Source organism: Cytobacillus sp. IB215316 (assembly GCF_033963865.1).
Lineage (GTDB): Bacteria > Bacillota > Bacilli > Bacillales > SM2101 > Nanhaiella > Nanhaiella sioensis.
This window is the reverse complement of record NZ_JAXBMC010000010.1, coordinates 1-115,343: the sequence shown is the minus strand read 5'-3', so window position 1 is coordinate 115,343 and position 115,343 is coordinate 1. Positions and strand designations below refer to the sequence as shown.

Here is a 115,343-nt window from a genome sequence, read left to right as displayed (position 1 = left end):
CGATACGACTGGAATGATAAATATTTGTATTCCACACGTCGTCTTAGAACCGATCATCCGGAAATTATCTGTTCATTACTGGATGCAAAAAGGTGAGAAAGAACGAGAGCCTCAAGAGATTGAAGCACTAAAAGAGCGGATTAAATTGACTGAGGTTCCTATTACCGCTGAGCTTGGTACTTCAGAAATTCCAATAGAAGACTTCTTGCATCTTGATGTTGGTGATGTCATTCAATTAAATCAAAAGATAGATCAACCTTTAACTATAAAAGTGAATGATTTGCCAAAATTCACTGGACAACCTGGAAAAGTTGGTAAAACACAAGCAGTCCAGTTGATAGATCATGTGAGAGGGGGAAATGAATATGTTAAATGATGATATGCTATCACAAGACGAAATAGATGCACTGCTAGGTGGTACTGATGATGAGAGCAGTGACAGCCAGAACCAAGGTCATGCAGCAGAGGAGTTTTTGTCTGATTTTGAAAAAGACGCGTTAGGTGAAATAGGAAATATTTCCTTTGGTAGTTCAGCGACTGTACTCTCCACCTTATTAAATCAAAAGGTGGAAATTACAACACCTTTAGTATCCGTTGTATTAAAAAGTAGATTAAAAGATGAATTTCCTCACCCATATGTAGCGGTACAAGTTAATTATACAGAAGGATTTTCTGGCTCAAATTTATTAGTAATTAGACAAAGTGATGCGGCGATTATTGCTGATATTATGCTCGGAGGAGATGGAAAGAACCCTCCTGAAGGTAAGCTTGGAGAGATCCAAATAAGTGCTGTACAAGAAGCTATGAATCAAATGATGGGTTCAGCAGCTACATCCATGTCGACAGTATTTAACAAAAAAGTCGATATTTCTCCACCGAGTATTGATATACTTGATATTAAGGAAGGTGAAGGAACAGAAAGAATTCCCGAAGTTGATAGCTTAATAAAAGTATCATTTAGATTAAAAGTAGGGGATTTAATCGATTCCAATATTATGCAACTTTTACCGAAAACTTTTGGAAAAGATTTAGCGGAAGATTTACTTTTCTCAGAAGATAGTAATCAGATGGCAGTGGAAGGCTCTCATAAGGAACAAGCTATGAATTCAAAGGAAGAGATACCAGTTCAACATGCTATGGATGAAGTTGCAGCTACTTCATTGTTAGAAAGAGAAGTAGGTCATGAAGTAAACCATGGCTCAGCCCCACAATATATAGGAGCAGGTGTAAGTAAATCATCAAGAATGGCAACACCTAATATTCAACCAGCCGAATTTTCTAACTTTGAAAGGACACCTATGACCACAGTTGAATCAAACAATCTTGATATGTTATTAGATATTCCTTTAAAAGTCACTGTTGAGTTAGGGCGCACAAAACAAAATGTAAAAGATGTTTTAGAGCTATCATCTGGTTCAATTATTGAACTTGATAAATTAGCGGGAGAGCCAGTTGATATTTTAGTAAATAATAAGAAAATTGCCCAAGGTGAAGTAGTCGTAATAGAAGAAAACTTCGGGGTTAGGGTAACAGATATTATAAGTCAATCAGATCGTGTCAAAAAATTGCGTTAAGAAGCATGGAGGTATTATAAAATATGAGTCATAAGATTTTGATCGTAGATGATGCGGCATTTATGAGAATGATGATTAAAGATATATTAACGAAAAATGGATTTGATGTTGTTGGCGAAGCTGCCGATGGTGTTCAAGCAATTGAAAAATATAAAGAATTCCAACCAGATTTAGTCACTTTAGATATTACTATGCCTGAATTGGATGGGATTTCAGTGTTGAAAGAAATTCGTAAAATAAACCCAAATGCAAAAATAGTGATGTGTTCAGCAATGGGACAACAGGCGATGGTCATAGATGCTATTCAAGCTGGAGCGAAAGATTTTATCGTTAAACCATTCCAAGCAGAACGTGTTATTGAAGCAATTAATAAAACGTTAAATTAAAATGAGGTTTCCATCTTGCAAGCAAAAAAAATATTATTAATAGCAATTTTATATACCATTATCTTTGCTCCGCTACAATCTTTGATTGTTTATGCGGAGCAGTCATCACCAATGAGTGTAACAGATTATTTTGACGAAGATAGTAATTTAGAAGACGGTAACAATGAAGATGAGGTAGGTCCACTTGTAGAAAATCAAAATACGGTGGGCTTATGGGATGTTACAAAAATGATTTTTGCCACCATTTTTGTGATTCTACTTATCTATTTGTTAATTAAATTTGTCAATAAAAAAAGTAGTGCTCAAAGCAATTTTAAATATGTCGAGAATTTAGGTGGAACTGGCTTAGGTTCTAATCGCTCCGTTCAGCTCATTAAAGTCGGTAAGCGTATTTTAGTTGTTGGCGTAGGTGAAGATATTCAATTATTACGAGAAATTGACAATGAGCATGAAGTACAACAAATCGTAGATGATCATCATAATAAGCTAAATCAAATGGTGCAGCCAGCACATTTAGTGAAGAAGCTTTTATCGTCTCGCGATAAAAAGCAACATCATAATGATGAAAATTTCGCTAGTGTGCTCAAATCACAGTTGGATGAGCTTTCTGAAGAAAGAAAACATCTTCTACATGAGCAAGATAAAGAAAGGGACTAGTTTGAATGAATGAGATTGCAGAGCTTTTTAATACGAGTGATCCCCAAAATGTATCAACGACAGTCAAACTATTACTATTATTGACGGTCCTTTCTTTAGCTCCAAGTATTTTAATATTAATGACCAGCTTTACTAGAGTAGTAGTTGTGTTATCGTTTGTTAGGACATCGTTAGGGACACAACAAATGCCCCCAAACCAAGTAATAGTAGGGTTGTCTCTATTTTTAACCTTTTTTATTATGGCGCCAACTTTTCAAGAGGTGAATGAACAAGCCTTGACACCTTTATTTAACGAAGAAATTAACATAGAAGAAGCTTATGAACGAGCGAGTATACCTATGAAAGAATATATGAGTAATCATACGCGACAAAAAGATTTAGCGCTATTTTTACAATATGGAGAATATGAGAGCCCATCATCAATTGAAGACATTCCGATGACAGCACTTGTCCCGGCATTTGCGATCAGTGAATTGAAAACAGCATTTCAAATTGGCTTTATGATTTTTGTACCTTTTTTAGTTATTGATATGGTAGTCGCTAGTGTTTTAATGTCCATGGGGATGATGATGTTACCACCAGTTATGATTGCCTTACCATTTAAAATACTATTGTTTGTACTAGTTGATGGCTGGAATCTTGTTATTAAATCACTATTAACAAGCTTTGGTTAGGAGACAAGTTATGGATGCTCAAACTGTTATATCACTTGCCCAATCAGGTGTTTACACTGTACTGATAGTAAGTGGTCCTCTGCTATTATTAGCTTTAGGTGTAGGCTTGGCTGTTAGTATTTTTCAGGCTACTACACAAATACAAGAACAAACATTGGCGTTTATTCCGAAGATTGTTGCTGTTTTTATAGGGTTGGTTGTATTTGGTCCCTGGATGTTATCTAGGATGATCAGTTATACATATGAGATTTTTAATAATTTGCATAAGTTTGTGGGTTAATTATGAATGATATGATTACTTTATTTCCAATGTTCTTATTAATATTTATTAGAATTTCAGCCTTTTTTGTAACGATACCCATTTTTTCTTATCGAAATATACCAAATACGCTAAAAATTGGATTATCCTTTTTCTTAGCGTGGATCATGGTATTTACAATAGATCCATATACCATTCCAATAGATGTATTGTTTATTGCTATGATTCTAAAAGAGGCTTTAATAGGTATACTAATAGGGTTTACCGCTTATATTATATTCTCTGCTATCCAGACGGCTGGAGGTTTTATTGATTTTCAGATGGGTTTTGCGATTGCCAACGTTATTGATCCCCAAACTGGAGCTCAAAGCCCTCTCATGGGGCAGTATTTATATACATTTGCGTTACTGTTCTTACTTTCAGTAGATGCCCATCATTTATTACTTGACGGGATTTTCAATAGCTATCAATTTATACCAATCGATCAAACGTGGGTTTCTTTTGGGGACAGTAGATTCAGTGCATTTTTGATTCAAACGATGAGTTATATGTTTATTATAGCTTTTCAAATGGCCCTACCTATCGTTGGCTCACTTTTTCTAGTAGATATTGCATTAGGAATTATGGCAAGAACGATGCCTCAGCTAAATATTTTTGTCGTTGGTATTCCTATCAAAATTATCGTGAGCTTTGTGATGCTAATTGTCATAATGGCATCTTTTATTTATTTAGTAAGGGACTTATTCGAGAATGTATTGGTCACTTTGAGAACCTTGATGAGAATTTTAGGAGGCGTATAATTTGTCTTTTTTACGATTAGATCTTCAGTTTTTTGCTGGGGAAAAAACAGAAAAAGCGACTCCAAAAAAGCGTCAAGAGTCAAGAAAGAAAGGTCAAGTAGCGAAAAGTCAAGATGTTAATACAGCGATTGTGTTATTCGTCGTATTTCTCTTTTTTTGGTTCAGTGGCCCTTATATGCTGGACAAATTAGTAGATATATTTATTACTACTTTTCAAGATTATTTATTAGTAGATGTCACGGAAAGTAACGTGTTTGACATCTTTCTAGTGTTAGTAAAAGATATGGCATTAATCATAGCACCTATAATGCTTGCAGCAATGGTTGGAGGAGTTGCAGCAAATTATTCACAAGTAGGTTTTTTATTCTCAACTGAACCTATTAAATTTAAGCTAGAAAAAATAGATCCAATCAAAGGTGCGAAACGAATTTTTTCTATTCGAGCGCTTGTTGAATTTTTAAAATCCATCTTAAAAATATCGTTTGTTGCAGCAGTTACTTTCTTTATACTATGGGTCAATTGGGGTCAAGTGGAAATGCTGTCACAAATAAGCATTGGTGCTGCGCTGTCTTTTCTCGCAAAGTTAGTTTTTCAAATGGGTTTAGCAGCATCCATTGTTCTTGTTTTCTTAGCAATTATCGATTACCTGTACCAAAAATATGACTTTGAGAAAAGTATTCGAATGTCAAAACAAGATATAAAAGATGAATATAAAAATGTCGAAGGTGATCCTCAAATAAAGTCAAAAATAAAACAAAAGCAACGAGAAATGGCGATGCAGCGAATGATGCAAGAGGTTCCTAATGCGGACGTAATCATTACAAATCCAACACACTTCGCAGTTGCATTGAAGTATGACGAATCAAAAATGGATGCTCCTTTTGTAGTAGCTAGTGGAGTGGACTTTATAGCTCAAAAAATCAAGTCAATTGCAAAGAAAAACAATGTAGTAACTATAGAAAATCGGCCATTAGCAAGGGCTCTATATGATCAAACAGAGATTGGTCAAGCCATACCAGAAGAATATTTTAAAGCAGTTGCCGAAATTTTAGCTTATGTTTATAGCTTGAAAAATAAAGTATAGATGTTGTGTATAAATGAATGTTCAGTGAGATTGTTAAACAAGATTGAAGATCAGGGTAGAAACCCTAAGAGTAAAATTTTGAACAGCATATGTAAGGAGAGAATGTCATATGAGAGCAAGAGATTTACCTGTTATAGTCGGTGTTGTACTTATTATTATTATGTTAGTCATTCCATTACCTACGTGGTTATTGAGCGTGTTAATCATGTTAAATATTTCTCTTGCCTTATTAGTCCTCCTCGTATCGATGAATATGAAAGAGGCCCTGCAGCTTTCTGTATTTCCTTCACTATTATTAGTATTAACACTCTTTCGCCTCGGCTTAAACGTATCCACGACGCGCTCTATATTAGGTAATGCCGATGCAGGTCAAGTAGTTGAAACGTTCGGAAATTTTGTTATTGGTGGAAATGTGTTAGTTGGTTTTGTCGTTTTTGTTATTCTTATTATTATTCAATTTATAGTTATTACAAAAGGGGCTGAGCGGGTTTCAGAGGTTGCAGCTCGTTTTACATTAGATGCAATGCCCGGTAAACAAATGAGTATTGATGCTGATTTAAATGCTGGCCTTATATCTGAAAAAGATGCGATTGTACGCCGTGAAAAAATTCAACGAGAAGCTGATTTTTATGGTGCGATGGATGGAGCAAGTAAATTTGTAAAAGGGGATGCAATTGCAGGTATTGTTATTACGTTGATCAATATTATTTTTGGCATGATTATTGGAGTTCTACAAATGGATATGGATCTTGCTGAAGCCTCAAGTACATACATGCTATTGTCTGTAGGTGACGGTTTAGTCAGTCAAATTCCAGCTTTAATGATCTCAACAGCAACAGGTATTATCGTTACAAGGGCTGCATCAAAAGGAAATTTAAGTGAGGATATAACGGGTCAGTTATTTGCATTTCCTAAAATGTTATATGTGGTCGGTGCAACGATTGCATGTTTCGGTTTTTTTACAACGATGTCTTTAACATTAACATTACCAATTGCAGCATTGCTCATCACTGGTGGTTATTTGATTAGTAACTCTCAAAAAGCTTCTATTGAAGATAAAGAAGAGCTTGAAGAAGAAATAGAAACAGAGGAAATGAAAAGTCCTGACAGTGTTGTAAGTCTGCTCAATGTTGATCCGATTGAATTTGAGTTCGGTTACGGCTTAATTCCTCTAGCTGATACTAAGCAAGGTGGAGACTTATTAGAGCGCATTGTGATGATTAGAAGGCAGTTGGCGATAGAGTTAGGTCTTGTTATTCCGGTCGTAAGAATTCGTGACAACATTCAGCTACAACCGAATGAGTATAGATTTAAAATAAAAGGTAACGAAGTAGCTAAAGGGGAGCTTCTGTTAGATCACTTTTTAGCTATGAGTCCTGGTGTTGATGATCCAGCTGTTGAAGGAATTGATACGGTAGAACCTTCCTTTGGGTTGCCAGCAAAATGGATCTCTGAAGACATGAGAGAAAAAGCAGAGATGCTTGGGTATACAGTTGTAGATCCAGCTTCAGTAGTGTCTACACATATTACTGAATTAATTAAAACAAATGCGCATGAATTATTAGGCCGCCAAGAAACGAACCAGCTAGTTGAACATTTGAAGGAATCTTATCCAATACTTATTGAAGAAGTAACACCTAATCCGCTAGCAATTGGAGATATCCAGAAAGTGTTAGCCAAGTTATTAAAAGAAAATGTTTCAATCCGAAATTTACCGGTCATATTTGAAACATTAGCTGATTTTTGTAAGTTAACATCTGACACAGAATTATTAACAGAGTATGTAAGACAATCACTCGCTCGCCAAATTACGTCACAATTTATTAATAACCGAGACAGCTTAAAAGTGATTACATTATCAGGTGCTGTTGAAAAAATGATTGCAGATAGTATTCAACAAACAGAACACGGGAACTATTTATCTATCGCTCCTGATTCATCTGAAGTGATAACGAATAGTGTAATACAGAATATTGAACAGCAACAGTTCCAGGATCAAGCCCCAATATTGTTATGTTCACCTGCTGTAAGAATGTATATGAAGCAAATTATCGAAAGATTACTTCCACACGTGCCAGTGTTATCCTATAATGAACTTGATGGAAGTGTAGAAGTTCAAAGTGTTGGAGTGGTGAACATACAATGAAAATAAAAAAATATATCGCACCTTCTATGTCTGAAGCAATGAAAAAAATACGACAAGAATTAGGAAATGATGCAGTCATTCTTAGTTCTAAGGTCGCTCAGAAAAGAGGGTTACTCGGTTTCTTTTCAAAGAAACAGTTTGAAGTTATTGCTGTACAAGACCCAGAACCGTTTTCTCCCGAACAACAAGCAATGAGCATGAAAAATAGTATGCCAGTTGTAAAAGGAAGTGAAAAACCTCATGACGTCCTTCATTTGAAGGATGAGACAGCAGCAACTGAAAAATCTGACGATGTTTTAACTGAATTAAAAGATATAAAATCATTAATGGAAAATTTAAACGTTGATATACATACAAATTTTGATAAATACCCAAAACCTCTAAGGCAAATTAACGAAATGCTAATCGTTCAAGAGATATCTGATTCGTTAAGAATGAAGGTTATGGATGCACTATTGGTGAAATATTCGACGGAAAATAAAGATAACAATTTGGACTTATTGAGGTGGACGAAGCAACTAATCGTCGACAGTATAGCTTCATTTAACTATGGAGGAGTGAGCTTTACGAAGAAATTTGTCAATGTAGTAGGACCAACAGGAGTTGGAAAAACAACTACATTGGCAAAACTAGCTGCTCAATGTGTGTTAAATGATAAGAAAAGGGTTGCCTTTATTACAACTGATACGTATAGAATTGCAGCAATTGAACAATTAAAAACATATGCCAAAATTTTAGATATCCCAATTGAAGTTTGTTACAATATTGAAGATTTTCAACGTGCTAAGGAAAAATTTGTTGATTATGATGTAGTACTAGTAGATACAGCTGGCAGGAATTTTTTGAATCAACAATACGTGGAGGATCTCAAAGAAATTATAGATTTTAATGAGGATGTTGAAACGTTTCTTGTTCTATCCCTCACATCAAAATTTACTGACATGAAGCAAATTTATAAGCAATTTTCAATGATTCATATCGATCAGTTTATTTTTACTAAAGAAGATGAGACATCAACATACGGTTCTATGCTTAATCTAATCGATCATTTTCAAGTTGGTGTAGCTTATATTACGAATGGTCAGAATGTACCAGATGATATTAAAGCAGCTTCTCCTCAGTTAATCGGCCAAATTATACTTGGAGAAGATGCCAATGGTTAAGGATCAAGCAGCAAGCTTACGTGAACAAATGGAACTTCAAGGAACCAACACCTCAGCTAAAACGATTGCTGTTATAAGTGGTAAGGGGGGTGTTGGTAAATCTAATATTTCATTAAATTTTGCTTTGACGTTAGCTAGGCTGAAAAAAAAGGTGCTTATTTTTGATATGGATATTGGTATGGGGAATATCGATATTTTAATGGGCGTATCTTCAAAACATACAGTCTTAGATGTCTTTAACAATGAGATTTCCATCGATCAGATTATTACTAAAGGTCCTGAAAACCTATCATATATTGCAGGGGGCTCTGGTTTTAATCATGTTTTTAAGCTGGATTCTACTAAAGTCCATTTGATTATTCAACATATGCAAAGGTTAATAGATAAATATGATTATGTCATATTTGATATGGGTGCTGGCATGACTGAAGAAAATCTATTGCTGTTAAAAGCAGTAAACGAAGTATTTGTCGTTACTACACCAGAACCTACTTCGATTATGGATGCATATGCAGCGATAAAGTATATCATTTTAAAAGATCCTGCAAAGCGGCTATTTTTAATAGTAAATAAAACTCAGTCACAACTAGAAGGAAATCATACAACTCACAGAATTTCAACTGTCATGAAACAGTTCTTAAATAAAGAAATAGAGGTTTTAGGTCAAATACCTGAAGACAGACATATTGTTAAGGCAGTCAGCCGACAAACTCCATTTTTGTTATATGCACCAAAATCTAGTGCAAGTAAAAATATTCAAGTTATAGCTAATACATATTTGTTAAATTCAAATGATATGAGACAACAAAAGCCAACAACTCATTCATTTATGTCAAGATTACGAAAATATTTAATTGAAAGGTAGGTACCACCGTGAAACAAGTAAAAGTTCTTATCGTAGATGACTCAGCATTCATGAGAAAGTTGATTTCACAATTTTTAAAAGAAGATCATCAGATTGAAGTTGTAGGAACTGCTAGAAACGGTGAGGATGCACTGACCAAAATTAAACAACTTAATCCTGACGTAATAACCATGGACGTGGAAATGCCTACAATGGATGGGATAGAAGCTCTGAAAAAAATTATGACTCACAATCCCATACCCGTCATCATGTTATCTAGTACCACAAAGGAAGGAACTGAAAATACAATAGTTGCAATGCAATATGGTGCTATTGACTTTATCGCGAAACCTTCTGGTGGTATTTCTTTAGACCTTCATAAAGTAAAGGACGAAATAGTCTCTAAAGTTTTGCTAGCTAGTAAAGTAAATATGAATAATTTGCAAATTCCTACCGGAAAAGCAAAATCTATTACTTCATCATTAGCAAAATATAGTAAAATAGAACTAAGATCTATGTCCCAGTTATCTCATAACAGTTCAAAACAAGCGAATAAAAAAATATTATGCATAGGTACGTCTACTGGAGGACCGAGAGCATTACAAAAAGTGTTGCAAGGATTTCCTAAATCAATTAATGTACCGATAATTATCGTGCAGCATATGCCAGCAGGGTTTACGAAATCACTAGCATCACGTCTCAATTCTCTATGTGATATATGTGTAAAGGAAGGCGAGAATGGAGAAATTATTCAAAATGGCACCGCCTATATTGCTCCAGGTGGCTCTCATTTAAAAGTGAAGAAGGTAGGTACATCGTTAGTTTTACAAATAGATCAGTCATCAATTAAGAATGGCCATCGACCATCTGTAGATGTGATGCTAGAATCAGTCAGTGAAATATCTGGATATATGAAAATCGCAATCATTATGACAGGGATGGGCTCAGATGGTACTGAAGGTTTAAAAACATTAAAATCTAAAGGCAATGCGAAAGCAATTGCAGAATCTCAAGACACATCAATTGTTTTTGGTATGCCTAAGTCTGCAATAGCTGCAAATGTTATTGACGATGTTGCAGACCTTGGTGATATTACACCAACAGCCTTAAAATATATTTATCAGTAAATTCTATAACGTGTTAAATGTACATTTTCGATGAGCTAATAAAAAACAAGCTCAAACGAAGAAAGTAGAGGTTTAAACCCTTCAAGTACGTGTTCACAAGGAGAACAAAAAGAGGAGAGAAAAGCAATTTGAGTGCTTCTCATATAGCTGTCACTTTTTTGTCACTATGGGATAAGCCTATCCTTTGCCAAGTCATTTTTCTCGGACTTTTTGAACATCCTTTTCTAAAATCCGAATAAGGGGTGTGTATGTTATGGATATGAATCAGTATTTAGATGTATTTATTGATGAAAGTAAAGAACATTTACAAACAGTAAATGAACAATTATTAGAATTAGAAAAAAATCCAAACAATTTAATGATAATTAATGAGATTTTTCGTTCTGCTCATACACTAAAAGGAATGTCAGCGACAATGGGTTTTGAAGATTTAGCTAGCTTAACACATCAAATGGAGAACGTCCTTGATGGAATGAGAAATGAAAAAATTATCTTTACACCTGACGTGTTAGATGTTGTTTTTGCAGCGGTCGATGACCTTGAAACGATGGTGATCTCTATAGCTGAAGGCGGAGATGGTAAACATGATGTTACAGCGGTGGTGAAACAATTAAAACAAATTGAAGAGGGGCATCCTTTAACGCAATCGCTAGCTGAAGCAGCTGTATCGGTACAAAATGCTGAAGTGAATGACAATCAGACTCTCGTGGATTATGACGAATTTGAGTATACGGTGATCCAGCAGTCAAAGGAACAGGGTTTTGAAAGCTTTGAGATAAACATCACACTTCGAGAAGATTGTTTACTGAAAGCAGCTCGTGTATTTATGATATTCGAAGTTTTGGAGCAAATTGGAGAAATCATCAAATCTATTCCTAGCGTAGAGCTATTAGAAGATGAAAAGTTTGACAATGAATTTACTATAGCCTTCGTATCTAAGGAACCGAAGGAAACCATACATAAACGTATAATGAAAGTATCCGAAATAGCAAATATTGAAATTAAAGCTCTTAATTTAGCAAGCATGAGACACGCGGAAGTAGAAAAAGAGCTAACTCCAATAAATCATGAAAAAGAGATTACTATAGACGAATCAATGGAAAGTCAACTACATAATGATGACAAGGTAGTAGCTAATAAAAAGAGAGCAACAGCATCAAACAAAACGATTCGTGTCAATATTGAACGTCTAGATATACTTATGAATTTGTTTGAGGAACTTGTCATTGATAGAGGTCGACTTGAGCAAATTTCACAAGATTTAAATAACAGTGAACTTCATGAAACTGTAGAACGCATGTCAAGAATATCTGGCGATTTACAAAACATCATCTTAAACATGAGGATGGTTCCTGTAGAGACAGTATTTAACCGCTTTCCTAGGATGGTTAGGCAATTAGCGCGAGATTTAGGAAAATCTATTAACTTAGAGATCATAGGTGCTGAAACAGAACTAGATAGAACTGTCATTGATGAAATTGGTGACCCCCTCGTTCATCTTATTCGCAATGCTATAGATCATGGAATTGAATTACCTGCTGAACGAACTCAACATGACAAGAACGAAGAAGGTACAGTGAAATTAAAGGCATACCATAGTGGTAACCATGTGTTTATTGAAATTGAAGATGATGGTGCTGGAATCAGTCGTGACAAAGTATTAAATAAAGCTATTAAAAATGGCATCATTACTAAGCAAAATGCTGCTACCTTAACAGATAAACAAGTATATGAACTTATCTTTTCATCTGGTTTTTCTACAGCAGAAAAAATTTCTGATGTTTCAGGGCGAGGAGTAGGGCTAGATGTAGTAAAGAATACAATTGAGTCTCTCGGTGGATCTGTTTCAATTGATTCAGTTGAAGGAGAAGGGTCTATATTTTCGATCCAATTACCTTTAACATTATCTATCATTTCTGTCATGTTAGTAGAAATTCAACAAGAGAAATATGCTATACCTCTTTCTTCAATCATTGAAACTGCAATTGCTAAAAAAGATGATATTTTGAATGCTCATAACCAAAAGGTCATTGATTTTCGTGGGAAAGTAGTCCCGTTGTTATTTTTGAATGATATCTTTCAAGTACCAGCAGCCTCAACTGACGAGGATGAGTATTTATCAATCGTCATTGTTAGGAAAGGCGAAAAACTAGCTGGCTTAGTAGTTGATTCTTTTATTGGACAGCAAGAGGTTGTGTTGAAATCTTTAGGCAATTATTTAACAAACGTATTTGCTATATCAGGTGCGACCATCTTAGGAGATGGTCAGGTTGCTCTAATTGTTGATTGTAATGCACTTATAAAATAGATGACAAAGGGAGGTTATGATCGTGATAGGAGGAACAGCAACAGAACAAAAAGTCATCGTTTTTCAGTTGGAAGATGAGGAATATGGAATTCCAGTGGACCAAGTACGTTCAATCGAAAAGGTTCAACACATAACCCGGGTTCCTGGAACGAGTGAAGATGTGAAAGGTGTAATTAACCTGCGAGGTGTTGTAACGCCAATAATAGATTTACGCAATAGATTTGGGCTAATGACAACTAACTATTCTGATAGCACGAGAATTATTATCGTTGCAATTGAAGATGTTGAAGTAGGTCTAATTGTAGATTCTGCTAATGATGTCATTGATATTCCTGACGATTCTATTGAACCACCACCTGAAGTAGTTGGTGTCATAAAAGCAGAATATTTAAAAGGAATATCAAAGGTTGGTAATAGATTACTAATTTTACTTGACCTTTCTGAAGTACTCAATATTAATCTGATCGATTCGGAAAAACTGGAAAGGTGAATATATGACTTTCATTGAAAGGTTTAATCATACACACCTTGATATCTTGAAGGAAATTGGAAACATTGGTGCTGGTCATTCTGCTACAGCCCTTTCTAAGATACTAAATAAGAAAATCGAGATGAATATACCTGAGGTAAAAATTGTTTCTTTTGATGAAATGATGGACTTAGCTGGGGGAGCAGATAATGTTGTTGTCAGTGTCTTTTTACAGATTGAAGGTGACGCACCCGGTAGCATGTTTCTCCTTTTGCCACTTGAACAAGCATCATTGTTAGTTCAACAATGGACGGGCTTGAGCAATTTTGCGTTCGAAGGCCCTCCATATGATCAACTAGCTATGTCTGCTTTAGAAGAATTAGGTAATATTTTATCAAGTTCTTACCTCTCTTCTTTATCTGATTTTACGAAGTTGAATATGTATCCTTCTGTGCCGCAAATTAGCGTTGATCTCGTTGGAGCAATTATAAGTATGGGCTTAATCCAATTATCCCAAGTAAGTGACTATGCGACTGTCATAGACACAAGTGTCATAGAGTCAGATCAATCGATTCTTGAAGGTGTGAAGGGACATATATTTTTACTTCCTGATCCAAATTCTTTTACGAAGCTTTTTCAGGCTCTGGGGGTAACGGGGCATGAATGAAGCGATATCTGTTGTAAAAGTAGGTATTGCAGATATGGATATTGTTAGAGGCCCGAATATCATACGCACATCTGGATTAGGCTCTTGTGTTGGGGTAGTTATATACGACAGGTTCAAAGATATTGCTGGCTTAGCACATGTGATGCTACCTGATTCTTCCTTGGCTAAGGCAGGATCACTTAATAAAGCTAAATATGCTGATACGGCAATTGAAGTACTCATTAACCAACTCGTTCTGCATGGTGCGTCTAAAAATCATTTGCTTGCAAAAATAGCTGGTGGTGCACAAATGTTCCAGTTTACTAAAGGCAATGACCTTATGAGGATTGGAAACCGCAATGTTGAAGCTGTGAAGCAATATTTATACATGGCAAAGATTAATATTGAATCAGAAGATGTAGGTGGAAATAGTGGCAGGACAATAGAATTTAGTCCTCTAAATCGTCTATTAACAATAAGAACAGTTAATCAAGGTATTATTGTAATATAAATGCAATTTTTGTGATCAAACAGTCATGTTATAACGATTTGTCATACCTTTATAACTGTAAAAACAAAAGAAAACAAAATATATGTATCAAAGCTTCTCTTTAATAATATACCAACAAAATTGTTTAAATCGAGCTAAAGAAATGGACTTGAGCACGAATGAGTCTATACATTTTGTTCGTTCGGTACAGGGGTTTTAGTTCCCCTCCTCGCTCGATAGCGTTTCTAATTAGCTCTTTTCCATACTTTGTTGCTATATTTCTTAAGCTAGAAGAAAAATGTCGTTTTACACAATAGTCAATGTTTTATCGAAGAATAGATGCCACGAAAAATAGTAGACTATGTTTTTATTTTTGTTACAAAAACAACAATCTATGCGAAACCAACCTTTAAATAAATGGAGTTGACTCTCCATCTGGTTCATCGATGTTCAAGTATACTTGAACGAGTTCATTACAAGGAGGGTAATAATGGCGCTCAAGCTAGAAAGTGAGGATCAGCTACTTTGGGAAAAGTGGGTACATACTCGTGATGAGAATGCTGGGAATGCACTTGTAAAAAAATATATGCCACTCGTTATGTATCATGTTCAACGGATATCCGTAGGGTTACCCAAGACAGTAAATCTAGATGATGTGAAAAGTTATGGTCTATTTGGGCTTTTTGATGCATTAGAAAAATTTGACACTTCGCGAGATTTAAAATTCGATACGTATGCATCATTTCGAATTAAAGGTGCTATACTTGACGGTCTTAGAAAAGAAGATTGGATGTCACGAAGTGCAAGAGAAAAGGCTAAAAAGCTAGAAGCAACCACTCAACGACTTGAACAACAGTTATTAAGAAACGTTACAGCTGATGAAATTGCAAATGAATTGAATATTAACGTAGCTGAAGTGTATTCTACGATCCAGGAAGGCTTTTTTGCTAATGTATTATCCATGGATGAGCATAACAAAGAATCGGAAGAAAAAGATCCAATTGCGTATACGATCGTTGATAAAAAATCCATCATTCCTGAAGAACAATTATTAAAAAATGAGTTAGTTAGTCAACTAGTAGATGTTCTTAAGGAGTTAAATGAAAAAGAACAACTTGTTATTAGTTTGTTCTATAAAGAAGAACTAACATTAACCGAAATTGGAGAAGTGATGGGTTTATCAACTTCAAGAATTTCACAAATCCATTCAAAAGCACTGTTTAAGCTAAAAGATATTTTAACAAAAATATTTCCGTAAAGCTCTTTAAGTAAACTTTGTTGTTTTTTACTTACAATTGAGTAATTGTTGTGTATTATTCGATTTTTATATAAGATACCCAGACATCTAATTGTGTAGGTGTTCATTTCTTAATATTAAAAGCAGGTTTTTTGCTGCTGTTGTTTTACACCTACAACGTAAGGGTATTTATGCCATCTATTAAAGAACAGAGGTTGCGAATTCTATTTGCGTATGTCTATCTATTGGTAAGAACAACTAATTTAATGTAGAAACTGTCTTCATGGACATTCGAACCAATGATAAATCACAACAAATCATTATCCTTTGGAGAAGGAAGTGGTAAAAAATGAGTTTAAAATTAGTTGAACTACAAGTTGCACTTCCTAGAACACAAGACATCGGAAAAATACAAGAACAGCTTGAGCAGCGAGGGCAACATATGCAAGATCAACTCGCTATGGGCATTCAAGAAGAAGAAAAGCGCAAAAGAAAGCAAGTAAATAGCAAGAGTAAAAATGAGAAGGCTGAACTTACAAATGACCATAATGACAAAGAATTTCAGCAGTCAACGACAAAAAAGAATCAGGAAGAAGAAATTACGGAAGATGAACATCACCCATATAAAGGAAACATCATTGATTATAAAGGATAGGTTACGATGAATCCATTGTTAGCAATATTATATTTTTTATTATTAGCTGTCGCATTTTGGCTAATTATTATCCTCTATTTAAGATTATCGAGATTACACGAAGTTGAAAAGAAACAAGAAAGAATGATTAAGGACCTGGAAAGTGTTATAGCAAGCTTTGTCGTCGAGATGAAAGAACAAAACGATCAATTTCTAAACCGAGTCCAAGCAGTTAAGAAAGAACAATCTTCACCGCCAAATGGATCTTCGACTACCGAAGTCCAGCAACCTCTTGACAAACAGACTAATACGAAAATAAGTAACGATAAACTAGAACAGAAAAATTCATCCAGCTATGATGTTGATACGTTATCAGATGAGGATATAAAAGGTTTACTTCCAGACTATCGTAATAATGACTATGAAAATATAAACCAACTTAACAGAAACGATATTAAACCTTATAATAAAGAGCATGTAATGAGTGGCGAAAAGAACCAAACTTTTAAGGACAAAGTATTGGGTTTAAGAAGTCAAGGATATGGTATTGAAGACATTGCCAAACAATTAAATAAGGGTAAAACTGAAATAGAACTTCTTCTTAAATTTAACAAAACTAATATTTAAACTTGATTGTATGCTATGAATATGTTATATTTTTTTTTGGTGTTAATACACACGGTTGCTGATTTAAACAATGGTGCTGTTATTATGAAGTGATAACAGATTTGTTTAAAAATGAAGCAAGCGGAGGCAAAAACCATTTTAGGAGGAAAACACATGTCAGTCATTTCAATGAAACAACTATTAGAAGCTGGTGTTCATTTCGGTCATCAAACACGCCGTTGGAACCCAAAAATGAAGCGTTACATCTTTACTGAGCGTAACGGAATTTATATTATCGATCTTCAAAAAACAGTTAAAAAGGTTGAAGAAGCGTACAACTTTGTTAAGGAAGTCGCTGGTAACGGTGGTAAAATCCTTTTCGTTGGAACGAAAAAGCAAGCTCAAGATTCAGTTAAAGACGAAGCTGAACGTTCAGGTATGTACTATGTAAACCAACGTTGGTTAGGTGGAACGTTGACTAACTTCTCAACAATTCAAAAGCGTGTTAATCGTTTAAAGGATATCGAAAGAATGGAAGAAGACGGTACTTTCGATGTATTACCTAAAAAAGAAGTTGTACAACTTAAAAAAGAACAAGAACGCTTAGAGAAATTCCTAGGCGGTATTAAAGAAATGAAGGGTCTTCCGGATGCTATTTTCGTTATCGACCCACGTAAAGAGCGTATCGCAGTTGCAGAAGCTCATAAATTAAACATTCCTCTTGTAGGAATCGTTGATACAAACTGTGATCCAGACGAAATTGATTACGTAATCCCAGCAAACGATGATGCAATTCGTGCTGTTAAATTGTTAACATCTAAAATGGCTGATGCGATTTTAGAAGCAAAACAAGGTGAAGAAACTTCAGCTTAAGTGAAATTTTTACAAAAGGTGATAAGAGGGATTTGCCTTCTATCACCTTTTTTTGAGAAAATACACAAGTTATCTACATCTTTGAGTTAATACTATAAGCGAGTAGAACATCTTATTAATAATTATACTATGATACATATATAAGGAGGAATTTTCATAATGGCTATTACTGCACAAATGGTAAAAGAACTTCGTCAAAAAACTGGCGCAGGTATGATGGATTGTAAAAAAGCGTTAACAGAAACTGATGGTGATATGGAAAAAGCAATTGACTTTTTACGTGAAAAAGGTATTGCTAAAGCTGCGAAAAAGGCAGATCGCATTGCTGCAGAAGGTTCTGCATATATTGAAGTATCAGGAAATGAAGCTGTGATACTAGAAGTAAATTCAGAGACTGATTTTGTTGCGAAGAATGAAGCATTTCAAACATTAATCAAAGAATTAGCTCAACACTTATTGACTAACAAGCCAAGCACGATTGAAGAAGCTCATGAACAAAAAATGGACAATGGAACGACTGTTCAAGAATACATCAATGCTGCAATTGTAAAAATTGGTGAAAAACTGACATTACGTCGTTTTGAAATTGTTGCAAAAACTGATAATGATGCTTTTGGTGCATACCTTCATATGGGAGGCAGAATTGGAGTTTTGACTTTATTAGAAGGAACTAATGATGAAGCGACGGCTAAAGATGTTTCTATGCATATCGCTGCGATCAAACCGAAATATGTTTCACGTGATCAAGTTTCTCAAGATGAAGTTGAACGTGAGCGTGAAGTTCTGACTCAACAAGCATTAAACGAAGGAAAGCCTGAAAAAATCGTTGCAAAAATGGTTGAAGGCCGCTTAAGCAAATACTTTGAAGATATTTGTTTAGTAGATCAATCATTCGTTAAAAACCCTGATTTAAAAGTAAAACAGTTTGTTGAAGCTAAAGGAGCTACTGTAAAAAGTTTTGTACGCTTTGAAGTTGGAGAAGGAATTGAGAAGCGTCAAGAAAACTTCGCTGAAGAAGTTATGAGCCAAGTGAAAAAGTAAGTACCAAATCTTAGCTAAAATAGTGGGAACACAAGTGTGTTCCCTTTTTTTAAAGTCATTTAGCTTAAAGAACTTCTAGTGGAGGTTAGTATGAATAATCCAAAGTATAAACGAGTTGTATTAAAACTAAGCGGAGAAGCATTAGCAGGTGAACAGGGATTTGGTATTAACCCAGCTGTGATCTCCTCAGTAACTGATCAAGTAAAGGAAATTGCCGAACTAGGTGTTGAAGTTGCTGTTGTAGTAGGTGGAGGAAATATATGGCGAGGAAAAATAGGTAGTGAAATGGGCATGGACCGGGCTACAGCGGATTATATGGGTATGTTAGCTACTGTCATGAATTCATTAGCGCTTCAAGATAGTCTTGAAAATTCCGGTGTACAAACTCGTGTACAAACCTCTATAGAAATGAGACAAGTTGCTGAGCCATATATTCGTCGTAGAGCAATACGCCACCTTGAAAAAAAACGTGTAGTCATATTTGCTGCTGGAACGGGTAATCCATATTTTTCAACAGACACAACTGCAGCACTTCGAGCAGCGGAAATTGAAGCAGATGTTATACTTATGGCAAAAAATAATGTTGATGGTGTATATAGTGCAGACCCAACAATCGATCAAACTGCAAAAAAATATGATACACTGTCATATTTGGATGTACTAAAAGAGGGATTAGGTGTCATGGACTCAACAGCATCTTCTCTTTGTATGGATAATGACATACCACTTATCGTTTTCTCTATTATGGAGCAAGGAAATATTAAACGAGCGGTATTAGGTGATAATATCGGAACATTAGTAAGGGGGAAAAAATAATGTCAAAAGAAGTTATTAATAGTGTGAAATCTAAAATGGAAAAAGCTATTCAAGCATTCTCAAGAGAGTTAGCGACAGTAAGAGCTGGTCGTGCAAACCCTTCATTATTAGATAAAGTGACAGTAGATTATTATGGTGCACCAACTCCGGTAAATCAACTAGCATCAGTTACTGTACCTGAAGCACGTATGTTAACTATTCAACCTTATGATAAATCATCTTTAGGTGATATCGAAAAAGCAATCTTAAAGGCTGACCTCGGGTTAACACCATCTAATGATGGTTCAATTATTCGAATTACGATACCAGCATTAACTGAAGAGCGCCGTAGAGAATTAACAAAAGTAGTAAGAAAATACGGTGAAGATGCGAAAGTGGCAGTGCGTAATGTACGTCGTGATGGAAATGACGAATTAAAAAAGCTTGAAAAAAATAGTGAAATCACTGAGGATGAGCTTCGCGGACTAACCGAGGATATTCAAAAAATAACGGATGATCATATTAAAAAAATTGATCAGGTTGCAAAAGAAAAAGAAGCAGAAATTATGGAAGTATAAGCATAATCATTGTACAATATGTAAAGTACCCTCTATTTTAAACAGGGGGTTTTTTTGTTAAACTAGAGACAATATAGATTGTTAAGGGTGACGGAGGAAACCTGTATGCTACATAAATTAAACTTTTGGAAGAATCGTAAACCAAATTCTTCAGAGCAAGTATATACAATAGATACGATAAAAAAGAATCCAATACCTGAGCATATTGCAATTATTATGGATGGCAATGGAAGGTGGGCACAAAAAAGAGCATTACCACGCATTGCAGGACACCATGAAGGAACGAAGGTTGTCCGAAAGATAACGAAGCTAGCAAATTCTCTAGGTGTAAAAGTACTAACGTTATATGCATTTTCAACAGAAAATTGGAAGCGACCAAAAAGTGAAGTTGATTACTTAATGAAGCTACCAGAAGAATTTCTCCAAACTTTCTTACCTGAATTAATTAAGGAAAATGTACAAGTTCGAGTAATGGGGATGAAAGATAGCTTACCAGAACACACTTTCCGTGCTGTGCAAAATGCTATTAACAAAACAAGCGATAATGATGGAATGATTTTAAATTTTGCATTAAATTATGGCAGCCGCAATGAAATAGTTCAAGCGGTAAATTCGATTATAGCGGACCAAAAATCAGGTGTATTAACAGAAGAAGAGGTCACAGAGGATATATTTTCAAATTATTTAATGACACAAGAATTATCAGATCCTGACCTATTAATTAGAACGAGCGGTGTTGTTCGTCTAAGTAACTTCATGCTTTGGCAGCTATCGTATGCAGAGTTTTGGTTTACTGAAACGTTATGGCCGGATTTCTCAGAGGAACATTTTCTAGAGGCGATTGACGAGTTTCAAAAAAGAGCTCGACGCTTTGGCGGCGTGTAAAGGATGATATTAATATGAAGCAAAGAATTATAACAGCTACTATTGCGCTAGCAGTTTTTTTGCCTATCGTCATTTATGGTGGCCTTCCATTTATTGCGGTGATGTATTTAATAGCTACGATAGGGCTATATGAACTTTTACGTATGAAACACATCTCAATTTTGTCATTTCCAGGGGTAATTAGCATACTTATGTTATGGGTAATACTCGTACCAGATCACCCCATGTTACTAGACAGAATTCCATTTATGAAAGTTGAGTTTTTGTTATTCGCAGTTTTACTTTTTTTATCGTATACTGTGTTGACAAATAACAAGTTTTCTTTTGATGATGTTGGATTTATCATAGTTGCTACATTATATGTTGGAATTGGATTTTATTATTTTATTGAAACGAGACAAGTTGGTTTAACTTATATATTCTTTGCCTTTGCAGTTATTTTCTCAACAGATTCTGGTGCTTACTTTGTAGGTCGCAAATTTGGTAAGCATAAGCTGTGGCCTGAAATTAGTCCAAATAAAACAATTGAAGGATCAATAGGTGGTATTGCTTGTGCAATTATTGCTGCGATTTTGTTTAAACTGTTTGCCCCTATCGATGATTTTACAATGATTAGCATCTTAGGCATTGCTATCGTTTTATCTATTTTTGGACAAATAGGTGATTTAGTTGAATCAGCGTTTAAACGTCATTATGCGGTTAAGGATTCTGGACGTATCTTACCAGGGCATGGGGGGATATTAGACCGTTTTGATAGCTTGATTTTCGTTTTACCGATATTATATTTTTTAATCAAGTTGTAGCGCACTAGTGTATAGCAAAGATAGGATTTAACAGAAAAAAGACGGTTGTCAATTTTGAATGGATATGGGGAGTGTATCGTTTGAAGCACATTAGTTTATTAGGAGCTACTGGCTCTATAGGGAAGCAGACGCTTGATATCATTAAGCTGCACCAAGACCAATTTAGCCTTGTAGCAATTTCTGTTGGACAGAATATACCAGAAGCGAGGAAAATCATTCATGAATTTTCACCTAAGCTCGTATCTGTTAAATATAAAGAAGATGCTGATCGATTAAAGAGTGAATTTACTAATGATATATCATTTGTTTATGGTGATGATGGATTAGTTCATGCCGCGACTCATGACCAAGCATCGATAGTCGTCAATGCGGTGGTTGGAAGTGTAGGTCTTACACCAACGATTGAAGCGATTAAAGCCAAAAAAACAATTGCTCTTGCCAACAAAGAAACACTTGTAACAGCAGGACATATAGTTATGGAAATGGCAAGAAATAACGGAGTTTCAATTCTACCAGTTGACAGTGAGCATTCTGCTATTTTTCAATGTTTACAGGGAGAACAAGAAAAAACGATTGAAAAGCTCATTTTAACAGCTTCTGGTGGCAGCTTTCGTGAGAAAAAGAGAAATGAACTGCAGCATGTTACTGTTGAGCAAGCACTAAATCACCCTAACTGGTCAATGGGAGCAAAAATAACGATAGACTCTGCTACGATGATGAATAAAGGTCTTGAAGTTATCGAAGCGCACTGGCTTTTTCAAATTCCTTATACAAATATTGATGTCGTCCTCCATAAAGAGAGCATTATACACTCAATGGTCCAATTTCATGACAGTAGCATTATTGCCCAGTTAGGAAATCCTGATATGCGTGTTCCGATTCAATATGCGCTATCATACCCTGATAGGCTTGTGTTTAACAATACAAAGAGATTGGATCTCGTGGAGATTGGAGCTCTGCATTTTATGAAGGCAGATGTTAATCGATACCAGTGTTTACGCTTTGCCTACGAGGCGGGAGTAGAAGGGGGAACGATGCCAACAGTGTTAAATGCTGCAAATGAAGAAGCTGTTGCTGCTTTTCTTAGAAAGGAAATTACCTTCCTTCAAATTGAGGAACTTATTGAAAGATCACTTGAGCAACACCGTACAATTAAAAACCCTAATTTAGAGTGTATACGCACAGTAGATACGGACACTCGTAAGTACATAAAAACACTAATAAATTAAAGGTGGTTGGATATGTGGAGACGCTAAATACGGTAATTGCTTTTGTAATTATTTTTGGAGCGTTAGTTTTTGTTCATGAATTAGGTCATCTAGTTTTTGCAAAACGAGCTGGAATTTTATGTAGAGAATTTGCGATTGGATTTGGACCTAAAGTGTTTACTTTCAAAAAGAAAGAAACGCTATATACGATTAGGCTTCTTCCTATCGGTGGTTTTGTAAGGATGGCTGGTGAAGACCCTGAAATGATTGAAATTAAACCAGGCCACAGCATCGGTCTGCTGTTTGATCAACATGGAAAAGTAACGAACATCGTTCTAAACAATAAGGACAAATACCCTGATGCAAAAATCGTTGAAGTAGAGTTTGCTGATTTAGAGCACGAACTGTATATAACAGGCTATGAAGAAGATAATGATGAAAAACTTGTACGTTTTGAAGTGAGTGAAACGGCACACTTTATTCAGGATGATCAACACATCCAAATTGCCCCATACTCAAGACAATTTAGTTCGAAGACGTTGTGGCAACGAACACTAGCTATTTTTGCAGGCCCGCTTATGAATTTCGTCTTAGCTGCCGTTCTTTTTATGGTTATTGCTTTCATTCAAGGCTATCCGTCTGATGATCCACAACTAGGGGAGGTCATTGAAGGCGGTGCAGCAGTTGAAGCTGGCTTACAGGAAGGTGATATTGTATTAGCAATTAATAACAAACAATTATCTTCTTGGGATGAAGTCGTTCAAATGATTCAAAATAACCCTGAAAAGCAGCTATTATTCACAATTGAACGTGATGGACAATCAGAAACGATTACTGTAACTCCGAAGTTAAATGAAGTTCAAGGGATGAAAATTGGACAAATTGGTGTATACCCTTCGGTGAATCAATCGATATTCGGTTCAATTGCATTCGGAGCTGAAGAAACTTTTGTTTGGACAAAAGAGATCATCATTTTACTTGGGAAATTAATAACTGGTCAATTTTCATTTGATATGCTATCAGGTCCAGTTGGCATTTATAAAACAACAGAGGAAGTAGCTCAATCTGGTGTGCTATATTTAATGAGATGGGCAGCTTTATTGAGCATTAACTTAGGTATTATGAATTTACTACCACTACCGGCATTAGATGGAGGCAGATTAATGTTTTTTGCCATTGAGGCTGTTAGAGGAAAACCGATTGATCGTCAAAAGGAAGGTATGGTCCACTTTATTGGTTTTGCTTTATTAATGCTATTAATGTTAGTAGTTACGTGGAACGATATCCAAAGGTTCTTCCTATAAGGTGTTGCTGTATTATCTCTTCTAGTTATTCTAATTTAGTAGAGAAATCAAAAAGAAGAGCTTTCCAATAATTTTTTAGGCTATAAAAAGTCCGTTAAGAAATAAGAGGTGTAATTTGAAATGAAGCAAAGTCAAACATTTATTCCAACATTGCGGGAAGTGCCTGCTGATGCTGAAGTAAAAAGTCATCAGCTCTTGCTAAGAGCAGGATTTATCCGTTCAAATGCCAGTGGTGTTTATAGTTTTCTACCATTGGGCAAGCGAGTGTTACACAAAATTGAGACAATTGTTCGTGATGAACTCGACCGCATAGGCGCAGTGGAGTTATTAATGCCAGCACTTCAACAAGCAGAGCTGTGGCAAGAGTCTGGACGCTGGTACTCATATGGTCCTGAACTAGTAAGACTAAAAGATCGTCACAACCGAGATTTTGCTTTAGGGCCAACTCATGAAGAAGTAATTACGAACCTATTAAGAGATGAGGTAAAGAGTTATAAGAGACTCCCACTTACTCTATATCAAATTCAAACTAAATTCCGTGATGAAAAAAGGCCGCGCTTTGGTTTGTTGCGTGGTAGAGAGTTTATTATGAAAGATGCATACTCCTTTCATTCTTCGCAAGAGTCATTAGATGAAGTGTATAACAAGATGTATGAAGCATATGGAAACATCTTCAGAAGGTGTGGCTTGGATTACAGGGCTGTTATTGCTGATTCTGGTGCAATGGGTGGTAAAGATACGCATGAGTTTATGGTGTTATCAGATGTAGGAGAGGATACTATTGCATACTCCGATAGCTCTGATTATGCTGCAAATATTGAGATGGCACCTGTAGTTTCTACATACGTTAAGAGTGATGAAGCTGCCGCAGACCTAGAAAAGGTAGAAACAATCGATAAAAAGTCGATACAAGAGGTTGCTCATCATTTACAAGTTGATGATCATAAATGTATTAAATCACTATTATTCAAAGCTGATGAGAAGTTTGTACTAGTGTTAGTTCGTGGTGATCATGAAGTAAATGATATTAAAGTGAAAAACCTGTACAGTGCATCAAACGTTGAATTAGCAACTGCTGAAGAAACTAATCAAATGATGAATTGTACTGTTGGGTCGTTAGGTCCTATTCAAGTACAAGGTGATATTGAAATTATTGCAGACCATGCCGTAAAAGCGATAGTAAATGGAGTTTGTGGCGCGAATGTTGAGAACTATCATTATACAGGGGTAAATCCTGATCGTGATTTTTCCGTATCAGCATACGAAGATTTACGCTTTATTCAAGAAGGAGACCCTTCCCCAGATGGTAATGGCACAATTGTGTTTGCTAAAGGAATTGAAGTTGGACATATATTTAAATTAGGCACGAGATATAGTGAAGCGATGGATGGTATGTATTTAGATGAAAATGGTAGAAATCAACCGATGATTATGGGTTGTTACGGTATCGGAGTATCAAGAATCCTTGCATCTGTCGCTGAGCAATTTCATGATGATAATGGTTTAGTTTGGCCAGCTGCTCTCTCACCTTATGATGTTCATCTTATTCCAGTAAACATAAAAAATGATGAACAACGACTATTAGCTGAAGAATTATATGAGACTCTCCAAGAAACTGGTATTAACGTCCTATTTGATAATCGCCAAGAACGTCCAGGAGTGAAGTTTTCAGATTCAGATTTAATAGGCCTGCCTGTTCGTATAACAATCGGTAAAAAAGCTGCTGAGGAAATTGTTGAAGTGAAGTTTAGGAATTCTGGAGAAACAGTTGAAGTTCATAAGACTGACTTAATAAATACAATTCAAAAAAACATAGCAAAATAATATATAGAAAACTCGGCTTGTGCCGAGTTTTCTATATGGTAGATAGGAGGGGGATAGAATGGAACAATTATCACAAGAGCAAAAAGAACGGTTTCAACTCCTGCTCCAACAGATTAATTGTACAGAAGATGTATTTGTTAAGCATTTTCATCAAGCAGGAATAATAAAGCTTATTATCGATAAAGAAAAGAAGTCTTGGCATTTTCTATTTCAATTAGCAACCATCCTACCGATAGACATCTATAATTCCTTTAGCCTAGCCTTGCAAAAATCCTTTGCTCACATAGCAAATGTAACTTTTTCAATATTAGCTCGGGACAAGCAGTTCACAGAAGAGGACTTTCAGGCCTATTGGCCGGTTTGTTTACTAGAATTTGAAGGTATTCAATCGCCCTTGCTGAACCTACTACATGACCAGACTCCTCACTTGAATGGAATAAATGCAATTGTCAAAGTTCGAAATGATACCGAAGCTGTTGCTTTAAAGAGAAAATTTGCTAAAGATATTGGGGAAGTGTATCAACAATTTGGGTTCCCATACCTACAGCTAGAAACTGAAGTGAACTACTCGGAAAAAGAATATGAAAAATTTGTTGAACAAAAGCAACAAGAAGATCAACAAAAAGTCATGACAGCCATTGCAGAAATGCAAAAGAAAGAGGATCAAAATAATGAACATGTAGAAAGAAAAGGGCCGCTAACAATAGGTTATACGATTAAAGACGATGAGGATATTCGCAGGATTGAACAAATAGAAGACGAAGAGCGGAGAATAGCCATTCAGGGATATATTTTTCATGCTGAAACGAAAGAGCTCCGTAGTGGTCGAACATTGTTAACATTTAAAGTAACTGATTATACGAGCTCTATTTTAGTGAAAATGTTTTCTCGAGATAAAGAGGATGTTTCTCTTTTACAAGCGGTGCAAAAAGGCATGTGGGTTCGAGTGAGAGGTAGCGTTCAAAACGACACTTTTGTCCGTGATTTAGTCATGATTGCGAATGATATTAATGAAATCAGGGGTCAAGAGCGACTTGATAACGAACCAGCTGATGAGAAACGTGTGGAACTACATCTGCATACGCCGATGAGTCAAATGGATGCCGTAACCTCTGTTACTAAATTAGTTGAGCAAGCAAAAAAATGGGGTCATAAGGCAATAGCAGTTACTGATCATGCAATCGCACAGTCTTTCCCAGAGGCTTTCTCTGCAGGTAAAAAGCATGGGGTGAAAATACTATATGGCTTAGAAGTGAACTTGGTAGATGACGGGGTTCCTATAGCATACAATGAACAGGATAGACTACTATCAGATGATACTTATGTTGTATTTGACGTAGAAACAACGGGCTTGTCTGCTGTTTACGATTTAATTATAGAGCTGGCAGCCGTAAAGATGAAGGATGGAGAAATCATTGATCGCTTTGAAGCATTTGTCAACCCACACCATCCATTATCAGCAACTACGATTGAATTGACAGGTATTACTGATGATATGGTTAAAGACGCACCTGATATTGATGTTGTCATAAAGCAATTTCATGATTGGGTGGAAGATGATATTTTAGTTGCTCACAACGCAAGCTTTGATATGGGTTTTTTAAATGTAGGATATAAAAAAGTTGACTATGATAAAGCCAAAAACCCAGTAATAGACACTCTAGAATTAGCACGTGCATTATATCCAGAACTAAAAAACCATCGGTTGAATACGTTATGTAAAAAGTTTGACATAGAACTAACGCAACATCACCGTGCTATTTACGATGCTGAAGCCACTGGATACCTTTTAGCTAAATTGTTAAAAGATGCTCATGATAAAGATATAGAAAACCATAATGAGCTTAATCATAAGATGGCTAGGAATGATTCATATAAACGATCGCGTCCATTTCATGCGACTATAATAGCACAAAACGATATTGGACTTAAAAATCTTTTTAAGATCGTATCACTTTCCCATCTGCAATATTTTTTCCGTGTACCGCGCGTTCCTAGGTCACTATTGCAAAAATACCGTGAAGGAATCATCGTCGGTTCTGCTTGCGATCGAGGAGAAGTTTTTGAAGGAATGATGCAAAAATCTCCAGAAGAGGTCGAGAGCATAGCACAGTTTTATGACTACTTAGAAGTTTTTCCACCTGATTTATATAAGCATTTAATTGAGCTTGAACTCGTTAGAAATGAAGATGCAATAAAAGATATTATTACAAAAATCGTTGATTTAAGTGAGAAATTAGCCATTCCTACTGTTGCTACAGGTAATGTCCACCATCTGGATCCAGAAGATAAGATTTATCGCAGAATTCTAATCGGTTCTCAAGGTGGTGCAAACCCGTTAAATCGACACAAACTACCTGATGCACATTTTAGAACTACTGATGATATGCTAGAAGCAATGGCATTCCTAGGTAAAGAACGGGCTAAGGAGATTGTTGTTACAAACACGGTAAACATTGCTGATCAAATTGATGAAATTAAACCTATTAGAGATGATTTGTACACACCAAAAATTGATGGGGCTGATGAAGAAGTCAGAGCAATGAGTTATAATCAAGCCCGTGATATTTATGGCAATGAGTTACCAGAAATTGTAGAAAAACGACTGGAGAAAGAATTAAAAAGCATCATTGGTCATGGTTTTGCAGTTATTTATTTAATCTCTCATAAATTAGTGAAAAAGTCATTAGATGATGGCTATCTTGTCGGCTCTCGTGGATCAGTTGGATCTTCCTTTGTAGCAACAATGACTGAAATAACTGAGGTAAACCCTTTACCTCCTCATTATGTTTGTCCTGAATGTAAACACTCGGAATTTTTTAATGATGGATCAGTTGGTTCAGGTTATGATTTACCTGACAAAGATTGCCCTCAGTGTGGCGCTAACTATAATAAAGACGGGCACGATATTCCTTTTGAGACGTTTTTAGGATTCAAAGGAGATAAAGTACCTGATATAGATTTGAATTTCTCGGGTGAATACCAGCCAATTGCTCATGATTACACGAAAGTTTTATTTGGAGAAGATAATGTTTATCGCGCTGGTACAATCGGTACTGTTGCAGAAAAAACTGCATATGGCTTCGTAAGAGGATATACGAATGATCACAATTTGCATCTAAGGGGAGCGGAGATTGATCGATTAGTATCTGGGTGCACAGGGGTGAAGCGTACTACTGGACAACATCCAGGTGGTATTATTGTTGTACCAGATTATATGGATATTTATGACTTTTCACCAATTCAATATCCTGCTGATGATTCAAGCTCTGAGTGGAAAACGACTCATTTTGATTTCCACTCAATCCATGACAATCTACTGAAGTTAGATATACTCGGTCATGATGATCCAACAGTCATTCGGATGCTACAAGATTTAAGTGGGATTGACCCTAAGACGATACCTACAGATGACCCAGAGGTAATGAAAATATTTAGTGGAACAGAGACATTAGGTGTCACTGAGGAACAGATTATGTGTAAAACAGGAACACTCGGTATTCCTGAGTTTGGAACAAGATTTGTTAGGCAAATGCTAGAAGATACTAAGCCAACAACCTTTTCTGAGCTCGTGCAAATATCTGGTCTTTCACATGGGACAGATGTATGGCTTGGTAATGCACAAGAGTTAATCCATAATAAGATTTGTACATTGAGTGAAGTGATCGGTTGTCGAGATGATATTATGGTCTACTTAATATACAAGGGACTGGAACCTTCACTTGCATTTAAAATAATGGAGTCTGTTCGTAAAGGGAAAGGGTTAACAGATGAATTCATGCAAGAAATGAAAAAGAATGAGGTGCCTGATTGGTATATAGATTCTTGTCTTAAGATAAAATACATGTTCCCAAAAGCCCATGCAACTGCGTATGTATTAATGGCTGTTAGAATAGCTTACTTTAAAGTTCACCATCCTCTCCTCTACTACGCAGCATATTTTACTGTACGCGCGGAAGACTTTGATATAGAAGCAATGGTGAGAGGGTCGAATGCAATTCGAGCCAAAATTGAAGAGATAAATGATAAAGGGTTAGAAGCTAGTACAAAGGAGAAAAATTTACTCACTGTATTAGAAATATCTATGGAAATGTGTGAACGTGGTTTTTCCTTCAAGAAGGTAGACTTATACAAATCAAGTGCGAATGAATTTATTATCGACGGAAATACGCTCATTCCACCATTTAATTCTATACCTGGTTTGGGAACTAACGCTGCGATTAATATTGTGAAGTCACGAAAAGAAGGTGAATTCCTCTCAAAAGAGGATTTACAAAAGCGTGGAAAGATTTCAAAAACTATTCTTGAGTACTTAGACAACCACGGCTGTTTAGAATCCTTACCTGATAAAAATCAATTATCACTATTTTAAAAAGGCTATTTTCGTAAACTTTGTAGTTATTATGTCCAAATACGAAAAGGCGAGAGAGGCACTATAGTTTATGAATTTTTCAAGCTACATTGCCTATCCCCTGGAGGGGGTGCTTCGCCATATCAATCGAAGGCAAAAAGCGCCTTCAAGTGATATGCCTCCAGCGCTTGTCGGGAATGATCGAGGCACTTCCGCTTTTCTACGGTCTAGCTGCAGTGCCTATCCCCTCGAGGTCGCTTCGCCATATCAATCGAAGGCAAAAAGTGCCTTCAAGTGATATGCCTCCAGCGCTTGTCGGGGATGACCGAGGCACCTCCGCTTTTCTAAAGTATTTGCATTAATATGGTGATTATGATATAGTTTTTATGGAGATACTATCATAAACGGCAAAGAAAAGAGTGGGGAAACCCACTCTTTCGTTTGTAGTAAATGGGAATTTTTTGTAGTGTCACGTTAAGTTTAGGCTCTTTTCGTATATTTTGTTGCAATTGTCTCAAAAAATAAAACAGTTGAAAGAGGAATTATGACTGTCATCGTTTCTCAATAGAAGATAAGTGACGAGCTAATTTTTTGAGATTAACAACAAACATTGAGTAAACAGCCCAATAGCTGTCGACTTGTACTTAGGTAATTGATCAAATAATTTGGTATCAGCTTTGGTCATAAGTCATGCCATGGAAAAGATGAAAGATCAATCATCTAGCTGGCTTATCTTGACATATGCTTGTCATCTATATGTGTAGCACAAGTGGTGTGCATATCTCAAGCGGTAAGGTACCTGAAAAGTACCTTTTGGTGATGTAACTAAAGTGCTTGTATGGATTAATCAAGTTACATGAATTTTGCTTTATGTAAAGCTAAGGCTTTGGTTCTCAAGTTAGGAGGAAGAAAATGAGTAAGAAGGTAACACAAATTGTTGAAGAATTAGTGATACCTATTTTATCAGAAATGCAGTTAGAATTAGTGGATATTGAATATGTGAAAGAAGGACAAAACTGGTTCCTTAGAGTTTTTATTGATTCAGAGAACGGAATTGATATAGAAGAATGCGGTATCGTTAGTGAAAAACTTGGAGAACAATTAGATGAAATTGATCCGATTCAACATAATTACTTTCTAGAAGTATCATCTCCAGGTGCCGAAAGACCACTGAAAAAAGAAAAGGATTTCGTTAATTCAATAGGTAAAAATGTATATATTAAAACCTATGAACCAGTAGATGGAGCAAAAGAGTTTGAAGGCGAGTTGACTGGTTTTAACGGTACAGTTGTTACAATATCAGTGAAGGTTAAAACAAGAACAAAAGTACTTGAAATACCTTATGATAAAGTTGCCAGTGCTAGACTTGCAATTGCATTCCACTAAAATAGAATTTAATGAAAAAGGATACGTAAGTTGTAGGAAGTTTTCATTGTGAGGGGGATTATTAGTAAATGGGTAGTGAACTTTTAGATGCCTTGACACAGCTGGAAAAGGAAAAGGGAGTTAGTAAGGATATCATCATTGATGCGATAGAAGCTGCTCTAATATCCGCGTACAAAAGGAATTTTAACCAAGCTCAAAACGTGCGTGTAGACCTAAATTTAGCTGTTGGATCTATGAAAGTATTTGCGCGTAAAGATGTCGTTGAGGAAGTGTTCGATCCTAGACTTGAAATTTCTGTTGAAGAGTCTAGACAAATCAATCCAAACTATCAAATCGGTGACGTAGTTGAATTAGAAGTGACACCAAAGGATTTCGGAAGAATTGCAGCTCAAACAGCAAAACAAGTCGTAACCCAACGTGTTCGCGAAGCGGAGCGAGGTGTCATTTATACTGAATTCATCGATCGTGAAGATGATATCATGACTGGTATTGTACAGCGCCTTGATCCTAAGTTTATTTACGTCGGATTAGGAAAAATCGAAGCGTTGTTACCGGTCAATGAACAGATGCCAAATGAAAGATTTCAGCCTCATGACCGAATCAAAGTTTATGTTACAAAAGTTGAAAAGACAACAAAGGGTCCACAAATTTTTGTTTCTAGAACACACCCAGGTCTTTTAAAACGTCTTTTTGAGCTTGAAGTACCAGAAATTTACGATGGGACCGTTGAAATTAAATCAGTTTCAAGGGAAGCTGGCGACCGTTCAAAAATATCAGTACATTGTGATAATCCTGAGGTTGATCCTGTTGGAGCATGTGTAGGCCCTAAAGGGCAACGTGTACAGGCGATTGTAGATGAATTAAAGGGTGAAAAAATCGATATCGTCCGTTGGTCTGAAGATACCATTGAATTTGTAGCAAATGCATTAAGTCCTTCAAAGGTATTGGAAGTTATCGTTAGCGAAGAAGAAAAGGCAACGACAGTGATCGTTCCTGATTATCAACTATCTTTAGCAATCGGAAAACGGGGTCAAAATGCTCGTTTAGCAGCAAAGCTGACAGGATGGAAAATAGATATTAAGAGTCAATCAGAAGCTGAACAGCTTGGAATATATCCAGTTGATGATGCACCACTGTTTGATAAGCTTCCTGATGACGAGACATTCGATTTATAAGGAAAAATCGAGTGAGGTAGGTGCAAAAATGAAACAAAAGAAAATACCAATGAGAAAGTGCGTGGCTAGCGGTGAAATGAGGCCAAAAAAAGAATTAATACGTATTGTCCGATCCAAAGAAGGTGAAGTATCTGTCGACCAAACTGGTAAAAAAGCTGGTCGTGGTGCCTACTTAACGAAAGATAAGGACATTATTCTTCTTGCAAGAAAAAATAACCAATTATCAAGGCATTTGAATGCACAAATTGAAGACGCTATTTATGAACAGTTAATAGAGCTTGTCGAGAAGGAGAAACAGTCATCACATGAATAAATGGATGTCTTTGTTAGGGTTAGCGAATCGAGCGCGAAAAATTGTTTCAGGAGAAGAACTTGTTCTGAAAGAAATTCGTAATAATCGAGCAAAAGTAATTTTATTGTCTGATGATGCCTCTCCTAATACTACGAAAAAGATAAGTGACAAATGTAATTATTATGGTGTACCATTGCGCATTGTTGATGACAGATACACACTTGGGCAAGCGATTGGTAAAGAGGCGCGTGTCGTCATTGCTGTCACTGATGAAGGATTTGCTCGAAAGTTGATTTCATTGCTCGAAATCTAATTGGGGGTGACCATATGGGAAAAATGAGAGTTTATGAATATGCAAAAAAACAAAACATATCCAGTAAAGAGGTAATTAATAAACTTAAGTCTTTAAATATTGTAGTGTCTAACCATATGGCTATGATCGATCAAAATATGATTGATAAGCTAGACAATAGCTATAATAGCTCAAAGCAAAACGAAGCATCGAAAATAAATGAACAAAAGCCAAAACAGGAGCAGCAAAAAGTAAACACTAATAATTCAGCACCTGTAAACAAGGCTAATAATCAACGAGAAGGGAAAAAACAAAATTTGCAAGTCCAACATCAGGGTCAGAAAGTAACAAATAAAAATAAAAAGAACAAAAACAATAAAAAAAATAACAACAATAAAAATAAACAGCATCAACAGGCTCATCAGCCAGCAAAAAAAGTGGTAAAGGAACTACCATCAAAAATTACTTTTACAGGGTCTTTAACTGTTGGCGAACTTGCTAATAAATTAAACAAAGAGCCTTCTGAAATCATTAAAAAGCTGTTGCTTTTAGGAGTAATGGCAACAATCAATCAAGACCTTGACAAGGATGCTATTGAGTTAGTTGCTAATGAATATGGTGTTGAGGTCGAAGAAGAAATCGTATTTGATGTGACAGAGTTTGAAAAATATGAAATGGAAGATTCAGAAGCTGACTTGAGCGAGCGTCCGCCAGTTGTAACAATTATGGGACATGTTGACCACGGTAAAACAACTTTGTTAGATTCAATACGAAATTCTAAAGTTACACAAAAAGAAGCTGGTGGGATTACACAGCATATCGGTGCGTATCAAATTGTTGCAAATGATAAGAAAATCACATTCCTAGATACTCCAGGACATGCTGCTTTTACAACAATGCGTGCACGTGGAGCCAAAATTACAGATATTACGATCTTAGTTGTTGCAGCCGATGATGGTGTTATGCCACAAACAGTTGAAGCAATTAACCATGCAAAAGCTGCAGAGGTACCAATCATTGTTGCCGTAAATAAAATGGATAAGCCATCAGCAAACCCTGAACGTGTCATGCAAGAGCTTACAGAACACGGCTTAGTCGCTGAAGATTGGGGCGGGGACACTATTTTTGTTCAGTTGTCTGCGATTACTGGTGAAGGGATAGACAATTTGTTAGAAATGATTCAGTTAGTTTCTGAAGTCGAAGAACTAAAAGCAAACCCTTCAAGAAAAGCAGTTGGAACAGTGATAGAGGCCCAATTAGATAAAGGTAGAGGGTCCGTTGCCACTTTGCTCGTTCAGAATGGAACGTTAAATGTCGGAGATCCTATTGTTGTTGGTAATACGTACGGACGTGTGAGAGCAATGGTCAATGATCTAGGTCGCCGAGTAAAACTAGCACAGCCTTCAACCCCAATTGAACTTACAGGTTTAAATGAAGTTCCACAGGCTGGAGATCAGTTCATGGTATTTAAAGATGAAAAAACTGCGCGACAAGTAGGAGAAGCGCGTTTACAGAAACAAATGCTTGAGCAGAGAAGTGCAAAAACTAAAGTTACGTTGGACGACTTGTTCGAACAAATTAAACAAGGGGAAATGAAAGACCTTAATATAATTGTCAAAGCAGACGTTCAAGGCTCTGTAGAAGCATTAGCGGCAGCATTACAAAAGATAGATGTTGAAGGCGTGAAAATTAAAATTATCCATACAGGTGTTGGGGCTATATCTGAGTCGGACATTATTCTTGCATCGGCTTCAAGTGCAATTGTTATTGGCTTTAACGTTAGACCTGATGTTAATGCGAAAAGAACTGCTGAAGCGGAAGATGTAGATATCCGCTTACACAGAATTATTTATAAAGTAATTGAAGAAATTGAAGCTGCGATGAAAGGATTACTTGACCCTGAATTTGAAGAAAAAGTGGTTGGTCAGGTCGAAGTTCGTCAAACATTTAAAGTTTCAAGAGTAGGAACAATTGCTGGTTGTTATGTAACAGACGGTAAGGTGACAAGAGATAGTGGAATTCGTCTTATTAGAGATGGCATTGTCATTTTTGAAGGTGAAATTGACACACTTAAACGATTTAAAGATGATGTGAAAGAAGTATCACAAGGTTACGAATGTGGTATTACGATTGAAAAGTTCAATGATATTAAGGATGGCGACATCATCGAAGCATATGTGATGGAAGAAGTAAGTAAATAATGATTGGTTATGTTGAATGTGAATGCATCATTTATGATGCATCTTCACTCAAAGAAAAGCGATCAGTATTACAACGTATCTTAACTCGACAAAAGCAACAATTTAATGTGTCAGTTTCTGAAATAGATTTTCATGATGTTTGGCAACGGACAAAGATCGCCATTGTAACTGTATCGAACAACAAAAAAACGAGTGAAATTGAACTTCAACATGCTTTAAAATTGCTTGATTCGTTTCCTGAAATCGAAAGAACGATTACAACGTATGAGTGGTTTTGAAAAAGAGGTGATTATCATGAGTCATAGATCAACTAGAATAGCTGAACAAATGAAAAAAGAGCTAGGCCAAATTATCGGTCAAAAAATGAAGGACCCACGTATTGGATTCGTAACTGTCACAGATGTACGTGTAACAGGCGATTTACAACAAGCAAAAGTATATATATCTGTTCTTGGTAATGACGAAGAGAAACAGAATACGTTGTTGGGATTAGAGAAAGCGAAGGGCTTCATTCGTTCAGAAATCGGTTCGCGGATTAGATTACGCAAAACACCAGAACTTTTATTCGAATTTGACGAGTCAATTGACTATGGGTATCGAATAGAATCTATATTGCATGATATTAACAAAGACGATAAAAACGAACAGCAAGATAATGAAAGAGGATAGGCGAATAGTCTATCCTTTTTTTAAAGAGACTGTTGCGGCAATGATTGTTGATTCAGGCTAGTTTCGCAAAAATTGTTAGAGCTAGACATGAAAATAATTATTGTAAGTGACGTCTTTTCTTCTCTAATCAATAGCAAAAATTTATAAAATCAAGCTACCGAGTATACGAAAGTAGTAATAAAGAGATCGTTAACATGCAATTTTCTTTGTACCAAGAAACGAGAATTTGATTGCAAGTAGGAAAGGTCTTGGACACTAGCTTCAACACACACCCCCTCGAGGTCACTTCACCATTATCATTTATGGCTAGCAGCGCCAATAAATCAAATGCTTCCATTGCTTGATGTGGATAATATCCCTGCGTTACGTACAGAGTATGATTCCAGTCATCTTTTTCACATGAAAGCAAAGGTTCTAGGACTTACGAAAGGTGATCATTAAGCTAGCACATGTCTAAAGTTAAGAGGTGATAAGTTTGAATGGAATACTATTACTAAATAAACCAAAGGGATTAACATCCCATGATTGTGTATTTAAATTAAGAAAGATGTTAAAAACAAAAAAAATAGGCCATACAGGCACTTTAGACCCGGATGTAACTGGTGTTTTGCCATTATGTGTTGGTCAAGCTACAAAAGTTGTTGAGTTTCTCACAGCCGAAAATAAAGTGTATGAAGGCGAGGTTACACTCGGCTTTTCCACAACTACTGAAGACGCTTCTGGGGAGGTTGTAGCAGAAAAAAAGGTAGATCGAGTGATTAGTCGTCAAGAAGTCTTGCAAGTGTTTAACCAGTTAACTGGGCAAATCGAACAGACTCCACCTATGTACTCAGCAGTAAAAGTAAATGGCAAAAGGTTATATGAGTATGCCCGTCAAGGCATTGAGGTAGAGCGGCCAACAAGGACGATTACAATCCACGAGCTGTCTTTATTAGATGACCGGGAATTATATACTAATGATACAGTTTCTTTTCGATTTAGAATTTCGTGTAGCAAAGGTACATACGTCCGTACAGTAGCAGTCATGATTGGTGAACTGCTAGGGTTTCCGGCTCATATGTCCAACCTTATTCGAACTGAATCGGGCAGCTTCTCACTACAACAATGCTTATCTTTTGATGAAATCGAGCAGTTGGTCAATGATGGTGAAGTAGAGGAGAAATTATTAACGATTGAAAGCGCACTTACTCATTTGCCGAAATTACAAATAAATGATAAAGTAGCAGAGAAAGTGAAAAATGGTGCAGTTTTGCCTATGGCGGAAGAACTATCAGATATAGAAGTTAATGTGCCTTTTTGTATGGTGGATCGTTTTAATCAATGTTTAGCATTATATATAAAACATCCAGAAAAAATGCATTTGATGAAGCCAAAAAAAGTGTTAGTTACGGTATAGCTTTAATGTGCGATCATATTTCCTATTTCTACAAGGCTACCTTCTCATAGCTAGTTGTTAATAGTACCTAGAAATAAACGATGATACAGCTAGATTTCATGGGATTTTTTCTTCATTAAAACGATTCCTGCTGCGTAAAATGACATTTCTATCATATAGGAACGATAGCAGCAAAGCGAATGAAAAGAGCCTTCTACAAAAAGGTAACAAACGAGTAAGAATAAGAAAAGGTGAGCAATAAATGAAAGTTATAAATATATCTCATCCTCATCAAATGAAAAAGGAATTAATCCCAGAAACAGTTTTGGCATTAGGCTTTTTTGATGGAGTGCACTTAGGTCATCAAAAAGTGATAAAAACTGCGAAAGAAATTGCTAATCAACTCGGTATGAAAAGTGCAGTGATGACTTTTTTTCCTCATCCTTCAGTTGTCCTAGCAAGTAAAGAAAAACATGTTGAGTATATTACTACACAAGCAGCTAAGGAGCACTATATTGCCAATTTGGGTGTAGACATGTTGTATGTTGTGAAATTCACGAGCGAGTTTGCAAATTTATTACCCCAGCAATTCGTTGACGATTATATTATTAATTTGCATGCTAAGCACGTTGTTGCTGGCTTTGATTTCACTTATGGTAAATTAGGTAAGGGTACGATGGAAACGTTGCCGTTTCATTCAAGAAATCAATTCGCGCAAACGACAGTTGATAAATTGACAGAAGGCAATGAGAAGATTAGTTCTACAGCTATACGTACGATGATAAAGAACGGTAATATGAAATCACTTCCTAGCTTTTTAGGCCGTAACTATCATGTAACTGGTATCGTGATTGATGGGGATAAAAGAGGAAGAACGATTGGGTTTCCAACTGCTAATGTCAAACTAGAAGAGAATCATATATATCCTGCTGTAGGAGTTTATGCTGTTCGAATCAAAGTAAAATCAACGTGGTATCAGGGTGTTTGTAATGTAGGTTTTAAACCAACTTTTAATAAGAAAGAAGACCTGAAGCCTTCTGTAGAAGTTCATATCTTCCATTTCGATGAAATGATATACGGTGAACAAGTCGTAATAGAATGGCATGACAGAATTCGTAACGAGCAAAAATTTTCAAGCATTGAAGACTTAGTACAGCAAATCGAAGTGGATAAACAAGAAGCTATCAAGTACTTTGAAAAAAATAAGGAACAGACTTGCTTTTTGTCATAAAAAGGTGTAACCTATTATACGTATTATGAAAAGAACCGTTGCTTGGCAAGACGATTCACCAACGTTTGCTCGGTAACTGGGGATTATTTTGAGGAGGTGAAATGGATGGCTATCACACAAGAACGTAAAAATGAACTAATTGGTCAATACAAGACTCATGAAAGTGATACTGGTTCTCCAGAAGTTCAAATTGCTGTCCTAACTGAGGAAATTAATAATTTGAACGATCATTTACGTGTTCACAAAAAAGATCATCATTCACGTAGAGGTCTTTTAAAAATGGTAGGTAAACGCCGTAACCTATTAAATTACTTACGTAATAAAGATGTTACACGTTACCGCGAACTAATTAATAAACTTGGCTTACGTCGATAATCAACAGAAAGCGGGAGAGGATTCCCGCTTTTTTGTTAGCAAAAAATATACATAAAACTTGTAAAATAAAGTTCATACTAAAGTAACAATATAAAGAATAGAGAGGGGCATGAATATGGGACAAGATAAGCAAATCTTTTCTACGGAATGGGCCGGTAGGAAGCTAACCGTAGAAGTAGGTCAATTAGCGAAACAAGCTAATGGTGCAGTGTTGGTACGTTATGGAGATACAGTTGTTCTTAGTACTGCTACAGCTTCGAAAGAACCTAAAAAAGTTGACTTCTTTCCTCTAACAGTCAATTATGAAGAGCGATTATATGCTGTTGGGAAAATTCCAGGAGGCTTTATTAAAAGAGAAGGGAGACCAAGTGAAAAGGCGATATTAGCTAGTCGACTAATCGATAGACCAATTCGCCCATTATTCCCTGATGGATTTAGAAATGAAGTCCAAGTGGTAAGTATGGTCATGAGTGTGGATCAAGATTGTTCATCTGAGCAAGCAGCTATGTTCGGATCCTCGTTGGCGTTATCGGTATCAGATATTCCGTTTAGCGGTCCTATCGCTGGTGTTGTTGTTGGTAGAATTGATGGTGAGTTTATCATTAATCCATCGGTTTCACAAATGGAGGAAAGCGATATTCATTTAGTAGTCGCTGGTACAATAGATGCCGTTAACATGGTTGAAGCTGGTGCAGAAGAAGTTCCAGAAGAAACGATGCTTGAAGCAATTATGTTTGGACATGAAGAGATTAAAAGGCTTATTTCATTCCAACAACAAATTGTTCAGGAAATTGGTAAAGAAAAAATGGAAGTAACACTTTATGAAGTTGATGAAGTACTTGAGAACGAAATTAGAGCACTCGCAGAGGAAGATATTAACAAGGCAGTACAAGTCTTTGAAAAAAAAGCTAGAGAGCAAGCAATTAACCAAGTTAAAGCATCTGTAATTGAAAAGTATGAAGAGCAAGATGCAAGCGAAGACACTTTAAAGCAAGTAAATGAAATTTTAGCTAAATTAGTTAAAAAAGAAGTTCGTCGCCTCATTACAGTAGAGAAGGTTAGACCTGATGGACGTAAAGGTGATGAAATACGACCTCTTTCATCAACTATTGGAATTTTACCAAGAACTCATGGATCAGGTTTATTTACACGTGGACAAACCCAAGCATTGAGTATTTGTACATTAGGAGCTTTAGGGGATGTACAAATTTTAGATGGGCTTGGCATTGAAGAGTCGAAAAGATTTATGCATCATTATAACTTCCCTTCTTTTAGTGTTGGAGAAACGGGTCCAATGCGTGGTCCAGGACGTCGTGAAATTGGACACGGTGCCTTAGGTGAACGTGCACTTGAACAAGTAATCCCATCTGAGAAGGAATTTCCTTATACAATTAGGCTCGTATCGGAAGTGTTAGAGTCTAACGGTTCAACATCACAAGCTAGTATATGTGCTAGTACATTAGCTATGATGGATGCCGGTGTTCCAATTAAAGCACCTGTAGCTGGTATTGCAATGGGACTAGTAAAATCGGATGAGCATTATACAGTATTAACAGATATTCAAGGAATGGAAGATCATCTAGGTGACATGGACTTCAAAGTAGCTGGTACTGAAAAAGGCGTAACAGCTTTGCAAATGGATATTAAAATTGAAGGTCTATCACGTGAAATTTTAGAAGAAGCATTACTGCAGGCTAAAAAAGGTCGGATAGAAATATTAAATAGTATGCTTGCAACAATTAGCGAGCCACGCCAAGTTCTATCTGAGTATGCACCAAAAATATTCACTATGTCGATTAATCCGGATAAAATACGAGATGTAATTGGCCCAAGTGGTAAACAAATTAATAAAATTATTGAAGAGACTGGGGTAAAAATCGATATCGAGCAAGATGGAACTGTCTTTATTTCTCATATGGATGAAGAAATGAATCAAAAGGCGAAGAAAATTATTGAAGATATCGTTCGTGAAATTGAAGTCGGCCAACTTTATCTAGGTAAAGTGAAAAGAATTGAAAAATTTGGTGCTTTTGTTGAGTTATTTAGTGGAAAAGATGGCCTTGTTCATATATCTGCACTTGCTGAAGAACGTGTTGGCAAAGTAGAGGATGTTGTCAAAATTGGCGATGAAATTTTAGTGAAAGTAATAGAAATTGATAAACAAGGAAGAGTTAACTTATCAAGAAAAGCAGTTTTACGAGAGCAAAAGGAACAAGAACAAAAATCTTAAGCTTTTTTGTAAACTTTGTTGTATATTTTCAAAAAATGGACAGCAAGGTGAAGGTTTATCAATTATAAAAAATAGTAAAGATGTCACAAACGCTAGAGTTTACGTGTATTCTCTAGTTCAACAAGCTGTGCGAACGCAGCAAAACTTTAAGAATTTGTTTCCATTATTTATAGCTTAGACAGCTCGGCATTGAAGCCGAGTTTTTCTTAAGGCTTTCTTTTAGCAACTTTATTGCTACAAACCTACAGCAGCAAAACGATGCTATATGTGATTTGAAGAAAAGATGGCATTTACAATCTAATTGTAGTCTTATTTATTTGTTAGAACGACAAATAATTTTAGTGATCATGTATGTTAAAAGAACCCTATAGAAGGAAGAAGACTTAAACGTGCGACCAACACATCATCTGCATTTTGAATAACATCTTCAATGTTAGTTGTTCTACCTTGTCCTCATTATACATATTTTTTAGTATAAAGGGGGAAAACTAATGAGAAAGTTATCAGTGCAGATTCTTGCTTTTATAACAATATTAATTATTACTATTGGTGCAGTCCAAAATCCGTTTACAACAAGTTACGTAAAAGGGTTAAAAAACAGTACAATGACTGTAGCAAAGCAAATGGATTCACTTTACATAGAAATAAAGGAGAAAGCTCCTCAATATAAGATTCCTGCACAGAATGCTGAGGTTCATAAAGTGTGGAAAGCAACACCTGGGTATAATGGCTTACAAGTTGATATAGAGGCTTCTTATGAGAATATGAAAAAAGAGGGTAATTTTGATGAGAAAAAACTTGTATTTCAACAAGTTAAGCCTAATATCCACTTATCGGATTTACCTCCTTCGCCAATATATAGAGGACATCCAGATAAACCGATGGTTGCTTTCCTAATAAATGTTGCTTGGGGAACAGAGTACATCCCATCAATGTTAGAAATATTAAATAAACATAAAGTAAAAGCTACTTTTTTTCTGGAAGGTCGCTGGGTAAAAGAGAACCCTGACCTTGCAAAGATGATAGTGGACGCTGGTTTTGAAGTTGGAAATCATTCGTACTCACATCCAAATTTAAGATTGATGGGTTCGGATGAAATCCGCGATCAATTAGTTAAGACAAACGACATCATTCAGGCAACGACAAATAAATCCTCAACTTTGTTTGCTCCACCTAGTGGAAGCATTCGAGATGAAGTTGTAGAAATTGCATCTGAGCTAAACATGGGGACGATTATGTGGAGTGTTGATACAATTGATTGGCAACGCCCAGAGCCTCATGTAATAGTAGACCGCGTAATGACTAAAGTACATAAAGGTGCAATGATCTTAATGCATCCAACTTCTTCAACAACCCAAGCACTTGAAACATTAATACTTTCAATTAAGCAAAAAAAATTACAAATAGTTGATGTTACTACATTACTAAGTGAAGAACGAATCTTACGATGAAGGTACGTTCGCTTAAAGACACCTTATTTTTACAATTTAATAGGTGAGAAACTAGTTAATAATGCAGTAACTAAGGAGGAACGAAGTTGATTAAGAAATATACATGCCAAAATGGTGCAAGAATTGTGTTAGAAAATATACCTTCTGTTCGTTCAGTTGCAATTGGTATTTGGATTAAAACTGGATCACGTAATGAAAATGAACAGAATAATGGAATTTCACATTTTTTAGAGCATATGTTCTTTAAAGGGACAACTAATCGTTCCGCTAAAGAGATTGCAGAAGCATTTGATAGTATCGGTGGACAAGTAAATGCCTTCACGTCTAAAGAATATACTTGTTACTATGCAAAAGTACTTGATGAGCATGCAACATACGCATTGGATATACTGTCGGACATGTTTTTTAATTCTGTCTTTGATGAGGAAGAGCTACAGAAGGAAAAGAACGTTGTGCTTGAAGAAATTAAAATGTATGAAGACACTCCTGACGACATTGTACACGATTTATTAAGTAAAGCTACCTTTGGTCAGCATTCATTAGGCTATCCAATTTTGGGTACGGAAGATACGCTTGAAACATTCAATGGAGAAGCTTTACGAGATTATATGAAAAATACATATACACCTGAAAATGTCGTGATTTCAGTAGCTGGTAACATTAATGAGAGCTTTATTAAAGATGTTGAGCAACAATTTGGGTCTTATGAATCTGAAGTAACGGTTGATGAATTAACGACGCCATCTTTCCATACGGACAAATTAGTACGTAAAAAAGAAACAGAACAGGCTCATCTATGTATGGGATTTAACGGGTTACCTGTAGGACATAAGGATATTTATAGTCTTATCGTGTTAAATAATATCTTAGGTGGAAGTATGAGTAGCCGCTTATTCCAAGAGGTTAGAGAAAAAAGGGGATTAGCCTATTCCATATTTTCTTATCATTCCTCTTATCAAGATAATGGTATGGTTACGATATATGGTGGAACAGGAAAACATCAGCTTGAAACATTATTTGATACTGTGCAAGAAACGTTATTAGACTTAAAAAATGACGGCATTAGTACAAAAGAGTTAAAAAATAATAAGGAACAAATGAAAGGAAATTTAACATTAAGTCTTGAAAGTACCAATAGTCGAATGAGTAGAAACGGTAAAAACGAACTGTTGTTAAAACGTCATCGGTCATTAGATGAGGTACTATTAGATATTGATTCAGTTAGTGAAGAGAGTGTCAATCGTTTAGCAAGAGAACTTTTTACTGAACAGTTCTCCACAGCTCTCATTAGTCCTGACGGTATATTGCCGGTAGGCAAATAAGCCATCTTCAACATGATCGTCCAAACGATTTTATGCCTATAGAAACTTGTAGGCATTTTTTTTATGGTTATCCCCTACAATGTAGTAGAGAGGAGGATAAAAAATGAGATTAAGTGAATTAAGTGGCAAGGAAATTGTTGATGTCAAAAGAGCAGAAAGATTAGGAGTACTAGGCCAAACTGACTTAGAGATCAATGAACAAACTGGACAGATAAATGCATTAATTATTCCAACATTAAAATGGTTTGGATTTCGAAAGCAAGGCACTGAAGTGCGTGTTCCTTGGCAGCATATTAAAAAAATTGGATCCGATATGGTGATTATAGACATACCAGAAACTGAAACAAACGAGTGAAACTTTAAAAATGAGATGTTAGAGGTTGTGATCAGGTGGAAATGATACTCCACCTGATTAAGTATCTCTATTTGTGATAATGTGCTTCTAACAGTCTTTTAGCCGAGCTATCAATCGGTGTCTTTAATGCATAATCTTTTTTACATAGATGGTTGATTTTGTACTGTAACTAGAATTTGCTTCAACTTCTACCTTCGGTACAAAGAGGTAGAAGTTGTTAAATTCGTCGTTAGCTATTTTTACGAAAGGCTGTGTTCGAATTGTTTGTGGTTTATCGTTAGAAAAAATATGTACGTATACAACTAAAGTTTCATGGCAATTTTTCTTCTAAAACTGTTACGGTCACATATCCCCCTAATTTACTGCTTCAATCGTTATAAAGGTTCCAAAAAGAGCCTTATGATAATAACGTCATATCACTATAGAGGCAATAATAAAAGATTAACTGGATTTGGTTAGTCTTTTTTTTTGTAATCATTCACCTTATGAAATCCCATAACATAAAATGTGAAAGGAACGGGAATATATAGGCATTTATCCTACACATTTTGCGCGTAATTTATCATCAAAAGAAGGTGAATTTAATGCTAACAGGCATGAACATCGCTGTTATAGGTGGAGATGCACGTCAACTTGAGGTCATACGGAAGCTAACTGAGTTAGATGCAAAGTTATCATTAATAGGGTTTGATCAGCTAGACCATGGATTTACTGGGGCTACTAAAGAGCAAATTGACGAACTTAAATATTCAGATATAAGTGCCATCGTATTACCTATAGCTGGAACGAACAATGAAGGAAAAATAGAAACAATATTTTCAAATGAAAAAGTAGTACTAACAAAAGAGATGTTATTACAAACACCAGAACATTGTGCGATATATACGGGTATTAGTAACGAATACTTGGATCAACTTACGACAGCATCTAATAGAAAACTCGTACAAATAATGGAAAGAGATGATGTGGCGATATACAACTCAATACCTACAGTTGAAGGTACGATCATGATGGTCATTCAAAATACCGATTTTACCATTCATAATTCTAAAGTAGCCGTATTAGGGTTTGGTAGGATTGGCATGAGCGTTGCTCGTTCTTTTCACTCATTAGGAGCTATGGTAAAGGTTGGTGCAAGGCGATCAGAACATTTAGCTAGAATCTATGAAATGGGGATAGAGCCTTTTCATTTATCGTTATTAAATAAAGAAGTTAGTGATATTGATGTGTGTATTAATACCATTCCTCATCCTATTGTGACAGCAGGCGTGATTTCTAGAATGCCAGCCCATACATTAATTGTTGATCTGGCAACAAAACCAGGTGGAACTGATTTTCGTTACGCAGAAAAACGCGGCATTAAAGCGTTTTTAGCACCTGGCTTACCAGGTATCGTTGCACCAAAAACAGCAGGTCAAATTGTTGCCAATGTACTGTCTCAATTGTTAATTGAAGACTTACAACAAAGAAAGGTGGACGAATAATGTCGTTAGTTGGGAAAAGAATAGGTTTCGGCTTAACAGGTTCACATTGTACCTATGATGCGGTAGTACCACAAATTAAGCAACTAATTAAGTCAGGTGCAGAGGTATTGCCTGTTGTTTCTCACACTGTTCAAACAACCGACACTCGGTTTGGCGAAGGTGAAGATTGGGTACGAAAAATTGAAGTGCTAACAGGTCAAGAAGTAATCAATACAATTGTAAAAGCAGAACCGCTTGGACCAAAAATTCCTTTAGATTGCATGGTAATTGCTCCATTAACAGGTAATTCATTGAGCAAATTTGCTAACGCAATGACTGATTCCCCAGTACTAATGGCTGCAAAAGCAACGTTAAGAAACCAAAGACCGGTGGTTGTTGGTATTTCAACAAATGATGCGCTTGGCTTGAATGGTGTCAATTTAATGAGGTTAATGGCTACGAAAAATATATACTTTATACCTTTTGGTCAAGACGCACCGGTAAAGAAACCAAATTCTATGGTTGCTGATATGGATAAGCTACAGGATACCGTATTATCAGCTCTGGAAGGTCGACAATTACAACCAGTAATAATTGAGCGCTTTCAAGATAGCCAACTTTGAATAAACTTGATAAAATATAATAGAAGTGCAAAATTATGAGGGATTTTATTTAAAAACTGCTCTTCTTTAATGCGTGAATATGATAAAATATTGTTTATTATAAAATAGGGGAACAGATGAACTATTCCTCATTAATGATGAATGATACCTTAGTTGGTTACTTTCGAAAGGGGCAATTAAATGGAGCACGTTAAAGGATATCATGTGGCAGTTTTAGGAGCAACAGGGGCAGTAGGACAACAAATGATCAAAACTTTAGAAGAGCGAAAATTCCCGGTAGCAAAGCTAACCTTGCTTTCGTCAGAGCGTTCAGCAGGAAAAAAAGTGTTGTTTAATGGGAATGAAGTAGAAGTGCAAGTTGCAACACCAGAGAGTTTTCAAGGTGTGGACATAGCTCTTTTTAGTGCAGGTGGTAGTATTTCAAAAAGATTTGCACCAGAAGCGGTGAAGCATGGTGCGATTGTTGTGGATAATACAAGCGCGTTCAGAATGGATGAAAATGTACCTCTCATTGTTCCTGAAGTAAATGAAGATGATCTTAAAAACCATCAAGGAATTATTGCTAATCCGAATTGTTCGACCATTCAAATGGTCGTTGCATTAGAACCTATTCAAAAAGCATATGGACTAACAAAAGTCTTAGTTTCAACATATCAGGCAGTATCTGGTGCAGGTGCAGCTGCAATTAAAGAATTAAAAGATCAAACAAAAGCAATTATCGAAAATGAAGAATTTACTCCGGCTGTGCTACCGGTAAGTGGAGACGATAAGCACTATCAAATAGCGTTTAACGCGGTGCCACAAATTGATAAATTCCAAGATAATGGTTTTACGTTTGAAGAGATGAAAATGATCAATGAAACAAAAAAGATTATGCATAGACCAGATTTAGAAGTTGCAGCGACATGCGTTCGTCTTCCTATAGAAACAGGGCATTCTGAATCAGTATATTTTGAGATTAAGGATCAGAATGTTGCAGCGCAAGATGTAATTAATGTACTATCGGATGCACCTGGTGTAGTCGTTCAAGACAATACAGCAGAACAGGTCTATCCAATGCCTGCCCATAGTGTAGGTAAAAACGATGTTTTTGTAGGTAGAATACGTAAAGATTTAGACCGTGATCATGGATTTCACATGTGGGTAGTATCTGATAATTTACTCAAAGGTGCAGCTTGGAATTCTGTGCAAATTGCAGAAAGTCTAATTAAATTAAATTTAGTGTAAATTCATATAAGCTGAGTTAAATCTTGTATGAAGTTGGAAAACTACAAGAGGTGTAATAATGAAAATCATCGTTCAAAAATTTGGAGGAACTTCTGTAAAAGACGAAAAGGGTCGTAACCTAGCTAGGGAGCATATTGAACATGCATTATCAGAGGGCTATAAAGTTGTTGTGGTTGTTTCTGCTATGGGTAGAAAAGGCGCCCCTTATGCAACAGATACTTTAATTGATTTGTTAGGTTCAGATAAAGGTAAGATAAGTAAACGCGAACATGATATGTTGCTATCTTGTGGTGAAATAATTTCCAGTGTGGTTTTCTCAAATATGTTAAATTCTTTTGGAATTCAAGCAACTGCAATGTCTGGTGCACAAGCAGGTTTTCGCACGAATGATGACTTCACAAATGCAAAGATTACAGATATGAAATGCGATCGTGTCATTTCGTTACTAGCTGATTATGATGTTATCGTAGTAGCTGGATTTCAAGGAGCTACGAAGTATGGAGATGTAACTACGATTGGTCGTGGTGGCAGTGATACATCTGCTGCAGCTCTTGGTGCTGCACTTCAAGCAGAATGGATAGATATTTTCACAGATGTAGAGGGTGTCATGACGGCTGACCCACGCGTCGTTTCTTCAGCAAAACCATTAGACATAGTAACATATAATGAGATATGTAATATGGCTTATCAAGGAGCAAAGGTTATACATCCTCGTGCTGTTGAAATTGCTATGCAAGCTAAGGTTCCGATTAGAATTCGTTCAACTTATTCCAATTCACCAGGGACACTTGTTACCACATTGGACAAAAATAATAAAGGTTGCGATGTGAAAGAAAGACTTATTACAGGCATTGCTTATGTTTCTAATGTTACACAAATCAAAGTGTTTGCTAAAGAAAATGAGTTTAACCTTCAAACAGAAGTGTTTCAAGCAATGGCTAATGAAAAAATTAGTGTTGACTTTTTTAACATTACACCAAATGGCGTAGTGTACACAATTCCTGATGAATTAACAGATCATGCGATTGAAATCTTAAAACGCAAAGGTTATGATCCAATCATCACAAGAAATTGTGCAAAGGTGTCTACTGTCGGTGCTGCAATAAACGGTGTTCCTGGTGTAACAGCGAAAATCGTCACAGCGTTATCAGAACTTGGAATTCAAATTTTACAATCAGCTGATAGCCATACAACCATTTGGGTGTTAGTTAAACAGGATGATATGGTAAAAGCTGTCAATGCATTACACGATGCCTTTCAACTTTCAGGAGAAAATCACGAAGTCGGAAGTAATAATCATAAAACATCATGATAGTGTTCACTATTGGGGACAACAAGAGGAGAAGAACAGACTACTTTGATCTAGTGCATAAGTTTGTTCCGGACTTTTTGAAGTATCCTTTTACAAATATTAGTAAGGAGTGGGAAGATTGATTGATTTCGGGAATGTGGCTACTGCGATGGTTACACCATTCGATAATCGTGGCAATATTGATTTTTCGAAAACTAGCCAACTCGTAAATTACTTAATTGACAATGGTACAGACTCCCTTGTCATTTCAGGTACTACAGGTGAATCAGCAACCTTATCTACTGAAGAAAAAATCGCTTTGTTCCAACATGTGGTTTCAGAAGTAGCTGGAAGGGTTCCAGTCATTGCTGGTACTGGAAGTAATAATACGTATGCATCTATTGAATTAACAAAAAAAGCTGAAGAAACAGGAGTAGATGCGATTCTTCTTGTAGCACCGTATTACAATAAACCAAATCAAGAAGGTTTATACCAACATTTTAAAGCAATCGCCAACAGCACAAAGCTTCCTGTAATGCTTTATAATGTTCCAAGCAGAACAATAACTAATATCTCACCAGAGACGATTATTAAACTTTCAGAAATTGACAATGTCGTTGCGGTAAAAGACGCCAGTGGTGATCTAAACGCTATGACAGAAATCATCGCAAATACTGACGAAGATTTTCTTTTATATAGTGGAGATGATGGTTTAACTCTTCCTATACTTGCAATAGGGGGCAGTGGGATCGTGTCTGTTGCATCGCATGTTATTGGCAACGAGATGCAGGAAATGATCCATGCATATCGCAATAATAAGTTAAATGAATCAGCATTGCTTCACCAGAAACTATTACCTGTTATGACGGGTCTTTTTATGGCACCGAGTCCGGCACCAGTAAAAACAGCTTTACAAATACGCGGACTAGATGTTGGATCAGTTCGATTACCGTTAGTGCCTTTAGCGGAGCATGAACGGGTTAAATTATCCGAACTACTACAGCAAATTTAAAGAAGGAAAAAGCCATCACAATTGTGATGGCTCTTTTTTTTATAATCTTTGTCGCTATTACTATCAATGGACTGGTAATATGAGGTTTATGAGAGACCCATATGTTAAGAGGATAAATGAAGCAACGAACGCTAGATTGCTTGCTAATATCTAAGGGGAGGTGGCAATAATCAATGTGAAAAATAGTCTTAATATATGTGCAAATCGCGCCGTTAATTAACTTGTATTCAAATTCATGCATCAGGTATAATGAACGTAAGTTATTTAGCGACGGGTAAATTGTACATAGGAGGATATTATATTGAATGAAAAGAAAGACAATATAAGATTAATTGCGCTTGGAGGGCTAGGTGAAAGCGGCAAAAATATGCATGTAGTGGAAATAGATACAGATATTTTTGTAGTTGACGCTGGGCTTAAATATCCAGAGGGAGAAATGTTCGGGGTTGACGCTGTCATTCCTGATATTAGTTATTTAATTAAAAATAGGGAGAGAGTGAAAGGGATATTTTTAACCCACGGTCATGAAGACCATATCGGTGCCATACCGTATGTATTGAAAGAGCTCAGAGTACCGATATATGGTACGAAATTAACATTAGCCTTAGTAGGGCAATTATTAAAACAGCATGGACTGACGGCTGATGACTTATTGAATGAAGTAACAGCAACGTCAATATTGACAGTTAATCAAGTGAAAGTATCTTTTTTCCGAACAACTCATAGTATACCAGATTGTGTTGGGATTTGTTTTCATACAGCTGAAGGTGCAATTGTACATACTGGGGATTTCAAATTTGACCAAACACCTGTTGGAATGGAAACCGCTGATATTGATAAGATGGCATCTATAGGCAAAGAAGGGGTGCTTTTTCTTTTATCTGATAGCTCCAATGCTGATAAACCAGGATATTCTGTATCCGAATCGGTCATTGGGCAAGAAATTTCTGAGGGAATTTACAGTGCTCCAAACCGTGTTGTAGTAGCAACCTTTGCATCTAATATTAATCGAATTCAACAAGTGTTTGATGCAGCCGAAGAGAATAATCGCAAAGTAGCCATTGTGGGAAGGCACATTTATGACATAGTTATGCTTTCAATAGACTTAGGCTATTTAAAAGTAAGTGATGATATAATTACACCTCTAAATCAAATTGAAAAATTACCAGATCATCAAGTATTAATTTTAACGTGTGGAACGAAGGGCGAGCCTATGGCTGCTTTATCAAAAATGGCAACTCAATCAAATAAACCTGTACATATACAATCGAAAGATACGGTTTTAATTGCTTCGCCAGTCATCCCTGGAAGTGAACTAATTGTTTCAAAAACAATTGATCATCTTCTTCGTATTGGAGCCAATGTCGTTTATAACAAAAACCTAACTGACATTTCTAGTCACGGAAGCCAAGAAGAGCTTAAATTGATGTTAAATATGATGAAGCCTACCTACTTTATACCAACCCACGGCGAATATCGAATGCAAAGTGCTCATGCTAAATTGGCACTTTCAGTTGGGGTAAAATCTGAAAATGTTTTAATTGTAGATAATGGTGATGTAGTTGAATTTAATAACGGTAAAGTTTCGACAGGAGAAAAAGTCCCTGCTGCCAATATCTTAATTGATGGTTTAGGCGTTGGCGATGTAGGACACATCGTATTACGAGATCGTAAACTACTATCTAAAGATGGTATTCTTATCGTTGTCGTAACACTTGATAAAGTAAAAAAGCAAATTGCATCAGGGCCCGAAATCATTACAAGAGGATTTGTTTATGTAAGGGAATCAGAATCACTTATAGAACAAGCTTGCGAGATTGTAAACAAAATTATAGCTCAGTGTGTTAAAGGGTATATAATTGAATGGAATTCAATCAAAATAAGTATTCGGGATGCTTTAAATGAATTTTTGTTCCAACAAACAAAACGACGTCCAATGATTTTGCCTATTATTATGGAAGTGTAATGTTTTTTGGTCAGCTTGTAAGATTTTAATACATCTAGCTCTGTAAATAGCGTAGGAACCTGTACTTGTGAATAGAGTCTTCACTTTTTCACGAATTTTTCAACAAGTTGATCAAGTGTACTTTCTATCTTAAGGGTTTGAAGTTAGTTATATACAGTTTACTTTCCATTATTGTAGTGTTGAGATAGAAGTATTTTCCTCAACACTCTTTATTTATTCACAAGGCTCTTTTCATAAACGTTGTTGATATCGTTATCAACTTAGTACCACAAAGTTTTATATCATTAGTTATCGTTGTACAAAAGAAAAGATGCCGAAAATCTAGTTGTGCACGTGTATACTTCTTAATACCCAACTGAAACAGCTATTTACAATAGCTAGGAAAAACCGAAGACTATAAAGTGTTATGTGACAAAAATGTAAGATGTATAATCATAAATGTAAGGGTAATCAATTTGTATACTCTAAGCTGTAATATATACTTATAAAGGAGATACAAAATTTAATAACATAGTTTCGTCAAATCGATAGTTATAGCTTTATGAATGTAATTAATTCCATTATAATTATCATTTGGACATATTTTTGGTTTATAGAAAAGGAGCTGTAAGTGAATTGGTGGGGAATAAAGTTAGTATACTAGTGGCCGCTGTTTTATTATTAACTGGTTGTTCAGCGGGTTCGAATGTAAATGGAGAAGCTGGTACCAAGATGAATAATATGACTGCAATACAAAGTGTTGCGGTTGAAACTCAAAGTGTGAAAAAGGGTAATCTTGAAGCCCAAAAACGTTTAATAGGAGATGTGGTTCCAGCATCTGTTGTTGAGGTTGTGGCTAAAGTTAGTGGTGAATTACTATCAATAAATGTTAAAAATGGCGATTTAGTAAAAAATGGACAAGTTATAGCTGACATTGATGGGAAAAGTTATACAGATGGCTTACAGCTTGACCAAATTTCTTTAGCAAATGCAAAGCAACAATTAGAAAGTGCCATTGTTGCTAAAGAGCAAGCTGAAAATCGTTTGGAGCAAGTAATGGCAAATCTAACTAAAGTTGAACTTGCATTAAGTGATAAACAGGCTAATGACGAAACGAGCACGTCCCAAATTGATTTAGACTTAGCGAATCTACAACAACAATGGGAAGATGCAACTATAAACCGTGAACGACTGGAGCGTTTATATGAGGATGGTGCTGTATCTTTACAAGAAGTAGAGCAAGCCGAGCAAAGAGAACAGCAAGCTGAAATTAATTATGAAAAGGCACAATTAAATGCAGCTGATGAACAATCATTTGAGCAAGATGAAATAAATATTGAAAATGCCAAAATAGACGTTGCTTCAGCTGAAAAAGATGTAGAAAAAGCAGCAATCTCAGTTGAACAAGCAAAAATCTCAGTACAGCAGGCTAGTACGAAAGTTGGTCAATCTGAACGAAATATTCAAGACACTGTAGTATATGCGCCTATCTCTGGTGAGGTAAAAGCAGTTAATTACATAGTTGGGGAAAATGTATCCCCACAAAAAGCTTTGTTAACGATTTCTGATGTGTCCAATTATATGGTGAAAACGCAAATTACCCAGGAGCAGAAAAATCTTCTCACATTAGGTAAAGAAGTAAAAGTGGATAGAGCAACAGAATCTGAAGCGTTAATAGCAGTAGTGACTTTTATTTCTTCAACGCGGAATGATGAAGGGCTTTTTGAAGTGGAGTTACATTTCAAAGGCGAAACAACAAATATGAGTGGGGGAGAAGTAGTTCAGTTAATCTTTACTGATATTTTAGTAGAAAATGAGCTGTTAGTTCCAACACATTCAATTATACAAAAAGGTGACAATACATATGTTTTTGTCGTTGAAGATGGCAAAGCAGCGAGACGGGATGTAGAAGTTCTGAACTTACAATCTGATTTGTCTGCAATAACAGGAGAAGTATCAGAAGGTGATGAACTTATAATTAATGGACATAAGCTAGTATCTGATGGTATGAACGTATTGCTCCCTGGTGAAGAACTAGAAATAATGGAGCAAGATTCAAAAGAAGCTACAAACCCACAAGATCAGCAAGACGAAAACGATAAATCAGACAAAGATTCAAAAGAGGAATCGGATGATCGAGGTGGTGAATAATGCATTTATTAAAAACAGCGGTACAGCGCCCTGTAAGTGTAATAATGCTTGCGATTTGTGTAATAATAATCGGTATGATATCACTTCGTGATATACCTTTAGATCTATTACCAGAAATTGAAGAAAATGTTGTTACAGTTTCGACTACTTACAGCAGTGCATCTCCACAAGAGATTGAAAAGCTAATTACGGAGCCGCTTGAAAAACAAATTGCATCTTTAGATGGAGTAGAATCCATTTCATCAACTTCTAGAACTGGTGCGTCGTCTATCATCATAGAGTACTCTACCTCAATTGAGTTAGACGAAGCGGTATCAGAGCTGCAACAGAAGTTATCAAGGGTAAGTAGTATATTACCAGATGATGCTGATGCACCAGCCGTTTCAAAATTTGATATTAATAGTATGCCAATCATTTATCTAGGCTTAACCGGAAAAGATGTTACATCTCTTGAACAGATTGCTAAGGATATTGCACCAAACTTTGAAAAAATCGAAGGTGTTGCTGCAGTTGACATAGAAGGTGGAGAGCAGAGGGAAATACAAGTAATCATCGAGCCATTATTACTTGAACAATATAACCTAACAGTTTCCGATGTGGTGAACTCAATGAGGGGAAAAAATACATCTGCAACCGTAGGTGATGTGATTCAAGGGAATCAAGTTGTCCAAATTCGTGTTGATGGTGAGTATCAGTCAATCGATGATATCAAAGCTACTCTAATTCCACTAGCAAGTGGTAAAACCATTGCGATTGAGGAAGTTGCAACAATATCAGATACAGTGAGTGATCGTCAGACGATTACTAGATTGAACCATGAACCAACTGTATTATTGTCTATTTCAAAGCAATCGGGGACAAATACTGTTAATATATCTGATGCGATACATGAGGAATTAAATAAAGTTCAGCGAGAATTAGATGAAGGTGTTGAATTTATTGTTGTAATGGATACATCAACATTTATTAAGGATTCAATAGATGGTGTTACGACTAGTTTATTAGCAGGTGGAGCTTTTGCAATACTAGTTTTATTGTTTTTCTTAAGAAGTGTTCGTGCAACGGCAGTAATTGGTTTATCTATTCCTTTTGCAATTATTTGTACGTTTATTTTAGTTAATTACGCTGATCAAACGTTAAATATCATCACATTATCTGGTTTAGCCCTAGGGATCGGTATGATGGTTGACAGTTCGATTGTTATTTTAGAAAACATAACAAAATACCGCCAAACTGGCATGGACTCCAAGCAAGCTGCTATTAAAGGAGGAAGTGAACTTATTTCTGCTGTAATAGCATCAACGTCTACAACACTTGTTGTATTTTTACCAATGATTTTGATCGATAATGGACAAATTACCCAAATCTTTTTACCACTAGCGTTAGTCGTTTCATTTTCATTAATTGCTGCTTTATTAGTTGCGATGACACTAGTTCCAATGATGTCATCGACATTGTTAAAATCTTCAACCGATAGTAAAGTTGCAAGTGATCCACGTTGGATGAAATTTCTAAAAAAACGCTATTTGTCTACTTTAACATGGAGTTTGAAGCGACGTTGGATCGTGATTCTTAGTACCTTCTTACTTACTGTGGGTAGTTTGTTTTTAATTGCGATGCTAAAGTTAGAGACTTTCCCACAAGCAGCAGAGGACCAGCTTACGATATCATCTAGTTTTGATAGTGGTACAGATTTTGAGGTGGTTGAAGGTTATGCAGATGAAGTGGAAAAGATATTAGTAGATTATGAGAATAACATTGATATCCAATACACAGTAGTCCAACCAACGAGCGTTAGTGTAACTCTTTTGTTGCTAGATGAAAAAGAACGTAATATGGATAATGTTACTCTTGCGAATGCAATACAAAATGACTTGAAAAAAATTATCGGTGCTGATTTTAGCACGAGACAAGCAACTCGAGGTGTGAATGGCGGTGCCGACTTTACTATTCGCCTATCAGGTCCAGAGCAAGAGGTATTAAATTCATTGACTGAACAAGTAGAACTTCTTCTATCACGCATACCATCTATTGAAAACGTTGAGGTGCCAAGTGTTAACGGTCAGCCACAACTAACTGTAAAAGTAGATGATGCATTAGCAGAAAAATATCATTTAAGCCAAAGTCAAATTATAGGTCAAATTAGTGAAATTTTTCATGGCAATACAGCGACAAAACTTCGTGAAAATGGTGATGAGTTCGATGTTGTTGTTAAATTACCAGATTCAGAAACGGAAAGTATGGAGGCTCTCTCTTCCTTATTGTTAAAGACACCATCTGGACAGCATATTCCATTAACATCAGTAGCAGCTGTTGAGCAAACGTTAGGCCCTGTATCAATAAAGCGTGAAGACCAGCGACAACAATATGCAATTACAGCAGATATAGTTGATAGTGCAGATGCTCGTCAGGTAACAGCACAGGTAGAACAGCTACTATCACAAATCCCAGCACCAAAAGGATATGATGTTACAACTGAAGGTGTTCAACAAGATTTTAACGAATCACTAGGTAACCTTTTAATTACATTAGCATTGGCTATTTTTCTAGTGTATACAGTTATGGCAATACAATTTGAATCATTTTCATATCCATTTATCGTGATGTTTTCAGTACCAACAACAATTGTTGGAGTCATCTTAGGCTTATTCATTACTGGAACTGCGCTTAGCTTCTCTGCGTTTATTGGCTTAATCGTCTTAGCTGGTATCGTCGTTAATAATGCGATCGTATTAGTTGACTATATTAATCAGTTAAAAAGGGAAGGGAAGGAGCGTAAGGAGGCTATTATATTAGCCGGTGGAAGTCGATTGCGACCTATTTTAATGACTACTTCCACAACTGTACTAGGAATGCTACCAATTGCTTTAGGGATTGGTGAAGGGAGCGAAATGCAGCAACCGATCGGTATTGTTGTTATTTTCGGCTTGACCGTGTCAATGTGCTTTACCCTGTTATTTGTTCCCGTTATGTACACAATCATTGATGATATGGGTAGTTGGTTCAAAAGGCTCTTTACTAGAAAGAAAGCTTCACAAGCATCTAATTCTGAAACAATCGCAGGATAAAATATGAGGTGAAAATGAATGAAAAAATGGATGACTACACTAGGTATAGTATTCGTTATACCTGCAATGACGATAAATGCAGACGAACAAGTAACTGTATCACTCTCACAAGCAGTAGAAGAAATCATTGAGAATGACTTATCATTGCAAATTTACGAAAAGGATACCGTTACATTATCAAGTGCGACCCGTCAATATCAAGCTGATGCATTAGAAGAGCTAGAAGATTTACAGGAAATTCAGGAAGATTATGCTGAAAAATCCACGAGATGGGGGATTGAGTATAGTGCATATTCTTTACTTGTACAATATAAAAAGGCAACAGAAGCTTTAAAGATTCAACAAGATAATTTATCAATTTCCAAACAAGAATTAGAAAAAATTGAAAAGAAATACCGGGAGGGAATCGCGTCTGAACAAAACGTGGTTCAAGCTGAAGTAAGTGTCTCTAATGCTGAATTATCGTTGAGTTCAACACAGCAGCAGTTGAATCAGCTTAAATTTCAATTGAATCAACAGCTAGATAATGATTTGCACACTGAGCTATCTGTCAAAGGTGTTGATGACATAAAGAGGCTACCACCATCTGAATATGAACCGAAAAATTTAGCAGAAGAAATGAAACAAAGTCATTCATCACTTATTTACTACCGGACGGTTGTTGAAACGTATAAGGATATTGTAGAGGACTCAGAAGACTTACCTGTATTAGGGGGAAGTGTATTTAAAGAAACGATTGAAGAATTAACAAAATATATAGCTGAACTGGAAGCTTCTCTATCAAATCCCCCTGCTGGGCAAACTGTTGAAGAAATTTATATTGCGATAGGAAAAGCTAAAGGTGATTTAGAATCAGCAGAAGAAGCTTACGACCAAGCAGTGAAAGATCGAAATAGAGCGGAAGATGATTTAGGCGAATATTATGAAGTTGAACAGTTAAAAGCAGAAATCCAATTGTTTGATCAATATGATAAGTTAGAATTAAAGTCATATAATTACGCTGAACAATTTGAAGCTTTTCACAAAAGGTTAGACTTACTTGAAGAGAACGTTGAAAAACAAGAGAAGCTATATGAACAACAAAAAGCACGTTTTGATGAAGGTCTGTTGACAGCAACTGACTTAGAAAAATCCCGAATTGGTGTCCTAAATGCGAAAATAGATTTGTCTAATACACAACTTGATTATACCCTTCTATCAGAAGAATTCCGTATGTTCAAAGATGGATTTCTACCTTAAGGGTTCTAAACAGAAAAATCCTAGCTCGCTAGGATTTTTTATTTGAGAATGGATAACTTTCTTGTTTTATCATTACTGTAATTAAACCATGAGGCTTTATTTTTAAAATGTACCTTTCGCTTATAGGGTAAGTCAGGGGGGATGGAATATCATTGCATATGTACAATTTTAGGTTTGGATAATTTAGTTTGTTATGATGAGGATCAAAGAAACTAAAATAAAAATACTGTACAAGCTGTAAAGAATGAAATTATTTATCTCGTTCATACTAAATGTATCAAGCGTTGAAGGGAGATAAAAATGGCATTCGACCAATATGAAAATGAACAAAACTCAGAAGAAGTTGATAAGGGTAATCAGGGTGAAAAAAAAGATGAAAGTCTGGTTAGCAAAATTCAACAGCTTGGCCAAACGAATATTCCTCAATTATCTCAGGATTCAAAAATACACTGTTTAACAATCATTGGACAAATTGAAGGGCATGTTCAACTGCCGCCTCAAAACAAGACAACGAAATATGAACATGTTATCCCACAAATTGTTGCTATTGAACAGAACCCAAACATAGAAGGGCTCCTGGTCATATTGAACACTGTTGGTGGAGATGTAGAAGCGGGATTAGCTATTTCAGAAATGCTATCCTCTCTATCCAAACCTACTGTATCAATTGTTTTAGGTGGTGGGCATTCTATCGGTGTTCCTATTGCGGTTTCTTGTGATTATTCTTTTATAGCGGAAACGGCTACGATGACCATACATCCAGTTAGGTTAACTGGGCTAGTCATTGGAGTTCCTCAAACTTTTGAATATATGGATAAAATGCAAGAACGTGTGCTTAATTTCATTACTAAGCATTCAGCAATCTCCGAGGAGCACCTTAAAGAACTGATGTTTTCAAAAGGAAATTTAACACGTGACATTGGTACAAATGTTATTGGTTCTCACGCAGTTGAATACGGTATTATTAACGAAGTTGGAGGAGTGGGGAATGCAATTAAAAAATTGTCTGAAATGATTGAAGGCCAACCGAAACAGAATGAAAGTGAGCAGATGCTACAATGATTCTTTACACAATGATGCCAGCAGAAATCATTTTCCAGCAGGAGAGTGAAGTATATAATCAACAAAAAATGGTCGTTATTGACGGCGTAAACTTATTGGTCAATGAAACAACAACTAATAATTACCAAATTTCTAGAGTCATCAGTACGGACCCACAACATTTTTTACGTTCAGAAGTTGCGCCTGGTAACATACTTTCAAAAGACAGAACGAATGTACTATTTTAATTATGCTATTTATTCCATCGATATGTTATAATTTATATGCATATAATTAGGCAGCCTAAAATGGGCTGCTTTTTATTCGATTATCAAACATACATATGCTTAATTTAGGCTGTTTTCGGATGAAGGCATAAAACATCTGATAGCTATTGCCTAATAATGTAAATAGCTTTTCGAAGAGGGTCTTATATAACGAAGATTGGGGTGAGAATATATTGGCAAAAAGGAAAAGAAGGAGATCAAAAAAGAAAAACAAATGGCAAGCAGCCCTTACCTTTGAGTTGATCGGACTTTTGCTAATTGCAATCACTAGTATTGCCATTGCTAAATTAGGTGTTGTAGGTAATAGTCTTGTGTTGTTATTCCGTTTTTTTAGCGGTGAATGGTATATGCTCATTCTTATTGGCTTTCTTTGGCTTGCTATATATTTATTATGGAAACGAGAATGGCCATCTTTTTTTAGCAGAAGGTTAATCGGCGTATATTTAATCCTGCTATCACTCATGTTATTAAGTCATGTTGCATTATTCCAGGCCCTAACCGAACAAGGACCATTTCAAAGCCCAAGCGTTATAAAAAATACGTGGGAGCTATATAATTTAGAAATTAATGGAGAAACTACTCAACCTGATCTTGGTGGAGGAATGATTGGTGCCTTTTTATTTGCCGCTTTTCATTATTTGTTTGATAGTTTAGGAACTAAGTGGCTTGCACTATTATTTATCATTATTGGTATTATTTTAATTACAGGTAAAACCCTTCAAGAATCTTTGTTAAAAGTAGCAGTACCTGTTGTGGATTTCTTCAAAAGGCAATGGGTATCATTTATCGAAGATATAAAGGAATTTTTTAGCAAAACAAATAAAAAGAAGCACAAGGAAGAACGGAAGACAAAGCCGAAAAAAGAAAAGCTAGATACCGATACAGAACAAATAGAAGAGGACTATGTTGTTGAATCAGTTGATGTCACCCCTGTTATTTCAGACTTCACAGACAAGGTTCAAGAACCTATTGAGCAAAAAAATGAAGAACAAAGTGAAGAGAAAGAGCAGGTACCAATTGTTGAGGAGAATATTCATATCGATCAGAGTGGTCCATTGACCTTTAAAGAAGCGGAAAATATTCATTATGAGCTACCATCTATCGACTTACTGTATGCTCCAAAACAAACTAATCAGCGTAGTGAACATAATAGCGTTTATGCAAACGCAAGAAAACTAGAAAAAACATTCCAAAGTTTTGGTGTAAATGCTAAAGTAACTAAAGTTCATTTAGGGCCTGCTGTTACTAAATATGAAGTTTATCCGGATGTAGGTGTTAAAGTAAGTAAAATTGTCAATTTAAACGATGACCTTGCATTAGCGCTTGCGGCAAAGGATATTCGAATTGAAGCACCAATCCCAGGAAAATCCGCAGTTGGTATTGAAGTTCCTAACGATGAAGTTGCAACTGTACTACTTCGTGAAGTGTTGGAATCAAAAGAAAAAAATAATGAAGATAACAAATTACTAATTGGTCTAGGACGAGATATATCTGGTGAACCGATACTTGCACAATTAAATAAAATGCCACACTTACTTGTCGCAGGAGCGACAGGTAGTGGTAAAAGTGTATGTATTAATGGAATTATAACGAGCATCTTAATGAGAGCAAAACCGCACGAAGTAAAAATGATGATGATAGATCCGAAGATGGTAGAGTTAAATATGTATAATGGTATCCCTCATTTATTAGCGCCGGTTGTAACAGACCCTAAGAAGGCATCACAAGCTTTAAAAAAAGTTGTTAATGAAATGGAAAGACGTTATGAGTTATTTTCTCATACAGGGACACGTAATATTGAAGGTTATAATGATTACATTAACAGGTTTAATGATGAAGGTGAAGAAAACCAGCCAAATTTGCCATACATCGTCGTGATAGTGGACGAGCTTGCAGATTTAATGATGGTAGCGTCGTCTGATGTAGAGGATGCGATTACAAGACTTGCTCAAATGGCTCGTGCAGCTGGTATCCATTTAATTATTGCCACACAACGACCGTCAGTCGACGTTATCACTGGAATAATTAAGGCAAATATCCCTTCAAGAATAGCATTTAGCGTCTCATCACAAACAGATTCTAGAACGATACTCGATATGGGTGGCGCTGAAAAATTATTAGGTAGAGGTGACATGCTATTTTTACCAGTTGGAGCATCAAAACCTACCCGCGTTCAAGGGGCATTTCTTTCAGATGATGAAGTTGAAACCATCGTAGATTATGTGATATCACAACAAAAAGCACAATATCAAGAAGAGATGATTCCAGAAGAAGTGAATGAAGCACAAGAAGAAGTTAGTGATGAACTTTATGATGATGCGGTTCAATTGGTGTTAGAAATGCAAACGGCAAGCGTGTCAATGTTACAGCGCCGTTTTCGAATCGGTTATACAAGAGCAGCAAGATTAATAGATGCAATGGAAGACAGGGGAATTGTGGGACCTTATGAAGGTAGTAAACCACGAACAGTATTAGTGTCACAACATAATGAAGATGTAGGATCATAAATTAGTTCATTTTTCGAAGTCCACCCCACCACTTTAGGTGGGGTTTTTGCAATGAGGTGGAGTAGATTCTTCACCCGATTTATTATTTATAATGAATAAGTTGTTTTTAAGAAAGCGTATAGCTTTTCAATCGGTTGCTGTTTATTTATAGTAGGCACCCTTTCTTCTATAGAATTGTGTAAAAAGATAACATTATTATCATATTTAGGAACTATTGCAACAAAGTTTACGCAAAGATCCTTCCAAAAAAAAGAAGTTTTGTTACAGGTTAAGTTCTTTTTTAATAAAACTGTAATGTACTATTTATTTCGTACAAAAAAAGTGATATATTATAAACGACTGAAATGGGCGTCTAACATCAGATGTCTGATCTCTTGAAGTAAAATATTGGAGGAGCAAGTATGTCAATCAAGTCAGACAATAGACAGTTATATTTACAGGTAATTGATAAAATAAAAGAAGATATTGAAAACGGTTTATACAAAGAAAAAGAAAAATTACCTTCTGAGTTTGAATTGTCAAAACTACTTGGAGTAAGTAGAGCGACTTTACGCGAAGCTCTACGGGTACTTGAAGAAGAAAATGTTGTCACTAGGAGACACGGAGTAGGGACATTTGTAAACTCCAAACCACTGTTTACGTCTGGAATTGAACAACTAAATAGTGTAACAAACATGATCCTTCAAGGTGGAATGAAGCCTGGAACCATTTTTCTTTCTTCAACGAAACAAGGACCGACTGAAGATGATCAAAAAAGGTTTCATTGTGATGAAAATGAAGAAATTTTATTAGTTGAACGTGTGAGAACAGCGAATGGCGAGCCTGTCGTATATTGTATTGATAAAATCTTGACCAATATATTGCCAGATAATTATTCGCATGATGAAGAATCGATGTTTGAGGTATTAAATCTTGAAGCTGGTGTAGAAATATCTTATGCCGTTGCTAATATTAAGCCATTGGGGTATCACGAGAAAATATCACCAATCTTACAATGCGATCCTGAAACCGCTTTACTTGTGCTCAAGCAATTACATTTTGATACGAATGATAGACCGATTTTATATTCATTAAACTATTTTAAAGCGGATAAGTTCAGCTTTCATGTATTGCGTAAGCGCTTATAACATGCTTAGTTGGAGGACAATCGACGATAATTCATAGATGTCGTTTTCCTCTTTTCATAAGGCTTTTTCGTAAACTTTGTTGCTATTGAAGCTCAATTTCAAAAACTGATTGTAAGCAATTGACATCATGTTGAAATAAGAGAAGGTGTCACGAACTCTTCTTCCTTAAGAAAATCAATGCGAAAAAGCCTATCATAATTATTCACACCATAAAAGGTCATTTTAAGGAGGTGGATCATTACAAACTACAATTAAGCTTGATGTTCATGCATTAAATTACATTTAGGGGGCAGTAAACGATGAAGAAAAGAAAATTTGGTTTAGCTATGTCATTAGTGTTGGCTACAGGTACACTTTTAAGTGCTTGTGGTAGTGCTGATGAAGACAAAGGTGGACAAGCTGATAAAGGTGAAGCACCAGCAGAAACTGTGGATTTCAAAGTAGGTATGGTAACAGATACTGGCGGTGTTGATGACAAATCATTTAACCAATCTGCTTGGGAAGGGTTGAAAGATTTCGGTAGCGAATATAACCTAGCTGAAGGTGAAGGTTTTAAATACTTGCAATCAAATAATGATGCAGAATATGAACCTAACTTAACTACGTTTGCTGACGCTGGTTATGATTTAACATTTGGAGTTGGCTTTTTATTAGAAAAACCAATCACTAAGATTGCTGAACAGAACCCAAATTCACAATTTGCGTTAATTGACAGCTTACTATATGATGCAGACTTTAATGCGTTTTATTTGGATAATGTAGCAAATATTACGTTTAAAGAGCATCAAGGATCATTCTTGGTTGGACTTGTAGCTGCTAAGCATACGAAAACTAATAAAGTTGGTTTTATAGGTGGAGTAGAATCAGGATTAATTAAAAAGTTTGAAAGTGGCTTTAAAGCAGGGGTAAAAGCAGTAGATCCAAATATGGAAGTAGTTGTACAATATGCTGGTGATTTCAACGACGCAGCAAAAGGTTCTTCAATTGCAACAACGATGTATGAGCAAGGCGCAGATATAATTTACCATGCTGCTGGTGGTACAGGTAACGGAGTATTTACTGAAGCGAAAAACCGTAAGAAAAACGGCGAAGATGTTTGGGTAATCGGTGTTGACCGTGACCAGCATGAAGAAGGTATGCCTGAAAATGTAACGTTAACTTCAATGGTTAAACGTGTAGACGTAGCTGTATTTGAAGTTTCTAAGCGTGCGATGGAAGGTGACTTCCCAGGTGGAGAAGAAGTTGTATTCGGTCTTGAAGAAGACGGTGTACGTATCGCTCCGACAACAGATAATGTTAGTGAAGAAGCATTGGATTTAGTTAAAGAGTATGAAGAGAAAATTCTTAATGGTGAATTAATCGTTCCAGCTACTGATGATGAGTATGAGGAATTCTTAAATACACTTGGATAATATTTAGAAAATTACATGAGAAACCAAGCAAAGGCTAGTGTTTACTAGCCTTTGTTAACTAACGAGAGCTTAACTTACTATGTGGTTCGTAGTAAGCAATATAAAGCACATTTTAACTCCAAAGCGCCTTTAGGACATAGTTTAAGCGCTTGAAGGAGATAAAAAGCAGCATAAAAACTACCATAGAATTGACATCAATATTAAAAAGCTTAGCTATTGTGAAAGCACTATGCTTTCTAACTATCCATGGGTCAGGAGTGATAATCGTGGAATACGTGATTGAAATGTTAAATATAAGAAAAGAGTTTCCTGGAATCGTTGCCAATGACAATATTACACTACAAGTAAAAAAAGGTGAGATCCATGCTTTATTAGGTGAAAATGGTGCCGGGAAATCAACATTAATGAATGTGTTGTTTGGCTTGTATCAGCCTGAAAAAGGGGATATCAAAGTAAAGGGAGAAAAAGTTAAAATTACTGACCCTAATGTAGCCAACCGTCTAGGAATTGGAATGGTACATCAGCATTTTATGCTAGTACAAAATTTTTCAGTAACAGAGAATATTATTTTAGGTAGCGAACCGACAAAGGGTGGAAAAATTAATATTCAAGATGCCGCTAAGTCTATAAGTGAGATTTCTGAAAAATATGGCTTAGCCGTTGATCCACATGCAAAAATAGAAGATATATCTGTAGGAATGCAGCAACGAGTTGAAATACTAAAAACTTTATATCGTGGAGCGGAAATTTTAATCTTTGATGAACCAACTGCTGCACTAACTCCACAAGAAATTAGTGAACTTATTCAAATTATGAAAACGCTTATTAAAGAAGGAAAATCAATTATTCTTATTACTCATAAATTGAAAGAAATCATGGAAGTTAGCGATCGCTGTACAGTTATTCGTAAAGGAAAAGGGATTGGAACAGTGAATGTTGCTGAAACTAACCCGGATGAATTAGCTGCATTGATGGTCGGTCGTGAAGTGCATTTCAAAGTTGATAAAGAGGAAGCAAAACCTACAAATGAGGTTATAACAATAGATGATTTAGTTGTGCATGATGCCAGGAATTTACCGAGTGTAAATGGACTCAACCTTGCAGTGAAAGCTGGAGAAATCCTTGGAATTGCGGGAGTCGATGGTAATGGTCAAACAGAATTAATTGAAGCAATAACTGGCTTACGTAAAGTCAAGGCTGGTTCTATTAAACTTAATAATAAAGAGATTAGTACGATGCCAACTCGAAAAATAACTGAATCTGGCGTTGGTCATATCCCTCAAGATCGACATAAACATGGGCTAGTATTAGATTTTTCTGTTGGGGAAAATATTGTCTTACAAACGTATTATCAACAACCGTACGCAAAATCCGGTGTGTTAAATTATAAAAATATATACCAAAAGTCTTCAGAACTTATTGAAGAATATGATGTCAGAACACCAAGTGAATATACGCCAGCGAGAGCTCTATCAGGTGGGAATCAGCAAAAAGCAATAATTGCACGTGAAGTCGATCGGAGTCCAGATTTATTAATTGCGGCTCAGCCTACTCGTGGCCTTGATGTTGGAGCCATTGAATTCATACACTCGAAACTCGTTGAGGAACGTGATAAAGGGAAAGCAGTACTACTCGTTTCATTGGAACTAGATGAGGTCATGAATGTAAGTGATCGCATCGCTGTCATTTATGAAGGGGAAATTGTCGGCATCGTTGATCCTAAGGAAACAAATGAACAAGAGCTAGGCCTGTTAATGGCTGGGGGTAAGCTTGAAAAAGAAGGTGTTTCGTGATGCAAAAACTATTAAAAAATGAAAAACTAATAAATATATTAATCCCTGTGCTAGCAGCCTCTCTCGGTTTGTTAGCTGGGGCAATCATTATGTTATTTACAGGCTATAACCCTATTGAAGGATATAGCGCATTGTTTGAGGGGATGTTTGGGAGACCAAAAGCAATAGGTGAAGTAGTTCGCGCGATGACTCCGCTAATTTTAGCTGGACTAGCTGTTGCTTTTGCATTTAAGACTGGGTTATTCAACATCGGTGTTGAAGGTCAGCTCTTAGTCGGTTGGCTTGCAGCTGTTTGGGTCGGTTCAGCTTTTACTTTGCCTTCAGTTATACATGTGCCATTAGCCATTTTGGCAGCAGCGGTTGCAGGAGGTTTTTGGGGACTCATTCCAGGTTTTTTAAAGGCGCGATTTAAAGTACATGAAGTAATCGTAACAATTATGATGAACTACGTTGCTTTGCATACGACTGCAGCACTAATTAAGAATTATTTATATGCTGGTAATGAAAGATCTCAACAAATTAATGAAAGTGCGTCACTAACATCATCATTTTTAGCATCAATTACAGAAAATTCAAGACTTCATTACGGAATTATTGTTGCTTTATTAGCGGCATTTATTATGTGGTTTATCCTTGAAAAAACTTCTAAAGGCTATGAATTAAGAGCCGTAGGATTTAACCAGCATGCATCGCAGTATGCAGGTATGAATGTTTCTCGTAATATTATTATGTCGATGACAATTTCTGGTGCTTTCGCTGGTGTCGCAGGTGCGATGGAAGGGTTAGGTACTTTCCAAAGTATGACAGTTATGTCAGCGTTTACAGGTACAGGGTTTGATGGAATCGCTGTTGCGTTGCTAGGGGCAAATCATGCCATTGGTGTTATTTTTGCTGCAGCATTGTTCGGTGGATTAAAAACAGCAGCTCCACAAATGAACTTTAATGCAAACGTACCTTCTGAGCTTGTTCAAATTGTCATAGCTCTTATCATCTTTTTTGTTGCATCGAGTTATCTTATCCGTTGGATAATTACACGCTTAAGCAAGGAGGGGAAATAAATGAGTGTATTAGATGTTTTGGGAATTATTATTCCTGTGGCGTTATTATGGGCAGCTCCCCTCATTTTCACAGCATTAGGTGGCGTATTTAGTGAACGTTCAGGTGTAGTTAATATTGGTTTAGAAGGTTTAATGATATTTGGTGCATTTACTGGCATAGTGACAACGTTATCGCTTCAAGATTCAGTTGGTGCAGCAGCTCCTTGGATAGGTGTACTTGTTGCTGCAGTAGCCTCTGGACTTTTCGCGCTACTCCATGCTGTAGCGAGTATTACCCTAAAGGCTGATCAAGTTGTTAGTGGTGTTGCGATTAACTTTTTAGCTTTAGGTTTATCAGTGTTTTTAATTAAAAATATTTATGGTAAAGGTCAAACTGATTCAATAGCGGTTCGTTTAGATAAGATTGATGTACCATTCTTGTCAGACATTCCAATTATCGGCGATATCTTTTTCTCAAGTGTGCCATGGACATCATATATTGCTATCGCGCTAGCATTTGTCGTTTGGTTTATCGTCTATAAAACTCCATTCGGTTTAAGATTACGTTCTGTGGGTGAGCATCCTATGGCGGCTGATACGATGGGGGTAAATGTTACAAGGATGCGATATGTCGGTGTAATGATTTCTGGCGTATTAGCAGGAGTTGGTGGTGCAGTATATGCTGCAACAATTCAAGGGAATTTTGCCGCTGGCACGATATCTGGTCAAGGCTTTTTAGCACTAGCGGCAATGATTTTTGGTAAATGGCATCCTATCGGAGCGATGGGTGCAGCATTGTTTTTTGGTTTAGCACAATCTTTAAGTGTAATTGGGGCTACTATTCCAGTACTACAAGATATTCCTCCAGTTTACTTGTTAATTGCACCATACGTATTAACAATTTTAGCTCTAACTGGGTTTGTCGGTCGTGCAGAAGCACCGAAAGCACTTGGAACCCCATACGAAAAAGGCAAACGATAATAGCATTGACTTAACTGAAACTCCCCTTAGTGGGAGTTTTTTTGTTTAGGCTTTTTTATTATCGGAGATGCTCTTATTAAGAAACGACGAGAACTATCGAATAAGCTATATCAAAAGCTCTTCTCGTATTTTAATTTTGTATCATTTAACATAGTTTAGGATACATGTTAGTTAAAGTAACATATTGTGGAATTAATGTCTTTTAAAAAGCTGTTTGCACATTCATTGTTGTTTTTCGTATTAACAAAACACACAACTAGAGTTTGTGGCATCTTTTCTTCTGTAACACGAGGACTAACATCTAAATTCGCTTCAGATTGTACCAACTTGGTGATCATAGTAATAAAGTTTACGAAAAGAGCCTTTCCAAATTGTCAAATAGGTATTTACTTGAAAAATCTTCTTGTACAAAGGTATATTTAATTTAGGTTAATTCCATTGTTTTAGAAGAAAATAAAAACAGTATGTGTCGAAGATTAATCTTTGTTTGTATTGATTTACCGTTTTCCAAGTTTACATGAACGATGTCACGTTAATATTTATATAAAGATGAGATTCATCTAATTGAAAGAATTTATAGAAGGAGGTTTAATTATGTCATTATTCATAGAGCAAGAACGCACGATCAATGGATTAAGGTTACACACAATTGAAACGGAAAAATTTAAAACAAATACGATCTTAATGAAATGGAATGCACCACTACAAAAACAAGACGCAACGCTGAGGGCACTTTTACCTCATGTATTACAAAGCGGGACGCAGTCCTTACCTTCTGTTAAACAGTTAAGGTCACACTTAGATGATTTATATGGAGCAACATTTGATGTAGATTTAGCAAAAAAAGGTGAACAACATGTCATCTCATTTAAAATGGAAGTTGCGAATGAAAAGTTTTTATCAGATCAAACACCGTTGCTGCAAAAGGCTATGCAATTATTTTCTGAGGTCATTTTCACACCATATCTCGAAGATAATCATTTCTCTGAACAAATAGTAGAAAAAGAAAAAAGAGCCTTAAAACAGCGAATACAAGCGGTTTATGATGACAAAATGCGCTACGCTAATTATCGTTTAGTTCAAGAAATGTGTAAAGATGAGCCATACAGTTTGCATGTTAATGGTGAATTAGATGAAGTAGATAACATTACATCAGCAAGTCTTTATAAATACTATGAGCGAGTGCTGTCAGAAGATGAGATTGACTTGTACGTCATAGGAAGTGTAAATAGTTCTCAAATTGAACAATATGTTTCTAACTTTTTTTCATTTTCCGAAAGAAATGCCAGGCAGTCACCAAAGAAAAATACTTATACCATAGAGAAGGTTAACGAAATTATTGAGAAGCAGGATGTGCGGCAAGGAAAGTTAAATATAGGCTATCGAACAAAAACGACCTATGCTGATAAGGAGTATTTTGCTTTACAAGTATTCAATGGCATATTTGGAGGTTTTTCACATTCGAAATTATTTATAAACGTTAGGGAAAAAGCTAGCTTAGCATATTACGCTGCTTCAAGACTTGAAAGCCACAAAGGGTTGTTAATGGTTATGTCAGGTATAGATGTTCAAAATTATGATCAAGCCGTAAATATCATTAAAGAGCAAATGTCAGCGATGAAACAAGGAGACTTTACTGATCAAGAACTAGCACAAACAAAGGCTGTTATCAAAAATCAAGTACTTGAAACAATCGATCATTCACGTGGGTTAGTGGAAGTGCTATATCATAATGTTGCTTCAAATATTCATCGCTCTATTGATGAATGGCTCAATGGAATTGATGGTGTGACGAAGGAAGAAATTGTTGCTGTTGCGCAAGATGTACAATTAGATACGATTTATTTTTTAACAGGGATGGAGGCGAGTCAGGCATGAAGAAGATAAATTTTGAACAGCTAGAGGAGTCATTATATTATGAAAAAATGAGCAATGGTCTTGACGTCTACATTTTGCCGAAACCGGGTTTTAACAAAACTTATGCTACGTTTACGACGAAATATGGTTCAATTGACAATCGTTTTACGCCTTTAAATAGTAACGAGATGGTTACTGTACCTGATGGCATAGCTCATTTTTTAGAACATAAGTTGTTCGAAAAAGAAGATGGTGATGTATTCCAGGATTTTAGTAAGCAAGGTGCTTCTGCAAATGCATTTACGTCCTTTACACGAACAGCATACCTTTTTTCTAGTACTGATAATGTAAAACTAAACCTTGAAACATTAATAAACTTTGTTCAGGCTCCGTATTTTTCTGATCAATCTGTTGACAAAGAAAAAGGTATCATCGGTCAAGAAATAACAATGTATGATGATAATCCTGACTGGCGATTATATTTTGGCTTAATCCAAAATATGTTTCAGAATCACCCTGTAAAAATAGATATCGCTGGGACAATTGATTCAATTTCTCATATTACGAAAGAGCTGCTATATGAATGTTACGAAACATTTTATCATCCGAGTAATATGCTGTTATTTGTTGTTGGTCCAATTGATGCCGAACAAATAATGCATTTGATCCGAGAAAATCAATCGAGTAAAAACTATGAAAATCAACCGGACATTACCCGTTTCGAATACAATGAGCCTTTGGAAGTTGCACAAAAAGAACAAGTGCTACAAATGAATGTACAATCTTCAAAATGTATGGTAGGTGTGAAATCACCCAAAATAGGACGATCTGGTCAAGAGTTATTAAAGCATGAGCTAACGATAAATGTCATGCTAGATTTATTATTCGGTAAAAGCTCAACACATTATGAAAACCTCTATCAAGAAGGGCTAATAGATGACACATTTGCTTATGATTATACTGAGGAGTCAAGTTTTGGATTTGCTATGGTTGGTGGAGACACGAATGATCCAGATGAGTTAACGAAGCGTTTGCGTGAAATCATGCTTGATTTAAAAGAGCAAGAAATAACAGAGGAACAATTAACAAGAGTGAAAAAGAAAAAGATCGGAGCATTTTTAAGGGCAATAAATTCTCCTGAATATATTGCAAACCAATTTACACGTTATGCATTTAATGACATGGACCTCTTTGATGTAGTGCCTGTACTTGAATCGTTAACAATTGAGGATTTAACCAGTGCAGCTGTGGAATTATTCAATGAACCGCAAATGACAGTATGTAAAGTAGTTCCGAAACAATAAGGAGCTATGTATGGCTAGTAGCCCCAATAAATATTTAAGTTTGGACTATAGCTTATCTAAGTTCAACAACTTCGTTACTTCAAGGTTAATGAGCACGGAGATGCATGCAAATAAAGTGAATGATTTGCTGATTTGTACTAAGACAAAAAAATATGGTATAAATCGTGTTGGTGGCATCCCGTCATCTTCAACAAAGACGGTAGTCTAATAAAACCTCATCTCACTATGCTAATAAACGAAGTATACGAAAAGGGTCTGTAAATTAAAGGGAGTGGAGAGTTGAAGTATGCGTTAATCACTGGTGCGAGTGGTGGCATTGGTATGGAAATAGCTAAGAAATTAGCTGAGGAAGGTTATTCATTATATGTACATTATCATCAACGCAAACAAGAAATTGACAAGTTGATTAATACTATAGAACAGCTAGGCGTACATGCTGTTGGCATTCAAGCGGATTTGTCATTACCAACTGGTCCAAATCAGCTGCTTGAACAAATAGAACATGATATAGAAATTGTCATACATAATAGTGGAAATAGTTATTTTGGACTGATCACTGATATGGATGAACGAGATATTTCGGCAATGGTCCAACTGCATGTTACTAGCCCATTTACTATTACGAAAGCGTTATTACCAAATATGATTTCAAACAAAAAAGGTAATATTGTTTTTATTACATCTATATGGGGAATAACAGGGGCTTCATGTGAGGTCCTCTATTCTATGGTTAAAGGTGGACAAAACACATTTGTGAAAGCATTGGCAAAAGAGGTTGCTCCAAGTGGAATTAGGGTGAATGGCATTGCACCTGGCGCAATTAATACTGCCATGCTAGACATTTTTTCGAATGAAGAAATTGAAGGTATAGAGGACGAGATACCTTTAGGGCGGGTTGGAACGCCACAGGAAATTGCGGATACCGCATTATTTCTTATTTCAAAGAAAGCATCATATATCACTGGTCAAATTTTGTCTGTTAATGGTGGGTGGCATTGTTAATGAAAAGGCTACACATATAGTAACCTATATGTGTAGCCTTTTTTGTTTTTTTCATAGCTGCTATGTTGGTTTAAAAGTTGCAACAAAGCTATGAAGAAGAGTCTTTGCATAAAGTTCACTTAAATGTCATAGCGAGTTTGTATAAATTTTTGCCATTGAAACAAACTATAATTGACTACACATGAAGGAGGCTTTTGTATGTCTGTGCTAGATAATTTTGAACAATGGAAGGACTTTTTAGCAGATCGACTTCATCAAGCACAAGAAAGTGGCATGAATCAAAACACGGTATCGGATATTGCTTATCAAATTGGCGATTATTTATCCAACCAAGTAGAACCGAAGAATGCTCAGGAAAAAGTACTAGCTGATTTATGGCATGTAGCATCGAATGAGGAACAGCAGGCGATTGCGAATATGATGGTCAAGTTAGTTGAAAATGATGGGAGTAATCATTAAAGAGGGGGAACTCCTCTCTTTTTTGATTTGTTTGTATCGTTGGAAGGGGTAAAACCGCTCCTTAGCTATTCTAGATGATAGCTCTTGATTTTATAAAAGAAATTTGTCATGATTTGTACTTTTCACTAATGAGTAACATACTACATATATTCCTCAACAAAACTGTAAACAGGGTGATTTCTTAATTAATGGCTGTTTTATCAGAAAATGTTGTTTGTTGAAGAAATAAACATTCCCCAATTAGTATGTGTGGCATTATTTTTTCTGTAAAACGTGGGTAAACGTATAAAACAACTTCTTGCGCATCACATATGATATCAATCGCAGCAAAGTTTACGAACAGAGCCTGAAAGATACAATAATTAGTATAAAAAGTAATTAATTATCATTGGGTAGAGAATGCCCCTTTTATATTACATATAAATCATTTATTATAGTCTTATAGACTTATGTATGATACGTAACTTAATATTTTTTATAGTGCTGCATAGGGGGATTTGCATGCAAAAAAAAGAATGGTATTTAGAATATGAAATTCATAAAAATAGACCTGGCTTACTCGGAGATGTGTCATCTTTATTAGGGATGTTATCTATTAACATTGTTACAATCAATGGTGTTAAGGACCATCGACGTGGCTTATTATTGAGATGTGATCGGAATGAACAAATAGAACGTCTTGCATCAATTTTACAAACTATGGATAATATAACAGTGACAAAAATACGTGAACCGAAGCTACGAGATCGTTTAGCTGTTAGACATGGACGTTATATTCAAAGGGATGAGGACGATAAAAAAACATTTCGATTTGTCAGAGATGAGCTCGGCGTATTAGTTGATTTTATGGCAGAATTGTATAAACAAGAAGGTCATAAATTAATCGGTATACGCGGTATGCCAAGAGTTGGTAAAACTGAATCGGTCGTAGCAGCGAGCGTATGTGCAAATAAGCGATGGTTATTTGTCTCTTCAACATTGCTTAAGCAAACGGTAAGAAGTCAGCTCATTGAGGACGAATATAACGAAAATAATCTATTTATTATTGACGGTATTGTGTCAACGAAAAGGGCTTCAGAACGCCATTGGCAGCTAGTTCGGGAGATTATGAGGCTTCCAGCTGTCAAGGTAGTTGAGCATCCGGATATTTTTGTTCGAAATACTGAATATACGATGGACGATTTCGATTATATAATTGAACTACGGAATAATCCTGAAGAGGAAATAACGTATGACCTCGTTGAACAACCACAAATGTTACAAGAATCTAGCTTATCTACATTTGATTTTTAGCAAATTGGAAGGTGTTTTCATTGACAGAACTAGGTAAAAGATTAAAAGAAGCAAGAGAAGAAAAAAATATTAGCATAGACGATTTACAAAAGTTAACGAAGATACAAAAACGTTATCTTATCGGAATTGAAGACGGTAATTATGATCGAATGCCTGGACAATTTTACGTACGTGCGTTTATCAAGTCGTATTGTGAAGCAGTTGAGTTGGATGCTGATCTTATTTTTGAACAATATGAAAATGAAATCCCTAGCTCATCTAATTCAGATTTACCTGGTCAGCTGTCGAGAGTACAGAGTCGTAAACAGATTTCACCAACAACTTCAAAAGTGGCAGATGTGCTACCAAAAGTATTAACAGGAGTTTTTGTTTTCGGACTTCTTATAGGTATCTACTTCATCGCGCTGAATTTTTTAGGTAATTCAGACGGAACTCCAGCGCAGGAAAGTGGAGAAGAGCATGAAATTGTCGTTGAAGATAATTCAAAAGAAAATGATCCAGTTGAAGAGGTAGACAGTGAGCCTGCTGCAGAAGACGCTGATCAAGAAACTGATGTACAGGATGAAGAAGTGGACGAGCCTGAGGATGTTGTAGAACAGGAACTTGAAGTGATAAATATACAAGGAAGAAATGTTTCAATGGAGTTATCAAATACAGAAGAATTTAATTTAGAGATTGTATCAACAGGAGATACTTGGGTTCAAGTAGTGAATGATCAAGGTGAAAAACTATATTCTACAAATTTAAATGCTGAGGATCAACCATTAGCCTACGACATGACTGACGAAAGCAAGGTTGTAATTACAGCAGGCTTCACACCAGATACAGAAATAAATATAAATGGAGAAATGTTAGAGTTTCCAGAAGAAGCTGGAACAACCCAAGTAATTGAGATCCTCTTTAATAAACAATAAAGTCATCATTTTGATGGCTTTTTTGGCTTTTTCTGATATATTATTGTACATGTAAGTTATGAAGGAGGAAGAATTTGTGAATATACCAAATAAGATTACCGTTTCACGTATTTTGTTAATTCCAGTGTTTTTGGTGATAATGCTTGCACCGCTATCCTGGGGACAATTGCAAATAGGCGGAGGAGAGATACCTGTTACACATTTCATTGGTGCTATCATTTTTATCATTGCTTCCACAACTGATTGGATTGACGGTTATTATGCAAGGAAATATAATCTCGTCACCAACTTAGGAAAATTTTTAGACCCTTTAGCTGATAAGCTATTAGTGTCAGCGGCGCTTATAACACTCGTTCAGTTTGAATTGGCACCTGCATGGATGGTCATAGTCATTATAAGTAGAGAATTTGCTGTAACCGGTTTACGGCTTGTTCTAGCAGGTGGTGGTGAAGTTGTTGCTGCAAACATGCTTGGCAAGATTAAAACATGGGCACAAATTGTAGCCGTTTCTGCATTGCTATTACATAATATTCCTTTTGAAGCATGGTCGATTCCATTTGCTGATATAGCACTCTGGATCGCAGTATTTTTCACAATTTGGTCTGGATGGGACTATTTTGCGAAAAATAAACAAGTATTTGCTAACTCAAAGTGAACCAGGATTTGAGACGATGCACGAAGTAGTATAATCTTTAATGAGGATGAGACGGGCTTCCTTCTCATCCTCATAATGTTAAAGGTACATTATGTAGCAGACTACACATGCTATTTTTACGGGGGGATGACATGAACGCTGAGATTATAGCAGTTGGATCAGAGTTATTATTAGGGCAAATTGCGAATACAAATGCCCAATTTCTTTCGAAACAATTAGCAGATCTGGGAATTAATGTTTATTTTCATACTGTAGTTGGGGATAATCAAGATCGATTAAAAAGGGTTGTTGAAACTGCAAAACAGCGGTCAAAATTAATTATCTTTACTGGAGGGTTAGGCCCAACAAAAGACGATCTAACTAAGGAAACGATGGCATCAATGTTACAGCAACAGCTAGTCATACATGAAAAGTCGCTTAAGAGAATTGAAGCGTACTATGAAAAAGTAAATCGTAAAATGACAGACAATAACAAAAAGCAAGCTGTTATTCTAGAAAATGCAACGGTATTGCTTAATGACCATGGGATGGCACCAGGAATGGCTATAACGAAGGATCATGTCACATATATGCTATTACCAGGTCCTCCAATGGAAATGCAACCAATGTATTTGAAATACGGGACAGAATATCTCAATGACTTGTTAGGTGTTCGGGAAAGAATCATATCTCGCGTATTAAGGTTCTTTGGAATTGGTGAGTCTAAGTTGGAAACTGAGATTGAAGATTTGATTGATAAGCAAGTGAATCCGACGATTGCTCCGTTAGCATCTAACTTTGAAGTTAAACTTCGATTGACAGCTAAACATTCCTCAGTAGACAAAGCTAATGAGCTTCTTGATGATACAGAACAAGAAATACTAAGTCGTGTCGGTCAATATTTTTATGGCTATGAAAACACCTCACTATTAGAACATGCGGTTGCTGTTTTACAAGAAAAAAAACTGACGATAGCAAGCGCTGAAAGTTTAACTGGAGGCATGTTTATGAGTGAGTTAATAGCTGTTCCTGGTTCTTCATCTGTAGCCAAAGGTGGAATTGTAGCTTATACGAATGATATGAAGGAAACATTACTCAATGTTAACCGAACGACACTTATACAGGAAGGTGCCGTCAGTAAAGAGTGTGCACAACAAATGGCTGAGCATGTGAGGAAATCATGTAACTCTGACTGTGGAATTAGCTTTACTGGAGTTGCTGGGCCACAAAGCGTGGAAGGTAAAGATGTAGGAACGGTCTTTATTGGACTTTCGATCAAAGATCATCCTACAGAAGTCTATTCATTGAAATTAGCTGGTTCTAGACAAACGATTAGAGAAAGAGCTATTAAATATGGATACTATTATTTACTCAAACAATTGAAAAAATAATAAGACATGGGCTGCCCAACTTTTGTAGTTTCTTTGAATTAAAATATAAACACGAATATAATTAGTACGATGAGCATCTTTTCTGCTATAAAGCGATGACTGTGTAGTAGTAAAACGATATCTTTATCTGTCAATTAAGGAACTATAGCAATGAAATATACGAAAAGAACTTAAGTTTTAGATCCCCAAATCTACTTTACAGAACAATGTTCTAGCTTGCCTGATTGAACGCACTTTTGAAAAAAACGAATAGATGTTCGTTTTTTGCTTGGCAAATATCTAAAAACAAGGTATAGTATAAAGTAGTAATGGAGATGAGGAGGAATAAATGTGAGTGATCGTCAAGCTGCATTAGATATGGCGTTAAAACAAATAGAAAAACAATTTGGTAAAGGATCAATAATGAAGTTAGGTGAACAGTCGGAACGTCAAATATCTACCGTTCCTAGTGGTTCATTAGCATTGGATGTTGCGCTTGGAGCAGGTGGGTATCCACGTGGTCGTATCGTTGAAATATACGGACCTGAAAGCTCTGGTAAAACAACAGTTGCTCTTCATGCGATTGCTGAAGTGCAAGAACAAGGCGGTCAAGCTGCATTTATCGATGCTGAGCATGCGCTAGACCCTATTTATGCACAAAAGCTAGGTGTTAACATAGATGAACTATTGCTATCTCAGCCTGATACAGGTGAGCAGGCGTTAGAGATTGCTGAAGCACTTGTAAGAAGTGGTGCTGTTGATATTATAGTCATAGATTCGGTTGCAGCGCTCGTTCCAAAGGCTGAAATTGAAGGGGAGATGGGAGACTCTCATGTTGGCTTACAAGCACGTCTTATGTCTCAAGCCTTACGCAAGCTCTCAGGAGCAATAAATAAATCTAAAACGATTGCTATTTTCATTAACCAAATTCGTGAGAAGGTTGGTGTTATGTTCGGGAATCCGGAAACTACACCTGGTGGTCGTGCGTTAAAGTTTTATTCTTCAGTACGTTTAGAGGTTCGTCGAGCTGAACAGTTGAAGCAAGGAAATGATATCGTAGGTAATAAAACGAAATTAAAAGTAGTAAAGAATAAAGTGGCACCTCCGTTTAAAATAGCCGAGGTTGATATTATGTACGGAGAAGGAATTTCCAAAGAGGGAGAAATTCTTGATATGGGCTCTGAGCTCGATATTGTCCAGAAGAGCGGATCTTGGTACTCGTTTGAAGGTGAACGTCTAGGGCAAGGACGAGAAAATGCTAAACAATTCTTAATGGAAAATGCGGACATATCAAAACAAATACACGAACTAATTCGAGAACACTACGGCCTTAACAATACGACAGAGACGGTAGGCGACGATTCTCAAAGTGAACTCGAATTCAAAGAGTAAACAACATAAGCTCTAAAAGAAGGATACTTCATGTAGTATCCTTCTTTTTCATTTACGCTGTTTTCGTAATAAAAAAAGAGTTCAACACAAATATAGCTATCGATCGGCGCATCAATTCTTATCAAAGGTTATGAAAGTCATATAAAACTCATCAGTTATTTAAATGTAGAAAAAAATGCAACAAAGTTAATGAAAAGGACCTTCATTTATTATTAATTCTATTCAATAGCTTTCAACAGCAGGACATAGTATAGTAAATCACCTACCAGTTTATAAGGTTGTAGAACCAAGGTTTGAAGAAAGTCTGTCGCTGTTCAAGTCAAGGTTTGTACGCTCTCTTCCAATATTAAGGAAAGATGGCAGTGGCAGGCCTTGACAATAAAATTACCCACCTATACAATTAGTATGTATATTATACATGTTTGTTAATATTACAATTGTTACTATTAAGAATTTTTTCAAACAAAATTGGAGGACAGATAGGAAGAAGGAGCGATCGGTTGGTGTCAGGTACAAGTGCAATGAAATAGTTGCCTCGTACTAATGAAGCACACGATGAAATTACTTGTGTAGGTATTTAACAATAAATTACCAACGATATTGAGTAAATTCACAGTCTTTTTCTAGGCTTATAAAAGCCTCTAGTATTGGAACTTGAAAAGCCATTGTGCATGTTGGAATTTATTAAGGGAAAAATTACATGCCGACAGTTTGAATCTAGCAAGAAACAAGTATATAGCAAGAGGAGGTGAAATGATGGGCGAACCCATTATCGTCATCGCCATTTTGCTTGCCATAGTCGGTGCAGTTGTTGTTCTTTATATCTCACTTGTTCGTAAATCTAATGAGGCGAAAATCACAAGCGCAAAAAGCGCTGCTGAACAAATTATTAACGATGCAAATCGAGAGGCTGACGCGCTTAAAAAAGAAGCGCTGCTTGAGGCAAAGGATGAAATCCACAAACTTCGAACAGAAGCAGAAAAAGAAATTCGTGATCGAAGAAGCGAACTAAAGAAACAAGAAAATCGGTTAATGCATAAGGAAGAGAATCTTGATCGTAAGGATGAATCTTTATCTAAGCGAGAGAGTGTGTTAGAAAAAAAGGAGGATTCTCTAAGTCAAAGACAACAGCATATTGAAGAGATGGAAAGCAAAGTGGAAATGATGTTTAACAAACAACGAACAGAGCTTGAACGTATTTCTAGTTTGACACGTGAGGAAGCGAAACAAATCATTCTTAGCAATGTTGAAAAAGAGCTTGCACACGATGTTGCGATTACGATCAAAGAAGCAGAAAGTCGCGCTAAAGAAGAAGCTGATAAAAAGGCCAAAAACATTTTATCATTAGCCATTCAACGTTGTGCGGCTGATCATGTAGCGGAATCTACAGTTTCTGTCGTAAATCTGCCTAATGATGAAATGAAAGGACGAATCATTGGTCGAGAAGGTAGAAATATTCGAACTCTAGAAACGTTAACAGGTATTGATTTGATTATCGATGATACACCTGAAGCAGTGATTTTATCTGGCTTCGATCCGATTCGACGTGAAACGGCTCGCATTGCCTTAGATAAGCTTGTTCAAGATGGACGTATTCATCCAGCTCGTATTGAAGAAATGGTTGAAAAATCGAGAAGAGAAGTGGATGAATATATTCGTGAAATTGGTGAACAAACGACATTTGAAGTAGGTGTACATGGGCTCCATCCAGATTTAATCAAAATATTAGGTCGACTTAAGTACCGAACGAGTTATGGTCAAAACGTGTTGAAGCATTCAATGGAAGTCGCTTACTTGTCAGGGTTGTTGGCAGCTGAATTAGGTGAGGATGAGTTACTAGCTCGCCGAGCAGGCTTACTTCATGATATTGGTAAGGCTATAGATCATGAGGTGGAAGGTAGTCATGTTGAAATTGGTGTAGAACTAGCTATGAAATACAAAGAGCATCCAATTGTTATTAATAGTATAGCTTCACATCATGGTGATACAGAGCCTACTTCTATCATTGCAGTATTAGTGGCTGCTGCCGATGCATTATCTGCAGCAAGACCTGGAGCAAGAAGTGAAACACTTGAAAACTATATAAGACGTCTCGAAAAGCTCGAAGAGATTTCTGAATCATTTGATGGTGTTGAGAAATCATTTGCAATTCAGGCGGGACGTGAAGTTCGAATTATGGTTAAACCAGATTCGATTGATGATCTGGAAGCTCACCGTTTAGCTCGTGAGATTAGAAAGAAAATCGAAGATGAGCTCGATTATCCAGGTCACATAAAAGTGACAGTGATTCGGGAAACACGAGCTGTCGAATATGCAAAATAAAGTGGTTTTTACCACTTTATTTTTTTTGTTTTGGCAAAACTGATAATAAATTGTACAAATATAAAGGGGTCGAAAAAAATGAAAATTTTATTTATTGGAGATGTAGTTGGCTCACCAGGAAGGGATATGGTTAATGAATATGTTCCTAAATTAAAAAAGAAATACCTCCCTTCAGTCACTATTATTAATGGTGAAAATGCAGCAGGGGGTAAAGGGATAACGGAAAAAATATACCATGGTTTTATTAAGGCTGGAGCACAAGCTGTTACACTTGGTAATCATACGTGGGATAACAGAGATATATTTGAGTTTATTGACAATGCGAAATACATGATACGCCCTGCAAATTTTCCAGAAGGTGTACCAGGTAAAGGCATCGTTTATATCCCTTGTGAAGGTCGTGAGGTAGCCATTATTAATTTACAAGGAAGGACATTTTTAAATCCAAATGACTGCCCATTTACAAAAGCAGATGAATTAATTGAAGAAGCAAGCAAGCGAACCAAAATCATTTTTGTAGATTTTCATGCTGAAGCCACGAGTGAAAAACAAGCAATGGGTTGGTATTTAGATGGAAGGGTATCTGCTGTTGTAGGAACGCATACACATGTACAAACGGCCGATCATCGCATATTACCACAAGGTTCTGCATATATAACTGACGTAGGTATGACAGGTCCATATGATGGAATATTAGGTGTTGACAAAGAAGCAGTTTTGAAGCGTTTTTTGACTAACCTCCCTGTTCGGTTTGAAGTAACCGATGGAAGAGCTCAACTTAATGCTGTAGTCATTGATATTGACAACAAAACGGGTAAAGCTAAAGGAATTAACCGCATTATTATTAATGATGATCATCCATACTTTGATTAAACTTTTTTCGTAAGGCTCTTTTCGTTAACTTTGTCTTTTTCACACTAGTTGTATAAACTCTGATGTGTATATGTGATTGGAACAGTCCTTAGAGAAGAAAAGATGCCCCGATGGCTAGATATACACGTGATTATAACTTAGTACGTAAAGAAAATATCATTGCGGAAAATCCTTTAACTAAGGCTCTTTTCGTTAACTTTGTCTTCTTTAACTATTTGTTTAAACTCTGATGTGTATTTGTGATTGGAACAGTTTTTAGAGAAGAAAAGATGCCTCGTTTGCTAGATCTACACGTGTTTATAACTTGGTACGTAAAGAAACTATTATTACGAAAACCCCTTTAACTAAGGCTCTTTTCGTCAACTTTGTTGCTATTTCTATTAGGTAATATGTGATTGTTGCGTTCTTACATAAGAAAACTATAGTTGAAACGTGTTTATTTCTTAAATGGCTTATTAAATATGAATTCGAAAAGGGATGTATCGAGAGTTGTAGCTTTGCTAGTCATCGGACTGTAAAAAAAATCTATTTATCCAACCTTGTTTCTCCAGAAATTAAGATTTTTGTGAATTTTTTGATAAAAGATTAAAAACTTGCAGGAATACTATATGTGACTACTGAATATAGTATCAATGGGCTTATATATATAAAATGTTCTACTGAACACTTATCATTCACAGTAAAAAACAAGGAGGAACTAGGAATGGAAATATTAAAGGTTTCAGCAAAGTCTAACCCTAATTCTGTGGCTGGTGCACTTGCAGGAGTACTACGAGAAAGAGGGGCAGCAGAAATTCAAGCGATTGGGGCAGGTGCATTGAATCAAGCAGTGAAAGCGGTAGCGATAGCAAGAGGTTTTGTAGCTCCAAGTGGTGTTGATCTCATTTGTATCCCAGCGTTTACGGACATCCAAATTGATGGAGAAGAACGGACGGCAATCAAATTGATTATTGAACCTCGGTAGGTTCATTGTTAGAATTTTACTCTAGAAGTTAGCATAAACCTGTTTGCGAATACTGCAAACAGGTTGTTTTTATAGTATAAGAAAATACAGTTAGCTACGCTTCTTTTCGCTTGACAAGTGAAACGATCGTAAAGCTCCACATATGACTCCCCATCCTCAGTAGATGATATACGCTAATAAGAAAAGATGCCATGAGGGATTAGTTTATATACTTGTAATGTGTTTGTACGAATACCGACAATCATGTTTGAGAAAACTCTTATGATAAGAGAGGAGGAGCAAAAATGAATATATTTGATGCACATTGCGATGTTTTATTAAAGATGTGGCTCAATCCATCTATTTTATTCGAAAATGATAAGTCATTACATATAACTTACGAGCAAATGATTGCGACAAAAAGTAAAATACAATGCTTTGCGATTTATATTCCTGAATCTGTTAGTAATATAGACAAATTTGACGTCGCATTAGAAATGATAGATATATTTTATAATCAAATCATTGCTAAATACGATCATATTAAACTAGTTAAAACAAAAAAAGATATTAACACCTTAAACCGCAATGATATTGGTGCTATGTTAACACTTGAAGGGTGCGATTGTATAGGGTGGAGTATAACTAGGTTAAAAACACTACTCCAGCTAGGAGTATCTTCTGTTGGTTTAACATGGAATTATGGCAATACTGTAGCTGACGGTATATTAGAAGAGCGAGGAGCCGGGCTCTCATCATTTGGAAAAGAGGTTGTTCGAACATTAAATGATCAAAAAGTTTGGACAGATGTCTCACATTTATCTGAGCATGGATTTTGGGACGTAATGGCATTAGCGGACTATCCAATTGCATCACATTCGAATTGTTATAAGCTTTGTGACCATCCGCGCAATTTACATAACAATCAAATTAAAGCAATGATCGAGAAAGATGGCATGATAGGTGTGACCTTCGTTCCACAGTTTTTATCCGTACACGGTCATGCAGGTATAGCAGATATATTGTTACATATAGAACATTTATGTTCTTTAGGGGGGGCTAAAAACATTGGGTTTGGTTCTGATTTCGATGGGATTTCTACAACAGTAAGAGGTATGGGAAACTTTAAGTGCTATATGTATTTAATCGAAGAATTACATAAATATTATAGCGATGAGTTAGTAAGAAGTTTTTTATATCAAAATTTTGTAGAACATTTACCTGAATAATAAATGTATTTTTTCGAAAACAAAAAAATTATTCATATAATCGACAAATTTTATGTTGAAACACTTGCAATTTTTTGATTATAGGTCTAGAATTGTAAGCGTTTAGTACATCCAAACATTTCATAATTGTTATTCATAAAAAACATTTTAGATCACCATGTAAGTGTCTTGGTTGGAACGTGCTATAACAAATTGTACATGTTCAAAAGGGAAAGAAAATGATGAAGGTACCAATAATTTACTTGTATGCGCTTTAAATGTGTAACTACAAAATGAGCGGGTATGAGGAGAATATCAAACCATTGTATGACTGAAACTTTTTGAACATTCTCAAACAAATGCTGTTAAATATATAATATTGAACGTATTCCAAAGGGGTGTAAGACATGATCAATCAACTTTCATGGAAAGTTGGCGGACAACAAGGGGAAGGTATTGAAAGTACAGGAGAAATTTTCTCAGTAGCGTTAAACCGATTAGGGTATTATTTATATGGGTATCGCCATTTTTCCTCACGTATTAAAGGTGGTCATACGAATAACAAAATTCGCGTTAGTACAACTCAGGTTCGTGCTATTTCTGATGATTTAGATATACTAGTAGCATTTGACCAAGAAACAATTGATGTTAACTTTAGTGAGTTACGTGATGGTGGAATTGTAATTGCTGATGCAAAGTTTAACCCGACCATTCCAGATGATTCGAAAGTAGCATTGTATGCGGTTCCATTCACGGAGATTGCAACTGATTTAGGCACTTCGTTAATGAAAAATATGGTTGCTGTAGGTGCTTCTAGTGAGTTACTTGACATTGACACGAAGGTGTTCTTTGAAGTAATTGACGAAAAATTTGGCCGGAAAGGTCAACAAATTGTCGATAAAAACATGGAAGCAATTCAAGCTGGCGCTGATTTTATGAAGCAACAGCTCGGTAACAATAATAAAGAGATGAAAATTGAAAAAGCAGATGGTAAAAAGCGTCTGTTTATGATAGGTAACGATGCGATTGCATTAGGTGCATTAGCTGGTGGGGCAAGATTTATGCCTGCATATCCTATTACACCAGCTTCAGAAATCATGGAGTATTTAATTAAAACGCTACCTAAGTTTGGTGGAACAGTTATACAAACTGAAGACGAAATTGCTGCTTGTACAATGGCAATTGGTGCTAATTATGCGGGAGTACGAACTCTAACAGCATCAGCTGGACCTGGTCTATCGTTAATGATGGAGGCAATTGGACTATCTGGTATTACAGAAACGCCACTTGTGATTGTTGATACACAGCGTGGAGGACCAAGTACTGGATTACCAACTAAACAAGAACAGTCAGATTTAATGGCTATGATTTATGGAACACATGGTGAAATTCCAAAAATCGTAATGGCCCCAAGTACAGTACAGGAAGCATTCTACGATTCTATAGAAGCATTTAACTTAGCAGAAGAGTATCAATGCCCAGTCATTCTTTTAACAGATCTGCAACTGTCTCTTGGAAAACAAACAGTTGAGCCACTTGATTATGATAAAATTGAAATTCGTCGTGGTAAACTTCAACTTAATGAAGAATTACCTGAATTAGAAAATAAAGCTTACTTTAAGCGTTATGAAGTAACTGAAGATGGGATTTCACCACGTGTAGTACCAGGAACAAAACATGGTATACATCATGTAACGGGTGTTGAACATGCTGAAACTGGAAAACCATCTGAAGATGCAGAAAATCGTCAATTACAAATGGATAAAAGGTTCCGTAAACTTGATCAGATGAAATTTGATACACCTGTCTACAAAAACTGTCAACATGAAGATGCGGACATACTAATCGTTGGTTTTAATTCCACACGTGGAGCGATTGAAGAAGCCATGACACGTTTAGAAGAAGACGGTATCAAGGTGAATCATGCGCACGTTCGTTTAGTGCATCCATTCCCAACTGATGAGATTCAACCGCTTATTCAAAAGGCGAAAAAGGTCGTTGTCGTTGAAAACAACGCTACTGGTCAACTTGCAAGTATTATGAAAATGAACGTAGGATTCGGAGAAAAAATAACATCTGTCTTAAAATATGATGGAAATCCATTCCTGCCACATGAAATACACACAAAATGCAAGGAGATGTTCTAAATGGCGACGTTTAAAGATTTTCGAAATAATGTCAAACCAAATTGGTGTCCTGGGTGCGGAGATTTCTCAGTTCAAGCTGCCATTCAAAGAGCAGCTGCGAATGTTGGCTTACAACCTGAGGAATTAGCAGTAGTATCAGGTATTGGATGTTCAGGGCGCATATCAGGATATATTAATTCATACGGGTTCCACGGTATCCACGGTCGTTCTTTACCTATAGCTCAAGGTGTGAAGATGGCTAACCGTGATTTAACTGTCATCGCTTCAGGTGGAGATGGAGATGGCTTTGCAATTGGTATGGGGCATACAGTACATGCGATTCGTAGAAATATCGATGTAACATACATTGTCATGGATAATCAAATTTATGGTTTAACAAAAGGTCAAACTTCACCACGTAGTGAGGTAGGGTTTAAAACAAAAAGTACACCAAAAGGTTCTATTGAATCTTCCTTATCGGTAATGGAGATGGCATTAACAGCAGGAGCTACATTTGTTGCACAAAGTTTTTCTACCGATTTGAAAGAGTTAACTTCATTAATTGAAGCTGGAATTAATCATAAAGGATTCTCGTTAATTAATGTATTTAGCCCATGTGTTACGTACAATAAAACGAATACGTATGATTGGTTTAAAGAAAATCTAACAAGTCTAAAAACGATTGAAGGATATGATCCTAACAATCGTATGACAGCGATGCAAACATTGATGGAGCATAACGGTTTAGTAACTGGATTAATCTATCAAAACAACGAGCAACCATCTTATCAAGAGTTGGTTTATGGCTATAGTGAAGATCCGTTAACAAATGCTGATTTAAGTATTAGCAAAGATAAATTCGATGAACTCGTAGCAGAATTTATGTAATTTGATCATTAAAAAAAGCAACAAAACACTAGCGGTTTTGTTGCTTTTTCTCTACCTATAAATATGTGGTTAATTTGTAACAAAGCTTTGTTTTTATTGTTTATTATTTGTATTACCATTATACTATGATAATGTGTGTAAGTATTTTTAGTTTTGCAGTAACATGTACGAAAGGAGATATATAATGAACGAAAAGCAACGCTTAGAATCACAACAAGTAAAGCAACCTAATCCTTCGGACAAAAAATCCGCCAAGGATTATAGTCAGTATTTTGATAGTGTTTATCAGGCGCCGTCTTTATCAGATGCTAAAAAACGTGGTAAGGAAGATGTTCTTATCCAGCGTGATTTTGAACTGCCAGAGGACATGATCGGAATAGGTACTGGGCGTAAGTTTTATATCCGAACTTATGGCTGTCAAATGAATGAACATGATACAGAAGTCATGGCAGGTATTTTACTAGGGTTAGGCTATGAATCAACAGATACGGTTGATGATGCTGATATTATTCTATTAAATACATGTGCTATTCGAGAAAATGCTGAGAATAAAGTATTTGGTGAACTTGGTCATCTTAAGCATTTAAAAAAGAACAACCCTAACGTATTATTAGGTGTTTGCGGATGTATGTCCCAAGAAGAATCGGTTGTCAATAAAATATTACAAAAACACCATCATGTTGATATGATATTTGGAACTCACAATATTCACCGATTACCACAGATTGTTAAAGAAGCTATGCTTAGCAAAGAGATGGTTGTTGAAGTATGGTCAAAAGAGGGGGATGTTATCGAAAATCTCCCGAAAGTGCGTAAAGGGGATATTAAAGCTTGGGTAAATATTATGTATGGCTGTGACAAGTTCTGTACTTACTGTATCGTGCCATATACTCGTGGAAAAGAGCGCAGTAGACGACCTGAAGACATCATTGAAGAAGTTCGTCACTTAGCTAGGAATGGTTACAAGGAAATTACACTCTTAGGCCAAAACGTGAATGCATACGGTAAAGATTTGGAAGGTATTGACTATGGTTTAGGAGATTTAATGGACGAACTAAGAAAAATTGATGTTGCTCGTATCCGTTTTACAACTAGCCATCCTCGTGACTTTGATGATCGCCTTATAGAAGTATTGGCTAAAGGCGGAAACTTAGTCGACCATATTCATTTACCTGTTCAATCTGGGAGCACTGATGTGTTGAAAATTATGGCACGTAAATATTCCCGTGACCATTATTTAGAATTAGTAAGAAAAATAAAAGAAGCTATTCCATCTGTATCATTAACGACAGATATCATTGTAGGATTCCCGAATGAAACAGACGAACAATTTGAGGAAACCTTATCATTGTATCGAGAAGTTGGATTTGATTCTGCGTATACATTTATTTATTCACCTAGAGAGGGTACTCCGGCAGCTAAGATGCAAGATAATATTCCGATGGAAGTGAAGAAAGAACGTTTGCAGAGACTTAATGCAGTTGTAAATGAATTTTCTGCTATTAAAATGAAAGAACATGAAGGCAAAATCGTTGAAGTACTTGTAGAGGGTGAAAGTAAAAATAATCCAGAAGTGCTTGCGGGTTACACAGAAAAGAATAAGCTTGTTAATTTCAGAGCTCCTAAATCAGTTATTGGTCAAATTGTAAAAGTGAAGATCACACAAGCAAAAACATGGACATTAGATGGTGAATTGATAGAAGAAGTAGCAGAGGTGAATTAAGATGACTAAGTATACTAAAGATGATCTTGTTGCACGTGCTCGTGATTTAGCGAAGATGATTGCGGATACGGAAGAAGTAGAACTGTTTAAACAAACGGAAGAGAAAATTAATGAAAATCAAAAAGTAAGAGAAACGATTGCTTTGATTAAGAGCTTGCAAAAACAAGCAGTTAATTTTCAACATTATGGTAAACATGAGGCATTAAAACAAGTAGAAGAAAAAATTGATAAACTTCATGCTGAAATAGATGAATTGCCGATCGTTCAGGAATTTAAATCATCGCAAATTCATGTGAATGATTTACTTCAACTCGTTGCATCAACAATTACGAATACAGTTACTGATGAAATAATTGTCTCTACAGGTGGAGATGTACTCCGTGGAGAGACGGGCTCAAAAATTAAAGCAAGTAGTGGAAGCAGTTGTCACTAAGCTTTTAAGCAATCTATTATTTAAGGTAAGAGAGCATTGGATACATTTCAATGCTCTTTTTGATAACTGTAAAGATTAGCTAGCAGTGGACTTTCTTGCATGAATTGTTGATTGTCACACTAACAGTTAAATAGGAATATAAATATTGTTCCTAGCATCTTCTTTCTGTACAACGATGACTAATAATGTAAACCACTTTTTTGAAATTAAAAGATAACAATAGCAACAAAGTTTATGAAAAGAGCCATTAATTAAAAGCTATTAACTGATTAAATGTAATAAAAAATACAAAAAAGTCAACGAGTTTTAGTTTTGTAGATCAAACTCAAGCCTCCTTGAGAACACTATAACTCTCACACTTAAAGTTAAAAAGTCCTTCATATTATATAACTCCAAAGATTAAGAAGCTTCCAATTTCTCTACACTCTAGAGTCCTTCATACCTAATGAACCTATGTCAATAGGTACTTTCGGGTATAGTGAACAAATCAGTCTACGCTATTTTTCTAAATAAATTTAAAAAATAGGTACATATCTAGATTTTGCGACATACAATGAACTATACGGCTATATTTAATACATCACATAATTGTTTTTGTAATAGGCACAATAGTCATTTGCCCTGCATAGGATGGAAAGAAGATTGATTGAGGAGGGTATACTTGTATGTCACAACATAGAGAAATTATTACTAAAGCTGTAATAGGAAGAGGGCGTAAGTTCACCCAAGCAACACACACATTTTCTCCGTCCCATAAACCTACTAGTATTTTAGGTTGTTGGATTATAAACCACCAATACGAGGCAAAAAAACGAGAATCTACTGTTGAATTAGATGGTACTTATGACATTAATGTATGGTATTCATTCAGTGATAATACTAAAACAGAAGTCGTAACAGAAAAAGTTGCATATACAGATGTGATCAAATTAAAATACAAAGATGAAAATTATTTAGACGGTGGTCAAGAAGTTGTAGCAAAAGTTCTACAGCAGCCTAATACGTTGGAAGCGACCATTTCTCCAAATGGTAATAAAGTAATCGTTCAAGTGGAGAGGGAATTTCTAGCAGAAGTAATTGGGGAAACGAAAGTCTGGGTTGTCATTGATCCTGATGGAGAGTTCGAAGAAGAAGAATGGGATGATGAAGAGTTAGACGATGAGGAATTAGATGATGAAGAGTTTGAAGATTTGAATCCTGATTTTCTAATAGAAGACGTAGAAGAATAATAAAGAACTAGGGAGCCAGACTTCCTAGTTTTTTACTTGCAGGAGGAAGTTCGGCCTTATGAATTATATTTGAAATGATACTCTTGTTGTAGTGGTACCATTCTTAAACTTTGTCATTAATATGTTCTACGATCAGCTAAATAGGTTTTCAGAAGATTCATGGCATTTTTCTTCTTTAAAGACTTTTCCACTCAAATATACATATCAGAGTTTTAACAATTAGTGAAAAAAAGACAACGTTAACGAAAAGAGCTTTAGTGAAAGGGTTTTTCGCAATGATATTTTCTTTACGTACCAAGTTATAAACACGTGTATATCTAGCCATCGTGGCATCTTTTCTTCTCAAAAGGCTGTTCCGATCACATATACATATCAGAGTTTATACAATTAGTGAAAAAAGACAACGTTAACGAAAAGAGCCTTAGTTAAAGGGTTTTTCGCAATGATATCTTCTTTACGTACCAAGTTATAAACACGTGTATAACTAGCCATCGTGGCATCTTTTCTTCTCTAAAAACCGTCCCACTCATACACATCAGATTTTATATTATAATAACAACGTTAACGAAAAGAGCCTTAGTTAATATCAATTTATGTTGAAACAACCAATGTAATAAAGAAATGTCCCCATATATGTTATAATAAATAGTGCTTAATAATAGGAATATTTGGGGGATAACAATGGCAAGCTATACGCCGATGATACAACAATATTTAAAGATAAAGGCAGATTATCAGGATGCCTTTTTATTTTTTCGTCTTGGGGATTTTTATGAAATGTTTTTTGATGATGCAGTCAATGCATCCAAGGTGTTAGAGATCGCATTAACGAGTAGAGATGGTGGAGACCAACAGCGCATTCCGATGTGTGGAGTTCCACACCATGCTGCAAGCGGATATATTGAACAATTAATAACAAAAGGGTATAAAGTAGCAGTTTGTGAGCAAGTTGAAGATCCAAAACAAGCAAAAGGTGTTGTTAAGCGTGAAGTAGTTCAGCTCATTACACCGGGTACAGTGATGGAAGGCAAGGGAGTTATAGAAAAAGATAATAATTTCCTTTCATCAATATCGAAGTTTAATGATAATAGTTTCGGTCTTTCTCACATCGATTTAACAACTGGCGAGAGCAAAGTTACCATTATTTCGCAATTCAATGATGTAATTAACGAAATTTATTCAATAAATGCAAAAGAGGTTGTTGTTGACTCACAATTTCCAGAAGAGCTAAAAATAAAATTATTAGAACGATGCCAATTAACATTTTCATTCGAAGATAATATCGTCATTGATAATGAATTTTTGAACATTGTAAACAAATTACATGATGACAAGCTAACACGTACAGTTAGCCGTTTAATAAACTATTTAAAGAAAACACAAAAACGCAGTTTAGAACATTTGCAAGAAGTCCAAGTCTATGAAACAAATCAATTTATGAAAATAGATTACTTTTCAAAAAGGAATTTAGAGCTAACAGAAACAATTCGAGGTAAAGGGAAAAAGGGTTCTTTACTGTGGTTGCTTGATGATACGATGACAGCGATGGGAGGACGACGCCTTAAGCAATGGTTAGACAAACCCCTCATCAATAAAGAAGCGATAGATGACCGCTTAAACATGGTGGAGACTTTTATTAATTCATATTTTGAGCGAATTGAGCTTCGGGATATGTTGAAGGAAATTTATGATTTAGAGCGTTTGGCAGGTCGAGTAGCCTTTGGGAATGTAAATGGAAGAGATCTAGTCCAACTAAAAAAGTCATTACAACAAATACCTGCAATAAAGCAATTATTAACAACACTAGATCATGCTTACTGTGGTGAACTTGCTGAAAAAATTGATCCGTGTGAACAAGTGACAGCGTTGTTAGAAGCTTCTTTGCGTGAAAACCCACCACTTACGATTAAGGAGGGTGACATCATTGCAGATGGATATGATCCGACCCTTGATAAACTAAGAGATGCTAGTAAGAATGGCAAATCATGGTTAGCAGCTCTAGAAAAACAAGAACGTGAGCTAACAGGCATAAAATCGTTGAAAGTTGGTTATAACCGGGTATTTGGCTACTATATTGAAGTAACTAAGGCAAATCTTCATTTATTAGCAGAAGGAAGATATGAGCGTAAACAAACATTAACAAACGCAGAGAGGTTTATTACGCCTGAGTTAAAAGAAAAAGAAGCTTTAATACTTGAAGCAGAAGAAAAAATTGTTGAAGTAGAGTACGAGCTATTCCTTCATATTCGTGAACAAGTAAAAAATAATATTTCTCGTATTCAGCAATTGGCTCAAATTATTAGTGAACTTGATGTATTGCAATGCTTTGCAACAGTTAGTGAGGAAAGACATTATTGTAAGCCAGCTTTCTCTCATAATGGAGAGGTCTTTCTCAAAGATGGACGTCACCCCGTCGTAGAGAAAGTACTACAACTTCAGCAGTACGTACCGAATGATTGCGTGATGAATGATGATAGAGAGATACTATTAATTACTGGTCCAAATATGTCAGGGAAAAGCACGTATATGAGACAAATTGCTTTAACGTCTATTCTTGCTCAGATTGGTTGTTACGTTCCAGCCCAAGAAGCTGTACTGCCGATCTTTGATCAGGTTTTCACTCGTATTGGTGCAGCTGATGATCTTATTTCTGGTCAAAGTACGTTTATGGTAGAAATGCTAGAAGCAAATAATGCCATAATGAATGCCTCTAAAGATAGTTTAATCTTATTTGATGAAATTGGTAGAGGTACATCAACTTATGACGGCATGGCACTTGCACAAGCTATAATTGAATATATTCATAACAACATCGGTGCGAAGATGCTATTCTCAACTCATTATCATGAATTGACAGTACTAGAGAATGATTTAGCAAAATTACAAAATATTCATGTGAGTGCAATAGAGGAACATGGGAAAGTAGTGTTCCTCCATAAAATAAAAGAAGGTGCAGCTGATCGAAGCTATGGTATACATGTTGCACAATTAGCTGATCTTCCAGACGCTTTAATCGATCGTGCAAAATCGGTACTAGCTATACTGGAAAAAGCAAGTGAATCAGAACCGAATACTAAAGAGGAGCATGCTGTTCCTAAAGAACAATTATCATTATTTGTTCAAGAAGAAACGACAAATAAAATTGAAGAAAAACTCTCTACGAAAGAAAAGCGGATGTTAAAAGATATAAAATCACTTGATTTACTAGACATGACACCTATGGATGCGATAAATAAATTATATGAAATTCAAAAGAAATTGAAGTGATTGTTATAAGTGGACAAAACGAAAAATGCAAGCTAACTAGTTAATCTGATTCATAAACAATTTTCAAACAGTCTAGACTGCATTTTTTCGTATTTTTTTGATTAGCAGTTTCACATTGATTGATGCTTTTCACTCTAAGGTATAAACGCGTATCTATCTTGTGCTCGTGGTGCATCTCTTTAATTGTTACAATTATTGCTTTCATAAACTCAGCATGCTGTCTGTTTTTTGTGAAAATAGCTACTAAATTTACGAAAAGAGCCTTTATAAAAGATAAGATTGGAGGTGATATTGTGGGGAAAATTATTGAATTAGATGATCAGCTTGCTAATAAAATCGCAGCAGGGGAAGTAGTTGAGAGACCAGCCTCAGTTGTAAAAGAATTGGTTGAAAATGCAATAGATGCGCATAGCACTGTTATCGAAATTGAACTAGAAGAGGCAGGATTAGCAAAAATTCGAGTGATTGATAATGGGGATGGCATCGAACCAGATGATTGCCTTGTGGCTTTCTCACGTCATGCTACGAGTAAAATCATAGATGAAAATGACCTGTTTAGAATACGGACGCTTGGATTCAGAGGTGAAGCATTACCCAGTATTGCTTCCGTATCCGAGCTAGAGATGAAGACGAGTACTGGTGAAGAAGCGGGTACGTACATTTCTATTAAAGGTGGTGAGCTCGCTAGTCATCAACGTACTGATAGTCGTAAAGGCACGGATATAACAGTGTCTAATTTGTTTTATAATACACCAGCTAGATTAAAATATATGAAAACGATCAATACCGAGTTAGGTAATATTACTGATATCGTTAATCGTTTAGCTTTAGCATACCCATCAATTTCATTTAAATTAATCCATAATGGAAAAAAACTACTTTTAACAAATGGAAATGGTAATTTGAAACAAGTAATAGCAGCGATATATGGTGTATCTATTGCTAAGAAAATGATTCCAATATCGATTCAATCTTTAGATTTTGAGGTGAAGGGATTCATTTCATTACCTGAACTTACGAGAGCATCTAGGAATTACATCTCTACGATGATAAATGGGAGATATATAAAAAACTACTCTATTGTGAAAGCAATTCAAAACGGTTATCATACATTACTACCAATCGGTAGATATCCAATTATCGTATTGGAAATTAACATGGACCCTTTATTAATCGATGTAAATGTGCATCCTTCGAAACTAGAGGTGCGACTTAGTAAGGAGTCTGAGCTAAACGACTTAATTGGTTCACAGATTGAAAAAGAATTTAAAACTAAGCAGCTCATTCCTGAAGCAAACCCATTTGCAAAGAGAACAGAACGAACAGTTCAACAAGATTTTACGTTGGAACATCATGCATTAAGTAACGATACACATGGTGAGCCTGTTTTGCCTGTAGAAAAGAAAACAGGTATTCATTCACAAAGTGAAAACGTGGTTAATGTCATTAAGGAAAATGAAGATGAGTTTATTCATGATGAAATTAGTGCTTATCATGCGCCACTTGAACCAGAAAGAATACAACTAGATAATGATAACGATGTTTCTGAGATAGAGGAAGAAAAATTAACGGATTTGGATGATTTTGTTACAGATCATACGCAACGTGTCCCACCACTATATCCTATTGGACAAATGCATGGAACTTACATTTTAGCTCAAAATGAACAAGGTCTTTATATTATCGACCAACATGCTGCTCAAGAAAGAATTAAATATGAATACTATCGTGAAAAAGTCGGTCAAGTAACTTCAGAGGTTCAACAGCTGTTGTTGCCACTAACTTTAGAATATTCACAAGATGAATATGTACTTATAAATGAGCATAAAGAAGAGTTAGCCCAATGTGGGGTGTTGTTAGAGCCTTTTGGACACCATTGTTTCATCGTTCGATCTCACCCGACTTGGTTCCCAGTAGGAGATGAGACAACGATTATAGAGGATATGATTGAGCAAGTGCTACAAATGCAAAAAGTTGATGTGAAAAAGCTTCGTGAAGAAGCTGCGATTATGATGAGCTGTAAAGCTTCGATTAAAGCTAATCAACATCTTAAAGAGGAAGAAATTTTTTCTTTACTTGAACAGCTTCGACAATCGAGTGACCCATTTACATGTCCACACGGTAGACCAATCATCATTCATTATACGACCTATGAAATGGAAAAAATGTTTAAACGAGTTATGTAAGTTTAAACAATGAGTAATAAGAATTAACAAGGCTAATATAATAGTCCTATGCTGACTCAACAAAAGTCAATAAACACTTTTGTTTACCTTCTAGAACGTTTATTATTTTGCGACCCTTGTCGTAAACTGTGCTGCTCCCATACTAAAATAGATATTCAATGAGCTGTTTATTTAAGCAATAACCTGCGATATATATATGCGAGTATCGTTCTTGTTCGATAAACAACAGTCATTGTGAAAACAGCTTATATAATATCAGGTTTAGCTTAATGGGAGCAAATCTACCTTAGCCTAAAAAACATGAAAAATATAATGGTGAGACTCACGCTGTCCTTTTGCAACTTTTATGTAAAATGGTCTTATTCTCTACTTTTATACATTCACGTTTACTTAAAAGATTTTTGCTAATATAAGGTGGTTAGTGATTTATAACGAAAGCGTTATCATGTCTGGAGATTATAAAATTATTGTGTAGAGTTGTTAAAAAGGATTCATTTTTGGTTATACTATATGAATGTTTAATTAACAAAATTGGATATGTTATGATTTGACTGCAATAGATATAGAAAGTAGTGATCATTAGTTGAATGAAACAGAACAAAAAGTTGTTGTGATTGTAGGTCCGACAGCTGTTGGAAAAACAAAATTAAGCATAGAGCTAGCAAAAAAGTTAAATGGGGAGATTATTAGTGGTGACTCTATGCAAATATATCGGGGAATGGATATTGGTACAGCAAAAATAAAACAAGAAGAGATGGAAGGGATCGAGCATCATTTAATTGATATTAAAGATCCTCATGAATCTTTTTCTGTAGCAGAATTTCAAATGATCGTTCGAAGTTTAATTAGCGATATCCAGTCACGAGGGAAGCTTCCGATGATTGTAGGAGGTACTGGTTTATACATTCAAGCGGTTTTGTATGATTACCAATTCTCCAGTCAACCGACTGACCTTTCATATCGTAATCGCTTACAAGCAAAAGCTGATAATGGTGAAGCACATTCGTTATATAATGAACTAAAAAAAGTTGATCCACTCAGTATTGAACGGATTCACCCACATAATGTGAGACGCGTTATACGCGCACTTGAAGTTTACCATGTGACAGGTAAACCAATGTCTGAGTTGCAACAAGACCAGAGACAAGATATATTATATGATAATGCACTTATCGGCTTAACGATGGATCGAGCAAAATTATATGAAAGAATCAATGCACGCGTGGACCTTATGTTTGATCAAGGTCTTGTGAATGAAGCTCATGATCTTTATGAAAGAGGCATAAGGGATTGCCAATCAATTCAAGCGATAGGTTATAAAGAACTATATGAGCATTTTGACGGCAAAATAACGTTAGCAGATGCGAAAGATAGCTTAAAGCAAAATTCACGACGGTATGCCAAACGACAGTTAACGTGGTTTAGAAACAAGATGGACATTGAATGGTTTGATATGACTGATACTAGTCATCTTAATGAAAAGTTAACGGATATTTTCGATTACATAGCAGGAAAGCTCAAACTTTAAGCGAATAATTATGTATATATAGAAAAGAGGAGGACGAAATTATGAAGCAATCAATTAATATTCAAGATCAATTTTTAAATCAAGTTAGAAAAGATGGAGCATTTGTAACAGTTTTCTTATTAAATGGATTTCAATTGAGAGGACAAATAAAAGGATTTGATAATTTTACTGTTTTGCTTGAGACAGAAGGCAAACAGCAATTAATTTATAAACATGCGATTTCAACCTTTGCACCTCAAAAAAATATTCAAATAGATTTTGAATAAATTGTAAGAATAACCTACTAATTAACGTAGGTTATTTTTTTTGAACGAGCTGTTTTCGTAATGATTGTTGTTTTTCTTACTAAGGAATAAGCAAGCATACATAGGTTTCACGATATCTTTATCAAATGATAAATTATTGCTTTTCACATTCATTAATAGAGATGTGCTATGAAAAATAATAAAATAGCACTGTACGTTTCTTTAATAGTATGTATTAGTAAGATTTCCGATGCTTTTTCTCTTTATCTCAATATTTTCAGGATACTGGGGTTTTCTAGTTGGAGTATTCCACCTTCCTTAACTGCGGGACTTACTGGTTTGATGATCACTCTTAATCAAATTAAAAAGAGGGAAGTCATGGGTAGAGATGAAGCCTGTTTATGACATATTAGGGGTGTTTAAGTTATGCATTTAAATGCAATGTTAATAATTCACCACAATAACTGAACTGCTGAGACCATTATCATGGTCTCTTTTTATTTTATGGCTGTGTTAATCTCAAAGTTGAATTGAATAAAATTTATGGAAGCCCCCACTATAAGATTTTCCTGTTTAATTTACTTCAAAAAGGCTATCATACTTACATTGGAATATACCCCTTTGTCAGATAAACAAATATTAAAACAGGAACAAAGCTAAAGACCATGAATAAATTGCTCAATGCTATCAATCTATTTTTAGATAAATAGCCTACATAAAATCCTATTGGGTTAAGAAATAACGTTAACACCCCATAAGGTTCTTGGATGTTAAATACTAAATAAGGAACCCAAGAAAGAAGACCGATAAGGAAAATGGTAACAGAAAGCCCAAAATATATTTTTGTTTTCAAAGCGACTTGACTCAATAGTCCCGACACCACCTTTTTACAGAATTAGTTTTTTAAATCTACAATCATTCGTTCTTTGGAGTTTATTTATTGTATGTATCAATTAATTTTTTTCATATCCTAATGAACGCTTGTTCTGATAACCAAATCGTTGAGACTTGAATTTTGTCAAGCGTAAACTATCATAAGTGTCTGTCATTTCAAATACAAATGATGTTAATAAAGGTTCTAGTGTGGATTGAATTAAAGTAGTAAAAATAAATCGATACTCTTACCTATCCTTTTATATTTTTCACCAATGTTCTTACAGGTGTAACCGAGACTATCTTATCGAAATCCTCAGTGTTAACTGGAGTAAACTGCTATTTACTATGTTGCCTGTACAAAACATAATAAACCTTAATGTCATTTTATTTTATAGCTTTAAGTTTGACAAATTAGACGGGTTAATAGTTGATAATGAATTTAAGAAAAAAATTGCAGAAATTTGTTAATAAGCTATAAACAAAATATACCACCTTTCCTTTGCTATTACAGTTAATATGATTACATATGGAGTTTTGTTATAGGCATTTGTCACAATTTTATTTTTCGTACGTATACTAGTAATGAATGTGAGGTGAAATCGCTTGAATCAACCTATGACGATGAAAAATAATGGTCAAATCAATATTATACTTAATAATCAACAAAAGAAAATTGAGGTTAAACGACATCAACAAACGGATGTATATAATAAGCCGTTCCCTTCTCAACATAATATACTTAAAGAAATTGAAGATGAGCTCCTTTCTCTTGTCGGAATGGAAGAAATCAAACGGATTGTTAAAGAAATATATGCATGGATTTTTATTAACAAGAAACGTGAGGAAGAGGGGCTAAAACCAGGTAAACAAGTGCTGCATATGATGTTCAAAGGTAATCCTGGAACGGGAAAAACAACTGTTGCCAGATTATTAGGAAAACTATTTGTTCGTATGAATGTGTTATCGAAAGGACATCTGATTGAGGCTGAGAGGGCAGATTTAGTAGGAGAATATATTGGGCATACTGCACAAAAAACTCGCGAGCTTATTAAGCGTGCTATGGGAGGAATCTTATTTATAGATGAGGCTTACTCACTTGCTCGAGGTGGGGAAAAAGATTTTGGGAAAGAAGCAATTGATACATTAGTCAAGCATATGGAAGACAAACAAAATGAATTTATTTTAATTCTAGCTGGGTATTCAAAGGAAATGGAGCATTTTTTATCGCTCAATCCGGGTCTATATTCTAGGTTCCCATTAGTTATAGATTTTCCAGACTATACTGTTGACCAATTGATGGAAATCGCTTCAAGAATGATCTCCGAAAGAGATTATACATTTCACCAAGAAGCTGAGTGGAAATTACGCAATCATTTACTATCTATTAGAAACTCATTACATCCTGCTTCTTTTAGTAATGGACGTTATGTTAGAAATGTAATAGAAAAGTCAGTTCGTGTTCAAGCAATGAGGTTGTTATTTCAAGAAGAACTCGATAGAAAACAGCTAATGACCATTAATAGTGAGGACTTATTAATTAGTGATATATAACTGTAATTATTTTAGGTTAATAAAAAATAGAGGGTGATACGTTATTTTTAGCACTACGCATCATCCTCATTTTTTATTAAAATGTAATAAGGTTTTATTTATCTAACAAAGTACACGTTTATAAATCTGTATAGAATTCATATTAAATGCAAATTTAATACGGTAGTAACAGAAAGAAAGCTACTTCCTATAGAGAGTTTTTTGCGTACCAAGTTATAAGCGCGTATCCATCTAGTGGTCGTGGCATCTTTTCCTCTCATAAGATAGATTCAATCATTTATTAAAATTAGTTTCTAAACTATTACAATAAAAGAACAAAAGGTAATGAAAGAGCCTTAATAAAAACCAATTTTTTGTGAATCCTGTTGATCCTCTTGTTTGAAGCTTATATTTTCAAGGTCAGTAAGTAAACTTTTTCTAGTAGGGTTGAAAACATGAGGAATTTCATTGTTCTGCATTAACAATGATTTCTCTTCACTTGCTAAAAGATAGGTTATTTCATCTGAATACAAAGGAAGAACATTAAAGAAATGGACCTTCTTTTGTACATTTATATCAACTTCAAAAAATTCTCTATCAAACAACAAAGGAGGAAGTAATATAGATCCTGTCATCTTTATATTGTTTGTAAAAGGCTCCGCCGGATCTTGAAGATTGATACTCCACAAAGACAGTGGCTCCTTATCTTTATTTAAGTGAGGGTATTTAGCAAGGTGTTTAAGTAATCGGAGTGGAAAGTAATTATCCTCGTTTGTGAATCCTTCGTCAGACACTTCCCAATTTGCTGGGACCGACATCATTAGTTCACTATATTTCCAACCATCCGGTAATTCATTTATAGGTAGGTCGCTCATTCCCATCGTAATAAAAGTATGGAATGGTTTATCTTCAGTGGCATCTATATGATATATATCGATGCTAACAGTGTCAGTAACTTCTTCTACATATTGATTTTTGATCTCCCCTATGTATGTCTCAATATGGTATTCAATTATGTCCCTAGCATCTATATCTATAGGATGCGAAGAAAGTAAGCTGTCTGTTTCCCAAGGAATTTTAACCCAAGGACTTAAAGGGTTTTCTAGCAACCAATTTAACGTTTTATGATATCTTTTCTCCATTTTTTTATTTAAGCTTACTTGTTGCATCCAAAAAGTTGCACCTGTCATAAAACTTTCTGCATACTCTTTCCAGCCTGAAAACATGTTGGCTGTTTTGAAAGATATTTTTTTCAATAGCACCTTGCCTTCATCTTCTGTAATATAACCGAACGCGACACCATCACATACTAACATAGCTTCACGAGCAAAATCGAATGCAGCTGCCTCGATATGCATGTTATTTGTTTTTGTTTCATACTGAAAGCGGTGCCCTTCATATTTAAGCCAGTGAATTTGTTTTAACAATGTTCCTCTATCATAGATTCCCCATTCATCTTTAAATTTCTTTTTAAGAAATTCTAGTTTATCCTCAGGCAAGACTTCTGTAAACAAATATACTGAATTATCTTCATTCCAATCTAATTGTAAAATTGGACCATGCATATAAAATTCTACAAACATTGCCTTTAAGGCGATTCCAAATCTTTCTTCATCAGATTTTTGGTATGCTTGACTCCACAATGCCTCATATGTCTTTTCATGTTCGTCTTCTTCATGTATTAACTCTTCTTTGGCTTCTTCTACACCTTCCTTTATGCCTTCTCGAACTCCCTCCAGAATAGTTTTTCCTACTTTCCAAACGATAATAAGACCAATGATTGCTGCTACAATCCATTTGATTGCCATGACTGTTATATCTCCTCTCTGTTATTTTTATTAGGCTGTGTTCGTATCAAGTTGTTGTCTTTCATACTAAAACAGAAGCACGCATTCGGTTAGTCTAGATTTTTTGTCTTCTTTAGACAGTTAGTATACGGTATGATCATTATGTAACTGTCAAATTTAGTTAAATAGTAAACGAGTATACGAAAAGAGCCTAGAATTATTTAACCGAAAGCTCGTCTAATATTTTTACGGGTGAATAAAAATAATAGAGCAAGATTGAATATATATACTATATATTCTGAATTTTATAATAACAAATTATTAATACCAAAATCTACAAGAAAATAGTCACGCATTACTAATACTAAAGTCTTATTTTTTCTATTGATATTCCATATTACATGCGAAAACAAACATATATTAATTCATTTCAAATATGTTCGTGAAAAGTCTCTAGTTTTGATATGATAAAAAAGAGTGTTAATTATTATAAAAGGGAAGGTACATGGAGTTTGAATATAACTACAAATAAAACCGCTGAAACAGCAATTTTAGTTGGATGTCAATTGCCCGATTTAAATGATGAAAGATTTATGTTTTCGATGGAGGAACTTGCATCTTTAACAAAAACGGCGAATGGGACTGTGGAAGTTGTCGTTACACAGAAAAGAGAGAAAGTTCACCCTGCTACATACATAGGTAAAGGAAAAGTAGAAGAAATTGTAAATTTGGAAAGTGAAATAGAACCACAGATTATCATTTTTAATGATGAGCTGACACCTAGCCAAATTAGAAATTTAACAAAGTTATTTCAGGCGAGGGTAATTGATAGAACTCAACTAATTTTAGATATTTTTGCAATGAGGGCTAGATCACGTGAAGGGAAGCTCCAAGTTGAACTTGCACAATTACAATATTTATTACCTAGACTAGCTGGGCAAGGTATTTCTTTATCTAGGCTCGGGGGAGGAATTGGTACAAGAGGTCCAGGTGAAACGAAGCTCGAAACGGATAGAAGACACATCCATCGTCGAGTCGTTGAAATTAAGCAACAATTATCGTCGATCGTTCAGCATCGAGTGAGGTATCGTGAACGGAGAAAGAAAAACAATGCATTTCAATTATCTTTAGTAGGATATACGAATGCTGGAAAATCAACGCTTTTTAATCGTTTAACAGCAGCTGGTGCTTATGAAGAAAATGAGTTGTTTGCTACATTAGATCCTATGACGAGAAAGATGTCGATACCATCTGGGATGAATGTACTGCTCACGGATACCGTAGGATTTATACAAGATCTTCCTACCACATTAGTAGCTGCATTTAGATCTACATTAGAAGAGGTCAAAGATGCTGATGTACTTATACATGTAGTTGATTGTTCCAATCCAGATTATTTTAATCATGAACAAACTGTATATCAGTTAATAGAAGAGTTAGGTTTCGAAAATATTCCAGTCATAACCGTTTATAATAAGCGTGACAGTATTCATTCAGATTTTGTACCCTCATCAAATACAGAAGTTGTCACAATTAGTGCACATAACGACAATGATGTTATTAAACTGAAAGCTTGGCTCGAAAATCGGATAAAAGAGAATATGGTTAAATATCACGTGAAAATTCCAAGCCAAGACGGGAAATTACTGTCATCCATCAAAACGGATACGATTGTAACAGAGACAAAATATGATGAAAGAGAAGATGTTTATGAATGTACAGGATATGTATTATCTTCACATATCGCATTCGGTAAACTAAAGAAATATCAAGTTTAGAAAGGGAAGAAACATGTTTCATAACTTAAGTAACGGAGAGCAAATCTCCGACATAGTAAATATAGTAGAAGACAAAATACGTAATATCCATCATCAAATCGATCGGAATATAGAAGTGAATCAATATCGAGTACTTGAGAGTTTTCGTGGACATAAAATAAGTGATTCACATTTCACGCCTTCAACAGGTTATGGTTATGATGATGTTGGAAGAGATACGTTGGAGAAAGTATATGCACAAGTTTTTGGAGGCGAAGCTGGATTAGTTCGCCCACAAATCATATCAGGAACGCATGCCATTTCAATTGCATTATTTGGTGTGCTTAGGCCATTTGATGAGCTTTTGTATATAACTGGGAAGCCATATGATACTTTAGAGGAGATAGTAGGAATTAGAGGTTCAGGCGTAGGTTCTTTTAAAGAGTATCATATTGGGTATAACAGTATACCGTTAGCTACAGATGGCAAAATTGATTATAACAAAGTAAAAGAAGCGATAAATGAAAAAACTAAAATGATAGGTATTCAAAGATCTAAGGGATATGCAAATAGACCCTCGTTTTCGATAAGTGAGATTCAAGAAATGGTTCAATTTGTAAAATCGATTAATGAAGAAATCGTCGTTTTTGTTGATAATTGTTATGGTGAATTTGTAGAACCATTGGAGCCTTGTCATGTAGGTGCAGACTTAATTGCTGGATCGTTAATAAAAAATCCTGGTGGCGGTCTTGCTAAAACGGGTGGTTATATCGTAGGGAAGAAAACTCTTGTTGATGCATGCTCCTATCGAATGACTTCTCCTGGAATAGGTAGTGAAGCAGGAGCATCGTTACATAGTTTGCAAGAAATGTATCAGGGATTTTTTCTCGCTCCACACATTGTTGGTCAAGCTTTGAAAGGTGCTGTTTTTACATCAGCTTTCTTATCCGAAATCGGCATGAACACACATCCTAGCTGGAATAGTCATCGAACAGACCTTATTCAATCAGTCCAATTTGATAATAAAGAAATGATGATTGCATTTTGTCAGGCAATCCAATATTGTTCCCCAGTCAATTCTTATGTTACTCCATACCCTAGCTATATGCCTGGTTATGAAGATGATGTGATCATGGCGGCTGGTACCTTTATACAAGGGTCTAGTATAGAACTATCAGCGGATGGGCCTTTGAGGCCACCATACGTAGCATACGTACAAGGGGGGCTAACATATGCTCACGTCAAGATAGCGGTTTGTTCGGCAATCAATCATTTGATTGAAAAAAATCTCCTCAAAATAGGCTAAATAAGAACAGAATGAACGAAAAGAAAATTGATGTAATTTATTGTGTTAGATTTTATGACATAGTGTTGACAAAAAACATAACATGGAATATACTGAATATAGTAATAAATGATGGAGGTATCATTATGGCTGATGAAATCAGAAGGTCCATGCCACTTTTTCCTATCGGAATCGTGATGCAGTTAACCGAATTAACAGCTAGGCAAATTCGATATTACGAAGAGCATGGATTAGTATCTCCGGCAAGAACCGAAGGGAATCGACGATTATTTTCTTTTAATGATGTTGACAAGCTATTAGAAATTAAAAATCTAATAGATCAAGGTGTCAATATGGCAGGGATTAAGAAATTATTTGCAGGCAATCAAGATGCAAAACCTGTACAAGAAAATGAAGTAGTTAAAGCGAACAAACAAGAACTATCTGAAGATGAACTGCGCAAGCTACTAAAAGCTGAACTGATGAATGCTGGAAAATACAATCGTACAACTCTGAGACAAGGAGATATGTCCCGATTTTTCCATTAATTAAAATGTGCATGCAACCGTTAGAAATAAGTAAAATATAGGTGAAATATATTCTTGAATGGATGCACTTCACCAATTTTTATTTAAATAAATTTTTTAAAATCAAGGGAGGAGCTTTTTTTATGGCAAAGTACACACGAGAAGACATTGTTAAGATGACTGAGGAGGAAAACGTTAGATATATAAGACTACAATTTACTGATTTATTAGGAACGATCAAAAATGTTGAAATCCCTACTAGTCAGTTAGAAAAAGCACTTGATAATAAAATGATGTTTGATGGATCTTCAATCGAAGGCTTCGTACGTATAGAAGAATCCGATATGTATTTATATCCTGACTTAGATACTTGGGTTGTATTCCCTTGGACATCTGAAAAAGGTAAAGTTGCACGTCTAATTTGTGATATTTACAATCCTGATGGTACTCCTTTTGAAGGAGATCCACGTAATAACTTAAAGCGTGTACTTAAAGAAATGGAAGAGCTAGGATTTACTGACTTTAATTTAGGAGCGGAACCAGAGTTTTTCTTATTTAAAGTTGATGAAAAGGGCGAACCAACTCTTGAATTAAATGATAAAGGTGGATACTTTGACTTAGCACCGACTGATTTAGGTGAAAATTGCCGCCGTGACATCGTTTTAGAATTAGAAGAAATGGGCTTTGATATTGAAGCATCTCACCATGAAGTAGCGCCAGGGCAACATGAAATCGACTTTAAATATGCTGGTGCGTTAAAAGCAGCTGATGATATTCAAACGTTCAAGCTTGTTGTAAAAACGATCGCTAGAAAGCACGGTTTACACGCAACATTCATGCCAAAACCACTTTACGGCGTAAACGGATCTGGAATGCATGCAAACCTTTCATTATTTGCTAATGGTGAAAACTCATTCTTTGACCCTACTGGCGACTTAGAGCTTAGTGAAACAGCTCGTCAATTTATCGCTGGTGTTATAAAACATGCACCAAACTTTACAGCTGTTACAAATCCAACAATCAACTCATATAAACGTTTAGTACCTGGTTATGAAGCTCCTGTATATGTCGCTTGGTCAGCTCGTAACCGTAGCCCATTAATCCGTATTCCTGCATCTAGAGGTATGAGCACACGTGTTGAAGTGCGAAGCGTTGACCCAAGTGCAAACCCATACCTTGCAATGTCAGTATTACTTGCAGCTGGATTAGATGGTATCAAAAACAAGCTTACAGCTCCTGCACCAGTTGACAGAAACATCTATGTAATGAACAAAGCTGAGCGTTTAGAAGCTGGTATCGTAGACTTACCTGCAACACTAGAACATGCATTAGAAAACTTAAAGTCTGATGAAGTTATGACAGGTGCAATGGGTAAACATTTATTCGAGCACTTTGTAGAAGCTAAAGAAATAGAATGGGATATGTTCCGTACGCAAGTTCACCCTTGGGAACGTGACCAATACATGACTTTATATTAAGAAAATAAAAATGTTGATTTAACAACGTTTATAGCAGTTTATTAGGTGGGTCAAGTTGTGAGATTTAATTCTCTATTACAACTTGACCCATTTTTGACCACAAAAACTTCAAAAAAAATTTACAAAAACTTCAAAAAAATTTTACCCCAATTTGACAATTTCCATCGTATACAAATATTACATAAAGGGGGAGACATAAAATATAAACTCCATGAATTTTTGTTAAAGGAGGCAAGTGAAGAAGCTAAATATGCTTGTAATAGATTTTTTTCTATTATTTGACAGTGAAATTGAGAAGGAACAGTTTGAACATTTAAATGGTAGAGGAATTTAGGGTAAATAGCAGAGAAAACTAATCATCAAAATTTATAGCATGTCTAATAGAAAAGGAAATACAGTGTGAACTACACACTAAATGAGTTTCCGGCATAATCAACATTTTAGAAAATTGTCAACTGGAATGGCTTGTTAGGAAATTAAGATATTATTATAAATGATTAACTTAGATCATTTATAATAAAAGAAGTATTTTAAAAAAATAAAAGCCCAAATTTTATTGGGCTCATCTATTAATAGAGGTTGCTTCAATTTCATGTAACCATTTATCAATGGCTGCTTTAGGGAAGAAGAGCTCACCCTTAATTTTTAAATAAGGTATTACGCTTTTACCATTTGAATCTGGGAATAACTGAGTTACTTGTTCATTGCTTATACCCAAATATTCGGATAACTGTGTAGCAGTTAATAATTGACCTTGTGTTGCATCTATTGTGTATGATTTAGTGGCTTCAATTCCATCAGACAATTGTTCTGCAATTATTCGATTGCCTTCCTTTAACCCATTTGAAATAAACCAGCTACCTATTACAAGACAAATAGCTAAAGTAAATAGTGATCTTGCTATTAAATTTTCTTTCATAGATTTTCACCCCTAATTTAATATATGTTTATTATATGAAAATTTTCCAACAAAAGGGCGTGGAACTTAATTTTCGTTTTTTTGTTTTAGTAAATCATAATAAAATGACAATTTTAAGTCTAAGTTTCAGTAGTCTAAGAGTACTTAAATTGTCGATTGGATTATTCTTAATAGTGTATTGTGATCATACAAAGAGGAGGAATTTACATGCTTGTTCGAAGGGAGGCGGGAGTATGAAAATAAATTTTACAGGGATATCAATTATTATTCTAGCAATATCTATCTTAGTCAGTTCAGTATTTATCTCCAATTCTTTATCAGACATGGCAAAATCTAATTCAGTTAGTTCAGTCAATTCAGTAAGTGAAAACAGTAAGATAGAAATGAGATTATATAGTAAATCAGAAATAGCTGAGTATATGGGGATTACCATAAGTGAATTTGATGGAATAGATTTAAATCAAGTTCTTTCAGGCAGTGGGATTCCATTTATACGTACAGATGATGATAATTACTATACTATTCATGGGATTCAAGAGTGGTTGTCAAACAATAATACATATTCAATCTATGACAATAAGGATTTTATTAATAATTGAAAAAGATAAAGGAGCATGTGGGAGTCTTACATGCTCTTTTTATATGGGGGATTCAGGTAATTAAAATAATCATGAATAATAGTGAGAATAACATTATCAGCGCCCTCAAGAGTGATAATAGGGATATAGTTATTTGTGAATCCAATTAAATATCCATTTTATTATCAAACCAATTCTCAATAAAAAATAAAAACCTATCAAAATACGGGGACATTTTGTACTACGGTTTCGGTAGTGATAATGCTATAGGGGAAAAATCTAATACAGGACATACTGCTGTACTTTCAACAACTGATTATTATGTGATTGAAGCTTCTAAAACTGCAAACAGTGGTAATAAAGTACACCATTGGAATAGAAGTAACTTATGGGATGGTGCTAGCGGAATAAAACAATACAAAGTAACCACTAAGTTGGGGACTAACGCGACTACTTCTGAATTAGAAGCAGCTGTTGATTACGGATTAGAACATGTAGGAGATGATTATAGAATAAAAACAGATATTTGGTCAGAAGATGAGTAGTACTGCTCAAAGTTGACTAACGCTCAGTGGGATGAAGTTGGATATAATTTGCAATCTTCTAGAGCGTTTCATATTGATGGATTACTTGCAGTTATTCCTTCTGATATTGTAATAGATGCCAACACTCGTTTAGTAAAAGAGTGGGGTACTATAAGGAATTATTACAAGGGATGAGTGGGAGAAGAAAGTATCAAAAGGTGAAAAAACAACGGATGAAGCGGTGTTTTTAAACACTGTAAATGTTGTCCGTCCTTTAAAATACGCATACAAATAATAACAATTGCATAATATAAAATACAGCAAGATATTCACTCCATGAAAAAACAGCCCTGCAAAGCATGTGGGGCTGTTATATTATTTGTACATTAATAATATCCTCAAATTTAATCCTGTGTATTTCCTCGAATTTATCCTTTACTCTAATATGTTTATTGAGCTGATCTACATAATGAATATGTCCCATGCATGGTTTAAACGCACCGTTCTCAAAATACGTCACTGTTACTTCTTGTGTAAACTCCATAGCTTCTAGGATTGTACTGTTAATTTCCTCTATTTCATGCTCATCTAATACAGGCTTTTGCACCTTATAATAATTAGCCTTTGCTTCCTTCATCATCTTCATATGTTCCGGTTGTATAAATGCTGGCACCCATTTCATTATCCCTCTGTCCTTCAAACGTATCACTCCTTTACCAATAGTATATACGAAAATACGTTCGATTAATACATTAAAACAGAACATATGCACGTTCATAATTAGACATAAGGAGATGCTTGGAATGAGAGGCTTAAGTAACTAGGATAAATAATAATAATCTCAGCTCAGATGATTTTTCTCAAGGAGGAGACAATGGTGCAGTAGTATACAATCCTTACAATTTTTTAATACACCCTATACATTCTGGAGGTGAATTTCCATCCGGAGGAGGTGGAACATATGGACTTTACACTCAAATAATGAACGCTATGGAATTATATGATATCTTCCCCTATACTAATGATACAGTAATTCACTTGCCAGAATAAATGAACAATGAATAAGCAACAAGTAAAATGGAATTAGAGGGGTTCTATATGAATTTATTTAGATATGCAATTACTGCTGTAATTTTATCTCTTCTTGTATCATGTTCAACGACAAATCCAATATTCGAAGGTTACATTATTGAAAAAAGAGAAGGTAAAGTGTATGAAATCCTTGTAATTAGTAACATTACTAAAGATGATATTGATGATAAATCAAAGGAAGATCTAATATCAGAGGCACAAGAAAATCAATCAGCTTATTTTGCTATTGATAAAGATGAATATGATGAGCTAACTGTTGGTCAAAAGGTTAAGGTTTGGCATAAAAGAGTAGCTGCTGAAACAAAGCCCCCAAAAGTAGGAGCAACAAAAGTAGAAATATTAGAAGAATCGGAGAAGAGTGTGGATAATTAGTAATAAGGGAGAGGAATTTTACCGTAAGGATATTATTTTAATACATCGTATAAATTATAACTACATCATGATTAACAATCAAGAAGAAAGGAGAGAAACAACCTATCTTTCCTCTTTATATACATTAGTCAGCTTTACTTTCTTCTTTCCAAATATCTTCATATTCCATCTTAATATAGAATGATCTTTTATGAATACCTTGATAACTTTTTGACTGTCAACACTAGAAGCTTGTTCAATATCATCACCTGTGACTTGAACATTAATTGGTGTGTTTGCAGAATAGCCTTCATCTCCACTTGTATTAACTGATCCATGAGTTGTATCTATCTTAGTGCTGGTGTCATGGGCTGCGCCAGTACATTTACTACTTTCACCTTGAATTCTGTAAAGTCTTCGTCTGAAGAGAAGGAGAAGGATGCAACATTTTTCTTGCGATTGATTCTCCAGATTTTCAATCCACTTTGTCTTGGAGTTTTTTTTTCTCAATTGCTCCAAAATTGTTTTCCACTTCAGACACATCCCTTCAAAATAAAAAAGAGACAGTCATTTAGACTATCTCTAACATCATTTTAAATTTTAATACCTGCTTCAATATTCAATAACATCTCTCCATCTTAAATTTCATTATTGATCCATCTATTTACTTCACAAAAATATAGTACAGTGACTCCCCAGTATACAGGGTTATTTAATCCACTTGCTAAACTTTTACCAAGCCCCATCATGTAAAACTCAACTAAGTGTATACTACTGTATATGATAAAAATGATAGTCAGATATCTAGTTCGTTTGTCTTGTGCAATCATTGCAAAGATACCAATTACACTCCCGACAACTATTCCCAAGCTTAACACATTTAAATCATTTGTAATTAACCAAATGACTATTGATAACATCAAATAAAGTAAGAACCCTGATAAGAACATTAGTATATTTTTTCTGGTGGATGCTGATATTTTTAAATACTTATAAAAATAGCTCCATGTAAAAATTAAAAATATCAAGGATGATGATTTGATTAAACTCATAATAATTAGTAAAGTGCTCTCCGTTACATTTCTTAGTTCAATTTCTAGAATAGTAGGGTTGTTAGCAAAAAAATATATACCAATAATAAATGAGACTACAGTTATTAAATATGTTATACCGTAAAATAACTCAAATTTCTTAAAGTGTTTATTAATGGACTTTGAAGATCTTAGATAGCCATTAAATCCTATTATACTAGCTATAGAGAACAAAACTGCTTCAATAGTTAAATCGACTAATCCAACTCTATTTGTTGATATTAAAACCATGTAACCTACAATTGAAGTAATAAATGCTAACAGGATGTCTTTTTGATAGGAAAAAAAACTTTTACTCATTTTCACTACGCCTCACTCCCGTTAAAACATAAATTAGTGTGAAATATTGGATTTGAGTTTGTTCTATAGTGGTTATAAATATCAATTATATCCATTTCTAACACTATATTAATATTTCAACAAGAACTATTATTATCCTTTTTTTATAAGAATAGGTAGTACATTTTATGTTATTCCAGAAGTGAGGTAGGATACGATAAAAGGTATACATTATCGTGAATTTTGGAGTATTTTAACTGGCGCCGATAATCGAGGTTCGCCGTTTTCATCTACATAAGAAAAAACACCGCTAAAATAGCGGAGTTCGTTGGTCGTGCTTCGTAATTTATTTGTCATTCGCTTTCCACCACGCTTCTAAATCGACTTTGCCTTCGAACACACAACTACGTTCTCCATATTTATTAATGTGAAGTGGCACGTTGGTTTATTCACTTCACGTTGAATCGCCTTTAAGTTAGCAATAGCATCGAAAACGTCATCGTTTTATTTCACGATTAACTCGTCAACTTCGGGCTGTGATTGCGCCATGTTAGATCACCTCCTTTTTCGGAATATAAAAAAGCCAACCGCGTTGATTGCGATTAGCTCTAAAACACCAAAATATTTACTCATCCGTCTAATCAAAACGAATTAATTAGCCATACAATACCCCAAACAAACTATGAAATGAGGTAGAACAATGAGTGCTTATGCTTCAAAATCATCATGTTGCGGTAGTACTACAAAGGCACTTAACACCGTAGAAAAGACCGCTTGCTGCGATTGTCCGGTTCCTACTTGTGATTTTATGGGAACTTATCGTGTAGAAGATACCGACCCATTTCAAATTTACTGTGGAGCTTCTACTCCTACTGGGGTTTTATGTGGAACTATTACTTTAATATCTGGTGATGGCCTTGAAATAAATATAACAACAAATGGTTCGGTTATACCCAAAATTATTCGACCAACAATCAATTTACCTGATAATAGCAACTCTATAAGTTTTTCTTTTCCAAATGTAACCGATATTACAGCGAACTGTTTGGATGATGAGGATAGTTGTAGGATAGAATACTCATTTAGAACAATAGAGAGATGTATAAGTACATCCGTACCTAATCAATAATCCAATCGCCCTCAGACGCATTTATTTATGTTGAGGGCGATTGTTTTATTTCAATGAAAAATTAACCTATACACTCCAAATTACAACGAAATTTTCAAATCCTGCATCTTCATTTATAACTTGTTCTACAGCTTCTTTCAGATTAATTAGTGCAGACACTTGTTCCAATTGGTATGTTCCAGCAATAACTAATCCTACCCGTACCTTTTAAAGGCTTCTTTTTATTTTGTTTGTAAAAATAACCCATTACAGTAATTTTGCATTCAGTTCCTGTTATATAGGAATTTTTATAAAATATAGGATCTTCTCATTAAAATTATATAAAGAAATATAAATATATTAATGTAAATGCACAATAACAAGTGAATACACAAGAAAATTTCATATTTTCACTAAAAACCACCTCTCAAGCTAAAATCAGTGGTTTCATTATTTTGATAAAATAAAAAACAGGAATACCTTCGTAGCAAACTAAATTCTTTTGAATATTTAACTTATATAAAACGATACTGAGCGAAAATTTTTTTCCATCTGTTTATTTCGGGCACAAGGTGTTAAAAAGGAGAGGAATAAGAATTATGGATATAAAGCAGTATGAAAAAATATCAGGTGAACTATTGAAAACATTAGGATACGTTGATGAAACACTTAACAACGGGACCGATAATTCTATTTATGAAATAAGAAGGGCAGAATACCTTTTTGATAGAATTCAACAAGATATTTCACTTATGAAATTAACCATCAATAAGAGAAAAAGGAAATCTAAGCGAGGTAGAATTGCTAGATGAGGTGACAATGTTGTGTAATAATGAAGAACAAGGTGGTAAAGCTTTTGGGGAATAAAAATACTACTAGGGAAGTTAAATAAATTACTAAAATGTATACTTGTCCTAGATTACCCGTCATATATCAAACACCTTCTATATTTAGTGATGAAGTTTTGTTTATTTTGTTATTAACTATATTTTTTTCTAACAAGAGTTATTTCTCATCCCAATTCCTATCTCAAACCCGGTCAGGCCAAGCTGCTCAACTTGCAGAAGAGAATATATGAGAAATAGTAGATGATTTAGAGAGATTAGATGAAATGCGCAAATAGAAATTCCGTCGAATAAGTCCATTATTACTGAGAAGTCCTCTAAACGACAGAAAAAGGGCAAGCTGTGTGGATAATATTAATAAGGTGATTAAGGGCTAGAAATAGCTCTTTTTCCATTTTTTATTAAATTTATTATGGCAGATGGTGATGTAACGTTTTTATATTAATATGTTTACTTAGTTTTACGATAAAACTAGCATTTTATTTTTTATCCTATTGAATGCCTCTACTCTTCGGAGTGAGGACTTTTTTATTTTGTATTTTAGTACTAAAAAGGAATGGTCATTTTGTATGAGGGCATTTTCTAGTACCAGTAGGAAAAAATTAATAATTTTTTAAAATATAGGCTTAAGTGACTAAATTGTTATTTTATAGTCACTGTAAAGTCATCTTAGATAAGTATATTTAAGTTGTACCAAACATTTAGTTGCAATATCAATCAAAGAAAGGATGTTTGGAGTTAGTATAGTTTTATGGACACAAAAACGTTAAGTACTTAAAATGTACTTAGAAAGGTT

Annotated in this window: 98 protein-coding genes (1 of these 98 running past the window's edge); 93 read left to right on the top strand and 5 right to left on the bottom strand. The window is 35.6% G+C overall.

The window, feature by feature from the left end; all coding sequences use genetic code 11:
• The 83 genes from fliM to spoVK form a co-directional block, all read left to right on the top strand.
• Nucleotides 1-376: the 3' portion of a flagellar motor switch protein FliM gene (gene fliM, locus SLH48_RS15660; RefSeq protein WP_214482690.1), read on the top strand. The gene continues 623 nt to the left of window position 1, outside the view; only the last 376 of its 999 coding nucleotides appear in the window; its start codon lies beyond the left edge, outside the window; its stop codon occupies nt 374-376.
• On the top strand, nt 366-1,574 hold the full coding sequence (gene fliY / locus SLH48_RS15655; protein ID WP_320258926.1) for a flagellar motor switch phosphatase FliY: 1,209 nt from the start codon (nt 366-368) through the stop codon (nt 1,572-1,574). The genes fliM and fliY overlap by 11 nt, the downstream gene beginning before the upstream one ends.
• A 23-nt stretch (nt 1,575-1,597) precedes the next feature.
• Nucleotides 1,598-1,960: a response regulator gene (locus tag SLH48_RS15650; RefSeq protein ID WP_214482692.1), complete on the top strand. Its 363-nt coding sequence runs from the start codon at nt 1,598-1,600 to the stop codon at nt 1,958-1,960.
• 15 nt (nt 1,961-1,975) lie between these two features.
• Entirely contained in the window at nt 1,976-2,617 is a 642-nt protein-coding gene (locus SLH48_RS15645; protein WP_214482693.1) for a flagellar biosynthetic protein FliO, read from the top strand.
• 5 nt (nt 2,618-2,622) lie between these two features.
• Nucleotides 2,623-3,291 (top strand): flagellar type III secretion system pore protein FliP, encoded by a 669-nt coding sequence (gene fliP, locus SLH48_RS15640; protein ID WP_214482694.1) that lies wholly within the window; start codon nt 2,623-2,625, stop codon nt 3,289-3,291.
• Between the two features lie 10 nt (nt 3,292-3,301).
• Nucleotides 3,302-3,571 carry a flagellar biosynthesis protein FliQ gene (gene fliQ, locus SLH48_RS15635; protein ID WP_214482695.1) on the top strand — a complete coding sequence of 90 codons (270 nt, stop codon included), beginning with the start codon at nt 3,302-3,304 and terminating at the stop codon, nt 3,569-3,571.
• A 2-nt stretch (nt 3,572-3,573) separates the two neighbouring features.
• The gene (gene fliR / locus SLH48_RS15630) at nt 3,574-4,350 is read left to right on the top strand and encodes a flagellar biosynthetic protein FliR (RefSeq protein ID WP_320258924.1); all 777 of its coding nucleotides are present in this window, start codon (nt 3,574-3,576) and stop codon (nt 4,348-4,350) included.
• Nucleotide 4,351: 1 nt separating this feature from the next.
• Nucleotides 4,352-5,434 carry a flagellar biosynthesis protein FlhB gene (gene flhB / locus SLH48_RS15625; RefSeq protein ID WP_214482697.1) on the top strand — a complete coding sequence of 361 codons (1,083 nt, stop codon included), beginning with the start codon at nt 4,352-4,354 and terminating at the stop codon, nt 5,432-5,434.
• Between the two features lie 109 nt (nt 5,435-5,543).
• Nucleotides 5,544-7,580: a flagellar biosynthesis protein FlhA gene (gene flhA / locus SLH48_RS15620; RefSeq protein ID WP_320258923.1), complete on the top strand. Its 2,037-nt coding sequence runs from the start codon at nt 5,544-5,546 to the stop codon at nt 7,578-7,580.
• The gene (gene flhF, locus SLH48_RS15615; RefSeq protein ID WP_320258922.1) at nt 7,577-8,743 is read left to right on the top strand and encodes a flagellar biosynthesis protein FlhF; all 1,167 of its coding nucleotides are present in this window, start codon (nt 7,577-7,579) and stop codon (nt 8,741-8,743) included. Before flhA ends, flhF begins: the two co-directional genes overlap by 4 nt.
• Entirely contained in the window at nt 8,736-9,608 is an 873-nt protein-coding gene (locus SLH48_RS15610; protein ID WP_320258921.1) for a MinD/ParA family protein, read from the top strand. The genes flhF and SLH48_RS15610 overlap by 8 nt, the downstream gene beginning before the upstream one ends.
• Nucleotides 9,609-9,616: 8 nt before the next feature.
• The gene (locus tag SLH48_RS15605) at nt 9,617-10,714 is read left to right on the top strand and encodes a chemotaxis response regulator protein-glutamate methylesterase (RefSeq protein ID WP_320258920.1); all 1,098 of its coding nucleotides are present in this window, start codon (nt 9,617-9,619) and stop codon (nt 10,712-10,714) included.
• Nucleotides 10,715-10,967: 253 nt separating this feature from the next.
• Complete coding sequence (locus tag SLH48_RS15600; protein WP_320258919.1) at nt 10,968-13,022, top strand: chemotaxis protein CheA; 2,055 nt, start codon at nt 10,968-10,970, stop codon at nt 13,020-13,022.
• 22 nt (nt 13,023-13,044) lie between these two features.
• Nucleotides 13,045-13,512 carry a chemotaxis protein CheW gene (locus tag SLH48_RS15595; RefSeq protein ID WP_320258918.1) on the top strand — a complete coding sequence of 156 codons (468 nt, stop codon included), beginning with the start codon at nt 13,045-13,047 and terminating at the stop codon, nt 13,510-13,512.
• Between the two features lie 4 nt (nt 13,513-13,516).
• Complete coding sequence (locus SLH48_RS15590) at nt 13,517-14,158, top strand: chemotaxis protein CheC (RefSeq protein ID WP_320258917.1); 642 nt, start codon at nt 13,517-13,519, stop codon at nt 14,156-14,158.
• Nucleotides 14,151-14,648: a chemotaxis protein CheD gene (locus tag SLH48_RS15585; protein WP_320258915.1), complete on the top strand. Its 498-nt coding sequence runs from the start codon at nt 14,151-14,153 to the stop codon at nt 14,646-14,648. The genes SLH48_RS15590 and SLH48_RS15585 overlap by 8 nt, the downstream gene beginning before the upstream one ends.
• 469 nt (nt 14,649-15,117) lie before the next feature.
• The gene (locus SLH48_RS15580; protein ID WP_320258914.1) at nt 15,118-15,885 is read left to right on the top strand and encodes a FliA/WhiG family RNA polymerase sigma factor; all 768 of its coding nucleotides are present in this window, start codon (nt 15,118-15,120) and stop codon (nt 15,883-15,885) included.
• Nucleotides 15,886-16,213: 328 nt separating this feature from the next.
• Entirely contained in the window at nt 16,214-16,519 is a 306-nt protein-coding gene (locus SLH48_RS15575; protein ID WP_320258913.1) for a hypothetical protein, read from the top strand.
• 6 nt (nt 16,520-16,525) lie between these two features.
• Complete coding sequence (locus SLH48_RS15570) at nt 16,526-17,125, top strand: hypothetical protein (RefSeq protein WP_320258912.1); 600 nt, start codon at nt 16,526-16,528, stop codon at nt 17,123-17,125.
• A gap of 153 nt (nt 17,126-17,278) precedes the next feature.
• Complete coding sequence (gene rpsB, locus SLH48_RS15565) at nt 17,279-17,977, top strand: 30S ribosomal protein S2 (RefSeq protein ID WP_214482784.1); 699 nt, start codon at nt 17,279-17,281, stop codon at nt 17,975-17,977.
• Between the two features lie 159 nt (nt 17,978-18,136).
• Nucleotides 18,137-19,018, top strand: coding sequence for a translation elongation factor Ts (gene tsf, locus SLH48_RS15560; protein ID WP_320258911.1), 882 nt, complete (start codon nt 18,137-18,139; stop codon nt 19,016-19,018).
• Between the two features lie 90 nt (nt 19,019-19,108).
• Nucleotides 19,109-19,834, top strand: coding sequence for a UMP kinase (pyrH, locus tag SLH48_RS15555; RefSeq protein ID WP_214482710.1), 726 nt, complete (start codon nt 19,109-19,111; stop codon nt 19,832-19,834).
• Nucleotides 19,834-20,391, top strand: coding sequence for a ribosome recycling factor (gene frr, locus SLH48_RS15550; protein WP_214482711.1), 558 nt, complete (start codon nt 19,834-19,836; stop codon nt 20,389-20,391). Before pyrH ends, frr begins: the two co-directional genes overlap by 1 nt.
• Nucleotides 20,392-20,496: 105 nt before the next feature.
• Nucleotides 20,497-21,276 carry an isoprenyl transferase gene (locus SLH48_RS15545; RefSeq protein WP_214482712.1) on the top strand — a complete coding sequence of 260 codons (780 nt, stop codon included), beginning with the start codon at nt 20,497-20,499 and terminating at the stop codon, nt 21,274-21,276.
• 14 nt (nt 21,277-21,290) lie between these two features.
• Nucleotides 21,291-22,079: a phosphatidate cytidylyltransferase gene (locus SLH48_RS15540; RefSeq protein ID WP_214482713.1), complete on the top strand. Its 789-nt coding sequence runs from the start codon at nt 21,291-21,293 to the stop codon at nt 22,077-22,079.
• Nucleotides 22,080-22,159: 80 nt separating this feature from the next.
• Nucleotides 22,160-23,308, top strand: coding sequence for a 1-deoxy-D-xylulose-5-phosphate reductoisomerase (locus SLH48_RS15535; protein WP_320258910.1), 1,149 nt, complete (start codon nt 22,160-22,162; stop codon nt 23,306-23,308).
• A gap of 14 nt (nt 23,309-23,322) precedes the next feature.
• Nucleotides 23,323-24,591 carry an RIP metalloprotease RseP gene (gene rseP / locus SLH48_RS15530; RefSeq protein WP_214482715.1) on the top strand — a complete coding sequence of 423 codons (1,269 nt, stop codon included), beginning with the start codon at nt 23,323-23,325 and terminating at the stop codon, nt 24,589-24,591.
• 120 nt (nt 24,592-24,711) lie between these two features.
• Complete coding sequence (locus tag SLH48_RS15525) at nt 24,712-26,415, top strand: proline--tRNA ligase (RefSeq protein WP_320258909.1); 1,704 nt, start codon at nt 24,712-24,714, stop codon at nt 26,413-26,415.
• Nucleotides 26,416-26,473: 58 nt separating this feature from the next.
• Complete coding sequence (locus tag SLH48_RS15520; protein ID WP_320258908.1) at nt 26,474-30,787, top strand: PolC-type DNA polymerase III; 4,314 nt, start codon at nt 26,474-26,476, stop codon at nt 30,785-30,787.
• 891 nt (nt 30,788-31,678) lie between these two features.
• Complete coding sequence (gene rimP, locus SLH48_RS15515) at nt 31,679-32,152, top strand: ribosome maturation factor RimP (RefSeq protein WP_214482718.1); 474 nt, start codon at nt 31,679-31,681, stop codon at nt 32,150-32,152.
• A gap of 68 nt (nt 32,153-32,220) precedes the next feature.
• Nucleotides 32,221-33,327 (top strand): transcription termination factor NusA, encoded by a 1,107-nt coding sequence (gene nusA / locus SLH48_RS15510; RefSeq protein WP_320258907.1) that lies wholly within the window; start codon nt 32,221-32,223, stop codon nt 33,325-33,327.
• 28 nt (nt 33,328-33,355) lie between these two features.
• Nucleotides 33,356-33,640, top strand: coding sequence for an RNase P modulator RnpM (gene rnpM / locus SLH48_RS15505; protein ID WP_214482720.1), 285 nt, complete (start codon nt 33,356-33,358; stop codon nt 33,638-33,640).
• Nucleotides 33,633-33,932 carry a YlxQ family RNA-binding protein gene (locus tag SLH48_RS15500; protein WP_214482721.1) on the top strand — a complete coding sequence of 100 codons (300 nt, stop codon included), beginning with the start codon at nt 33,633-33,635 and terminating at the stop codon, nt 33,930-33,932. The genes rnpM and SLH48_RS15500 overlap by 8 nt, the downstream gene beginning before the upstream one ends.
• A gap of 14 nt (nt 33,933-33,946) precedes the next feature.
• The gene (infB, locus tag SLH48_RS15495) at nt 33,947-36,112 is read left to right on the top strand and encodes a translation initiation factor IF-2 (RefSeq protein ID WP_320258906.1); all 2,166 of its coding nucleotides are present in this window, start codon (nt 33,947-33,949) and stop codon (nt 36,110-36,112) included.
• On the top strand, nt 36,112-36,390 hold the full coding sequence (locus SLH48_RS15490) for a DUF503 domain-containing protein (protein ID WP_214482723.1): 279 nt from the start codon (nt 36,112-36,114) through the stop codon (nt 36,388-36,390). Before infB ends, SLH48_RS15490 begins: the two co-directional genes overlap by 1 nt.
• A 16-nt stretch (nt 36,391-36,406) precedes the next feature.
• The gene (gene rbfA / locus SLH48_RS15485) at nt 36,407-36,781 is read left to right on the top strand and encodes a 30S ribosome-binding factor RbfA (protein ID WP_214482724.1); all 375 of its coding nucleotides are present in this window, start codon (nt 36,407-36,409) and stop codon (nt 36,779-36,781) included.
• Between the two features lie 475 nt (nt 36,782-37,256).
• Complete coding sequence (gene truB / locus SLH48_RS15480) at nt 37,257-38,177, top strand: tRNA pseudouridine(55) synthase TruB (protein WP_214482725.1); 921 nt, start codon at nt 37,257-37,259, stop codon at nt 38,175-38,177.
• 241 nt (nt 38,178-38,418) lie between these two features.
• Nucleotides 38,419-39,387 carry a bifunctional riboflavin kinase/FAD synthetase gene (gene ribF, locus SLH48_RS15475; protein ID WP_320258905.1) on the top strand — a complete coding sequence of 323 codons (969 nt, stop codon included), beginning with the start codon at nt 38,419-38,421 and terminating at the stop codon, nt 39,385-39,387.
• A 105-nt stretch (nt 39,388-39,492) separates the two neighbouring features.
• Entirely contained in the window at nt 39,493-39,762 is a 270-nt protein-coding gene (gene rpsO / locus SLH48_RS15470) for a 30S ribosomal protein S15 (protein WP_214482727.1), read from the top strand.
• A gap of 115 nt (nt 39,763-39,877) precedes the next feature.
• Nucleotides 39,878-41,992 carry a polyribonucleotide nucleotidyltransferase gene (gene pnp / locus SLH48_RS15465; protein WP_214482728.1) on the top strand — a complete coding sequence of 705 codons (2,115 nt, stop codon included), beginning with the start codon at nt 39,878-39,880 and terminating at the stop codon, nt 41,990-41,992.
• 491 nt (nt 41,993-42,483) lie between these two features.
• Nucleotides 42,484-43,443: a polysaccharide deacetylase family protein gene (locus SLH48_RS15460; RefSeq protein ID WP_214482729.1), complete on the top strand. Its 960-nt coding sequence runs from the start codon at nt 42,484-42,486 to the stop codon at nt 43,441-43,443.
• Between the two features lie 86 nt (nt 43,444-43,529).
• Nucleotides 43,530-44,765 carry a pitrilysin family protein gene (locus SLH48_RS15455; protein ID WP_320258904.1) on the top strand — a complete coding sequence of 412 codons (1,236 nt, stop codon included), beginning with the start codon at nt 43,530-43,532 and terminating at the stop codon, nt 44,763-44,765.
• A 103-nt stretch (nt 44,766-44,868) separates the two neighbouring features.
• Nucleotides 44,869-45,120 carry a YlmC/YmxH family sporulation protein gene (locus tag SLH48_RS15450; protein WP_320258903.1) on the top strand — a complete coding sequence of 84 codons (252 nt, stop codon included), beginning with the start codon at nt 44,869-44,871 and terminating at the stop codon, nt 45,118-45,120.
• 584 nt (nt 45,121-45,704) lie between these two features.
• Nucleotides 45,705-46,604, top strand: coding sequence for a dipicolinic acid synthetase subunit A (gene dpaA / locus SLH48_RS15445; protein WP_214482785.1), 900 nt, complete (start codon nt 45,705-45,707; stop codon nt 46,602-46,604).
• Nucleotides 46,604-47,206: a dipicolinate synthase subunit B gene (locus SLH48_RS15440; protein ID WP_320258901.1), complete on the top strand. Its 603-nt coding sequence runs from the start codon at nt 46,604-46,606 to the stop codon at nt 47,204-47,206. Before dpaA ends, SLH48_RS15440 begins: the two co-directional genes overlap by 1 nt.
• A 180-nt stretch (nt 47,207-47,386) precedes the next feature.
• Nucleotides 47,387-48,433 carry an aspartate-semialdehyde dehydrogenase gene (asd, locus tag SLH48_RS15435; RefSeq protein WP_320258900.1) on the top strand — a complete coding sequence of 349 codons (1,047 nt, stop codon included), beginning with the start codon at nt 47,387-47,389 and terminating at the stop codon, nt 48,431-48,433.
• 58 nt (nt 48,434-48,491) lie between these two features.
• Nucleotides 48,492-49,745: an aspartate kinase gene (gene dapG, locus SLH48_RS15430; protein WP_320258899.1), complete on the top strand. Its 1,254-nt coding sequence runs from the start codon at nt 48,492-48,494 to the stop codon at nt 49,743-49,745.
• 118 nt (nt 49,746-49,863) lie between these two features.
• Nucleotides 49,864-50,736, top strand: a complete 873-nt coding sequence (gene dapA / locus SLH48_RS15425; RefSeq protein WP_320258898.1) for a 4-hydroxy-tetrahydrodipicolinate synthase — start codon at nt 49,864-49,866, stop codon at nt 50,734-50,736.
• Between the two features lie 298 nt (nt 50,737-51,034).
• Nucleotides 51,035-52,702 carry a ribonuclease J gene (locus tag SLH48_RS15420; RefSeq protein WP_320258969.1) on the top strand — a complete coding sequence of 556 codons (1,668 nt, stop codon included), beginning with the start codon at nt 51,035-51,037 and terminating at the stop codon, nt 52,700-52,702.
• Between the two features lie 618 nt (nt 52,703-53,320).
• Entirely contained in the window at nt 53,321-54,832 is a 1,512-nt protein-coding gene (locus SLH48_RS15415; protein ID WP_320258968.1) for an efflux RND transporter periplasmic adaptor subunit, read from the top strand.
• Complete coding sequence (locus SLH48_RS15410; RefSeq protein WP_320258897.1) at nt 54,832-57,900, top strand: efflux RND transporter permease subunit; 3,069 nt, start codon at nt 54,832-54,834, stop codon at nt 57,898-57,900. The genes SLH48_RS15415 and SLH48_RS15410 overlap by 1 nt, the downstream gene beginning before the upstream one ends.
• A gap of 18 nt (nt 57,901-57,918) precedes the next feature.
• A complete protein-coding gene (locus tag SLH48_RS15405) occupies nt 57,919-59,139 on the top strand; it encodes a TolC family protein (protein WP_320258896.1) in 1,221 nt (406 codons plus the stop codon).
• Between the two features lie 300 nt (nt 59,140-59,439).
• Nucleotides 59,440-60,201 carry a ClpP family protease gene (locus SLH48_RS15400; RefSeq protein ID WP_214482739.1) on the top strand — a complete coding sequence of 254 codons (762 nt, stop codon included), beginning with the start codon at nt 59,440-59,442 and terminating at the stop codon, nt 60,199-60,201.
• Complete coding sequence (locus SLH48_RS15395; protein ID WP_320258895.1) at nt 60,198-60,428, top strand: YlzJ-like family protein; 231 nt, start codon at nt 60,198-60,200, stop codon at nt 60,426-60,428. The genes SLH48_RS15400 and SLH48_RS15395 overlap by 4 nt, the downstream gene beginning before the upstream one ends.
• Before the next feature lie 212 nt (nt 60,429-60,640).
• On the top strand, nt 60,641-62,974 hold the full coding sequence (locus SLH48_RS15390) for a DNA translocase FtsK (RefSeq protein WP_320258894.1): 2,334 nt from the start codon (nt 60,641-60,643) through the stop codon (nt 62,972-62,974).
• A gap of 401 nt (nt 62,975-63,375) precedes the next feature.
• Nucleotides 63,376-64,101, top strand: a complete 726-nt coding sequence (locus tag SLH48_RS15385) for a GntR family transcriptional regulator (protein WP_214482742.1) — start codon at nt 63,376-63,378, stop codon at nt 64,099-64,101.
• Between the two features lie 299 nt (nt 64,102-64,400).
• Nucleotides 64,401-65,513, top strand: a complete 1,113-nt coding sequence (locus SLH48_RS15380) for a BMP family protein (protein ID WP_320258893.1) — start codon at nt 64,401-64,403, stop codon at nt 65,511-65,513.
• A gap of 266 nt (nt 65,514-65,779) precedes the next feature.
• The gene (locus SLH48_RS15375) at nt 65,780-67,306 is read left to right on the top strand and encodes an ABC transporter ATP-binding protein (RefSeq protein ID WP_320258892.1); all 1,527 of its coding nucleotides are present in this window, start codon (nt 65,780-65,782) and stop codon (nt 67,304-67,306) included.
• Nucleotides 67,306-68,364, top strand: coding sequence for an ABC transporter permease (locus SLH48_RS15370; protein WP_320258891.1), 1,059 nt, complete (start codon nt 67,306-67,308; stop codon nt 68,362-68,364). The genes SLH48_RS15375 and SLH48_RS15370 overlap by 1 nt, the downstream gene beginning before the upstream one ends.
• The gene (locus SLH48_RS15365) at nt 68,365-69,324 is read left to right on the top strand and encodes an ABC transporter permease (protein WP_320258890.1); all 960 of its coding nucleotides are present in this window, start codon (nt 68,365-68,367) and stop codon (nt 69,322-69,324) included.
• Between the two features lie 594 nt (nt 69,325-69,918).
• Nucleotides 69,919-71,202, top strand: coding sequence for an EF-P 5-aminopentanol modification-associated protein YfmF (yfmF, locus tag SLH48_RS15360; RefSeq protein WP_320258889.1), 1,284 nt, complete (start codon nt 69,919-69,921; stop codon nt 71,200-71,202).
• The gene (gene yfmH, locus SLH48_RS15355) at nt 71,199-72,485 is read left to right on the top strand and encodes an EF-P 5-aminopentanol modification-associated protein YfmH (protein WP_214482747.1); all 1,287 of its coding nucleotides are present in this window, start codon (nt 71,199-71,201) and stop codon (nt 72,483-72,485) included. Before yfmF ends, yfmH begins: the two co-directional genes overlap by 4 nt.
• A 279-nt stretch (nt 72,486-72,764) precedes the next feature.
• The gene (gene ymfI / locus SLH48_RS15350; RefSeq protein ID WP_320258888.1) at nt 72,765-73,487 is read left to right on the top strand and encodes an elongation factor P 5-aminopentanone reductase; all 723 of its coding nucleotides are present in this window, start codon (nt 72,765-72,767) and stop codon (nt 73,485-73,487) included.
• A 198-nt stretch (nt 73,488-73,685) separates the two neighbouring features.
• Nucleotides 73,686-73,946 carry a DUF3243 domain-containing protein gene (locus tag SLH48_RS15345; protein ID WP_214482749.1) on the top strand — a complete coding sequence of 87 codons (261 nt, stop codon included), beginning with the start codon at nt 73,686-73,688 and terminating at the stop codon, nt 73,944-73,946.
• A gap of 501 nt (nt 73,947-74,447) precedes the next feature.
• Nucleotides 74,448-75,239 (top strand): DUF3388 domain-containing protein, encoded by a 792-nt coding sequence (locus SLH48_RS15340; protein WP_320208755.1) that lies wholly within the window; start codon nt 74,448-74,450, stop codon nt 75,237-75,239.
• A gap of 20 nt (nt 75,240-75,259) precedes the next feature.
• Nucleotides 75,260-76,153 (top strand): helix-turn-helix domain-containing protein, encoded by an 894-nt coding sequence (locus SLH48_RS15335; protein ID WP_320258887.1) that lies wholly within the window; start codon nt 75,260-75,262, stop codon nt 76,151-76,153.
• Between the two features lie 76 nt (nt 76,154-76,229).
• Entirely contained in the window at nt 76,230-76,808 is a 579-nt protein-coding gene (gene pgsA, locus SLH48_RS15330) for a CDP-diacylglycerol--glycerol-3-phosphate 3-phosphatidyltransferase (RefSeq protein WP_320258886.1), read from the top strand.
• Nucleotides 76,809-76,939: 131 nt separating this feature from the next.
• Nucleotides 76,940-78,178, top strand: coding sequence for a competence/damage-inducible protein A (locus SLH48_RS15325; protein ID WP_320258885.1), 1,239 nt, complete (start codon nt 76,940-76,942; stop codon nt 78,176-78,178).
• Nucleotides 78,179-78,508: 330 nt separating this feature from the next.
• On the top strand, nt 78,509-79,549 hold the full coding sequence (gene recA, locus SLH48_RS15320; RefSeq protein WP_320258884.1) for a recombinase RecA: 1,041 nt from the start codon (nt 78,509-78,511) through the stop codon (nt 79,547-79,549).
• A 756-nt stretch (nt 79,550-80,305) separates the two neighbouring features.
• On the top strand, nt 80,306-81,871 hold the full coding sequence (rny, locus tag SLH48_RS15315; RefSeq protein ID WP_320258883.1) for a ribonuclease Y: 1,566 nt from the start codon (nt 80,306-80,308) through the stop codon (nt 81,869-81,871).
• A gap of 78 nt (nt 81,872-81,949) precedes the next feature.
• Nucleotides 81,950-82,744: a TIGR00282 family metallophosphoesterase gene (locus SLH48_RS15310; protein WP_320258882.1), complete on the top strand. Its 795-nt coding sequence runs from the start codon at nt 81,950-81,952 to the stop codon at nt 82,742-82,744.
• A gap of 703 nt (nt 82,745-83,447) precedes the next feature.
• A complete protein-coding gene (spoVS, locus tag SLH48_RS15305; RefSeq protein ID WP_119116493.1) occupies nt 83,448-83,708 on the top strand; it encodes a stage V sporulation protein SpoVS in 261 nt (86 codons plus the stop codon).
• A 284-nt stretch (nt 83,709-83,992) separates the two neighbouring features.
• On the top strand, nt 83,993-84,916 hold the full coding sequence (locus SLH48_RS15300; protein ID WP_320258881.1) for a dipeptidase: 924 nt from the start codon (nt 83,993-83,995) through the stop codon (nt 84,914-84,916).
• A gap of 386 nt (nt 84,917-85,302) precedes the next feature.
• Nucleotides 85,303-87,042 (top strand): 2-oxoacid:acceptor oxidoreductase subunit alpha, encoded by a 1,740-nt coding sequence (locus SLH48_RS15295; protein WP_320258880.1) that lies wholly within the window; start codon nt 85,303-85,305, stop codon nt 87,040-87,042.
• Nucleotides 87,043-87,909: a 2-oxoacid:ferredoxin oxidoreductase subunit beta gene (locus SLH48_RS15290; RefSeq protein ID WP_320258879.1), complete on the top strand. Its 867-nt coding sequence runs from the start codon at nt 87,043-87,045 to the stop codon at nt 87,907-87,909. It abuts the gene before it with no gap.
• A gap of 184 nt (nt 87,910-88,093) precedes the next feature.
• Nucleotides 88,094-89,632 (top strand): tRNA (N6-isopentenyl adenosine(37)-C2)-methylthiotransferase MiaB, encoded by a 1,539-nt coding sequence (miaB, locus tag SLH48_RS15285; protein WP_320258878.1) that lies wholly within the window; start codon nt 88,094-88,096, stop codon nt 89,630-89,632.
• 1 nt (nt 89,633) lies between these two features.
• On the top strand, nt 89,634-90,065 hold the full coding sequence (locus SLH48_RS15280) for a RicAFT regulatory complex protein RicA family protein (RefSeq protein ID WP_320258876.1): 432 nt from the start codon (nt 89,634-89,636) through the stop codon (nt 90,063-90,065).
• A gap of 665 nt (nt 90,066-90,730) precedes the next feature.
• Entirely contained in the window at nt 90,731-91,294 is a 564-nt protein-coding gene (locus tag SLH48_RS15275; RefSeq protein WP_320258875.1) for an outer spore coat protein CotE, read from the top strand.
• A gap of 681 nt (nt 91,295-91,975) precedes the next feature.
• The gene (gene mutS / locus SLH48_RS15270; RefSeq protein ID WP_320258874.1) at nt 91,976-94,561 is read left to right on the top strand and encodes a DNA mismatch repair protein MutS; all 2,586 of its coding nucleotides are present in this window, start codon (nt 91,976-91,978) and stop codon (nt 94,559-94,561) included.
• A gap of 293 nt (nt 94,562-94,854) precedes the next feature.
• On the top strand, nt 94,855-96,747 hold the full coding sequence (mutL, locus tag SLH48_RS15265) for a DNA mismatch repair endonuclease MutL (protein WP_320258873.1): 1,893 nt from the start codon (nt 94,855-94,857) through the stop codon (nt 96,745-96,747).
• Nucleotides 96,748-97,330: 583 nt separating this feature from the next.
• Nucleotides 97,331-98,275: a tRNA (adenosine(37)-N6)-dimethylallyltransferase MiaA gene (miaA, locus tag SLH48_RS15260; protein WP_320258872.1), complete on the top strand. Its 945-nt coding sequence runs from the start codon at nt 97,331-97,333 to the stop codon at nt 98,273-98,275.
• Nucleotides 98,276-98,316: 41 nt separating this feature from the next.
• Nucleotides 98,317-98,541, top strand: a complete 225-nt coding sequence (gene hfq, locus SLH48_RS15255) for an RNA chaperone Hfq (protein ID WP_214482767.1) — start codon at nt 98,317-98,319, stop codon at nt 98,539-98,541.
• Nucleotides 98,542-99,999: 1,458 nt separating this feature from the next.
• Nucleotides 100,000-100,947, top strand: a complete 948-nt coding sequence (gene spoVK, locus SLH48_RS15250) for a stage V sporulation protein K (protein WP_214482769.1) — start codon at nt 100,000-100,002, stop codon at nt 100,945-100,947.
• Between the two features lie 335 nt (nt 100,948-101,282).
• Here the strand turns inward: spoVK and SLH48_RS15245 are convergent, their stop codons facing one another.
• The gene (locus SLH48_RS15245) at nt 101,283-102,734 is read right to left on the bottom strand and encodes a suppressor of fused domain protein (protein WP_320258871.1); all 1,452 of its coding nucleotides are present in this window, start codon (nt 102,732-102,734) and stop codon (nt 101,283-101,285) included.
• A 491-nt stretch (nt 102,735-103,225) separates the two neighbouring features.
• Between SLH48_RS15245 and hflX the strand changes: the two genes are divergently transcribed.
• The 4 genes from hflX to glnA all read left to right on the top strand — a co-directional run bounded on the left by hflX (nt 103,226) and on the right by glnA (nt 107,760).
• Nucleotides 103,226-104,491, top strand: a complete 1,266-nt coding sequence (gene hflX, locus SLH48_RS15240) for a GTPase HflX (protein ID WP_413785433.1) — start codon at nt 103,226-103,228, stop codon at nt 104,489-104,491.
• 13 nt (nt 104,492-104,504) lie between these two features.
• Nucleotides 104,505-105,776, top strand: coding sequence for a methionine gamma-lyase family protein (locus SLH48_RS15235; RefSeq protein ID WP_320258870.1), 1,272 nt, complete (start codon nt 104,505-104,507; stop codon nt 105,774-105,776).
• Nucleotides 105,777-105,901: 125 nt separating this feature from the next.
• Nucleotides 105,902-106,303: a MerR family transcriptional regulator gene (locus SLH48_RS15230; RefSeq protein ID WP_214482773.1), complete on the top strand. Its 402-nt coding sequence runs from the start codon at nt 105,902-105,904 to the stop codon at nt 106,301-106,303.
• Nucleotides 106,304-106,425: 122 nt separating this feature from the next.
• The gene (glnA, locus tag SLH48_RS15225) at nt 106,426-107,760 is read left to right on the top strand and encodes a type I glutamate--ammonia ligase (RefSeq protein WP_214482774.1); all 1,335 of its coding nucleotides are present in this window, start codon (nt 106,426-106,428) and stop codon (nt 107,758-107,760) included.
• 562 nt (nt 107,761-108,322) lie between these two features.
• On the opposite strand, the gene SLH48_RS15220 is transcribed toward glnA, so the two are convergent.
• A complete protein-coding gene (locus SLH48_RS15220) occupies nt 108,323-108,679 on the bottom strand; it encodes a helix-turn-helix domain-containing protein (RefSeq protein WP_320258869.1) in 357 nt (118 codons plus the stop codon).
• A 233-nt stretch (nt 108,680-108,912) separates the two neighbouring features.
• Here SLH48_RS15220 and SLH48_RS15215 point away from each other — a divergent pair, with 233 nt between their 5' ends.
• The 3 genes from SLH48_RS15215 (at nt 108,913) to SLH48_RS15205 (ending at nt 109,976) form a co-directional block, all read left to right on the top strand.
• A complete protein-coding gene (locus SLH48_RS15215) occupies nt 108,913-109,278 on the top strand; it encodes a hypothetical protein (protein WP_320258868.1) in 366 nt (121 codons plus the stop codon).
• Between the two features lie 215 nt (nt 109,279-109,493).
• Complete coding sequence (locus tag SLH48_RS15210) at nt 109,494-109,802, top strand: hypothetical protein (protein ID WP_320258867.1); 309 nt, start codon at nt 109,494-109,496, stop codon at nt 109,800-109,802.
• Between the two features lie 12 nt (nt 109,803-109,814).
• A complete protein-coding gene (locus SLH48_RS15205; protein ID WP_320258866.1) occupies nt 109,815-109,976 on the top strand; it encodes a hypothetical protein in 162 nt (53 codons plus the stop codon).
• A 175-nt stretch (nt 109,977-110,151) separates the two neighbouring features.
• Here the strand turns inward: SLH48_RS15205 and SLH48_RS15200 are convergent, their stop codons facing one another.
• The gene (locus tag SLH48_RS15200; protein ID WP_320258865.1) at nt 110,152-110,481 is read right to left on the bottom strand and encodes a YolD-like family protein; all 330 of its coding nucleotides are present in this window, start codon (nt 110,479-110,481) and stop codon (nt 110,152-110,154) included.
• A 398-nt stretch (nt 110,482-110,879) separates the two neighbouring features.
• Between SLH48_RS15200 and SLH48_RS15195 the strand changes: the two genes are divergently transcribed.
• Entirely contained in the window at nt 110,880-111,245 is a 366-nt protein-coding gene (locus SLH48_RS15195) for a DUF3221 domain-containing protein (RefSeq protein WP_320258864.1), read from the top strand.
• A 102-nt stretch (nt 111,246-111,347) separates the two neighbouring features.
• On the opposite strand, the gene SLH48_RS15190 is transcribed toward SLH48_RS15195, so the two are convergent.
• Both SLH48_RS15190 and SLH48_RS15185 read right to left on the bottom strand, forming a co-directional pair.
• On the bottom strand, nt 111,348-111,743 hold the full coding sequence (locus SLH48_RS15190; RefSeq protein ID WP_320258863.1) for a hypothetical protein: 396 nt from the start codon (nt 111,741-111,743) through the stop codon (nt 111,348-111,350).
• 119 nt (nt 111,744-111,862) lie between these two features.
• The gene (locus SLH48_RS15185) at nt 111,863-112,621 is read right to left on the bottom strand and encodes a hypothetical protein (protein WP_320258862.1); all 759 of its coding nucleotides are present in this window, start codon (nt 112,619-112,621) and stop codon (nt 111,863-111,865) included.
• Between the two features lie 673 nt (nt 112,622-113,294).
• Here SLH48_RS15185 and SLH48_RS15180 point away from each other — a divergent pair.
• Entirely contained in the window at nt 113,295-113,723 is a 429-nt protein-coding gene (locus SLH48_RS15180; protein ID WP_320258861.1) for a hypothetical protein, read from the top strand.
• Nucleotides 113,724-114,301: 578 nt separating this feature from the next.
• The gene (locus SLH48_RS15175) at nt 114,302-114,514 is read left to right on the top strand and encodes a hypothetical protein (RefSeq protein ID WP_320258860.1); all 213 of its coding nucleotides are present in this window, start codon (nt 114,302-114,304) and stop codon (nt 114,512-114,514) included.
• Nucleotides 114,515-115,343: the final 829 nt, after the last annotated feature.

Excerpts from the sequence above, each read along its gene's own strand:
- infB (WP_320258906.1), top strand. The coding sequence starts at position 33,947 with ATGGGAAAAATGAGAGTTTATGAATATGCAAAAAAACAAAACATATCC.
- SLH48_RS15275 (WP_320258875.1), top strand. The coding sequence starts at position 90,731 with ATGTCACAACATAGAGAAATTATTACTAAAGCTGTAATAGGAAGAGGG.
- SLH48_RS15195 (WP_320258864.1), top strand. The coding sequence starts at position 110,880 with ATGAATTTATTTAGATATGCAATTACTGCTGTAATTTTATCTCTTCTT.
- SLH48_RS15440 (WP_320258901.1), top strand. The coding sequence starts at position 46,604 with ATGTCGTTAGTTGGGAAAAGAATAGGTTTCGGCTTAACAGGTTCACAT.
- asd (WP_320258900.1), top strand. The coding sequence starts at position 47,387 with ATGGAGCACGTTAAAGGATATCATGTGGCAGTTTTAGGAGCAACAGGG.
- fliR (WP_320258924.1), top strand. The coding sequence starts at position 3,574 with ATGAATGATATGATTACTTTATTTCCAATGTTCTTATTAATATTTATT.
- SLH48_RS15215 (WP_320258868.1), top strand. The coding sequence starts at position 108,913 with ATGAAAATAAATTTTACAGGGATATCAATTATTATTCTAGCAATATCT.
- SLH48_RS15290 (WP_320258879.1), top strand. The coding sequence starts at position 87,043 with ATGGCGACGTTTAAAGATTTTCGAAATAATGTCAAACCAAATTGGTGT.
- SLH48_RS15280 (WP_320258876.1), top strand. The coding sequence starts at position 89,634 with ATGACTAAGTATACTAAAGATGATCTTGTTGCACGTGCTCGTGATTTA.
- dapG (WP_320258899.1), top strand. The coding sequence starts at position 48,492 with ATGAAAATCATCGTTCAAAAATTTGGAGGAACTTCTGTAAAAGACGAA.
- rpsB (WP_214482784.1), top strand. The coding sequence starts at position 17,279 with ATGTCAGTCATTTCAATGAAACAACTATTAGAAGCTGGTGTTCATTTC.
- SLH48_RS15370 (WP_320258891.1), top strand. The coding sequence starts at position 67,306 with ATGCAAAAACTATTAAAAAATGAAAAACTAATAAATATATTAATCCCT.
- SLH48_RS15610 (WP_320258921.1), top strand. The coding sequence starts at position 8,736 with ATGGTTAAGGATCAAGCAGCAAGCTTACGTGAACAAATGGAACTTCAA.
- SLH48_RS15540 (WP_214482713.1), top strand. The coding sequence starts at position 21,291 with ATGAAGCAAAGAATTATAACAGCTACTATTGCGCTAGCAGTTTTTTTG.
- SLH48_RS15300 (WP_320258881.1), top strand. The coding sequence starts at position 83,993 with ATGAATATATTTGATGCACATTGCGATGTTTTATTAAAGATGTGGCTC.
- pnp (WP_214482728.1), top strand. The coding sequence starts at position 39,878 with ATGGGACAAGATAAGCAAATCTTTTCTACGGAATGGGCCGGTAGGAAG.
- rbfA (WP_214482724.1), top strand. The coding sequence starts at position 36,407 with ATGAGTCATAGATCAACTAGAATAGCTGAACAAATGAAAAAAGAGCTA.
- frr (WP_214482711.1), top strand. The coding sequence starts at position 19,834 with ATGTCAAAAGAAGTTATTAATAGTGTGAAATCTAAAATGGAAAAAGCT.
- SLH48_RS15590 (WP_320258917.1), top strand. The coding sequence starts at position 13,517 with ATGACTTTCATTGAAAGGTTTAATCATACACACCTTGATATCTTGAAG.
- SLH48_RS15230 (WP_214482773.1), top strand. The coding sequence starts at position 105,902 with ATGGCTGATGAAATCAGAAGGTCCATGCCACTTTTTCCTATCGGAATC.
- SLH48_RS15545 (WP_214482712.1), top strand. The coding sequence starts at position 20,497 with ATGCTACATAAATTAAACTTTTGGAAGAATCGTAAACCAAATTCTTCA.
- flhA (WP_320258923.1), top strand. The coding sequence starts at position 5,544 with ATGAGAGCAAGAGATTTACCTGTTATAGTCGGTGTTGTACTTATTATT.
- SLH48_RS15525 (WP_320258909.1), top strand. The coding sequence starts at position 24,712 with ATGAAGCAAAGTCAAACATTTATTCCAACATTGCGGGAAGTGCCTGCT.
- fliY (WP_320258926.1), top strand. The coding sequence starts at position 366 with ATGTTAAATGATGATATGCTATCACAAGACGAAATAGATGCACTGCTA.
- hfq (WP_214482767.1), top strand. The coding sequence starts at position 98,317 with ATGAAGCAATCAATTAATATTCAAGATCAATTTTTAAATCAAGTTAGA.
- SLH48_RS15385 (WP_214482742.1), top strand. The coding sequence starts at position 63,376 with ATGTCAATCAAGTCAGACAATAGACAGTTATATTTACAGGTAATTGAT.
- yfmH (WP_214482747.1), top strand. The coding sequence starts at position 71,199 with ATGAAGAAGATAAATTTTGAACAGCTAGAGGAGTCATTATATTATGAA.
- miaB (WP_320258878.1), top strand. The coding sequence starts at position 88,094 with ATGAACGAAAAGCAACGCTTAGAATCACAACAAGTAAAGCAACCTAAT.
- SLH48_RS15460 (WP_214482729.1), top strand. The coding sequence starts at position 42,484 with ATGAGAAAGTTATCAGTGCAGATTCTTGCTTTTATAACAATATTAATT.
- rimP (WP_214482718.1), top strand. The coding sequence starts at position 31,679 with ATGAGTAAGAAGGTAACACAAATTGTTGAAGAATTAGTGATACCTATT.
- SLH48_RS15345 (WP_214482749.1), top strand. The coding sequence starts at position 73,686 with ATGTCTGTGCTAGATAATTTTGAACAATGGAAGGACTTTTTAGCAGAT.
- SLH48_RS15580 (WP_320258914.1), top strand. The coding sequence starts at position 15,118 with ATGGCGCTCAAGCTAGAAAGTGAGGATCAGCTACTTTGGGAAAAGTGG.
- SLH48_RS15490 (WP_214482723.1), top strand. The coding sequence starts at position 36,112 with ATGATTGGTTATGTTGAATGTGAATGCATCATTTATGATGCATCTTCA.
- ribF (WP_320258905.1), top strand. The coding sequence starts at position 38,419 with ATGAAAGTTATAAATATATCTCATCCTCATCAAATGAAAAAGGAATTA.
- SLH48_RS15175 (WP_320258860.1), top strand. The coding sequence starts at position 114,302 with ATGGATATAAAGCAGTATGAAAAAATATCAGGTGAACTATTGAAAACA.
- SLH48_RS15600 (WP_320258919.1), top strand. The coding sequence starts at position 10,968 with ATGGATATGAATCAGTATTTAGATGTATTTATTGATGAAAGTAAAGAA.
- SLH48_RS15585 (WP_320258915.1), top strand. The coding sequence starts at position 14,151 with ATGAATGAAGCGATATCTGTTGTAAAAGTAGGTATTGCAGATATGGAT.
- glnA (WP_214482774.1), top strand. The coding sequence starts at position 106,426 with ATGGCAAAGTACACACGAGAAGACATTGTTAAGATGACTGAGGAGGAA.
- rnpM (WP_214482720.1), top strand. The coding sequence starts at position 33,356 with ATGAAACAAAAGAAAATACCAATGAGAAAGTGCGTGGCTAGCGGTGAA.
- SLH48_RS15380 (WP_320258893.1), top strand. The coding sequence starts at position 64,401 with ATGAAGAAAAGAAAATTTGGTTTAGCTATGTCATTAGTGTTGGCTACA.
- spoVS (WP_119116493.1), top strand. The coding sequence starts at position 83,448 with ATGGAAATATTAAAGGTTTCAGCAAAGTCTAACCCTAATTCTGTGGCT.
- SLH48_RS15410 (WP_320258897.1), top strand. The coding sequence starts at position 54,832 with ATGCATTTATTAAAAACAGCGGTACAGCGCCCTGTAAGTGTAATAATG.
- SLH48_RS15570 (WP_320258912.1), top strand. The coding sequence starts at position 16,526 with ATGAATCCATTGTTAGCAATATTATATTTTTTATTATTAGCTGTCGCA.
- SLH48_RS15325 (WP_320258885.1), top strand. The coding sequence starts at position 76,940 with ATGAACGCTGAGATTATAGCAGTTGGATCAGAGTTATTATTAGGGCAA.
- SLH48_RS15245 (WP_320258871.1), bottom strand. The coding sequence starts at position 102,734 with ATGGCAATCAAATGGATTGTAGCAGCAATCATTGGTCTTATTATCGTT.
- SLH48_RS15310 (WP_320258882.1), top strand. The coding sequence starts at position 81,950 with ATGAAAATTTTATTTATTGGAGATGTAGTTGGCTCACCAGGAAGGGAT.
- SLH48_RS15180 (WP_320258861.1), top strand. The coding sequence starts at position 113,295 with ATGAGTGCTTATGCTTCAAAATCATCATGTTGCGGTAGTACTACAAAG.
- flhF (WP_320258922.1), top strand. The coding sequence starts at position 7,577 with ATGAAAATAAAAAAATATATCGCACCTTCTATGTCTGAAGCAATGAAA.
- SLH48_RS15405 (WP_320258896.1), top strand. The coding sequence starts at position 57,919 with ATGAAAAAATGGATGACTACACTAGGTATAGTATTCGTTATACCTGCA.
- pyrH (WP_214482710.1), top strand. The coding sequence starts at position 19,109 with ATGAATAATCCAAAGTATAAACGAGTTGTATTAAAACTAAGCGGAGAA.
- rpsO (WP_214482727.1), top strand. The coding sequence starts at position 39,493 with ATGGCTATCACACAAGAACGTAAAAATGAACTAATTGGTCAATACAAG.
- SLH48_RS15450 (WP_320258903.1), top strand. The coding sequence starts at position 44,869 with ATGAGATTAAGTGAATTAAGTGGCAAGGAAATTGTTGATGTCAAAAGA.
- SLH48_RS15650 (WP_214482692.1), top strand. The coding sequence starts at position 1,598 with ATGAGTCATAAGATTTTGATCGTAGATGATGCGGCATTTATGAGAATG.
- mutS (WP_320258874.1), top strand. The coding sequence starts at position 91,976 with ATGGCAAGCTATACGCCGATGATACAACAATATTTAAAGATAAAGGCA.
- SLH48_RS15520 (WP_320258908.1), top strand. The coding sequence starts at position 26,474 with ATGGAACAATTATCACAAGAGCAAAAAGAACGGTTTCAACTCCTGCTC.
- SLH48_RS15365 (WP_320258890.1), top strand. The coding sequence starts at position 68,365 with ATGAGTGTATTAGATGTTTTGGGAATTATTATTCCTGTGGCGTTATTA.
- SLH48_RS15235 (WP_320258870.1), top strand. The coding sequence starts at position 104,505 with ATGTTTCATAACTTAAGTAACGGAGAGCAAATCTCCGACATAGTAAAT.
- SLH48_RS15400 (WP_214482739.1), top strand. The coding sequence starts at position 59,440 with ATGGCATTCGACCAATATGAAAATGAACAAAACTCAGAAGAAGTTGAT.
- nusA (WP_320258907.1), top strand. The coding sequence starts at position 32,221 with ATGGGTAGTGAACTTTTAGATGCCTTGACACAGCTGGAAAAGGAAAAG.
- dpaA (WP_214482785.1), top strand. The coding sequence starts at position 45,705 with ATGCTAACAGGCATGAACATCGCTGTTATAGGTGGAGATGCACGTCAA.
- yfmF (WP_320258889.1), top strand. The coding sequence starts at position 69,919 with ATGTCATTATTCATAGAGCAAGAACGCACGATCAATGGATTAAGGTTA.
- fliQ (WP_214482695.1), top strand. The coding sequence starts at position 3,302 with ATGGATGCTCAAACTGTTATATCACTTGCCCAATCAGGTGTTTACACT.
- SLH48_RS15575 (WP_320258913.1), top strand. The coding sequence starts at position 16,214 with ATGAGTTTAAAATTAGTTGAACTACAAGTTGCACTTCCTAGAACACAA.
- SLH48_RS15340 (WP_320208755.1), top strand. The coding sequence starts at position 74,448 with ATGCAAAAAAAAGAATGGTATTTAGAATATGAAATTCATAAAAATAGA.
- SLH48_RS15395 (WP_320258895.1), top strand. The coding sequence starts at position 60,198 with ATGATTCTTTACACAATGATGCCAGCAGAAATCATTTTCCAGCAGGAG.
- SLH48_RS15220 (WP_320258869.1), bottom strand. The coding sequence starts at position 108,679 with ATGAAAGAAAATTTAATAGCAAGATCACTATTTACTTTAGCTATTTGT.
- rny (WP_320258883.1), top strand. The coding sequence starts at position 80,306 with ATGGGCGAACCCATTATCGTCATCGCCATTTTGCTTGCCATAGTCGGT.
- SLH48_RS15295 (WP_320258880.1), top strand. The coding sequence starts at position 85,303 with ATGATCAATCAACTTTCATGGAAAGTTGGCGGACAACAAGGGGAAGGT.
- fliP (WP_214482694.1), top strand. The coding sequence starts at position 2,623 with ATGAATGAGATTGCAGAGCTTTTTAATACGAGTGATCCCCAAAATGTA.
- tsf (WP_320258911.1), top strand. The coding sequence starts at position 18,137 with ATGGCTATTACTGCACAAATGGTAAAAGAACTTCGTCAAAAAACTGGC.
- SLH48_RS15500 (WP_214482721.1), top strand. The coding sequence starts at position 33,633 with ATGAATAAATGGATGTCTTTGTTAGGGTTAGCGAATCGAGCGCGAAAA.